Source organism: uncultured Campylobacter sp., assembly GCF_937981295.1.
Taxonomy (GTDB): Bacteria; Campylobacterota; Campylobacteria; order Campylobacterales; family Campylobacteraceae; genus Campylobacter_B.
Window position 1 is genome coordinate 1 of sequence record NZ_CALJPC010000059.1, and the last position, 114,217, is coordinate 114,217.

General features: G+C 46.4%; 93 protein-coding genes and 1 pseudogene. 65 read left to right on the forward strand and 29 right to left on the reverse strand.

The window, feature by feature from the left end; translation table 11 throughout:
- From Q0135_RS04405 to Q0135_RS04410, 3 genes and pseudogenes are all read right to left on the reverse strand, one after another.
- Window positions 1-661, reverse strand: a 661-nt coding sequence (locus Q0135_RS04405) for a hypothetical protein (RefSeq protein ID WP_297988586.1), incomplete at its 3' end; no start/stop codon positions are given.
- Between the two features lie 434 nt (window positions 662-1,095).
- Window positions 1,096-1,203, reverse strand: a pseudogene (locus Q0135_RS11405) (hypothetical protein); the annotation flags it as partial.
- Window positions 1,154-1,303, reverse strand: coding sequence for a hypothetical protein (locus Q0135_RS04410; protein WP_297988588.1), 150 nt, complete (start codon window positions 1,301-1,303; stop codon window positions 1,154-1,156). The gene Q0135_RS04410 and the pseudogene Q0135_RS11405, both read right to left, overlap by 50 nt.
- Window positions 1,304-1,460: 157 nt before the next feature.
- On the opposite strand from Q0135_RS04410, the gene hisD reads away from it, so the two are divergent.
- Both hisD and Q0135_RS04420 read left to right on the forward strand, forming a co-directional pair.
- The gene (gene hisD / locus Q0135_RS04415; protein WP_297988590.1) at window positions 1,461-2,750 is read left to right on the forward strand and encodes a histidinol dehydrogenase; all 1,290 of its coding nucleotides are present in this window, start codon (window positions 1,461-1,463) and stop codon (window positions 2,748-2,750) included.
- Between the two features lie 258 nt (window positions 2,751-3,008).
- Window positions 3,009-3,299, forward strand: coding sequence for a DUF5339 domain-containing protein (locus Q0135_RS04420; protein ID WP_291936556.1), 291 nt, complete (start codon window positions 3,009-3,011; stop codon window positions 3,297-3,299).
- Window positions 3,300-3,762: 463 nt separating this feature from the next.
- On the opposite strand, the gene Q0135_RS04425 is transcribed toward Q0135_RS04420, so the two are convergent.
- The 13 genes from Q0135_RS04425 to Q0135_RS04485 all read right to left on the reverse strand — a co-directional run bounded on the left by Q0135_RS04425 (window position 3,763) and on the right by Q0135_RS04485 (window position 16,792).
- The gene (locus Q0135_RS04425; protein ID WP_297988593.1) at window positions 3,763-4,380 is read right to left on the reverse strand and encodes a hypothetical protein; all 618 of its coding nucleotides are present in this window, start codon (window positions 4,378-4,380) and stop codon (window positions 3,763-3,765) included.
- A 201-nt stretch (window positions 4,381-4,581) separates the two neighbouring features.
- Window positions 4,582-5,283: a YbaK/EbsC family protein gene (locus Q0135_RS04430; RefSeq protein WP_297988594.1), complete on the reverse strand. Its 702-nt coding sequence runs from the start codon at window positions 5,281-5,283 to the stop codon at window positions 4,582-4,584.
- Between the two features lie 184 nt (window positions 5,284-5,467).
- Entirely contained in the window at window positions 5,468-5,893 is a 426-nt protein-coding gene (locus Q0135_RS04435; RefSeq protein WP_297988596.1) for an ecotin family protein, read from the reverse strand.
- Window positions 5,894-5,977: 84 nt separating this feature from the next.
- On the reverse strand, window positions 5,978-6,694 hold the full coding sequence (locus tag Q0135_RS04440; protein WP_297988598.1) for a hypothetical protein: 717 nt from the start codon (window positions 6,692-6,694) through the stop codon (window positions 5,978-5,980).
- Window positions 6,695-6,755: 61 nt separating this feature from the next.
- Complete coding sequence (locus tag Q0135_RS04445) at window positions 6,756-7,112, reverse strand: hypothetical protein (RefSeq protein ID WP_297988601.1); 357 nt, start codon at window positions 7,110-7,112, stop codon at window positions 6,756-6,758.
- Between the two features lie 370 nt (window positions 7,113-7,482).
- Window positions 7,483-7,830 (reverse strand): hypothetical protein, encoded by a 348-nt coding sequence (locus Q0135_RS04450; RefSeq protein WP_297988603.1) that lies wholly within the window; start codon window positions 7,828-7,830, stop codon window positions 7,483-7,485.
- 153 nt (window positions 7,831-7,983) lie between these two features.
- Window positions 7,984-8,541, reverse strand: a complete 558-nt coding sequence (locus tag Q0135_RS04455; protein ID WP_297988606.1) for a hypothetical protein — start codon at window positions 8,539-8,541, stop codon at window positions 7,984-7,986.
- A gap of 15 nt (window positions 8,542-8,556) precedes the next feature.
- A complete protein-coding gene (locus tag Q0135_RS04460; protein WP_297988608.1) occupies window positions 8,557-9,996 on the reverse strand; it encodes a hypothetical protein in 1,440 nt (479 codons plus the stop codon).
- Between the two features lie 181 nt (window positions 9,997-10,177).
- Entirely contained in the window at window positions 10,178-11,413 is a 1,236-nt protein-coding gene (locus Q0135_RS04465; RefSeq protein WP_297988611.1) for a hypothetical protein, read from the reverse strand.
- Between the two features lie 410 nt (window positions 11,414-11,823).
- Window positions 11,824-12,525 (reverse strand): cytochrome-c oxidase, encoded by a 702-nt coding sequence (locus Q0135_RS04470; protein ID WP_297988614.1) that lies wholly within the window; start codon window positions 12,523-12,525, stop codon window positions 11,824-11,826.
- 197 nt (window positions 12,526-12,722) lie between these two features.
- Window positions 12,723-13,673 (reverse strand): hypothetical protein, encoded by a 951-nt coding sequence (locus Q0135_RS04475; RefSeq protein ID WP_297988616.1) that lies wholly within the window; start codon window positions 13,671-13,673, stop codon window positions 12,723-12,725.
- Between the two features lie 9 nt (window positions 13,674-13,682).
- Entirely contained in the window at window positions 13,683-15,152 is a 1,470-nt protein-coding gene (pyk, locus tag Q0135_RS04480) for a pyruvate kinase (RefSeq protein WP_297988618.1), read from the reverse strand.
- A gap of 293 nt (window positions 15,153-15,445) precedes the next feature.
- A complete protein-coding gene (locus tag Q0135_RS04485; RefSeq protein ID WP_297988620.1) occupies window positions 15,446-16,792 on the reverse strand; it encodes an FAD-dependent oxidoreductase in 1,347 nt (448 codons plus the stop codon).
- A 121-nt stretch (window positions 16,793-16,913) separates the two neighbouring features.
- On the opposite strand from Q0135_RS04485, the gene Q0135_RS04490 reads away from it, so the two are divergent.
- Complete coding sequence (locus Q0135_RS04490) at window positions 16,914-18,098, forward strand: TRAP transporter substrate-binding protein (protein WP_297988622.1); 1,185 nt, start codon at window positions 16,914-16,916, stop codon at window positions 18,096-18,098.
- 1,059 nt (window positions 18,099-19,157) lie between these two features.
- Here the strand turns inward: Q0135_RS04490 and metK are convergent.
- On the reverse strand, window positions 19,158-20,357 hold the full coding sequence (metK, locus tag Q0135_RS04495) for a methionine adenosyltransferase (RefSeq protein ID WP_297988625.1): 1,200 nt from the start codon (window positions 20,355-20,357) through the stop codon (window positions 19,158-19,160).
- Between the two features lie 145 nt (window positions 20,358-20,502).
- On the opposite strand from metK, the gene sstT reads away from it, so the two are divergent.
- From sstT to Q0135_RS04570, 15 genes are all read left to right on the forward strand, one after another.
- Complete coding sequence (sstT, locus tag Q0135_RS04500) at window positions 20,503-21,762, forward strand: serine/threonine transporter SstT (RefSeq protein WP_297988628.1); 1,260 nt, start codon at window positions 20,503-20,505, stop codon at window positions 21,760-21,762.
- Window positions 21,763-21,873: 111 nt separating this feature from the next.
- Complete coding sequence (locus tag Q0135_RS04505; protein WP_297988631.1) at window positions 21,874-23,787, forward strand: M3 family oligoendopeptidase; 1,914 nt, start codon at window positions 21,874-21,876, stop codon at window positions 23,785-23,787.
- A 1-nt stretch (window position 23,788) separates the two neighbouring features.
- Entirely contained in the window at window positions 23,789-24,196 is a 408-nt protein-coding gene (locus tag Q0135_RS04510; protein ID WP_297988634.1) for a hypothetical protein, read from the forward strand.
- Entirely contained in the window at window positions 24,193-26,253 is a 2,061-nt protein-coding gene (locus tag Q0135_RS04515) for an ATP-dependent helicase (protein ID WP_297988636.1), read from the forward strand. The genes Q0135_RS04510 and Q0135_RS04515 overlap by 4 nt, the downstream gene beginning before the upstream one ends.
- Window positions 26,246-27,094 (forward strand): tRNA pseudouridine(55) synthase TruB, encoded by an 849-nt coding sequence (gene truB, locus Q0135_RS04520; protein WP_297988638.1) that lies wholly within the window; start codon window positions 26,246-26,248, stop codon window positions 27,092-27,094. Before Q0135_RS04515 ends, truB begins: the two co-directional genes overlap by 8 nt.
- Window positions 27,095-27,847: 753 nt before the next feature.
- Window positions 27,848-28,591 (forward strand): 4-(cytidine 5'-diphospho)-2-C-methyl-D-erythritol kinase, encoded by a 744-nt coding sequence (locus Q0135_RS04525; RefSeq protein WP_297988641.1) that lies wholly within the window; start codon window positions 27,848-27,850, stop codon window positions 28,589-28,591.
- Between the two features lie 125 nt (window positions 28,592-28,716).
- Window positions 28,717-29,181: an SsrA-binding protein SmpB gene (gene smpB / locus Q0135_RS04530; protein ID WP_177386608.1), complete on the forward strand. Its 465-nt coding sequence runs from the start codon at window positions 28,717-28,719 to the stop codon at window positions 29,179-29,181.
- Between the two features lie 55 nt (window positions 29,182-29,236).
- The gene (locus Q0135_RS04535) at window positions 29,237-29,935 is read left to right on the forward strand and encodes a TlpA family protein disulfide reductase (RefSeq protein ID WP_297988644.1); all 699 of its coding nucleotides are present in this window, start codon (window positions 29,237-29,239) and stop codon (window positions 29,933-29,935) included.
- Entirely contained in the window at window positions 29,925-30,230 is a 306-nt protein-coding gene (locus Q0135_RS04540) for an ATP-dependent Clp protease adaptor ClpS (RefSeq protein ID WP_297988645.1), read from the forward strand. Before Q0135_RS04535 ends, Q0135_RS04540 begins: the two co-directional genes overlap by 11 nt.
- Window positions 30,231-30,245: 15 nt before the next feature.
- A complete protein-coding gene (locus Q0135_RS04545) occupies window positions 30,246-32,627 on the forward strand; it encodes an AAA family ATPase (protein WP_297988647.1) in 2,382 nt (793 codons plus the stop codon).
- Window positions 32,627-33,310 carry a leucyl/phenylalanyl-tRNA--protein transferase gene (gene aat / locus Q0135_RS04550; RefSeq protein ID WP_297988648.1) on the forward strand — a complete coding sequence of 228 codons (684 nt, stop codon included), beginning with the start codon at window positions 32,627-32,629 and terminating at the stop codon, window positions 33,308-33,310. The genes Q0135_RS04545 and aat overlap by 1 nt, the downstream gene beginning before the upstream one ends.
- A 62-nt stretch (window positions 33,311-33,372) precedes the next feature.
- Window positions 33,373-35,193, forward strand: a complete 1,821-nt coding sequence (locus Q0135_RS04555; protein WP_297988650.1) for a penicillin-binding protein 2 — start codon at window positions 33,373-33,375, stop codon at window positions 35,191-35,193.
- A 408-nt stretch (window positions 35,194-35,601) separates the two neighbouring features.
- Complete coding sequence (locus tag Q0135_RS04560; protein ID WP_297988651.1) at window positions 35,602-36,837, forward strand: nucleotide sugar dehydrogenase; 1,236 nt, start codon at window positions 35,602-35,604, stop codon at window positions 36,835-36,837.
- Window positions 36,838-37,078: 241 nt separating this feature from the next.
- Window positions 37,079-38,485, forward strand: a complete 1,407-nt coding sequence (locus tag Q0135_RS04565) for an ankyrin repeat domain-containing protein (RefSeq protein ID WP_297988739.1) — start codon at window positions 37,079-37,081, stop codon at window positions 38,483-38,485.
- Between the two features lie 247 nt (window positions 38,486-38,732).
- A complete protein-coding gene (locus Q0135_RS04570; protein WP_297988652.1) occupies window positions 38,733-40,055 on the forward strand; it encodes an ankyrin repeat domain-containing protein in 1,323 nt (440 codons plus the stop codon).
- A 46-nt stretch (window positions 40,056-40,101) separates the two neighbouring features.
- On the opposite strand, the gene hemH is transcribed toward Q0135_RS04570, so the two are convergent.
- Complete coding sequence (gene hemH, locus Q0135_RS04575) at window positions 40,102-41,199, reverse strand: ferrochelatase (RefSeq protein WP_297988654.1); 1,098 nt, start codon at window positions 41,197-41,199, stop codon at window positions 40,102-40,104.
- Window positions 41,196-42,068, reverse strand: a complete 873-nt coding sequence (locus tag Q0135_RS04580) for a Gfo/Idh/MocA family oxidoreductase (protein WP_291936661.1) — start codon at window positions 42,066-42,068, stop codon at window positions 41,196-41,198. The genes hemH and Q0135_RS04580 overlap by 4 nt, the downstream gene beginning before the upstream one ends.
- Before the next feature lie 122 nt (window positions 42,069-42,190).
- Between Q0135_RS04580 and alaS the strand changes: the two genes are divergently transcribed.
- The 9 genes from alaS to Q0135_RS04625 all read left to right on the forward strand — a co-directional run bounded on the left by alaS (window position 42,191) and on the right by Q0135_RS04625 (window position 53,704).
- On the forward strand, window positions 42,191-44,734 hold the full coding sequence (gene alaS / locus Q0135_RS04585; protein ID WP_297988656.1) for an alanine--tRNA ligase: 2,544 nt from the start codon (window positions 42,191-42,193) through the stop codon (window positions 44,732-44,734).
- Window positions 44,731-45,240, forward strand: a complete 510-nt coding sequence (locus Q0135_RS04590; RefSeq protein WP_177386618.1) for a hypothetical protein — start codon at window positions 44,731-44,733, stop codon at window positions 45,238-45,240. The genes alaS and Q0135_RS04590 overlap by 4 nt, the downstream gene beginning before the upstream one ends.
- A complete protein-coding gene (gene maf, locus Q0135_RS04595; protein ID WP_297988658.1) occupies window positions 45,240-45,785 on the forward strand; it encodes a septum formation inhibitor Maf in 546 nt (181 codons plus the stop codon). The genes Q0135_RS04590 and maf overlap by 1 nt, the downstream gene beginning before the upstream one ends.
- Window positions 45,779-47,689: a transglycosylase domain-containing protein gene (locus tag Q0135_RS04600; RefSeq protein WP_297988659.1), complete on the forward strand. Its 1,911-nt coding sequence runs from the start codon at window positions 45,779-45,781 to the stop codon at window positions 47,687-47,689. The genes maf and Q0135_RS04600 overlap by 7 nt, the downstream gene beginning before the upstream one ends.
- Before the next feature lie 839 nt (window positions 47,690-48,528).
- Window positions 48,529-49,179: a hypothetical protein gene (locus Q0135_RS04605; protein WP_297988660.1), complete on the forward strand. Its 651-nt coding sequence runs from the start codon at window positions 48,529-48,531 to the stop codon at window positions 49,177-49,179.
- Window positions 49,180-49,323: 144 nt separating this feature from the next.
- Window positions 49,324-51,561, forward strand: a complete 2,238-nt coding sequence (locus Q0135_RS04610) for a nitric-oxide reductase large subunit (RefSeq protein WP_297988661.1) — start codon at window positions 49,324-49,326, stop codon at window positions 51,559-51,561.
- 259 nt (window positions 51,562-51,820) lie between these two features.
- Window positions 51,821-52,264, forward strand: a complete 444-nt coding sequence (locus tag Q0135_RS04615; RefSeq protein ID WP_297962632.1) for a GatB/YqeY domain-containing protein — start codon at window positions 51,821-51,823, stop codon at window positions 52,262-52,264.
- Between the two features lie 134 nt (window positions 52,265-52,398).
- Window positions 52,399-53,016, forward strand: a complete 618-nt coding sequence (locus Q0135_RS04620) for a hypothetical protein (protein WP_297988662.1) — start codon at window positions 52,399-52,401, stop codon at window positions 53,014-53,016.
- A 52-nt stretch (window positions 53,017-53,068) separates the two neighbouring features.
- Window positions 53,069-53,704, forward strand: a complete 636-nt coding sequence (locus Q0135_RS04625; RefSeq protein ID WP_297988663.1) for a hypothetical protein — start codon at window positions 53,069-53,071, stop codon at window positions 53,702-53,704.
- A gap of 384 nt (window positions 53,705-54,088) precedes the next feature.
- On the opposite strand, the gene Q0135_RS04630 is transcribed toward Q0135_RS04625, so the two are convergent.
- Window positions 54,089-56,335 (reverse strand): hypothetical protein, encoded by a 2,247-nt coding sequence (locus Q0135_RS04630; protein WP_297988664.1) that lies wholly within the window; start codon window positions 56,333-56,335, stop codon window positions 54,089-54,091.
- Between the two features lie 205 nt (window positions 56,336-56,540).
- On the opposite strand from Q0135_RS04630, the gene groES reads away from it, so the two are divergent.
- The 11 genes from groES (at window position 56,541) to Q0135_RS04685 (ending at window position 74,899) form a co-directional block, all read left to right on the forward strand.
- On the forward strand, window positions 56,541-56,804 hold the full coding sequence (gene groES / locus Q0135_RS04635; protein ID WP_005871710.1) for a co-chaperone GroES: 264 nt from the start codon (window positions 56,541-56,543) through the stop codon (window positions 56,802-56,804).
- A 12-nt stretch (window positions 56,805-56,816) separates the two neighbouring features.
- Window positions 56,817-58,454 carry a chaperonin GroEL gene (gene groL / locus Q0135_RS04640; protein WP_297988666.1) on the forward strand — a complete coding sequence of 546 codons (1,638 nt, stop codon included), beginning with the start codon at window positions 56,817-56,819 and terminating at the stop codon, window positions 58,452-58,454.
- A 583-nt stretch (window positions 58,455-59,037) separates the two neighbouring features.
- Entirely contained in the window at window positions 59,038-60,102 is a 1,065-nt protein-coding gene (locus tag Q0135_RS04645) for a hypothetical protein (RefSeq protein ID WP_297988667.1), read from the forward strand.
- 618 nt (window positions 60,103-60,720) lie between these two features.
- On the forward strand, window positions 60,721-61,788 hold the full coding sequence (ispG, locus tag Q0135_RS04650; RefSeq protein WP_297988668.1) for a flavodoxin-dependent (E)-4-hydroxy-3-methylbut-2-enyl-diphosphate synthase: 1,068 nt from the start codon (window positions 60,721-60,723) through the stop codon (window positions 61,786-61,788).
- 985 nt (window positions 61,789-62,773) lie between these two features.
- Window positions 62,774-64,867 carry a replicative DNA helicase gene (locus Q0135_RS04655; RefSeq protein WP_297988669.1) on the forward strand — a complete coding sequence of 698 codons (2,094 nt, stop codon included), beginning with the start codon at window positions 62,774-62,776 and terminating at the stop codon, window positions 64,865-64,867.
- Entirely contained in the window at window positions 64,821-66,956 is a 2,136-nt protein-coding gene (locus tag Q0135_RS04660) for a hypothetical protein (protein WP_297988671.1), read from the forward strand. Before Q0135_RS04655 ends, Q0135_RS04660 begins: the two co-directional genes overlap by 47 nt.
- A gap of 219 nt (window positions 66,957-67,175) precedes the next feature.
- On the forward strand, window positions 67,176-67,715 hold the full coding sequence (locus Q0135_RS04665) for a hypothetical protein (protein WP_297988674.1): 540 nt from the start codon (window positions 67,176-67,178) through the stop codon (window positions 67,713-67,715).
- Entirely contained in the window at window positions 67,712-68,248 is a 537-nt protein-coding gene (locus tag Q0135_RS04670; protein ID WP_297988677.1) for a hypothetical protein, read from the forward strand. The genes Q0135_RS04665 and Q0135_RS04670 overlap by 4 nt, the downstream gene beginning before the upstream one ends.
- 180 nt (window positions 68,249-68,428) lie before the next feature.
- The gene (locus Q0135_RS04675; protein WP_297988679.1) at window positions 68,429-69,214 is read left to right on the forward strand and encodes a tetratricopeptide repeat protein; all 786 of its coding nucleotides are present in this window, start codon (window positions 68,429-68,431) and stop codon (window positions 69,212-69,214) included.
- Window positions 69,215-69,327: 113 nt separating this feature from the next.
- Window positions 69,328-71,409: an RNA degradosome polyphosphate kinase gene (locus tag Q0135_RS04680; protein WP_297988682.1), complete on the forward strand. Its 2,082-nt coding sequence runs from the start codon at window positions 69,328-69,330 to the stop codon at window positions 71,407-71,409.
- Window positions 71,410-71,908: 499 nt separating this feature from the next.
- Window positions 71,909-74,899 carry a TonB-dependent hemoglobin/transferrin/lactoferrin family receptor gene (locus Q0135_RS04685; RefSeq protein ID WP_297988685.1) on the forward strand — a complete coding sequence of 997 codons (2,991 nt, stop codon included), beginning with the start codon at window positions 71,909-71,911 and terminating at the stop codon, window positions 74,897-74,899.
- A 567-nt stretch (window positions 74,900-75,466) separates the two neighbouring features.
- Here the strand turns inward: Q0135_RS04685 and ppa are convergent.
- The 4 genes from ppa to aspS all read right to left on the reverse strand — a co-directional run bounded on the left by ppa (window position 75,467) and on the right by aspS (window position 78,952).
- Window positions 75,467-75,985, reverse strand: coding sequence for an inorganic diphosphatase (ppa, locus tag Q0135_RS04690; RefSeq protein ID WP_297896257.1), 519 nt, complete (start codon window positions 75,983-75,985; stop codon window positions 75,467-75,469).
- A gap of 10 nt (window positions 75,986-75,995) precedes the next feature.
- Window positions 75,996-76,352, reverse strand: a complete 357-nt coding sequence (locus tag Q0135_RS04695) for a YgiW/YdeI family stress tolerance OB fold protein (protein WP_297988687.1) — start codon at window positions 76,350-76,352, stop codon at window positions 75,996-75,998.
- 267 nt (window positions 76,353-76,619) lie between these two features.
- Window positions 76,620-77,201 (reverse strand): adenylate kinase, encoded by a 582-nt coding sequence (locus tag Q0135_RS04700; RefSeq protein ID WP_297944626.1) that lies wholly within the window; start codon window positions 77,199-77,201, stop codon window positions 76,620-76,622.
- Window positions 77,198-78,952, reverse strand: a complete 1,755-nt coding sequence (gene aspS / locus Q0135_RS04705) for an aspartate--tRNA ligase (RefSeq protein ID WP_297988689.1) — start codon at window positions 78,950-78,952, stop codon at window positions 77,198-77,200. Before aspS ends, Q0135_RS04700 begins: the two co-directional genes overlap by 4 nt.
- An 83-nt stretch (window positions 78,953-79,035) precedes the next feature.
- Between aspS and Q0135_RS04710 the strand changes: the two genes are divergently transcribed.
- The 6 genes from Q0135_RS04710 (at window position 79,036) to Q0135_RS04735 (ending at window position 84,587) form a co-directional block, all read left to right on the forward strand.
- The gene (locus tag Q0135_RS04710; protein WP_297988691.1) at window positions 79,036-79,911 is read left to right on the forward strand and encodes an NAD(+) kinase; all 876 of its coding nucleotides are present in this window, start codon (window positions 79,036-79,038) and stop codon (window positions 79,909-79,911) included.
- A complete protein-coding gene (locus Q0135_RS04715; protein ID WP_297988694.1) occupies window positions 79,905-81,428 on the forward strand; it encodes an AAA family ATPase in 1,524 nt (507 codons plus the stop codon). Before Q0135_RS04710 ends, Q0135_RS04715 begins: the two co-directional genes overlap by 7 nt.
- Before the next feature lie 125 nt (window positions 81,429-81,553).
- Entirely contained in the window at window positions 81,554-82,351 is a 798-nt protein-coding gene (locus Q0135_RS04720) for a TatD family hydrolase (RefSeq protein WP_297988696.1), read from the forward strand.
- The gene (locus tag Q0135_RS04725) at window positions 82,348-83,346 is read left to right on the forward strand and encodes a lytic transglycosylase domain-containing protein (protein ID WP_297988698.1); all 999 of its coding nucleotides are present in this window, start codon (window positions 82,348-82,350) and stop codon (window positions 83,344-83,346) included. The genes Q0135_RS04720 and Q0135_RS04725 overlap by 4 nt, the downstream gene beginning before the upstream one ends.
- A gap of 13 nt (window positions 83,347-83,359) precedes the next feature.
- Complete coding sequence (locus tag Q0135_RS04730) at window positions 83,360-84,115, forward strand: septal ring lytic transglycosylase RlpA family protein (RefSeq protein ID WP_297988699.1); 756 nt, start codon at window positions 83,360-83,362, stop codon at window positions 84,113-84,115.
- 235 nt (window positions 84,116-84,350) lie between these two features.
- Window positions 84,351-84,587, forward strand: a complete 237-nt coding sequence (locus Q0135_RS04735) for a hypothetical protein (RefSeq protein WP_297988700.1) — start codon at window positions 84,351-84,353, stop codon at window positions 84,585-84,587.
- A 74-nt stretch (window positions 84,588-84,661) separates the two neighbouring features.
- On the opposite strand, the gene Q0135_RS04740 is transcribed toward Q0135_RS04735, so the two are convergent.
- From Q0135_RS04740 to Q0135_RS04750, 3 genes are all read right to left on the reverse strand, one after another.
- The gene (locus Q0135_RS04740) at window positions 84,662-85,147 is read right to left on the reverse strand and encodes a hypothetical protein (protein WP_297962402.1); all 486 of its coding nucleotides are present in this window, start codon (window positions 85,145-85,147) and stop codon (window positions 84,662-84,664) included.
- Between the two features lie 33 nt (window positions 85,148-85,180).
- Window positions 85,181-85,807, reverse strand: a complete 627-nt coding sequence (locus Q0135_RS04745; protein WP_297988702.1) for a hypothetical protein — start codon at window positions 85,805-85,807, stop codon at window positions 85,181-85,183.
- Between the two features lie 247 nt (window positions 85,808-86,054).
- Complete coding sequence (locus Q0135_RS04750) at window positions 86,055-86,888, reverse strand: YihY family inner membrane protein (RefSeq protein WP_297988705.1); 834 nt, start codon at window positions 86,886-86,888, stop codon at window positions 86,055-86,057.
- A 226-nt stretch (window positions 86,889-87,114) separates the two neighbouring features.
- On the opposite strand from Q0135_RS04750, the gene Q0135_RS04755 reads away from it, so the two are divergent.
- From Q0135_RS04755 to tgt, 15 genes are all read left to right on the forward strand, one after another.
- Window positions 87,115-89,367 carry a TonB-dependent siderophore receptor gene (locus tag Q0135_RS04755; protein WP_297988741.1) on the forward strand — a complete coding sequence of 751 codons (2,253 nt, stop codon included), beginning with the start codon at window positions 87,115-87,117 and terminating at the stop codon, window positions 89,365-89,367.
- A 291-nt stretch (window positions 89,368-89,658) separates the two neighbouring features.
- A complete protein-coding gene (locus tag Q0135_RS04760) occupies window positions 89,659-91,077 on the forward strand; it encodes a TrkA C-terminal domain-containing protein (protein ID WP_297988708.1) in 1,419 nt (472 codons plus the stop codon).
- 43 nt (window positions 91,078-91,120) lie between these two features.
- Window positions 91,121-92,152, forward strand: coding sequence for a 3-dehydroquinate synthase (gene aroB / locus Q0135_RS04765; RefSeq protein ID WP_297988710.1), 1,032 nt, complete (start codon window positions 91,121-91,123; stop codon window positions 92,150-92,152).
- Window positions 92,149-93,858, forward strand: a complete 1,710-nt coding sequence (locus Q0135_RS04770) for a mechanosensitive ion channel family protein (protein WP_297988711.1) — start codon at window positions 92,149-92,151, stop codon at window positions 93,856-93,858. Before aroB ends, Q0135_RS04770 begins: the two co-directional genes overlap by 4 nt.
- Window positions 93,855-95,087 (forward strand): tRNA (N(6)-L-threonylcarbamoyladenosine(37)-C(2))-methylthiotransferase MtaB, encoded by a 1,233-nt coding sequence (gene mtaB / locus Q0135_RS04775; protein ID WP_297988712.1) that lies wholly within the window; start codon window positions 93,855-93,857, stop codon window positions 95,085-95,087. Before Q0135_RS04770 ends, mtaB begins: the two co-directional genes overlap by 4 nt.
- Window positions 95,056-96,840, forward strand: coding sequence for an AAA family ATPase (locus Q0135_RS04780; protein ID WP_297988713.1), 1,785 nt, complete (start codon window positions 95,056-95,058; stop codon window positions 96,838-96,840). The genes mtaB and Q0135_RS04780 overlap by 32 nt, the downstream gene beginning before the upstream one ends.
- A 29-nt stretch (window positions 96,841-96,869) precedes the next feature.
- Window positions 96,870-97,397: a molybdopterin adenylyltransferase gene (gene mog, locus Q0135_RS04785; RefSeq protein ID WP_297988714.1), complete on the forward strand. Its 528-nt coding sequence runs from the start codon at window positions 96,870-96,872 to the stop codon at window positions 97,395-97,397.
- A 65-nt stretch (window positions 97,398-97,462) separates the two neighbouring features.
- Window positions 97,463-97,780, forward strand: a complete 318-nt coding sequence (locus Q0135_RS04790) for an HMA2 domain-containing protein (protein WP_291936786.1) — start codon at window positions 97,463-97,465, stop codon at window positions 97,778-97,780.
- Window positions 97,777-98,388, forward strand: coding sequence for a hypothetical protein (locus Q0135_RS04795; protein ID WP_297988716.1), 612 nt, complete (start codon window positions 97,777-97,779; stop codon window positions 98,386-98,388). The genes Q0135_RS04790 and Q0135_RS04795 overlap by 4 nt, the downstream gene beginning before the upstream one ends.
- Before the next feature lie 95 nt (window positions 98,389-98,483).
- Complete coding sequence (locus tag Q0135_RS04800; RefSeq protein WP_297988718.1) at window positions 98,484-98,975, forward strand: hypothetical protein; 492 nt, start codon at window positions 98,484-98,486, stop codon at window positions 98,973-98,975.
- 8 nt (window positions 98,976-98,983) lie between these two features.
- On the forward strand, window positions 98,984-99,286 hold the full coding sequence (locus tag Q0135_RS04805) for a Cys/Met metabolism pyridoxal-phosphate-dependent enzyme (protein ID WP_177386687.1): 303 nt from the start codon (window positions 98,984-98,986) through the stop codon (window positions 99,284-99,286).
- Window positions 99,279-99,764 (forward strand): hypothetical protein, encoded by a 486-nt coding sequence (locus tag Q0135_RS04810; protein WP_297988720.1) that lies wholly within the window; start codon window positions 99,279-99,281, stop codon window positions 99,762-99,764. The genes Q0135_RS04805 and Q0135_RS04810 overlap by 8 nt, the downstream gene beginning before the upstream one ends.
- 3 nt (window positions 99,765-99,767) lie before the next feature.
- Window positions 99,768-101,849, forward strand: a complete 2,082-nt coding sequence (locus tag Q0135_RS04815) for a heavy metal translocating P-type ATPase (RefSeq protein ID WP_297988721.1) — start codon at window positions 99,768-99,770, stop codon at window positions 101,847-101,849.
- The gene (locus Q0135_RS04820; protein WP_297988723.1) at window positions 101,839-102,183 is read left to right on the forward strand and encodes a hypothetical protein; all 345 of its coding nucleotides are present in this window, start codon (window positions 101,839-101,841) and stop codon (window positions 102,181-102,183) included. The genes Q0135_RS04815 and Q0135_RS04820 overlap by 11 nt, the downstream gene beginning before the upstream one ends.
- Window positions 102,184-102,571: 388 nt before the next feature.
- Window positions 102,572-103,738: a tRNA guanosine(34) transglycosylase Tgt gene (tgt, locus tag Q0135_RS04825; RefSeq protein WP_297988725.1), complete on the forward strand. Its 1,167-nt coding sequence runs from the start codon at window positions 102,572-102,574 to the stop codon at window positions 103,736-103,738.
- 671 nt (window positions 103,739-104,409) lie between these two features.
- On the opposite strand, the gene Q0135_RS04830 is transcribed toward tgt, so the two are convergent.
- Together Q0135_RS04830 and glmS are read right to left on the reverse strand one after the other, a co-directional pair.
- On the reverse strand, window positions 104,410-105,546 hold the full coding sequence (locus Q0135_RS04830) for a hypothetical protein (RefSeq protein ID WP_297988727.1): 1,137 nt from the start codon (window positions 105,544-105,546) through the stop codon (window positions 104,410-104,412).
- Window positions 105,547-105,606: 60 nt separating this feature from the next.
- Window positions 105,607-107,424, reverse strand: coding sequence for a glutamine--fructose-6-phosphate transaminase (isomerizing) (gene glmS, locus Q0135_RS04835; RefSeq protein ID WP_297988729.1), 1,818 nt, complete (start codon window positions 107,422-107,424; stop codon window positions 105,607-105,609).
- 141 nt (window positions 107,425-107,565) lie between these two features.
- Between glmS and mqnE the strand changes: the two genes are divergently transcribed.
- From mqnE to metG, 6 genes are all read left to right on the forward strand, one after another.
- Window positions 107,566-108,648: an aminofutalosine synthase MqnE gene (gene mqnE, locus Q0135_RS04840; protein ID WP_297988731.1), complete on the forward strand. Its 1,083-nt coding sequence runs from the start codon at window positions 107,566-107,568 to the stop codon at window positions 108,646-108,648.
- Window positions 108,649-108,666: 18 nt separating this feature from the next.
- Window positions 108,667-109,962, forward strand: coding sequence for an NCS2 family permease (locus Q0135_RS04845; protein ID WP_297903595.1), 1,296 nt, complete (start codon window positions 108,667-108,669; stop codon window positions 109,960-109,962).
- A 15-nt stretch (window positions 109,963-109,977) separates the two neighbouring features.
- On the forward strand, window positions 109,978-110,427 hold the full coding sequence (locus Q0135_RS04850; RefSeq protein WP_005871628.1) for a phosphoribosyltransferase: 450 nt from the start codon (window positions 109,978-109,980) through the stop codon (window positions 110,425-110,427).
- Window positions 110,428-110,538: 111 nt separating this feature from the next.
- Entirely contained in the window at window positions 110,539-111,765 is a 1,227-nt protein-coding gene (locus Q0135_RS04855; RefSeq protein WP_297988733.1) for a hypothetical protein, read from the forward strand.
- A gap of 27 nt (window positions 111,766-111,792) precedes the next feature.
- Complete coding sequence (locus tag Q0135_RS04860) at window positions 111,793-112,476, forward strand: type II secretion system protein (RefSeq protein WP_297988735.1); 684 nt, start codon at window positions 111,793-111,795, stop codon at window positions 112,474-112,476.
- Window positions 112,477-112,522: 46 nt separating this feature from the next.
- A partial coding sequence (gene metG, locus Q0135_RS04865; protein ID WP_297988737.1) for a methionine--tRNA ligase occupies window positions 112,523-114,217 on the forward strand: 1,695 nt, incomplete at its 3' end.

A 114,217-nucleotide genomic window follows, 5' to 3' on the forward strand; every position in this document is an offset into this window, starting at 1 on the left:
AAGTATAATCATTAAGAATAGTTTTTATTTGTTCTTTATGATTGAAGTAACTTTTTATAAAAGGTAGTATTTCCTCCACTGGAGAAAGATTAAATCTTTCTTGATAAGCACTAAACTTTAATCCATAATGCAAAAGTCCATCAAGTCTATATAATAAATGATATTGTAGTTCTTTTGTACTACCTATATTGAACGTCCAATCATCATTCTTAGGATCTGTTGCACCAGCAAAAAGAGCTGTTTTTGAAGCTACTCTACTATTTCCATTAAGATCTATTCTTGTCTTCTGAAACTTTTCAATAAAGTTATTTTTCTTTAATTCTTCATGAATATGATCTATTAATTCCTGTAGATTTTCAAAATAGACATCATCTCTATATTCTAAAAACTTTCTATAATGAGTGTTGATAATAGCTCTTGGTACTCCGCTTAATTTACTCATAGAATATTCTTGGAAAGTACTATTTTCAGGTTCTTTATCCAACTCATCTAACGATACATTATCCTCAAAAGGATTAAACCCATAACTCATTTGGTACTTTTGGATAAGCTCATTTATATTCTTATCAAAATTTTCTTCATTTAACCATTTTTTATATGAAGAAGTATTAGGTAATACTACTTTCAGATAAAACTCTTTAAAATTAGATAATCTATTCATAATATTAATTCTTTAAAGCAACAAAGGTAACAATTTATTTTTTATTAAACAAGAAAAAGATGCTTACCTCTCGTTTATTATTCATCACATACTCGGCTGCGCCAGCTCGCCGACTTTCTTTCGGTCATCCTTCGCTTATCCTTCGCTTATCCTTCGCTTATCTTTCGCTTATCCTTCGCTCTTCCTGTATCCATTCTATATCCATCTTATATCGAATGTAAAGGGTAAATAAGAAGAAAAAAATGTTTGTAACAAAAAAACACTTTGCCAAAAGTCATAAATTACAACCTCTGGCAAAGTATTTAAATATGATTCAAAAAAACTTACAATTCACGGAAAGCTTTGTGTAGCAAGCGGCGTTTGTCGTTGATGGCCTCTTCCATAGAAATCATTGTTTCTGAACGGGCTACGCCTTGTATATCATCAATCATATAAATTACCTCTTTGGCGTGTTTGGTATCTTTTGCTCTAATCTTGCAGAAAATATTGTACTTACCCGAAGTAATATGCGCTACCGAGATTTGCACATGCCGATGCATCATTATTGTCGCATTTACTTTGCAGTTCGCTTTCATTAAAATCACTCTGTTTTGCCACTACTAAAGCCGCCGTAGCGATCAGCGCTAAAAATATCTTTTTCATACATCGCTCCATTTAAAATTTCGGCTATTTTATTTCATTTTCGCTTAATCTTTTGAAAATCGGCGGGCCCAAAGGGTCTTTAAATTTATACAGCCGCGAGCTTAAAGGCGAAATTTAGCAAAAAGCGTTAAAATTCCAAGCATTACAAGGAGCAAAAATGAAAATTTTAAAAAGTACGAAGGCAAATTTCAAAGAGGAGTTTGCAAGGCTGGTGCGCCGCGGCGAGATGGATATGAGATCGGTAATGCCCGTCGTAAGCGGTATCATCGAAGATATCAGAGAGCGCGGCGATGAGGCGCTAGCTGAACAGATTGAGAAATTTGACAGATGGCGCGTGCAGGGCGATCTGGCTATCACGCAAGAGCAGATGAGTCTCGCGTATGAAGGCTTAACCGCAGAGCTTAAGAATGCGCTTCGGGTCGCATACGAGCGCATCTACGCTTATCATGAAAAACAGCTTGAGAGGAGCTGGTTTAGCTTCGATCCAAGCGGCGCGATGCTCGGGCAAAAGATCACGCCCGTGGATCGCGCGGGGCTGTATATCCCGGGTGGCAAGGCGGCGTATCCGAGCTCGCTTCTAATGAACGCGATCCCCGCAATCGTCGCGGGCGTGGAGGATATCAGCGTCTGCACTCCCGCCGTGGGCGGCGTCGTAAATGAGTTACTGCTCGCGGCGATGCATGTGCTGGGGATCAAAAAGGCCTACAAGGTGGGCGGCGCAAGCGCGATTGCGGCGATGGCATACGGCACGCGCACGATCGGCAAGGTCGACGTCATAACGGGTCCCGGGAACATCTTCGTAGCGACTGCTAAAAAGCTCGTGTTCGGCGATGTAAATATCGATATGATCGCGGGCCCTAGCGAAGTGGGCGTCATCGCAAACGCCGCGGCAAATCCGCGCAACATCGCCGTGGATCTACTCAGCCAAGCCGAGCACGACGAGATCGCGAGTAGCTTTTTGATAAGCGACGATGAAAAATTCGCTCTTTGCGTCGCAGAGCATATCGAGCGCGAGCTTCCTACGCTCGCGCGTGAACCGATCGCTCGCGCCAGCATCCAAAACAAGGGCGCAATCATCATCGCTCGCGATATGAACGAGTGCGTGGAGCTGATGAACGAGCTTGCGGTCGAGCACCTCGAGATCGCGACCGAGAACGCCTACGAGCTGCTTCCGCGCATACGCCACGCAGGCGCGATATTTTTGGGCCACTACACGCCAGAGGCGATGGGCGATTACCTCGCAGGCCCCAACCACACGCTGCCGACCGGCGGAAGCGCGCGATTTTTCTCGCCTCTAGGGGTTTATAACTTCATCAAACGAAGCTCGATCATAGCGCTAAATAAGCGCGCCATAGATGAGCTCGGAGGCGCATGCATGGCGCTAGCGGATGCCGAGGGGCTCGGCGCGCACAAAAAATCTGTGCAGATCAGATTTGATGAGAAGTGATTTTGCGGCGGTAGCCCCAAGAGGCGTCGTGGGCGGAATTTTAAAAAGCACCGGCGGTAGTTGCGAAACCAAGAGCTGAAATTTTAAAATTTAAAGATGAGTTAAATTTTAAAAAATGTAAGCGTCGCGGCGAGAGTGAAATTTTAAAATTTCAAAAGCGCTATAAATTTAAAAAAACAGCCGTATTTGATTAAAATTTAAGGCAAATTTACTAAGCGAAATGATATACTTTCGCTGATTTTTTACAAGGAGAGAAAAATGAAAAAATCACTTTTAGTTTTGGCTAGTTTTGGCTTTGCGCTAAGTCTTAGCGCCGCAGATCTTTCAGATAGCTGCAAAGAATATTTCGCAGATCTTGATAAGATGGTTGACACCTACAAACAAGCTGGTCAAGAGCAGCAGGTCAAGATGTATGAGGATCAAAAAAAGCAGTCTATGGATCAGATCAGCGCACTTCCTAAGGAGCAGCAAGAGGCCACTTGCAAACAAGCTAAAGAGATATTTAAGCAGATGATGGATCAGATGAAACAACAAGGCGCTATGAAATAAATACCTTCGCGGGCATGATGATGCCTTCTTCAGTCGCGGCGATGCGATATCGTCGCGATTAATTCTTTTTAAACTCACACTTTTATTTTAAAAATTTTTAAATTTTAAAATTTGGATGTTTTATCCTCGCTGCTTTCGGGGCGCACCAAGAATTTCAGATTTGATATTTAGCTTGTTGCAGGAAGTCAAAACCAATAAAGCGCTCGTCGTCGTTAAAATGCTCCGCAAGGCGACGCATCTTAGTGGGACGCTGCGGTGCACCAAAGATTTACGAGCCGTTTTGGCGCGGCTCGAAACAGCGCCTCATCAATATGATGAATTCGAGGCTCGGTTTGAGCGTTATTTTATCGCGATTTGAAATAGCTGGGCTCATAGATAGAGCAAATTCGCGTCTCAGTTTGCGGCTCTGCTTATGAATTTACGGCTTTACGACCAAAAACATCTCGCAAGATCGCCTTGGATTTTAATCCTTAGTAACGATCGTGCCGTTTTGTATTTCGTGCACGCAGACATTTCTGTGCAGCTCTTTATCGCTATCTAAAGTATAGTAGTGCGTTGTTACTGTGCAGCGTAAATCGGCGTCGATGACGAACTCCTGCTTGGCGCGCATCGGCGGCTTGCTTTTACCGCAGTGCACGTAATCGGCGTAAATTTCGCGACAATCGCTTATACGAAATGCGTCGTTTAAAAGGCACATAAAAACATATTCGTGCCCGTGCTTGCTATCTTGGAAATCCCCCAGATAAAGCCTTAGCAGAATTGTTTTGGCGCTCTTTTTTGGCAAACGACAAGCCCTTATGTCTTTGATCCTCTCCCAATACGCGCTTAGATTGTCGATTAAAAAGTTCTCCTTTGCGAACGAAAACAGCTCATTTTTATCAAGTAAATTTTTATCGATAGCCGCTAAGGGCGAAATTTCTCCCGGATAGCGTATCGGCAGTTGCGCGATCGGCAGATCGTCGTAAATATCTTTCATACTCTGATAAATCTCCGGTCGCGGCGCATCGTCTCCCTTAACCGCAGCATTTTCCATGCCGCATAGCGCAAGTAGACACAGCAAAAATATCCACACCTTTTTCATAGCATTCCCCATCCCCTGTTTCGGTCGCAATCTCTTTGCTCCTGATCATACTGCAAATTTTAAAGCCTTAATATGAAGAAAAAAGATCAAAAATCAAAGCGCCGCTTTACAGCCATCCTTAGCCATCTTTTTCTATTCTACCCTTGCTTTTGGGCTAATTTAATCCGAGTCCTCTTCTTGTGTGAAACGGACGATGCGCTGCTATTCGCCTTCCGTAGCCTCTTCGGTGAAGCTAACGATGCGCGGAGCTGCGATGCGCGCGTAATCCTGTGCGTTTAGGATGATCGAGTGATCGAGCAAGCCCGCGTTGAAAGCGATCTCTTCGAAGCGTCCAAATAGCGACGGATCAGCGATTAGCAGCAGTTTGTCGTGGAAGCTAAACGGTGGCACCGAGCCGATGACGCAGTCCGTGAGATCGCCCACTTCATCGGGGCTTACGAGCGATGCTTTCGTGCCGCCAAGCCCCTCTGCCAAGCGCTTTAGATCGGTTTTATGATCGGCTGCGAAGACCGCTAGGACGTAGATTCTGCCGTTTCTGCCCGCGGGTTTGTCGCTAGGAAGCTTCAGCTGCTGTGGCACGTTTGCGCAAATTTGATCGGCGGTTAAAGCTAAATTTCCCGCGCAGGCGCCGTTTTCGCAGCCTTGAGCGGTTGCAACGCAAGAAGCGTTGGAGCTTTGTGCGTCATCGGCGCTTGCTAAATTTAAATTTTGCGAAAAAGAAATTTGCCCATCCTTAAAACCCTTGATCGTGCAAACCAGCGCCTTTGCGCCCTGTCCTAGCTGCGTGCCGCGGATTTTGGCGACTTCGGCGGAGGTGCCCGCGCTTTCGTGAGCTACGACGCGGAAGCGCGCCCCCTGCTGCGTCAAAAGCTCTTTTAGGCTTTCAAAAATTCTCTCTGACATGCTCTCTCCTTGTTTTTGCGAAATTATACTGAAATTTTAACCAAACGACCCATCGATGCCGAAATTCCATTCTTCGCCGTAAAATTTATCTCGCCTGCGCGCAAAACCATTGCGCGATGAAAGATTTATTGCATGGCGGAAATTCCGCCATGCATAAGTTCGGTCCGCCCTGCTCCTTGCGGAACTATTTCATCTTGCGGATTTTCGGCTCTTTGCTCTCTACGAGTTCGTAAATTCTAAGCTCGACTTTAACGTCTTTGGGCGCTAAAATTCTAATTTCGCCGCCGTCGTAGGCGAATGGATGCGTAAGCTCGTAATAGATCCGCTTCTTTTGCTTCTTGCCGTCGCAGAGCATCAGCGTCTGAGCAAGCTCATCGCCGCCGCTAAACTCGTAATAAAGCCCGTCCGAGCTCTCTTTTTGCTCTATTTTGCCACCGATCAGATACGCGTCGTTGCAGTCGGCTTTGATCTCTTTGGAAAAGATCGCTTCGACCTTAAACTGCTGCGGCGGCATCTTTGACGGCGTTAGCTCAAAGACGTTTAGCTGCTTCTGCGCCTCGCCGCCGAACAAAAACAGCGGCAATAGAAAAAATAAAACGTTTTTTCTCATTTATTACTCCTTAAAAAGATATTTTTATTTAAAATTTTAGCAAAATTTTTACTCATTAAACTGAAATTTCAATCAACTTCGTTTTTATCTGTAGCAGATAATATTTTTTAGCGCCTCCGTCTCCGGTTTTAACGCCTCGCTATCGGTTTTTTGTGCAGCGCTCTTTTTGTTTGCTAAATTTTTACTAGAGCCTTGCGGCGAGGGTTTTTTCCGCGAGTTTAAAGCCTTGACGGCGTCGCGCGATATTTCGCCCTGCGTCTGCGCGGTGGAAATTTCGCCGCTAGCCTCGCCAGCCTTGCTCGTGCGGCGGCTTAGCACGCTTTTGACGCTTATCTTTTCGCCTGCGTAAAACGCCTCGCAAAGCCCTCTTTGCGCCTCATAGTCCGTCACTTTGACGCTGCCTTCTTGAAATTTATAAAATTTCGCTCGTTTTGCACTGCGCAGCTCCTCCGCTCCGCCCCATACGTCGCTCTGCGCGTCAAGATCCGCGAGCGCGAATGCGCCGTCTGCCGCCTTATACATATTGCCGAGCCTTATCGGTATGCGTTCGCCGCTCTTTTTGGTAAGCACGAAGCCGATCTTTTCGCCATCTTTTGGGTGCGGGCGGAACTGCCCCGAGAAAAACGCCGTGAAAAATGCGACCTCCTTGATCTCGCCGTCGGTGCCTAGGTATCTCGTCCAGCCATCTTCGGGCACGTCGATCTCGGCGACGTCTCGCCCGTCCTTTGCGCCGCATTTTAAGCCCGCGCAGCCGCTAAGCGCTAATGCCGCAAGCGCGGCTAGAAAAAATAGGTTTTTCATATTTTCCCTTCAAATAAATTTGTCTCAAAGCAGGGCGCTCAGGCACGTAATCCGTAGGGCATTATTTCAGGCTCGCGGGATAGTCGCTAAATTTTTCGATCCAGCCGTCCTCGCCGTAGAGCTCGCCGCAAAGCCCGTCCGAGAGCTCGGCTAGATTTTCGCCCGCCTCGTCCGCAAGCCGCCAGCGCTCGCTCTGCTCGAAAAAGCTTAGCATCTCATGCAGGACGTGATCGGTAAGATGCGCGCAAAGCGTCCTTAGCGCCTCCCTTTGCTGCGGCGAAAACTCCGCTATCAATGCATACAGCCGCTCGCACCGCGCGCCTTTCATCCGACCGCTTACGACCCCGTCCAACCACGCCAGCGACCCGTCTCTAACCTGCCGCACATACTCTCGCTCGAAACTCTGTAAAACATCCATTTTTCACTCCTTGCGTTTAAATTTTAAAATTTTTGGCGTCTCGCCTAAATTTAGATCGAAATTTACTTCCTAAGCCCGTTTAAGCTTTTTGCGTCCTAAATACGGCGCGCCGCATTTCACCTTTTATAAAATTCTACTTAGCGAGCGCCGTTTTTTATCGTTTGCGCTGCTATTTTATCGCGCCGCAAAATTCGCGCTGCACCTCAAAGCCCAGCGCTGTTTAAATTTTAAAATCCGAAAGTTTGCGACCAAAATTTTAAAATTTAAGGCTCGATGAAATACGTTTCGGCGCGATGGTATGCGCCGCTTGAAACTTTAAATTTTAAAAACTCGCACTTCGCCTCAAAGCCCGCTAGCGGGGCTAAATTTATCAAGCCGACGTCGCCCAGATGCGTAAAAATCGCTGTCCGCTCGCCTCAAACGAGCACTCCTGCCAGTCCCAGTCGTTCTCGCCGCCCATTGCGAAATTACGAGGCTCGCCTGATAGGCCGGCCGCGCTCAAAGCAGCCGCTATACGCTCTTTCATAAAATCATCGGGCTCGCAGGGCGTAAATTTTTCAAATTTTATCTCGTAAAGGGAGGCGAGCCCAAAGTCTGCGCGCACGAGCTTGCCGCACTGCTGCGCGAACTCCGCCGTGCTACATTCGTGCTTTGGGGCGTAGTACCAAACCTCCAGCTCCTCGATGCTTTCGCCCCTAAATTTTATGGATTTTATCATTCTGACCCCATTTCGCTCATCGCGGCGGTTTAAATTTTATCGCTTAAATTTTGTTTGCACTCATGCGGCGCAGGTTTTGCACGCAAGATCAAACTCTCGCTATTCGGCGCGAGCGCGCTACGCGGGCAAATTTTAAATTTAATCCGCCGCGCTTTAAATTTGCACGCCGAAGTCCGCCCGCATCCCTTCTTTGCCTTTCGGCGTAAAATAGCAAACGACGTAGCAGAGCATTCGGTTCTTGCAGTCGTATTTGGCTTCGAGGCCACGGGTAATGCGCGCAAACTCCTGCGGCGGCTTGTCCTCAAAGGCGCCTCGCAGCTCTTCTGCGGCGATATGTCTCGGGCTAAGAAGCAGATACGCCGCGCCGCCGTCCTCATCCTCGCTGATGGCGCGTAAAATTTCACCGCTCGCGCGAACCCGCCAGTGTTCCTTGCCGTCCCATTCGCGCAGGCTCAAAAACGTCGTGCCGCCGTCAGCGTCCAAGGCCTTTTTGTTTGGAATTTGAGCGCGTAAAGCACCTTCATTTAAGCTCTCCTCGCTCGCGACCTCGATAAAAACGTCCGTGCCGAGCAGATAGCTAGTCCGATCAAACTCGCTTTCGTACTCCCGGCCGTCAAATTTAGCGGCAAATTCGCGCACCCGCTCGTCCGCTTCGCAGCCGAACATCATCGCGTCGCTATCTGAAATTTTAACGATATAAGGCTCGTTCATGAGGCTTTCCGAATTTTATTGCGGCTCGCATTTGCCGTAAACCCACTCGCGAGTTTCGTTTAGCTTAAACTCGCCGTCCTTTAGAAAATACTGCTTGCTGCTTTTGATCGCGTTTTCGCCCGTGGCTATGTAGTCGCCGATGAAGCCGCGATCTAGGACGTCATGCGCTAAAATGCTCCGCTCAAAGACGTTTTGCGTCTTTTGCGTTTCGTGCCATTTGCCGCTCTCATCAGGCTCGCGCAGGATGATGGAGATGTTGTTGCCAGCTTCGTCGTAGTCGTAGATATACTCGTACTGCTTGCCATCGGAGGCCGTGCGATTTTTTATCACGTTGCCACGCGCGTCGTAGCTAAACTCGTTTTCAAACACGACCTCCCAGCGTTGCAGCTCCTCGCGCCAAAGCGCGGTTTGCTCGCGTAGCGGCCTGCTTTCCTCGGTCTCCTCGTGCAAGTTTTTGTAGTACTCCCTCCACTCGTTTTTTGCGGCGTCCCAGCGCGATCTTAGCTCGTTAAAGCGCCTATACTTAGGCTCGATCTTGTATAAGGCCTTTTCGTCGCGCTGCCAGGCGCCGTCGCGCCACACAAAATTTATCTCGCTGCGCGTCCCGTCCGCCGCCGTAAAGACGGTATGTTTTGTAAGCGGTACCCATTTGCCGCGCCACGCGTAGCCTTCGGAGCCCGCGTAAGCGTCGCCGTTGTAGTGATATATCGATTTTTCGTACGGCATCCATTTTTTCGCTTTAGCGCTCCATTCATAGGTCGCTACGAAATTGTTTCTGTCGTTTTCGTCGACAATCCTTTTTGTAAGGTATGTCGGCGTCCATTTGCCCTTTTTTAGTGTGAAATTTTGCAAAATTTCCGTTTTGCCCTCGCGCTTTTCGACGGCTTTTTCACCCTCGTATGGCTTGCCGTCCTTTTGCAGACTGAAATAAATTTTTGAGCCGTCCTTTGCGATCTCCTGCTTGCTTATCGCCGTTTCGCGAAATTTGTTTGTATTCGCGTCCCAGTCGTATTCGACATTTTCGATCTCGCGCTCGCCGCTTTCGTCAAATTTGCTAAAGCTTTTCGATACGGACACTCCCTCTTCGCTGCTTTTTCTGTAAATTTTTTCTAAGCGGCGGGTTTTGGCGTCGTAGTTTTGGCTCACTTCATATTCGTAGCGCGGCGCGGCGCCGCCCTCTGTTTTGTAACTCGTCTTTTGCAGACAAATTTTATCCGTTCGCGCTTTGAAATTTGATGCCGTTTCGTGCGTCTCGCCCGTCTCGGTCGCGCCCGCAGGTATCGCAAGCGTTAATGTCGCCGCCAAAATAGAGTCTGCTAAAACTGCCGTCCGCGCCCTCGAATTTACCGCCGCCCGCACCTTAAAAGCGCCCGCCGAAACAATCGCTCGCGCCTTTAAATTTGCAGCCGCAAAATCTGCCGCACCCTCGGGCAAAATTTTAAAAATACCTCTCATGACCGCTCCTTTTATTGTCTAAATTTTAATCCATGCTACGTCCGCTAAATTTAAACGCAAAGCTCGCACAACGCCGCGTCCGCATAAATAACGCCGCGTCTGCTAAATTTAACCGCGACGTTCGTGCAAGGCCGCGCAGGTAAAATTTAGCCGCGAAATTTTACCGGCGCATCTTTAAACGCTACTTTATCTTTTTATATTTCCACGTCTGCTCCGTTATGAGCTCGGGCTTGCCGTCTTTAAGCTTAAATTCCTTAAAGCTCGTTATCGCGTAGATGCTAGGCATCTCAAACATCATCAGCGCGGCGCCGTATCCCACGCTATCGGCTGAGATTGCGGTATCGTAAGTAGCCTCTGAGCGTCCCGTTTGCACCCATTTGCCGCTCGCGTCAAGCTTGTAGATATCCATCGCCGTATTGCTGCCGCGCTCGTCGTAGCTATAGACGTATTTGCCGCTGCTGGAATTTGATTCAAAGCTTTGTACGAGCGGGTGCTCGCCCGATTTGTCGTAAATTTCGCCGTTTGAGTAGCTTTTGACCCAATCTTTAAGCTGCTCATCCCACAGATACGAGGTCATATTAAGATCCGCGCCATTCTTGATAGCGGTCTGTTTGCTCATATTATCCCACGCGCCCTTCTCGTCGTTCCAGATGAAGCTCGTAACGACCTCCTCGCCCTTTGCGGCGTCAAGCTCGTGCTTACTCATCGTCGCGTTTTGCCACGCGCCGTTTTGGAAAGTGCTGCGGATCTGCTCGTAGCTGCCGTTTCGATCGCCGTTAAGCATCTCTCGCTCGCTGTTTTGCCACGCGCCGTTTACAAACTCGTAGGTTACGTATCCATTCATCTCTCCTAGGCCGTCGTAGAAAATTTCTGTCTTATATTTGGGCTGCCAGCTCTTGCCGTCCCATTTGAAGCTTATCGTAAGCCCCTCCTTATCCCACGCGTTTCTTACGGATCTGTCCATGCTCTCTTTTTGCCATTTGCCCTTTGCGAGCTTATATCGCACATCTTCGGTCGCGTTGCCGTCGTAGCTGGAGACGGTTTTGCTCGCATTGCGCGTGCCGTCATCCACTATCGAATTGCTCTCTCGCGTCGTGACGTTACCCTTTACGCTTACCGTGTAGTCTTCTATTTTTTTCCACTTGCCGCTTTTAAGATCAAGGTTAAATACTTCAAATTTAAACGTTCCCCCCTTTTCGTCAAAGTAGCTGATCTCTTTGTAGCTAGAGCTTAGGCCGTCCGAGGAGTTCGTATCTCTTATCTGCTCCAGCTTGTGCGTCGCCGCGTCGTAGCTTAGATGCGTGCTTTCCTTGCGCTCTCCGAGTGAGCTGTAGCTCATCTCTTCTACCATGAACTCATACTCCTTGGCAAACGCCGCCGCACAGAGCAGCGCAAGTATCGTAGCGAGCTTTTTCATCCTCTCTCCTTGGAAAAAATTTTAATAATTATATAATGTTCGTATATAAAAACGGATAAAATTCCGCCGTGCGGCTAAATTTAAAAAACTTCGATTTTTAGGCGGTAGCGGTGGAATTTTACGTCGCCAAACGGCTCGAATTTTAGCAATATTTGATCTGATTTTGTGTTAGTTGTCGATAGAATTTATGCGAAATAGAATTACGTGCGAGCTTCTGCTAAATTTTAAACAGATCTAGGCTGTTTATATCAAAGCTTCACTGCGTGCCGTTAGCGATAAAATTCTACGTAATAAAATTTTAAATTCACGCGCAGATCCGTTTGAGGAGATAAAAATGCAATACTAAATTTTTGGCAGCTCAAAATTTCAAATAATGCCGGTTTTTAAAGAGTGCCGCTGATTAGGCGATACTAATCGCAGAAGCGCTTATCCGCGTTATTTGCTTTGCGCTTGGCTAGGAAGTCCGCCTTTTTAGCGGGGTCTGCGAAAAACTCGTCCTGCCTAAGTAGCGCGGCGTCCATTTTGTCCTCGGCTGCCTTGAGCGCGGCGGCGCGATCTGCGAAGCGAGACGGAAATTTCTCATCAAATATCGCTTTATACGGGTGCGCCTTGACCCAGTCCCTAGCGCGTGCCGCCGCATCGCGCTGTTTAGCGAGATCGCAGAATGCGTATGGATTTACCACGTTGCCGACGAGCTGTAAAAACGCCGCATTCGCGGACTCGGTCTCACGAAACATCTCGTCCTTGATGTCGATGACGCGAGCGAAGGTTAAGAAGCGATTTTTACCCGCGTAGAACCAAAACACCGCGTCGTCCTTAAGCCCCAGATCATAAGCGCGCGCTGCGACGGTCATCAGCGTAGTCGGAGCGACCATCTCCGGGGCGTCCTCGATGATTTTGATCGCTTTTTTCAGGCTCGGCACGTCGTTTTTCATCAACAGATCGTCGATCGGCTCGTAAACATGCACGTATTCGGGCTTACCATCCTTAGCCGAATAAAACGGCGAAACATAGATGTCGATCGAAGTGATTTTTTCCACCTTGCTCTCGCCCTGGGCGTTCAAAGTCGCAGCCGCCACCGCACACAGCAGCAGCGAACGAAATTTTTTCATGGTCTCTCCTTCGGTTAAATTTTATAAATTCTCTTCGTAATTATACCTTGAAATTTTAAGAGCGCGAGTTTGATTTTTAACGAATATATTTTTGCGGAATTTTAATTTTTGCAGTGGCTCTATTTTCTTTTGATTTGGCTTTAGCCCGACGCTTTACGCTGCTAAATTTAAGCGCCGTTAGCTGCTAAATTTACATTTCAATTTAGCTCGCTCACGCAAATTTTATAAATTTTGGCGCCTTTTAAAAGAGCTAAATATTCGCCGTTTCCGTACGAGCCGTAGCCCTCATTTTTGTTATTTTTCGAGCCGTCTGCGCCGAGAAAATTTAGGCTGATTTTTCTGTCGAATTCTAGTGTTTCGCCTTTAAATTTAAACAAAAACAGCTCTTCTTTGTCGTTATCAGCCGGGCAAAACAGCACGCTTCGCTCATCCAGCGCGAAGTCGCGGCTCGCAAAAATATAGTCGCTTTTTGAAAATTCTAGCTCGCACGTTTCGATAGCCGCGGAGCCCGGTTTATAAGAACTGATTTTCGGAGTATACGCCGTGGCTTGCCCGTCCTTGATACGCACGAAATCAAAGCTACTGCAATAGTGCGCGTAGCACGCGCCGCCAAATAGATTTATCGCGTAGCAGTCGTGAATCCGGCTGAGGTCAAATCCATAGAGCTTTTCGCCCGCCTCGTTCCAAACGGCGAGTTCGCACTCGTCTCCGCCGAAGTTGCCGAAGAGCCCGTCGCCAAAATATGAAACGTAGAGCCGCCCGCCCTGCGCTATGATCTTTGCTATGCCGTCGCCCACGCAAATTTTGCCCGTCTGGACGCCCAGCTCATCGATAAATTTTAAATTTTCCTCGCCGCGTTTTAGCTTCTCATCGTAGCGCGAGCGAGCGTTTAGCAGCGCCCAACGGTTTGGAAAATCCACGGACACGGCGAAGTGGTAGCCGTTTTCGTCCGCACCGGTTTTTATCTCGCGCAGCCGCCCGTCTTGCATAAATTTAATGACGTATTCGCCCGCATCCTCGCATAGAAAATATATCTCGCCGTGTCCGGTGATACCGATGCTAACGAGCTCTCGCGCCTCTTTTGGCGTTAGTTCGTAGCAAGGGGTTAAATTTAACCGCGATTCTTTGATTTTAATGGACTTTGACATTTTGATTTTTCAAATTTTATCCTTGAGGCCCGTTTCTGCCGCGTCGCGGTAGAAATCGATCTGATCTTTTTTGATGATGCGGATGTAGTCGGTGCTGCCGGGATGTCCGCTTTGAAAGCCCGCCGTCATCACGTAGGTGCCGCCTTCTTCGATGAGCCCGCGCTGCAGAGCCTCGCTTATGATACGTGCGAGCAGCGAGTTGATGCTCGTTTTTTCCCTGACCATCGCGGGATTTACGCCCCACACGAGACTTAGCGCATGCGCGGTCTGCTCGTCGTGTGCGATTGCGATGATGTCGATTTTGGCGCGGTTGCGTGCGAGTTTGATCGCCGAGCGCCCCGAGCCCGTGATCGAAAGTATCGCGCCCGCGCCCAGCCTTGCGGCAAGCGCTGCGGTGCTCGAAGTGATCATATCGGTCTCGTCGTAGAAATCGTAATCGTTAAATTTATCGTAAGGATAGATCTTTTCGGTCTCGCGGATCGTCTCGCTCATCGCGGCGACTACGGCTGCGGGATTTTTGCCGATGGCGCTTTCCTCGCTTAGCATCACGGCGTCGGTACCGTCGAGTACGGCGTTTGCGACGTCGCTGATCTCGGCTCTGGTGGCGCGCTCGTGCTCGGTCATGCTAAGCATCATCTGCGTGGCGGTGATGACGGGCTTTGAGCGGGCGTTGGCAAGAGCTATGATGCGCTTTTGGATGCGCGGGATCTCATAAAACGGCATCTCGATGCCCAGATCTCCGCGCGCGACCATTATGCCGTCGCTTGCTTCGATGATCTTTTCAATATTTTCGACCGCGTCGAATTTTTCGATCTTGGCGTAAATTTTAGCTTTTGAGCCCAGCGAGTTTAAAATTTCGCGCACGCGCAGGATGTCGTTTTGCGACTGCACGAAGGAGATGCCTACGAAATTTACGCCGTGCGCCGCGCCCCAGCGCAGATCTGCGAGGTCTTTTTGAGTGATAACGTCGATATTTAGGCGGGTGTTTGGGAAGTTCACTCCCTTATTTGAGCTTAAAAAGCCGTCGTTTTCGAGCACTGCTCGCACGCCTTGCTCGCTTACCGCGATTACTTTGGCGCGGATCGAGCCGTCGTAGAGGTAGATAAACTCGCCTACCTTCATTAACGGCAAAATTTCTGGGTGGTTGATACACAGCTCGTATTCGCCCGGGGCGGTCTTTTTGCCGATGATTTCGCGAGGAAGGAAGGTGATCTTATCGCCCGTTTTGAGTTTAAAATTTTCCTCGAGCTTGCCGACGCGGATCTTTGGGCCGCTGATGTCCTGAAATACGCCTACGCGCATGCCCAGGCTCTTTTCTACGGTGCGGATTTTGTTTAAATTTGCCTCGTGATACTCGTGCGTGCCGTGGCTGAAGTTCATCCTAAAGGCGTTGCAGCCCGCCTTTACCATCGCGCTCATCATCTCTTCGCTGTCGCTTGCAGGCCCGATGGTCGCTAAAATTTTGGTTTTTTTAAGCATCTTTTCTCCTTTAAATTTAAAATTTATCGCCGCATTAGGCGAAATTTTGCGCAAAATTTTGAAATTTGCTAGACGAAGAAATTTTAAAATTTTATAGCGCGAGAAAATTTTAGAATTCTAAGGCACGGCGAAATTTTAAAATTTCATAGCTTGCGGTGCAGGTTAAATTCTAAAAATTCGCGTTTGAATGAAATTTTAAAACTCTCTATATGTGAAGCGCGAGCAAAATTTTAAAGTCCTCGCCGAAGTAAAATTTTAAAATTCTTGCCCGAGCGAAATTTAAAAATTCCTCTTTATCGCATCATTTCCGCGTCAAATTTTGCATCATCAAAGCTCACTCCCAAATATTCGCAGGCACTTTTTGCGTCGCGAAGTGCGTTGCCTAGGCAGCTCGTAGCACCTGGGCTTGGGGTCATATTAAAGATAATCCCTGGATTTTCGCCTATTCTAGCTTCGCCTAAAAGCAGCTTTTTTTGCGAGTGTGAGATTACTTGCGGGCGCACGCCGCCAAAGCCCTTGGCATAGTAAATATCCTCCTCGCGGATGCTAGGTATGATCTTGCGCGCATTTTTGACGAAAAGCTTTTTACCTAAAATCGGTATCTCAAAGCCTATATTGCGGATTAAGAAGTCCCTTACCTCGCTATCGCCAAAATTTTGCCAAATGACCTTGGCTACGTCCATGTCAAAATTTAATGATTGAAAAAATTCCGGCACCGAACGACAGCCCTTGTAGCGCTCGAGCTTCGGCATCGTAAGCGCGGTAGGACCAAATCTCGTGCAGCCGCCTGCGAGCAAATCCGGGTCGCCGTGAAGCGCGGCAAATGGAAGCTTTGGGTTTTGCATCATGTAAACCTTGCCATTTAGAAGCTTTTGCTTGGTTAGATAGAAGCTGCCCGCGATGCAAATCGTGCTAAGATCCTGCCCAAGCCCCATTTTGTGCGCGAGCCACAGCGAATGTGCGCCCGCATCTACGACTACGAAATCAGCACTTAGCGAGAGTCTATTTGCGGTGCGGATATAGAACTTATCGCCTACTTTAGTGATGTTTTGCACTTCGGTGTTTAGGTACAGATCGCAGGTTTTACCCTCCACGTTTTTAGCGTTTTGCACGAAGGAATTCGCCATCGCGCCATAATCGATCGTCGTGTAAACTCCCGATTGCACGCCCATTGCTACGATATCCTCCGCTCGCTCCTCGCCGCGCCCGTCAAAAACTAGCTTGGGCTCGATTTTTTTGAGCTCTTCCTTGTCGAAAAGCTGCAGATACGGATAAAGCTCTTTAAATTTCTCAAAGCGCTCTTTAATTAGCTCTACCTCACTTTCGCCCACGCCAAGAGCCATTTTCTGCCCTTGAAATAAAAATTTATTCTCATATCCGTGCTTTTGGCAATACTTCACGATCATATCCGCCTTGCGCTTGACTTCGGTCGCTTTTTGCAGATCGTAGTTGGTCTCGATGTCGCCGCAATGAATCGTCTGAGAGTTTGCGCTGGCTTTAGAATTTAGCGTCGCAAGCCCTTCGTATTTTTCAAGTAGAGCGATATTTTTGATCCCGCTAAATTCTGCCAGCACGTATGCTAGTGCGCTGCCCGTGATACCGCCGCCTATGATGATTACTTCGTAATGTTTTTCTTGCATGCCCTTTCCTTATCGAATTTGGCTACAATTGTGCGAAAATTTCGCTTAAAAGCTAGTTATAAAAGCGTGAATTTAGATGATTTTATATAAAATTCGCACCATTTCATTTTGGGAGTAGTATATGAAAAAATCGATTCTTGTCGGATTAAGTTTGATTATAGCCACGTCGCTGTGGGGCGCGGATAAGAAAGTTTATCACCTTAAGCTAGCTCAGACTTACGAGCTTAGTATGCCTATCGTAGGCGATGTCGCCAAGCGTATGGCAGATCTTGCAGATAGTATGTCTGATGGCAGGCTGAAAATCAGCATCGACGCGCCTAGCAAGCATAAAGCGCCTTTTGCGATCTATGATATGGTCAAAAACGGACAATACGATTTAGGCTATACTGCGAGCTACTATTATAAAGGTAAAAATAGCGCAAATATGCTGTTTACGACGGTGCCTTTTGGTATGACGAAAGACGAACAGCACGCTTGGTATTACTTCGGCGGAGGCAAGGAGCTAGCGGATAAATTCTATGCTAAAAGCAATCTAAAGATCTTTAATATTCTAAATAGCGGTATGCAGATGGGCGGTTGGTTTAAAAAAGAGATTAATACGCTAGACGATTTAAAAGGGCTTAAATTTAGAATTCCAAGCTTTGGCGGGGAGGTCATGAGCCGCCTTGGCGTCGCAGTCGCTACGATACCGGTAGGTGAGCTATATATGGCACTAGAGATGGGCACCATCGATGCGGTCGAGTGGGCAAGTCCTAGCTTTGATATACCTCTAGGCTTTCACAAGGTCGCAAATTACTATTATACGGGATGGCAAGAACCCGCTAGCGAGCAGCAGATAGTGATAAATCTACAAACTTGGCAGAAGCTTCCTAAGGATTTGCAAAATATCCTGGAAGCCTCTATCGCAAAGGCGCGCGAATACGCAGAAAACGAGACGTTTTATAAAAACGTAATAATTTGGGACGAGATCAAAAAGAAATATCCAAACGTTCAGATTCGCTCGTTTTCGCCTGAAATTATGCGTGCGCTTCGCAAGGCGACGGATGAAATTTTAGCCGAAGAAAGCGAGAAAAATCCCGATTTCAAAGAGATTTGGGAGAGCCAAAAGGCGTTTTTAGCTAAAGCTAGAACGTGGACGAAGATGGGCGATTTTACATATATCGAAAAAACAGGCGATGTTGAAGCCGAGCAGAATTTTACCGCTTCGGTGAAAAAAATCTCTGTTCCTGAGCCCGTAAATAGCGCAGCCAGCGAGATAAATGCAAGCACTGCTGCGCCAAAAAACGAGGATAATCAGACGAAATAGTGCTTCATTTTTTAGCTGCGTTTTTATGCCGCGCGGCTAAACTAAGCGCCAGATAAAGGTGTATGCGGCTTAAATTTGATCGGCAATTTAGACGAGGCGTGGGTGATTAAAATGCAGGCGATTTACTTATTTGCAGCTGTGTAGTTCGGCAATATCGTTAAAATTTTAATTTACGAAAGCAGCGATAAAATTTTATCGCTGCTTTAGCATTTAAGTTAAGGCGTGCAATTTGCATCATTGCTTTTAAAGTCCAATTTAAAAGCCGCTCGGTCGCCGCCGCACAAGGCTAGAATTTTATCAAGCTCCAAGCCTCCTATCTTTTTGCTTTATTCCTTATACCTTTTGCGTTATTTAAGCTTGATATTCCGCCGTGCTTGCTTGCGGGTGACATTGAGCGAGAGAGAATTTAATCTTGCTTTTTCATTTCGCGTAGTTAGCGGAGGAGCTTTGGCGAAGCGTGCCAATCTGAGATTTTAAATTAGTAGCGTTCATAAATTCCATATTTTAAAATTTTAGCGCTTTTATCTTGCAAATGCCGCTTTTAAATGAAATTTGCTTCGGGTTTTCTTTCTATATAAAAGCGGCAAACTTCAAATAAAATGCAAAATTTTAAAATTTACACGCTTAAATATCACAAGTAAGGAGAATTTAAAATTTTTTCCTTCGGAGATTAAGTACAAAGCACGTTAGAAAAAATTTTATAGGTTAAATTTCATTTTAAGCGATTGCAGATTTAAAGCTTGTGTGCAAATTTTAAAAGCCCACCTCGGCTGGAATTTATCACTAAACTAGACGGGCTCAGCCTTGGAATTTCACCGCGTCAATTTTAAAAATTTTGCGCGAGTTGCGCTTAAAATTTTAAAATTCAATTCTACCTGCGAAAACTCTTAAATTCCGCGGCTTAGAATTTTGATACAGAATTTTGCCGCAACGCTATTTTTTGGGATGCGATAAAACTACGCGGCATGCAAAAGCCGCGTAGAATATTGAGCTAGGCTCGCTGCTGCAAGCCTAGCGAATGTCGTAAGCTAAAAAGGCGCTACTGCAAAGCGTAAAATTTTATTTCAAAGCCTTAAAAAGCTCGACGCTATTGAGCTGCTCCCACGGGTACTCGTCGTTTCCGACTTGTCCGCGTGCGGCGACGTCGGCGTAGAGAAAGCTTCCTTTGCCGGGGCGATCAAGACCGAATTTATCGATGATCCAGCGCGGAGTGAGCGGGAATTTTTCAAGCACGAAAGCAGATAGCTCATCGTCGCTTGCCGCGCCTAAATTCGTCCCCATGCAATCGACGCTGACGCTGACGGGCTTTGCGACGCCGATTGCGTAGCTGAGCTGGACGATGCATTTTTTCGCAAGCCCCGCTGCAACGATGTTTTTAGCGATATAGCGCGCCGCATAAAGCCCACTACGATCGACCTTAGTGTAGTCCTTGCTGCTTTGAGCGCCGCCGCCGATCGGGCTGTAGCCGCCGAAGCTATCGACGATCAGTTTGCGCCCCGTTAGGCCGCTGTCGTGAAGCGAGCTGTGATTTACGTAGCGACCGGTCGGGTTGATGTAGATGATCGTTTTGCTTTTGTCATAAAGCCCCTTCGGAAGCCCCGCCGAATCGATCAAATTTCCGATCAGATCTCGGACGCGCTCAATACTCATGCTCTCCACGCAGGGCGCTGAAACCACGATCGTATGGATGCTTTGCGGCTTGCACTCCTCAAAATTTGCCTTCGTGCCGTAATCGACCGTAACCTGCGTCTTAATATCTACGCCAAGCTCGTCGGGATGGGATTTTGCGTAGGCATAAACGTGATCGCAAAGAAGCCTCGCGTAGGTGATCGCCGCCGGCATAAAATTTTTCGTTTCGCAGCTTGCGAAGCCGAACATTATGCCCTGATCTCCCGCTCCGATCTCGCCGCCCTCTTGATCGACGCCTTGGTTGATGTCGGGGCTTTGCTGGTTTAAAAATACGTCCACTTGCAGATCCTGTGGGTGCAAGCACTGCGCGCGCGTAAAGTAGGGGTTGTCGTTGTAGCCGATCTCGCTAAGCGCGCCCTTTACGATGTGGCGGTAATCGTCGTGGGTGAAATCGACCTTGGCGTTTACTTCGCCGCCGATTACTACGTGCTTACCTGCGATGAAAACCTCCGCCGCGACGCGCCCGTTGGGATCTTGCTTTAAAATTTCATCCACGATGCTATCTGCGATGATATCGGCGCATTTATCGGGATGGCCGGGACTTACTACTTCGCTTGTGAATAGATACATATCTGCTCCTAATTAGAATTTCGCGCCATTTTATCGAACGAGGTTTTAAGATTAACTAAAAATTGCGAAATTTCGCCCAAATTTAAATACGCTTAAATAAAATTTCGATATATTTCAAACGATGTTTTGATTGAAAGGTAAAAAAATGAGTTCGATTCAAAAATTAGTAGCTAGCTACAAAGATAAAAATCTAGTTCTGCGCATAGTTACCGGTTTGATAATAGGCGCCATTTTGGGCTTTGCCGCACGTTCAGCGGCGGGCGATATTGCGGCAGAGCACACTTCGTTTTTAATAAACGTAGTAGCTTTTGCGGAAATTTTAGGAAATTTATTCGTAGGCGCCCTTAAAGCGGTAGCTCCGATTTTAGTTTTTATCTTGATCTTAAGCTCGATCGTAAATAAACAATACGGCAGCGCAAGCGGCTTAAAACGCGTGGTCGTCCTATATATCGTAGGCACCTTTTTAGCCTCGTGCGTGGGGGTAGCAGCCAGCTTTTTATTTCCGACGCAGCTTGCTCTAAGCAATGTCGGTGCGGCGGAAAATGCGGTCCCTGCAAGCGTTTGGATCGTGCTAAAAGAACTGCTTTTTAAGGTCGTAGATAATCCGCTAAACGCTATTGCGCACGGAAACTACGTAGGAATTTTAACCTGGGCGATAGGTCTTGGCGTCGCGCTTAAATTTTGCACTAATGAAACAAAGAAAATTTTTACCGATCTGAGCGAAGCGGTAACCAAAATCGTGCAGTTCGTAATCCAGCTCGCGCCGTTTGGAATTTTCGGCTTAGTAGCTTCTACCGTGTATCAAACCGGCGTCGATGCGCTGCTTGGATACGTGCGAATAGTAGTCGTGCTAGTAGGTGCGATGGCGTTCGTAGCCCTCGTGGTAAATCCGCTCATCGTCTTTGCGGTGATTAAGAAAAATCCATATCCGCTCGTATTTACCTGCCTGCGCGAAAGTGGCCTCACGGCGTTTTTCACCCGCAGCTCGGCGGCGAATATCCCGGTAAATTTAAATTTATGTAAAAAGCTAGGCATCAGTGACGAGCTAAGCTCGATCTCGATCCCTTTGGGAGCTACGATAAATATGGCGGGCGCTGCGGTGGTAATCGCGATCTTGGCGCTTGCTGCGGCTCATACGCTTGGCGTGCGCCCCGATTTTTGGACGGCGCTACTGCTTTGCGTGGTCTCGGCAGTCGGTGCGTGCGGCGCTAGCGGCGTGCCAGGCGGTTCGTTGATGCTGATACCGCTTGCGTGCTCGCTCTTTAATATCTCAAATGACATCGCAATGCAGGTCGTCGCGATTGGCTTCATCATCGGCGTGATTCAAGACTCAGTAGAAACCGCGATCAATAGCTCCACGGACGTGATTTTTACGGCGATCGCGTCGCAAAGTATGCAAAAATAACTCACCTTAAAATTTTACCGCGAATTCCGCTGAGGCGGCGGATCTCGCGGTTTTTAAAATTTTACTTATTCTTTTTTGATAAAATTATCCAAAAATTTTAAAAGGAAATCGATGAATTGGAATTTAAGCGAGCTGTTTGCAAACGAAGCGGAATTTAGCGGCGCGATAGATAGCGCGGCCGCGCAGGCTAGGGATTTTGAGCTTAAATTTAAAGATAAGTTGCGCGCTCTTAGCGCGGAGGAATTTTTAGGCGCGCTTGAGCTTTATGAGAGCATTAGCGAGCAGATCGGCAAAATAATGAGCTTTGCGCATCTAAGATTCGCACGAGATACAAGTCTCGGGGCGCAGCAGGCTAAGACGGAGCAGGTTTGCAACGATATTTCGCAGAGCCTACTTTTTTTCGAGCTCGAGTTTAACGAGCTTGACGCCGCAAAACAGGACGAGTTTATCGCGGGAAGCGGTAGGTTCGGATATTATTTGAGCCTACTTAAGCAGCGCAAGTCCCATCAGCTAAGCCTGCCGCAAGAAAGCGTGCTTTTAAAAACTTCACCCGTAAGCGGCGAGGCGTTTTCGCGACTTTTTGACGAGAGCATGGCGCGGATGAGCTTTGATTTTCGCGGGCGCAAGCTTGGCGAGGAGGAAATTTTAAGCCTGCTTCATAGCTCCGATCGCGAGGTGCGAAAGGACGCCGCAGCCTCGCTAAGTGCGGTGCTAGAGCAAAATTCCCACCTGCTTAGCTACATCTACAATATGATCAAAACCGATCTTAAAATTCGCTGCGAGCTGCGCGGTTACGATAAGGCCGAGGCGGTGATGCACGAGGAAAACCAGATAAACATCGCAAGCGTCGATGCGCTGATCGCAGAAACGGAGAAAAGTTTTAATCTAGTCGGCAAATTTTACGCTAAAAAGCGCGAAATTTTAGGCTACGACGCGCTGTATGACTACGATAGATACGCGCCGCTCGGCGGCGATGAGAGCGAGTTTAGCTTCGAGCAGGCTAAGCAGATCGTGCTAGCGGCGTTTGAAAAATTTAGCCAGAAATTTAAGCAGATTGCGCTGATCGCGTTTGAGCAAAACTGGATCGACGCGATGCCCGCGCAAAATAAGCAAAGCGGCGCGTTTTCGCATTCCGGCTCTCGCGATACGCACCCTTTCGTACTTTTAAATTTCACGCGCAAGCGCCGCGACGTATTTACTCTCGCGCACGAGCTGGGGCACGCGATACATCAGTATCTAAGCTACGGCGTAGGCTATTTTAACTCCTTCACGCCGCTAACGACGGCGGAGACTGCGTCGGTTTTCTGCGAGATGCTGGTGTTTGATTATATGCGCGAAAATTTTTCAAATTTAAACGGCTCGTCAAATTTAAAAAGCGACGCTGCCTTGGACGGCTCGCAAAATTTAAAGCGCAGCGCTTCGCAAGAAGCTCAGAGCGGTGAAATTCCAAACGAGCACGCCGTAAAACGCGCCGCCTCTCAAGACTCTGCGGGTTCGTGCGAATACGCAGCGCTCGATACTGATACGTCCTCGCAGACTGCAAGCGATAAGACCGCGCTAAGAGCGATGCTTGCGGCAAAGATCGAGGATATCTTCGCGACGCTTTACCGCCAGATCGGATTTACGACCTTTGAGCGGCGCGTGCATGCAAACGCGGATGAGCTAAGCGTCGAGCAAATAGATGAGCTTTGGATGGAGGAGTCACGCAAGATGTTTGCGGGCGAGCTAATCTTGCAGGATCATTACAAAAGTTGGTGGAGCTACATCCCGCACTTCGTTCACACGCCGTTTTACTGCTACTCTTACGCCTATGCGCAGCTTTTGGTGCTCGCGCTTTACGGGCTGTATAAGAGCGGCAGGCTCGAAAATTTCGTTCAAATTTACACCGAGTTTTTAAGCTCGGGCGGCAGCGACGAGCCGCAAAAGCTAGTGGCGAAATTCGGCTTTGATATCAATAAAAGCGAGTTTTGGCGCATCGGCATAGAGCAGGTCGCGGCGCTTGTAGATGAGTTTGTGAGGGGTTAGGATGATAGATAAAATTTTAAAAGACGATAAATTTATCGCTGCGAGCAGCGCACATATAGGCGCGGTTTTGGACTACGTTTTGGCTCTTGGATATGGATTTGGCATCGTTGCGAGGACGGATCAGATAAAATTTGACCCGCCGCTGCCGGAGGAAATTTTAAAAAGCTTCAAAATGCCCGCGATCTTTTTGCAGCTGGAGGAATACACGCTCTCTAGCGCGCATCTTAGCAAGGATGAGCTGGTTTTCGAGGCGGGCTTTGGGCCGCAGGATTTTGCAAGCACGCTTAGCGTGCCGTTTTACGCGGTCTTGCAGATCGTCGTGGACGGCAAGCCCATCGCGGTAAATTTCTCCCAGCCCGAGTCCGAGTGGCTTAAGCGCGAAAAATCGCGTAAAATTTTTTCAAAATGAGCGATATTTTAGAAGGTCTTAATCCTACTCAGCGCGAGGCTGCAAGCCACGTGGACGGAGCGATGTTAATCTTAGCGGGTGCGGGCAGCGGCAAAACCAAAACGATCACCGCGCGCCTTGCCTATCTGCTATCAAACGGCGTGCCTGCGGAGAATACTCTCACGCTTACGTTTACGAACAAAGCCGCCGCCGAGATGCGCTCGCGAGCGCTTAATCTGATAAGCGGGTTAAATTTAAGCGGCGTGCCGCTTCTGTGCACCTTTCATAAATTCGGACTTCTGTTTTTAAAATTTCATATTAGCGAGCTTGGGCGCAGCGCAAACTTCCAAGTAATCGATACCGACGATAAGAAAAAGATCATCAAGGGCTTTGAGATAAATTTGCCCACATCGCTATTAGCGGCTAAAATTTCAACCTACAAAAATTCTCTGATCGGCCCCAAAGATATCGACGAGCTTCTAAAGGGCGAAGAGGACGAGCTAAGTAGGATGTATAGCGGATTTTACGCGCATTGCGCTGATGCATACAAGCGCTACGAGGCGTATTTAGCGGCGAATAATCTTGTAGATTTCGATGATCTACTGATCTTGCCGTATAAAATTTTAAGCGCGAATGAGCGGCTATGCGATGAAATTTCGCGCCGTTACGCCTACATCACGGTCGATGAGTATCAGGACACCAACGACATTCAATTCAAATTGCTGCAAAAGCTCTGCACTGCGCACGAAAACCTCGTGGTGGTGGGTGATGACGATCAGAGTATCTACGGCTGGCGCGGCGCACGGATAGAAAATATTCTAAATTTTAAAGATCAGTTCTCAAACGTAAAATTTATCAAACTCGAGCAAAATTACCGCTCTACGGATGAAATTTTAAATGCCGCCAACGAGCTCATCTCGCATAACAAAAACCGCCTCGGCAAGAGCCTTACTAGCATGAACGGCGGCGGCGAAAAGATCGAAATTTTGCGCTCGGACGAAGAGAGTATCGAGGCGGCAAAGATCGCAGAAGCTATCAAAAAGCTGCTTTCAAGCGGCGTAGCGCCCTCTCAAATCGCCGTGCTTTACCGAGTAAACGCTCTTTCGCGCGCGCTGGAAGAGGGGCTGAATCGAGCCAAAATCCCGTACAAAATGGTAGGCGGCGTGAAATTTTACGAGCGCGCCGAGATCAAGGATACGATCGCCTATCTGCGCTTAGTAAACGACGAGCACGACGACTTTTCGATGAGGCGGATCATAAACGTGCCCAAGCGCGGCATCGGCAAGGTCTCGCTGGCAAAGCTCGAGGAGCTTTCGCGCCTGAGGCTTATCAGTCTATTTGACGCCTTTAGCGAGCCGGACGCGGGGCTTAGCGCCAAGGCGGTGCAGGCTCTAGTGGAGCTTAAAAGCGGCATCGCTTCTATCTCCGCGCTAGCGGATACGATCAAAAAAATAGATGCGCTGGAGCCCGCTTTCGGGCTAAAGGCTTACTATGCCTCGCTTCCAGACGGCGCCGATCGCGTAGCGAACATCGACGAGTTTTTGGCGATGCTGAAGGACGAGGCGAGCAATAAGCCCGATTTTGATCTGGCGGAATTTTTAAACGAGCTGAGTCTTCTTAGTGATCAAGACGCTATTATGGGCGATGCGATAAACATAATGAGCGTGCACGCGAGCAAAGGGCTTGAGTTTTCGCACCTTTTCGTAATCGGACTGGAGGAGGGCTTTTTCCCGCTTTTGGGCGACAGCAATGACATCGAGGAGGAGCGCAGGCTTGCATACGTAGCGATTACGCGCGCCAAACGCACTCTCACGCTTAGCTTTGCCGCTAGCCGCTTTTATCGCGGCAAACGCGAGAGGCTAGATGCGAGCAGGTTTATAGCCGAGGCAGGTTTGGTAGCTAAAGAGCCGCCGCGCGAGCAAAGCAGCGGCTTTAGCAAGGGCGAGCTGATCAAACACAAACTCTTCGGTATCGGACAGATCACGGCGGTAAACGGCGACCGACTCACTATAAATTTTGGTGGAATTTCGCGCGTGATAATATCGAATTTCGTAGAAAAGATCGGCTCTTATGAATAGATTGTTTTTGGCGGACAAGCCCGCGGGCATCGGCAGCAATAAATTTTTAAGCGCTCTTAAGCGCAAATACGGCGTGAAGAAGGCGGGCTTTAGCGGTACGCTCGATCCCTTCGCAAGCGGCGCGCTGATCGTGGCATTCGGGCAATACGCGCGCTTTTTTAGGTTTTTAAAAAAGGAACCTAAAATCTACACCGCGACGCTGTGGCTAGGCGCGCAAAGCCCAAGCGGCGATAACGAAAACATAGGGCGCGTGGAGCAAATTCCGCCGCTTTCGCGCGAGGTTTTAGACGCCGCGATGGCGCAAATGCGCGGCGAGATAAAATTTATCCCGCCCGCTTTCAGCGCCAAGAAAATTGACGGCGTGCGCGCATACAAGCTTGCTCGCGCGGGCGAAGAGGTGAGCTTGAAAGAGAGCTCAATGCGGGTTTTTGATGCTGAAATTTTAAGCTACGCTCACCCATTCGTGAACTTTCGCGTTGCGCTTAGCGAGGGCGGCTACGTGCGCTCTTTCGCGCAAATTTTAGCAGGAAAGCTAGGCGTTTGCGGTACGCTAAGCGCGCTTAGACGAGAAAGCGAGGGGGCTTTTGATTTGAAAGATCCGCGCTTTGCGGACGAGGCGGCGCTAAATCCGCTCGAGTTTTTGGATCTTAAGCCTAACTTTTACGACGGCGACGCGCGCGACGTGATCTTGGGCAAGAAGCTCGCCGCAAAAGATCTAGCGAGCCGCGCGGACGGCCGCTATCTGCTTATCTGCGGCGATTTTTACTCGATCATCGAAATTAGCGCGGGCGAGGTGAGGTATCTTTGGAATGACGTCCCGATCGCAGGCGGCGTGTTTTAATCAGCAGCTCCAGCCTGCGACGGAATTTTGATCGGGCGGTTCAAGTTTGAAATTTGAGCGGTTATAAATACGGCGCGTTTTAAATTTGCTCGCATAGCGCGCCGCCCGCGCGGCTAAATTCTATCGTGCGGAGCAGCGAGCGAGAGATCACGCTTTTTTGTTGCGCACAGATCGCAAAATCGGCATCGGGCGGAGTAAATTTAAAATTTGAACGCGCGGCTCTGCAGGCGGTGCTCGCTCGTGAGAGGCATAAATCCGCGGGGGTTAAATTTAAACGCGGCGGATCCAGCGAAGCGACGTTTAAATTTGCTTTTGCCGCGCGATGGCGACGCGCCGCGATATTAAAATTTCACGATTTAAAAAAGCGCGCAGGTCGGAGCTTAGTGCCGCGGCAAGCGGTCTTTGCCGAATAAAATTCCTGCTCGCGGTAATGCGTAGTCTGCGCCGATGAGTTTGATTTTGCGGCGCACCGCTAAGCTAAATTTATGACTTAGCGCGGCGCGGCTAGAATTTTGCTGGCTCGGAATTTTAATCGCTAAGATAGATTTGCGCCGCGGATTGAAATTTAACTCGCGTGCGTTGCGGATTAAAATTTTATGTCGCGTTAAATTTACGCATCAGACGGATAATCGTGGGTTAAATTCCGCGGTGCGCGCTTCACGATGCGCGGATTGAAATTTTTAATCGCGCTAGATGGACTTGTCGCGGGCTAAATTTAACGCAAGCGCGCCAAAGCGCAGAAGGAGTAAAATTTTGAAAGCTTATGCAAAGATTAACGTTTTTTTAAAAGTCGTCGGCACGCGCGGCGGCTACCACGAGATCGCCTCACGCTTCGTGCTGCGCAGAGAGCTGTTTGATGAGATAAGCTTCGAGCGCGCGAGCGGCTTTGCGCTTGAATGCGACGCCGCGCAGATCGCGGATAACATAATTTTAAAGGCCAAAGCGGCGCTTGAGCAGGCGGGCTTTGCGCGCGAGCTTGCGGAGTTTTTCGGCTCGCACAAGATCGTGCTTAAAAAGCATATTCCGATCGGCGCGGGTCTTGGTGGCGGCAGTAGCGATGCGGCGGCGTTTTTGCGGCTTGCGAACGAGGAATTAGGCTTAAAAATTTCGCGCGAGCGGCTTACCAAAATCGCGCAAAATATCGGCGCGGACGTCGCGTTTTTTGTTAGTGGGCTTGAGGCTGCAAACGTGCGCGGTATCGGCGAGATCATCGAGCCTTTCGAGGACCAGCTACCCGCGATCGAAATTTTAACGCCCGCGATCTTTTGCTCCACCGGCGCGGTTTATAACGAGTTTCGCGCAAGCTTCATGCAAAATATAAACGCCGCGCAGGCGCAAGAGATGTTGCGTTTAGGCAGCGAGCAGCTGCTGTCGCAATATGGCGGCTTTCAGCTAAACGATCTTTTCGCGCCGTGCATAAAGCTATATCCGCAGATGAGCAAGTATCGCGATATGTTTCTAAGCGGCAGCGGTAGCAGCGTGTTTTTCTTAAAATAGGAATTCCAAGGCGCGCGGTTAAAATTTAAAAGCTAAATTTAAAGATAAAATTTAAAATTCGCTCACCCGCTTTTAAATTTAAGCAAAAACGGGCTAAGCTTAGGACTAAATTTAGAAGGAAAAAGATGAAAGAACTGAGTAAAAATCGCAAGGCATTTCACGATTTTACGATACTTGAAAGCTTTGAAGCGGGCATCGTGCTAAAGGGTAGCGAGGTCAAAGCTCTGCGCGCGGGCAGGGGCAATCTCAAAGATAGCTTTTGTCGCGTGATCCGCGGCGAGCTGTTTTTGCTAAACGCGCATATCAGCTATCTTGAGAGCACAAACGCCCACTTTCGTCCAGACGAAGGGGCAGCGCGAAAGCTTTTGATGCACCGAAAGCAGATCGATAAGCTTCTGGGCGCGGTTAGCAAAGAGGGCCTTACCATCGTGGTTTTGTCGCTGTATCTCAATGATAAAAACCGCGTAAAGGCGCGTATCGCTTTGGCTAGTGGCAAAAATCTGCACGACAAGCGCGAATCGCTAAAGCGCAAGGAAGCCGACCGCGAAGCGCAAAGCGCGATGAAGCGATACGACAAGCATTCATTTTAAATTCACAAAACTTTGGTTAAAATGCGGGCTTAAATTTAAACCCGAAGGAAATGCAATGAAGAAATTTTTACTATTATGTTTGGCGATTTTTGTCTTAAGTGGCTGCGGAGATGATTCGCAGAAAAAGACGGGCTCTGCTGGCGAGAATCCTGCCACGAGCGAGAATCAGATGGCAAAAAATTCCGCTCAAGATAAAAATGGCGAGCGTATTGGCGGCGAGAGCGGCGAGGAGGTAGCTTTTACGCCGTTTAAAACGGGAGAGCGCCTTACGCTTAAAAGCGTCGTAGGCGGCGAGGTAACGATCGAGCGGACAGAAAAGGGCTTTAAGCTCGCGGACAGCGATAAAATTTTAATGTTTGATATTTTCGGTACGTACTGTCAGCCATGCCGCATCGAAGCGCCGCATCTGATGGACTTTCAGTTAAAAAATTCCGCAGATTTTCTAATGGTCGGCTTGATTTATTTTGAGGACATTACGGATGCGCAAGTGATCGAAAATTTTACGAAAAAGTTTAATGCGTATTATTTCATCTCCAATTCAAAACAAAACGAGCGCATAGTGGGTCAAATTTTAAGCGACATCGGTTATCGCCACGCGCTTTCGATCCCTTTTAAGGTAGTACTTAAAGATGGAAAATATCAAAGGCTTACCGACATTAACGAGGGCGATGAGCGGGGCAAGCCGTATTACTTAGGCATGGTCGATACTGATGTGATAAAAAGCGATATCGCCAGGATAAAAAATGGCAACTAAAACCGGCGTGCAGATTCGCACTCGCGCCAAAACAAAATCTTTCGTGCCTCGCCCGTATAAGGTGATTTTACTAAACGACGACGTGACGACGATGGATTTCGTGGTTTATATTTTGATGGATATTTTTGCAAAGAGCTTTCAAGATGCGGTAGATTTGATGATGAAGGTTCATAAGCAGGGTCGCGCGGTTTGCGGTGCGTATCCTAAAGAGATAGCCGAGTGCAAGCAACAAGCGGTTTTACAAGCAGCAAAGACCGCAGGATTCCCTCTTAGATGTGAGATCGAAGAGGATTAAATTTAAAGGAAAGCAATGATAGGATTTTTTTTAAACAAACATTTTGAACAAGCAATCAGCGTCGCAAACGACGGCGAGGACGAATACGTTACCACTTCGCACGTAGTTTATGCGATTTTTAAATACAATAAGCCCTTTCACGGGCTCATCGCCAAAGAAATTCCGGATATTAACTACCTAAATATCTTGGATAATCTGGGCGGGCTTTTGGATATGATGCCTAAATCAAGCGGTAAGGATCCGGTGCAGACGATAGAATTTAAGCAGTTCTATACTGAATTAAATAATGCTAAAGAGCCTAAAAACGAGCTTGATTTTATGCTTAAAATTCTAAATGATAAGGAAAACGACTGCACTAAAATTTTAAATCACTACGGTATCAATGCCGCGATTTTTGAGCTCATCGTGCGAAAGTACAAATCAGCTTTCGATCACCGTGATGAGGTCGTTTCTCGCGACGAAGCCGCAGCGATTAAGCTAAACTCATACGATATCGACGATATCACGCATGCGATGAATTACGACGAAAGCCGCAGGCAGTGGCAGAATACGGAATTTGAGCCTGCGTTTGAGGGCGAAAAGGACGCCATAAACGAGCGCGATATTAAAAAGGACTCGCCTAGCTCACTTTATACAGCAAACCTCAATAAAATCGCGCTTGAGGGCAAGATCGATCCACTCATCGGACGCGAAAAAGAGATCGAAAAGACGCTGCAAACCCTCTGTCGCCGCAAGAAAAACAATCCGATCCTAGTGGGTGAAGCAGGAGTTGGTAAAACCGCGATCATAGAAGGTATCGCGCTAAAAATCGTCCGCGGCGAAGTGCCAGAAAAGCTAAAAAATAAGGTAATTTACGCCCTTGATGCTGGCGCGCTGATCGCAGGCACTACGCTGCGCGGGGAGTTTGAAGAGAGGCTAAAGGATCTCATAGACGAGTTTAGCGCCAATCAAAATGCGATTTTATTTATCGATGAAATTCATACGATCGTTGGCGCAGGCACGGGCAATCGCAACGAACTTGATATGTCAAACATCCTAAAACCTTCGCTTGCAAGCGGCGAGCTATCGGTCATCGGCGCTACTACATACGGCGAATACCGCTCGTTTTCGCAGGATAAAGCGCTTAGCCGCAGGTTTTGTAAAATCGACGTGAGCGAGCCTAGCATTGACGATAGCGTCGAAATTTTAAAAGGCGTAGCCAAAAAATATGAGGAATTTCACGGCGTGAAATTTAGCGACGAAATTTTGCGTGATAGCGTAACGCTTGCTAAAAAATATCAAAACGATAAATTCCTTCCCGACAGCGCCATTGATCTCATCGACGAGGTGGGCGCTAGCTTTGCGTTTAAACCACACGAAGCTCCGCTTGAAATCAGTAAGGACGATTTAGTAAATACGCTTTCGATTAGCGCGAATATCGCAAATTTAAGCAGTAGCGTCGATAATAAACAGGTACTAAAAAATCTGGAAGCCAATATCAAGCGTGAAATTTTCGGTCAAGACGAAGCGGTTAGCGGTCTTTGTAAGGCGCTTTTGCGCTCTTATGCCGGGCTTGGAGGTGCAAGCTCTCCGATCGGGGTATTTTTGTTCGCAGGTAGCAGCGGCGTGGGCAAAAGTGAGCTAGCTAAGGTCTTAGCCGCGCAGCTTGGAGTGCATTTTGAGCGCTATGATATGAGCGAATATATGGAAGCTCACAGCGTCTCTAGGCTCATCGGCGCACCTCCCGGATACGTGGGCTTTGAAAATGGCGGAATTTTAACGAATAACATCAAAAAGCACCCTTACAGCGTCATTTTATTTGATGAGGTAGAAAAAGCTCATCCTAGCATGACGAATATTTTTTTAGGAATTTTCGATAACGCAAGTCTTACCGATAACAACGGCGTTACGACCGATTTTAAAAATACGATCATAATAATGACGTCGAATTTAGGCACGAAAGAAGCGCCGCAAGTTGGATTTACAAAAGATGAGAGCTATAAAGTAGATAGTGCCATAAAAAGCTTTTTTGCGCCAGAATTTCGCAACCGTATCGATAAGATCATAAATTTTAACCGCTTAAGCGGCGAAATTTTAGAAAAGATCGTGGATAAAACTATCGGCGAGCTAGAGTCGCAGCTAAAAAACGTAAAAATTATCCTAAACAAGGAAGCAAAAGATTTGATTATCTCGCGCGGCTATTCGGACGAGTTTGGAGCGCGAAATTTAAAGCGCGAGATCAGCTCTCAGATCAGCGATCATATAAGCGGCGAGCTGCTTTTTGGTGCGCTACAAGAGGGTGGCTTAGTTAGCGTGAGCGTAAAAGATGGCGAGCTAAGCTTTAGCTTTGCTTCTACGCCTTTGCCGCAGATAGAAAAAAAGCAACCTGCACTAGCTCAAAGCAGTGTCGTTAAATAATGGCTCGGTTTTACGATTTTCCAGATCCTATGGATGCGCCCGATTTTGCACCGCTTGCAAGTGGCGGCGATCTGAGCGAGGATTGCTTGCTTAGCGCTTATAGCGCAGGGATATTTCCGTGGTTTAACGAGGATGAGCCGATTTTATGGTGGTCGCCCGATCCGCGCGCAGTGCTTGATCCACGCGAAGTGCGTGTGCAAAAGTCCATCAAGCCCTATCTTAAGCGATATGAAGTGAAATTTGACGCAAATTTTAAGGGCTTCATTGAGCGCTGCAAAGACGTACGAAAAAAAGAGAGCGACGGCACGTGGATCAGCGAGCAGATCGTGCAGGCTTACTCGCGTTTGGCAGCAGACGGCTACGCTCACAGCGTCGAGACATACGAAAATGGCGAGCTTGTGGGTGGGCTATACGGGCTAATTTTTGGGCGTGTGTTTTGCGGCGAGAGTATGCTGAGCCTAAAGAGCAACGCTTCGAAAGTCGCGCTGATTAGGCTTTGTGAGGTGCTTGCAAATTTCGGCTTTCTAATTGATTGTCAGATTATGAACGAGCATCTGAAATTTATGGGTGCTAAAGAGATGCCGCGAGCGGAATTCCTTGCTCTATTTGCTGAGCTTAGTGTGCAAGATAGCGGCTTTGAGCGCTTTGCGGATCTTAAAGTTCCGCACGGAGCGCAGCATTGAGCCAAAGCTTGAAATGCGGCAGCACGAAAAACGCGCAGAATTTAGAATTTTAAAGAAATAAGATGTGGCAAAGAGATAAAAGCTCCTCGGTCGGTATGATTATTGTGATGTTTATATTCGTGCCGGCGGCGCTTTTTGTATTTTTGGCGATTTTATATTTTTGGGGCAGCACTGAGCGCAAGCTACCGCGCCTGGATGTCAATGAAACCAACAGCGCGATCCGCGGCGCGATAATCGCAAAAGATAACTACGTCGCGGCAAATTCCGTCAAACTCTACAAAGTTAGCGTCGATGCGCGCAGCATCGATAAAAACAAGCTTGATCTTTTCGTGCGGCTATACTGCATCTACACGGGCGATAGTGAAAAGCGCGTCAAAAGCGCGATCGAGGGCTCTGGCGGCACGACCGTGCTGTCGTATAAGATCGACGCCAAGACCGCAGTACATCTAAAAGAGCTTGCGTATAAGCTAAATTTAAAAAAGGTCTTCGTCAGCTTCATAGGCGCAAACGGCAGGCTAAATCCGCCTATCCGCATGAGCGTAACCGAAAGCGGCGAGAAGCGCAGCTACAACGTCGGCGATTCGCTCACCCCGCTGATCGGATATATCAATAAAAAAGAGGTTGATGGCATTACAAAGGTTAGTGGTATCAAAGGGATCGAGAAGTACTATGAGTATTATCTAGCGCCGGTTAGAGATGAGTTTATCGTGGGCCCGCGCGATATCGGCGGCAACATCATCCTAGAGCGTAGCAGCAAAAAAACGGGCAGGATCGACGGCTACAACGTCCGTCTAAGCGTTCCACTAACGCTGCAAAGAAAGATAGAGCGCCTAAGCGATGAGGGCGCTGATAATTACGATGCGCGAGAAATCGTGGTGGGCATTATGAACTCCAAAACAGGCAAAATTTTATCTCTTGCGACCAATGCTCGCTATGACCCCTCAAACATCACGAAAAACGATCTTAAGAATTTAAATTTTACCGCGAGCGAATACGCCTACGAAGTGGGCTCGATTATGAAGCCGATAATTTTCGCAATCGCCTATGATGCCAAAGCCGTCAAACCGGGCGAGATCATTAATACCTATAACGGCAGCTATAAGCTTGGTACTCGCACGATCCGCGACACGCACCCGGCTAAGCAGATGAGCGGCGAGGAGATCATCATCCACAGCTCAAATATTGGAATGATTAAAATTTCAGAGCGGTTGGAGGGGCAGGCTATTTATGATGGGCTTATGAACTTCGGTATGTCGCAAAAAACGGGTATCGATCTGCCGTATGAGCAAAGCGGAAATATACCTAGCATCAAAAGCCTGAATAATAAAATTTACAAAGCCACGATCAGCTACGGCTACGGCGCGCAGATGACCTTCCTTCAGATGCTCAATGCCTATACCGTCTTTAACAACGGTGGCGTCATGATTAGCCCGCGCCTAGTGGAAAATTTAGAAAATAACGGTAAAACTTACACCGTTAACGAAAGCGAAACTCGCCAGGTAATCTCTAAACCTACCGCCGACGTGATTAAAGGAATTTTAATTAAAACGGTTGAGAGCGGCACGGGGCGCAAAGGGCGGGTAGCGGGGCTGCAAATCGGCGGCAAGACGGGCACTGCGCGCATCGCCAAGGGAGGCGGCTATTCGAGCGCCTATAACAGCTCGTTTTTTGGCTTTGCCAACGACGCGGACACCAGCTACACGATCGGCGTTTTGGTGCGCGAGCCTAAAAGGGGCAGCTACTACGCCGCTCAAAACGCACTGCCGATATTTAAGCGGGCGGTGGGAATTTTGATAGAGGAGGGCTATCTAAAGCCCGCAGCTGACGCAAACGCTACGCAAAAGGTCGAGATCAAGGATGAGGCAGTTGAAATTAAAGATTAAATTTGCTAAATTTCACGAGGTTTTTTGAAATTTTGCGGCGTTTAAATTTCGCGGAATTTGGCGCGGCTTTTTTAAATTTTACGGCGTTTAAATTTTATGGCGCAGAATTTTGGCGGGATAGAATTTCGTGGCGTAAATTTTAACGGCACGAAGATGGAATTTTATCGCGATGCGGAATTTTACGTGGCGTAAAATTCCGCGTCAAGGCAAAATTTTAAATTTGCCGTCGCGCAAGTAACGCAAGCAAAACAGCGAGCGAGCTTAGCTGCTTAAATTTAAAGACGCAGCGCTATTAAATTCGCGTCGTATGCCCGTGCAGCTGCGAAATTTAACGAGTTTAACGGCAAGGTTTAACGATGAAATTTAACGCAAAGAAAAGAGGAAAACATGAAAGCAAATGAGGGAAAAATGAAAATAGCGATAATTGGGCTTGGCTACGTGGGGCTTCCTTTGGCTGCGGCGTTTGCCGCGAAACACGAGGTCGTGGGCTTTGACGTCTCGCAAGAGCGCATAGACGAGCTGCGCGGCGGGCACGATCGCACGCTGGAGCTTAGCGACGAGGAGCTTGCTGCGGCGATTCAAAACGGGCTTAAATTTAGCGCAAAGTTAGATGATATGAGGCAGAGCAATTTTTATATCGTATGCGTGCCGACGCCCGTAGATAGGCTAAATCGTCCCGATCTCACGCCGCTAATCAAGGCCAGCGAAAGCGTCGGAGCCGTGCTTAAAAAGGGCGACATCGTCGTGTATGAAAGCACCGTCTATCCGGGCGCTACGGAGGAGGACTGCGTGCCGGTTTTAGAGCGCGTAAGCGGGCTAAAATTTAACCGCGATTTTTTCTGCGGATATTCGCCCGAGCGGATCAATCCGGGCGATAAAATTCACACCGTCACTAAGATTAAAAAGATCGTCTCGGCAAGCACCCTGGAGGCTTTAGACGTCGTAGATAGCGTCTATCTTAGCATCCTGCAAAACGGCACCTTTCGCGCTAGCAGCATAAAGGTCGCCGAGGCCGCGAAGGTGATCGAAAACACCCAGCGCGACATCAATATCGGCTTTATCAACGAGCTTGCGATCCTGTTTGGTAAACTCGGTATCAACACCAACGACGTTATCGACGCGGCGGCTACGAAGTGGAATTTCTTAAGCTTCCGTCCAGGGCTTGTCGGCGGACACTGTATCGGCATCGATCCGTACTATCTGGCGCAGAAGGCGACCGAGGTGGGTTATCACCCAGAAATCATCCTCTCAAGCCGCCGTATTAACGATAATATGGGAAGCTACGTCGCTACGGAGGTCGTTAAGATGATGATAAAATACGACGAAAAGGTAAAGGGCGCAAAGGTCTTGATCTTGGGGCTGACGTTTAAAGAAAACTGCCCCGACACCCGCAATACGCGCGTCGTGGATATGATAAACGAGCTTAAAAATTTCGGCTGCGAAGTAAGCGTCTATGATCCTTGGGCGAGCGCCGCCGACGCTAAGAGGTACTACGACATCGATCTGCTGCAAAAGCCCGACTTGCGCAAATTTGACTGTGTCGTAATCGCCGTAGCACATAAGCAGTTTTTCGAGCTTGATTACACGGGCTCGCTGGTTTACGATGTGAAAAACGTCTACAAAGACGCGCAAGGAAAGCTTTGAAATTTAGCTTGGGGTTTAAATTTAGACTTTATCAGTGCGGTTTACTTTATATGTTTTAAAGCTTAAACACGATGCTAAGCCGCAAAAATAGATAAAATTTTGTATAAGTGAAAGTTAACCCTTATAGTTATATAATCGCGGCACTTTCGGGGAAATAAAACGAGTTGTCGCTTTAGGTTTTGCTTAAAAGCTAAAGCTCTTTACAGGCTAGTGTTTTAAGGCTGAAGGATCAAATTTGAAAATGAAAAAATTCTTTGCGCTCCTACTTAGCGTCCTTTTAGCTTCCTTTATTAATTTTTACTACGATAGATCATCTAAACCAAGTCATTTCGTCGTCAATCCCGATACCAAAATAGATCCCAACTCCGAGCTTGCCAAATATGTAACGCAAGAGGAAATAGACGATTTTGCTTTCCGCTATTGGGATATAGACGAATACGATGAGGCGAACGCTACTTTAAACGACTTGAGAAATCTTTTGCGTCTTAAGAATACCGATAAAATTTTAGATTATATGAAACAAAATAATCTTAGCGCTAATCTTAGGATGAAGGCTAATACAACGCCTCTGATGTATGCATGCTTTTACAATGATGTAAATACCGCAAAAGAGCTCGTAAAAGAAGGAGCGGATATTAATGCTACAGATAAATTTAAGCTTACCCCGATAGCTTATGCTATTGAAAATAACTCTACTAAAGCAGTAAAATTTCTGTTGAGTAAGAAAGTAAAATTTGATAGTAAAGCACTAATACAAAGATATTTACAATCGCCTCAGCATGATATGATAAAACATATAACAATAAACGGAGATAATATATTTGTAGAATATGAATCAAAGTATGGAGCAAGAGAGAAAGGGTCAAAAGATGGCGTACATCCTTTTATATATGTTACTTTTTATGGTCTTACGGAAATTTTACAAATGCTTCTTGATGAAGGATACAGAGACTACGATTATGAATTTTCTCATGGTCTAACATATATGCCCGATTATAAACCCACATTGGAAATTCTTTTAAAATACAATGCCCCGAAGCAGCCCTCTAATGAGGAGCTTAAAGAAGCATATAATAAGTGCTATCAGGCACATAAAGAGGTAATAGAAGATAAATTTAAATATATTGATGCGATGAATGAGGGTATAGATAGGGTTAAAGAAGAGAAAATTATAGATAAATATATAAAAGACTTCCGCGATAGCCGAGCCGCTATGAAACAAAAACTGATTCAAGAAGGTATCATCTTAAGAAAACCGATTCCGCTTGATCCTGATGAGATGAAAGAATATGATACGCAGCTTGCGATATATGAAAAATATTGCCCTATTAAGAATTTTAAATTTGAAGAGCTTAAGAGCTATGATGATCTTTGGGCATTTGAAAAAAGAGAACCGGATGAAAATGAAACGTTTATGGATTTTAAGAGCTATATAGAATGGTCAAACAAGATAACGATAAATAAAGAGATACGAGATTTTAAATTTCGTCATCTCGACAGCGTATTTCTGGTCGATAAAAATATGACCCAAAAAGAATACCTTCTTTTTAAATTGAAAAACGTACCGACGGAAACGCAGGCCGAAGATATAAAATATATATTAAAAAGATATGAACCGGCGAGCAAGAATAGTGGCTTGGTAAGATAAAGTTTATAAACCAAAGGCAGGGGGGTTAAATTTAGACCTTATCAGTGCGGTTTACTTTTTATGTTTTGAAGCTCAAACACGATGCTAAACTACAAAAATAGATAAAATTTTTTGGTATAAGTGAAAGTTAATCCTCATCGTTATATAATCGCGGCACTTTCGGGGGAATAAACGAGTTGTCGCTTTAGGTTTTGCTTAAAAGCTAAAGCTCTTTACAGGCTAGTGTTTTAAGGCTAAAGGATCAAATTTGAAGACCTTTTTGAAGACCTTGCTTAAAATCATAAAAAACATCTTTAAAGGTATATTTTATATAGTTGTTTTTATAGGTCTTTTTGCCTTGGCGCTCAAAGTTCAGACCGGCAGATTTAAATCAACCTCCCATCACTATACCGTCACTGCAAATACCAAAGTAGATCCTAACTCCGAGCTAGCTAAATACGTAACACAAAAGGAGATAAACGCAGTTGGCTATAGATATTGGGATATAGACGAAGAGGAGGTTAGAGATAACCCCACGATGGAACTTTTACGCAGGAGTTTAAAATCAAAAGATACGGATAAAATTTTAAAATTTATGCAGGATAATAATATAAGCGTAGATACCCCTCTTCATTTCGGCGTTACCCCTTTGATGTACGCTAGCTTTTACGATGACGAAAAGACAGCAAAAAAGCTGATAGAGATGGGTGCCGATCCTCATAAGAAAGATAATTACGAGCTATCTCCTATGGCATACGCTATGGAAAATAACGCCACTAAGTCGGTTAGGCTTTTACTAGATAGCGGAGTTAAGTTTGACGAAGTAGAGATAGTGCAAGAAACCTACGGCATTAGAGATGTCGAAAATTGGATAGATTCTGTAAGCTTTGACGAAAACGCTACTCCGATCATACATTACCGCACGAAAGAGGTTCTTTTTAGCGGTGGAGGCGAGCCATATTATTTTATCAGCCACCTAGTTAGAAACAATATGTACGATATAATGAAAATGGTGCTAGAGAGTGGTTATAGACCGTATACCTACTCCACTTTCAATATGGGAGAGGTCTCCGTTTCAAATAAACTAGAGGAGATACCGAGCTATAGAAACATAAAGAATACCCATAAAAGATATGGAGTAGAGGAGTTTAGGCTTTATAAATCGGTATATGGCGATCTGTTAGACGTGCCCGAGCCCGGAGCTATGATAGATCTACTTTTGCAATATGATATAGGCGGAATCCCAAACGATGAATTTTTAAAAAGAATGTATGATGATAAATGCTATAAAGAATATAGGTATGATATAGAAAGCGAATATTATAAGAAAGCAACTAAAGCTAGGTTCGAACTTGCTTTTTTACAAAAACATTGTTCCGACAAGAACGCTACCTTTAAAAATATCAAAGAGTATATACTATTTGCGGTAGAGCGGAAAAAAGTTCGCGTGATAGAATTTACGGCAGATGAAAGAAATATAAAAAATCCCAACTTCCATATATCTAAAGAGGAAGTCGAGAGGCTAACTAACGACTATAAAGAATATAAAAGAAACTTATTTAGTAAGGAAGCGGAAAATCAAAAGCAGTAATCGGCTAGGCAACTCGCTGCGAAATAATTAAATTTAATCTCTAAATTTACAGCGCTTGTGCGAGTATAAATTTTGCAAAATCCTCGCGGGAGTTTGGGCATTTGCACACTTCGTAGTATTCATAACCCAGCTCGCGCGCTCGAGCTCGATAAAAAATATCCAGCTCAAAATCGGTCTCGGAATTATCTACGCAAAACGCGATCGGAAATATGAGCGCTTTTTTGCTCTGCAGATCCCGTAAAACGTCCGCGATATTGGGCTCTAGCCACTTCACGGGGCCAAGGCGCGATTGATACGCCAAAATGATCTCTTTAAATTTAATCCCGCGCGCAGCCAGCAGATCTTTTAAAATCTCCACGTGCGCCTCTACCTGCGCCTCGTAAGGATCGCCCGCGGTGATCATTTTTACCGGCAGCGAATGCGCGGAAAATATGAGCGAAATTTGCGAAATTTCATCCGCGCTAAATTTTGCGATGCAGCTCGCGATTAAATTTAGTAAAATTTCGTTGTAAGCGGCGCTGTCGTAGAAAATGTCGATGATTCTATAATTTTTTATACCGAGCCGTTTAAGTGCCGTCTCGGCAGAGCACAGGCTCGATTGCACCGTAGTTTTTGAGAAGTGCGGATACAAAGGCATCAAAATTATCTCGTCAAAATCCGCATATTTTTTAAACACATCCTCCGCAAAAGGCGGCGTGTAATTCATCGCATAATCGCAAATTAGCTCGTCTATCGGTTTTTCATCCTGCGGCACCTCGTTTTGTGGCAACTCGCCATGCGTCGGGACGTCTTGCGACGGTTTGCTCTGCAATGAAATCTCTTGCGGCGGCTCATTTGCAGCGCTTGCATCCGCCGTGCCTTCAAATTTTAACCCCGCGCCTAATTCGGCTCGCGCTAGTTCATTTACTCGCTCGCAAAGTGCCTCGGTGATGGAGCATATAGGCGAGCGTCCGCCCAGTTTTTCGTAGTTGCTACGCGCCGATGCGGTTCTGCTTTTTACGATGAGCGCGGCTAAAACGCTTCGCCAAAAATCACTTTTAATGCCTAAAATAAAGGGGTCGTTAAACATATTTTTTAAAAAAACTTCAACCTCACTCAGATTGTTCGGACCGCCCATGTTGAGTAAAATTAGGGCTTTTTTCATGAGATGATTTCTCTGATTTTTATCGCATCCTCTACGCTTGCAAGACCTGCGTTAGTACTGCTGTCGCACATCGCGCAAAACGCTTCGTGTTCGCGGCGTAGCGAAAAATCGTCGCGATCGACGCGCAGATTTACGCGCCCGTCAGGCGTAATTTTAAAAAGAGTTATTGAGATTAGATCGCCGAAATACACGCCGCTGTCGGTGCAAATCTCGATACCGTGGCGTCTGATCGGATAGAGATTGGACTGCATTAGCGTGCAATAGCAGCCGCTTTTTGTGTGAAGCGTCGCGCATGCGGCTAGAGTGCGCTCTTTAGAGATATTTTTGCTAAGTTCTATGCAAGCTATCTCGCTGTGAGAAAGCAGCCGCACAAGATCAATATCTCTAAAAAGGGCATTGGCTACGATATCTGCTCTATCATCGTTTGCAAAACCGCTTACGAAGCTCATCGAAAAAATTTTATCCCCCTTGGCAAGCTCGCGTAGCAAGGATACGATGACAGGATTGTAGCGGTCGGAGTAGCCTACGGCTAGGCGCGTGCCGTTAGTAGTGACTGCGTAGTTTATCTCTCTGGCTTCGGCTAGGCTTTGTGCGAGCGGAGATTCTACAAAGATATTTTTGGTAAACGGCAGGCATTTTAAAATCAGCTCTTTATGCGATGGCGGGGGAGCCGTGATGACTACGGCATCGGGCTTGGCGACGTTAAAAAGATCGGTTAGATTATCAAAGATCGGATAGCGCGGGCCGAAATTTTCACTGCTACCCTTATGATAAAGCGCTACAAGCTCGAAATAATCGCTCCTTCTTAGCTCGCTGAAGTGCTTTTGACCAAGCTCGTCCATGCCTATGATCGCTATCTTTTTTTTCATCGTTATGCCCTAAATTTAATCTTTCGCGCCATTATAACTAAGAATGGTTAAAATTTTATAGTTTTTAAAATCTAATTTGGCTAAAATGCGCCTTTAAAATTTAACTTGAAATAGGACAAATCATGGATATTAGAAGCGAATATTTAAATTTCTTTGCAAGTAAGGGGCATCAGATCGTTCCTAGCGCGCCGCTAGTGCCCGATGACGACAGCTTGCTTTTTACCAACGCGGGCATGGTGCCGTTTAAAAGCATATTCACCGGAGCCGTTCCGCGCCCGATCCCACCTATCCGCACGAGCTGTCAGACCTGCATCCGCGCCGGCGGCAAGCATAACGACCTAGACAACGTCGGCTATACCGCGCGCCACCATACGTTTTTTGAGATGCTTGGAAATTTCAGCTTCGGCGAGTATTTCAAAGAGCAGGCGATCGCCTATGCGTGGGAGTTTATCACTGAAATTTTAAAGCTTCCCAAAGACAAACTCTACGTTACCGTGCACGAAAAGGACGACGAAGCTTACGAGTTCTGGGCGCGCCACATAGCACAGGAGCGCATATATCGCTTCGGCGATCACGATAATTTTTGGGCGATGGGCGATACCGGACCGTGCGGGCCGTGCAGCGAAATTTTTTACGATCAGGGCGAGGAGCATTTTCACGGAAGCGAGGATTATATGGGCGGCGACGGCGACCGCTTTTTAGAGATTTGGAATTTAGTTTTCATGCAGTACGAGCGCAGCAAAGACGGCAAGCTTAGCCCGCTTCCAAAGCCTAGCATCGACACGGGCATGGGGCTTGAGCGCGTCACGGCGATCAAAGAGGGCAAATTTAGCAACTACGATAGCTCGCTTTTTATGCCGCTAATTGACGAGGTTGCAAAGCTTTGCGGCAAACCTTACATTTATGAAGGCGGCGCGAGCTACCGCGTCATCGCCGATCATATCCGCTCGGTTACGTTTTTGCTAGCGCAGGGAACAAATTTTAATCGCGAAGGCAGGGGATATGTTTTGCGTAGAATTCTGCGCCGTGCCGTTCGCCACGGCTATTTGCTCGGTATAAAAGAGCCCTTTATGTATCGCCTCGTGGATAAAGTATGCGAGCTGATGGGCGGGCACTATGCCTATCTGAACGAGAAAAAGCAAGCCGTAAAGGAGCAGATCAAGCTCGAAGAGGAGCGATTTTTCGCCACTCTTGCAAACGGTATCGAGCTTTTTAACGAGGAGCTTAAGCACACTAAAGAAATTTTTAGCGGCGAGGTCGCGTTTAAGCTATACGATACCTACGGCTTTCCGCTCGATCTAACCGCCGATATGCTGCGCGAGAAAAATTTGCGTGTGGATGAAGCTAAATTTGATGCGCTTATGAGCGAGCAAAGGCAGATAGCTAAAGCCGCATGGAAGGGCAGTGGCGATAAAAACGTCCGTGGCGATTTCAAGGCGCTGCTAGAGAAATTTGGTGAGAATAAATTTAGCGGTTATGAAGAGCTTAGCCGCACGAGCAAGGTTTTAGCGCTACTTAACGAGGATTTTGCGGAAGTGGATGAGCTCAAAGCCGGCGATATCGGCTGGGCGATGTTTGATATCACTCCGTTTTATGCACAAAGCGGCGGTCAAACGGGCGATAGCGGCGAAGTGGAGTCCATAGCCGATGTGTTTGATACGCAGAAATTTTATGGGCTAAATTTATCCCACTTGCGCCTTAATCGTAACCTGAAAATTGGCGATATCGTCGGGCTTAAGGTTTCTGAGGAGCGTGAGCAGATTGCACGCCATCACAGCGCGACACATCTTTTACACGCGGCGCTTCGTGCGGTGTTAGGGGCTCATATCGCTCAAGCAGGAAGCTTAGTCGAAGCAGACCGCTTAAGATTTGACTTCTCGCATCCTAAGGCACTTAGCGACGAGGAGCTAGCTAAAATCGAGGAATTTGTAAATAATGCCGTTTGCAAGGGCTGTGCGGCAAAAACTGAGATTATGGATATAGATGACTCTAAAAACAGCGGTGCAATCGCGCTTTTTGGCGAAAAATACGGCTCAAAAGTGCGCGTCGTGAGCTTCGGAGAGATTAGTAAGGAGCTTTGCGGCGGAATTCACGTGCATAATTTAAGCGAGATAGGACCGTTTTTTATAGTTAAAGAAAGCGGCGTAAGTGCGGGTGTTAGGCGTATCGAGGCAGTTTGTTCGCGCGCCGCTTTAAATTTGGCGCTTCAAAATCGCGCTAAGCTTGCTGAAATTTCTGCGGAGCTAAAAGGGATTGAGCCTCTCCGCGCGATTGAGAAATTAAAAGATGAGATCAGATCGCTAAAAGATCAGATCAAGCATGCAAGCAGTTCTCATGCACTGGCTTTTCTAAATGTCGGTGATACCAAACTTTGCGTAGCCTCGGTCGAAAGCGGTGATATAAAAACTATGATAGATGAGTTTAAAAATAGCCACGAAAAGGCGGCGATAATGCTGATGCAAGTAGGCACCGACGGCAAAATTTCAATCGCGGCGGGCGTTAAAAACGCGCCGATCAAAGCTGGCGAATGGGTTAAGCTCGCGGCGCAAATTTTAGGCGGCGGCGGCGGCGGACGCGACGATTTTGCGACCGCAGGCGGTAGGGACGTGCTAAAAATCGAAGAAGCGATCAAAGAGGCGATCTCTTACGCAAAAGGTAAAATTTGAACGAAATCGATACCGGCTTCATCAAAGCCTCGCAAATTTTGCCGCTGATTCACATTTTAAGCGTGATTTTTTTGGTCTGCGCGCAGATCTGCGTATTTTTGATCGCGCGGATTTTTATGAATTTAAGCAGTAAAAGTCAAGCGGATGCGAAGGATGTAAAATTTGCAGAAATTTTACGATATATGAAACGCTATGAGCAGTTCTTTGCACTATTTTTGGTGATCGTTTGCGTAAGTGGATTTTTTCTTGCGGACGGCGGAAGTTTTAAATTTTCAGATCCTATGGTAAAAGGCGCGATTGCGACGCTATGGGCTGGCGCCGGCTTTATACTACTAAATTTTATCTACATGCATTATAAAATTTCATCTTTGAAGCGAGCTTTGGATGCGGGAGATGAGCTTGAGGCGAATGAGCATTTAATCATCGTCGTTAAATATTTCATCCCGTTAAATATCGTAGTTACGCTGATTTGCGTTTATTTGGGCGTAACGGTGGGCGAGTTTTGATGATCTATTTAGCTTCCAGCTCGCCTGCTAGGGCACAAATTCTAAAGGATAGCGGCATAGAATTTACGCAAATTCCTTTTAATTTCGATGAAAGCGGCATTAGCAAGGATGATGCACGCACCTATGCTTATCGCGTTGCCGTAGCTAAGAAAGTGCAGTTTTTTAAAATTTATAAAAATTATGATAGAGTGCTGTTTGCCGATAGCTCTGTGCTTGCCGGCGGCGAAATTTTAGGCAAGGCGCGGGATGAAGCGGACGCGTTAAGGATGCTGCGGGCTCAAAGCGGTGCTAGCTGCGCCGTTTATACTGCGATGATTTTTTGCAGTAAGGCGCTAGAGCTTTCGGCACTTAGCGTCGCAAGCTTTGAATTTGCGGAATTTAATGAAGCGGATTTAAAAAGCTATATCGCTAGCGGTGATTGGCGCGGCAAGGCGGGTGCGATGAGTATCGAAGGCTTTAACGAAAAATATATCAAAAACTCGCGTGGGTCAAAATTCACGGCGATGGGGCTTGATCTGGAAATTTTAAAGAGGTTTGTATGGTAAGAGTTTTATTTAGTTTTATTACGGTTTGTGCGTTTGCCGCAGGCGGGATTTTTTTGTATTTTTACTCGCAAATCCGCTTGGAATCGGACTCGATCATAGATTATCATCCCGAGCTTACGACTAAAATTTATGACCGCAACGGCAATTTGATAGCCAACGTTTTCAATGAACAAAATAGAATTTACGTAAAATTCGACGAGATTCCAGGCCGCGTGATCGAGGCGCTCGTAGCTATCGAGGATACGGCGTTTTTCGAACACGGCGGCGTGAATGTCGAGGCGATTTTTAGGGCGATTATTAAAGACGTCAAAGCGATGAAATTCGTCGAAGGGGCTTCTACGATTACGCAGCAGATCACACGAAATTTAGTTCTTTCGAGCGAAAAGAAGCTTGATCGCAAGATCAAAGAAGCGATCCTATCGCTTAAGATAGAAAATGCCCTAAGCAAGGAACAAATTCTAGAGCGTTACTTCAACGAAGTGTATTTCGGGCACGGATATTACGGCATCCGCACGGCGGCTTTGGGATATTTCAAAAAGGATTTGCAAGATTTAAGCCTTAAAGAGATTGCGATTTTAGTGGGCTTGCCGAAAGCTCCTAGCAGCTTTGATCCTACTAAGCACCTGGATTTGTCGCTTTCGCGCGCCAATAACGTGATTTATAGGATGCATGAGCTCGGCTGGATAAATAAGACCGAATATGAGCTCGCGATGAACGAGCAGCCTACGATCTACAACGAAACGCTCACGCAAAACGCAGCGCCGTATGCCGTAGATGAGATCATAAAAGAAGCGGAAAAAATTCTACCGGATGTCCGCACAGGTGGATACCGCATAGATACGAGCCTTGATCTAAAGGCGCAGGCGATGGCGCAAGAGGCATTAGTTTTCGGCTACAATGAAATTTTAAAGCGCAACAAAGACGCCAATGCAAGCAACGTAAACGGCGCTATGGTCGTCACGCATCCGCAAAACGGCGAAATTTTAGCCTTAGTAGGCGGCGTGGATTACGCGAAATCAAATTTCAATCGCGCCAGCCAATCCCAGCGCCAAACTGGCTCCAGCTTTAAGCCTTTTGTCTATCAAATCGCCCTTGATATGGGCTACTCGACGATGACCGAAGTTCCCGATATAGCTAGAGAATTCGACGATGGCAGCGATAAAACGTGGAAGCCGAAAAATTACGACAAGACTTACAGCGGCTACATCACGATCAAAGAAGCTTTAACTCGCTCGCGCAACCTTGCCTCGATCAATTTGATGCAATCTATCGGCGTTGATCGCGCGGTAAAAAAGCTGGGCGAGTTCGGCTTTAAAAATGTCCCGCCTGCCCTGTCGGTGGCTATCGGCAGCTACGGAATTTCGCCGCTTGAATACTCCACGATGTATTCGATGTTCCCGGGGCTTGGGATTACTGCAAAATCAAAATTTATCGTTTCGATTACCGATAAGGACGGCAAAACTCGCTTTATAGAGCCTGAGCGCCGTCGCGTGCTGCGCCCTGAACAGGCGTATCTGATGACTACGCTGCTAAAAAATATCGTGCAGCGCGGCACCGGTACTCGCGCGCGCGTGCAAGGCATCGACATAGCGGGCAAAACAGGCACTTCAAACGATAGCATAGATGCATGGTTTTGCGGCTTTACGCCGGATTTGCAGATCATAATCTGGTATGGCAACGACGATTATAAACCTATGCGAAAGGTCGAGGGCGGCGGTCGTACCGCTGCGCCCGTTTTTGCGAAATTTTTAGATGCCTATTTAAAAGAATATCCGCAAACCAAGCGCAACTTCACCGTCCCGGACGGTGTATTTAGTCGCCCATACAACGGCAAGGAGGAGTATTACACTAAAATTTCGCCGCTTCCTAAACCCCGAGAAAGTAGCAGCGACGGATCGCTTTAAATTTGGATGCAAATCTAAATTTTAATCCGTTTTCGGAAGCCTTGCATGAATTGCGTTTATTACACAAACATAAATATGCTAATTTTTATAGTTTGTTTAAGGTTGTAGGCGCTAAAATGCGTAATCATTTTATTTAGGGGTTAAGATTGCAGAATTTAGATTTTGAAAGCAAAAAGATAAGAATAAAAAATACTCGTGTAAAATTCGGCAAATTTTTTACGAAATTATGTTTTATATATTTTTTATATTCTCTTAGCGCCTTTATAATTCCTAAAAATATTTTAGATATTTCTCCTGCGTGCTTGAATTTCGTAAATTTTATGAAAAGTTATTTTCCAAATATCGAAATTATCGGTAGTATTAGCCCATACACCCAACTTTCGGAATTTTACGTTAGTATTATGTTGGATATACGGGATTATTATTTTTGCGGTTTCTAGCTTATATTCATTGGTTTATTATATTTACTTTTGCAGATATGATGATGATTTTATATTGCTTTCAAAAAAGAAGTGTGAAAACGATTTTCCGTTTTTGTTGCTTCCGTTTATGTTCGGTCTCGGTATTTTTATGTTTGAGGTTTATTATACCGGATATTTTGCAAGCAGCGATATAAGCATAAGAACAAGCCATTTTATGCCGGAATTTCAAAGTAGATTTTCAATTTTTGGATATATTTTTTTCTTTCAATCCGGTTTTTCTCTTTCGAGTTCCGCAATATTAATGTCTGCATTTGAATTTATTTACAAAATATATTTCTATTTAAAAGGAGTGAAAGATGCAGAGCAGAGTCAATGAAAAGAGCGGCGTATTGAATTAAAAATTTGGAGTATTATCGTATGGAATTTCAAAGTTATAAATCGGAAATGCCGCTTTTTATGATCAAAGATTATTGGACTAAAATCAGCACAGAATGTTATTTAATATTAGCTGTATTTTTAGTTATATTTCTATTTTTCTGCAGAGGAAGTGCTTGGGCATATCAATTTTTAGGAGCTGTTACTTTTTTAGTGGGAATTTTATTTATTAATAAACATAAATTTTTAAATTTCTATTCCGATAGAATAGAATATAATTCTTTATGCAAAAATTATAACGATGTATATTCGGTACATAAAAGTGTAAAGACTTCTAATTTCGATAAAATCGCTATTTATAAATTTTCTGGACTCGTGATTGAAGACGCTTGCAAATACAATGCCAATATAACTAGGTTTAAAAAATTTCTCTTGCTAATTTTATCGTACGCTCTGCATCCGATAAATCTTCTTTGCTTCGGTGTACTTAAAATTTTAAGAAGAATAGATAGCATAAATTTAAATGTTCTAATTTTATTAGATAGTACTCATAGTAATTATTTTGCCATTCCGCTAACTATGTTAAGTGAGTATGAACGAGTAAATTTGAAAAAGTATTTAAAAGACAAACTAAATCTAAATCTTGATAACATTGAGATTAGGAATAGATTTATAGATATAAATTTTATATAAAATTTTCTAAAATACCTTATTCCAGTATACTTTAATAAATTTCAGCTTAAGCAGATAAATTTTATCTTTTTATTGACGAGCCTCAATGCTTATCGAAATTTAAATAGGTAAAATTCTCTCCTAATTTCAGTTAAAGGAGTGAAAATGGCAGAATTTAAAAAGCTCTGGATGGCGCTTGTAGCGGTGCTCATCGTGGGCTTTAGTTTCTTGGGTTTTTACGGCGGCGAGGTGTATAGGCAGTCTCCGCCAGTGGTAAAATTTACCGATGCTAGCGGAGCTGAGCTAATCAGTACCGAGCGCATTTACCGCGGGCAGGAGGCCTGGCAGAGCATCGGCGGTATGCAGGTGGGCTCTATCTGGGGTCACGGAGCGTATCAGGCGCCTGATTGGAGCGCAGATTGGCTGCATAAGGAGCTGGTCGCGTTTATGGATATCAAGGCGCAGGAGCATTTCGGTGTGAAATTTGACGCCTTAAATGACGAGCAAAAGGCGCAGATCAAGGCGCTTACCAAGGCCGAGTACCGCACCAACACCGTAAAAGACGGCACCGTCAAGCTAAGCGATGATCGCTTGAAAGCCATGGCGGTCGTAAAAGACGAGTACATGGGCGTTTTCGGAAACGATCCGCGCTTTAAAAAGCTTCGCGAGGATTACGCGATGAAGGAAAACACGCTCGCAAACGAGCAACATCGTGCCGAGCTTATGGATTTCATATTTTGGACCGCTTGGGCTGTTTCTACGGATCGTCCGAGCGGAGAGGCGACCTATACCAATAACTGGCCGCACGAGCCGCTGATAGATAATGTCCCTACCACGGAAAACGTCATTTGGACTATCGCGAGCCTCGTTGTTTTGCTTACCGGCATCGGTTTGCTGGTTTGGTTTGGAAATTTCTACGGCAAAAAGGACGAGGATTTCGAGACTCCTGCGAAGCTTAACGCCGATCCGATCGCCGCTTTAGCGCTTACGCCGTCGCAAAAGGCGCTTGGCAAATATCTTTTCGTAGCGATTGCGTTGTTTGCATTTCAAGCCTTCATCGGCGGCTTTGTTGCGCACTATACGATCGAGGGTCAGTCCTTTTTCGGGCTTGATATTTCGCAATATATCCCTTACTCGCTAGCTCGTACCTGGCACGTGCAGGCGTCCATTTTCTGGATCGCTACGGGCTTTTTGGCGGCGGGATTGTTTCTAGCTCCGATCATCAACGGCGGCAAGGATCCGAAATTTCAAAAGCTCGGCGTGGACGTGCTTTTCTACGCGCTTCTTTTCTTGGTCGTCGGCAGCTTCGCGGGCGAATACATGGCGATTGCGGGCAAGATGGATCCAAGCAGCAGCTTCTGGATCGGACATCAAGGATATGAGTATTTAGACCTCGGTAGAATTTGGCAGCTGATACTGTTCGTAGGCCTTGTGATCTGGATGGTACTCGTGCTTCGCGGCTTTATCGCAGGCTTTAGAGCCGATGGCGATAAGAATTTATTAGCGATCTTTACCGCTTCGGTTATCGCCGTGGGGCTTTTTTACGGCGCAGGGCTATTCTACGGACAGCGCTCGCCGATCCCTGTGATGGAGTATTGGCGCTGGTGGGTCGTGCACCTTTGGGTAGAGGGATTTTTCGAGGTTTTCGCGACGGCGTCTTTGGCGTTCGTATTCGCGTCCTTGGGCTTAGTAAGCAAGAAATTTGCCACCTACACCTCGATTGCTAGCGCATCGATTTTCCTAATCGGCGGAATTCCTGGCACCTTCCATCACCTCTATTTTGCGGGCACCACTACGCCGATAATGGCTGTGGGTGCGAGCTTTTCGGCGCTTGAAGTCGTGCCTTTGGTGCTTTTGGGTTCGGAAGCGTTTCATTACTACAAGCTTCAATTCGCGCAGGATTGGGCTAAGCGTTTAAAATGGCCGCTTTACTGCTTCATCGCCGTGGCGTTTTGGAATATGCTGGGCGCGGGCGTTTTCGGCTTTTTGATCAACCCGCCGCTTGCGCTATTTTACATCCAGGGCTTAAACACCACCGCGGTGCACGCTCATACGGCGCTATTTGGCGTATACGGCTTTTTGGCGCTCGGCTTCGTGTGGCTCGTGGCGCTGTATATTTACAAAGACAAAAACTTTGACGATACACTGATGAAGATCGGCTTTTGGGCGCTTAACGCGGGTCTGCTTCTAATGGTGCTGATTTCGCTATTGCCTGTCGGAATTTTGCAGGCATTCGCGGCGATCGACGTGGGTATGTGGTACGCAAGAAGCGCGGAATTTTTGCAAAAAGACAGCCTCTACGGGCTTCGCTGGGCGCGCATCATCGGCGATACGATCTTTTTGGTAGGAAGCGTGTGCTTCTTGCTTCAAATCGTGCGAATGATATTCTCACGCGCTAAATAGAGCTTTCGCGAGCTTTTATCGCCTGCTTTGCCTCGCGGGAATTTTATTTCTCGCGGGGCCTTTTAAATTTTACTAGGCTTTGCAAGAGCCTTTTATGCGTGAGCTTTTTGCCGCAAAGGGTAGCCGCGCGAGCTTTAAGCTTAGCCGCAAATCGCGATCAATCTTTAAAATTTTAAAATTTCATCCCCTTAAATTTACCCAAGCCAAATTTTAAATTTGCTAAAATTACCGCCGAAATTTTAATCTCAAGGAGTAGAAAATGGGTGTGCGAGAGCAAATTTTAGAAGACATTAAAACGGCGATGAAGAGCGGCGATCACTTCCGCAGAGACAGCCTGCGGATGCTTAACGCCGCGCTTAAGCAGGTCGAGGTGGACGAGCGCATCAGCCTTAGCGACGAGCGCGTCTTTAGCATACTTCAAAGCGAGATCAAGCGCCGAAACGACTCCGTACAGCAGTATCGCGCGGGCGGTCGCGAAGATCTGGTGCAAAAAGAACAGGGTGAGATCGAGATCATCGCGTCCTATCTGCCAGCGCAGCTAAGCGATGCCGAGCTTGCCGCAGAGGTTGGCTCGCTAATCGCGCAGCTCGGTGCGAGCGGCGCAAAGGACATGGGGCGCGTGATGAAAGCCGCCAAGGAAGCGCTCGGCTCAAGCGTGGACGGCAAGCGCCTAAGCGAGGCGGTCAAAGCGGCACTGAAGTAGCCTGCGTTTGAGGCTGAATTTAAGTCCGGCTACAGCTAAATCGTATCGGCGCAAAATTTTGCGGCCGAAATTCTTTCGGGATAGAATTTTGGTTACGGAGTTTATACGCTAATTTAAAATTTTAAAGGATTATCATGAAAAAATTTATCGCAGTTTTACTAGCTGTCCTGCTTGTGGGGTGCCAGTGCAAACAAAACGTAGTGCCTGGGGCGAACGAAACGCCCGAAAAGATCACGGCATTTTTCATAAACGACGGTAAAGAATACATCGTAGGCGAGAAACTCAGCTATGTGCTGACGGATGGCTCGTCGCTTAAGAAAATCTCGGAATTTTACGACGGCGGATACGCCAAAGGGCTTAAGCGCGAGTTTGTAAAGATCGAAGTAACCGATGCTAAAAACGGCGAGGCGCGCGGTAGCTTCAGTGCTTTTTTAAACTCTGCCACAGGAGCAGACGTCGCCAAAATCAAGGCTCTAGCAAACCGCATCGAAATCGATGAGAAAAAAGGCGAGATAGAAGCGATTTTCTACTTCGATGCGCGCGTCGTGCAGATCAAAAATCTTAGCGAAATAATGAAGCCAAGCGATAGGCTGCGCTCTCCGATTCCGGCAAACATCGAGGTTAAGCCCGAACGCTGCGAGGGCAACGCCCTATTGTATACGATAAGCACCATCGTAGCTGTGCCGATAATAATCGTGGGAACGGTACTGTTTCTGCCCGTGGTGATGATGCAGGAATATAGCCCGCGATAATAAAAGCCGTGAAATTGCGTATCTTGCAGCGAAACTTATAATGTAATGATCGATGAAGCTCGGCGAAATTTGGTATAACTTAGATCGCAAGTTCGATCTATTTATGATCGCATTTTATTTGGCGGCGATGTGGTACGGATTTCTTTTTAGCTTGAATCCGAAAAGCTTAGATGATCTGAAAATCGCAAATGGAATAATCATGGATGTCAGAAGCGATGATGGGCGCGAATATATGCAGATTTTTACGGATGAGCGCAAATTTATCAAAGTCTTTTTAAATGGCGATACGGATAACTTAACCTCTTTTTATAAAAATAAAATTTTGCTCAATGCGGCAATTGTTGAAGCTAATTTTAAGCGGTCAGGAGCGGACGAGTGGCAAGGCGTAAATATCAAGCCTTCTATCTCGCTAATCGCATACGAATGGCTGGAAGGCAAGCGAGTTAAAGCTTGGTATCAAAGCCGTCCGTTTCCGTTTCAGGGTCGCGGCACGGCATATCAGGTCTTATTTTTGGATTACAATGCAAGCATCGATCCGCAGCAGCGCGAGTATCTGATGAAATTCAGATATGACAAATACGCTACGACGGATGATAAATTTACAGCTACGATATTTGGAGCTTTGACGCTCATTTTTCTTGCGATTATGGCGGGTAAATTTTATCAAGCATGGCGCCAACTGCAATAAACATTGCGCCGCGAAATTTTAAGTAGCATCGGATAGGCTGAAAACACGGCGCTCAGTATTGATACGAAGCATTTTAAAAGGCGCTAGGCTTGCGGCGTGCATTTCATTGCGGATAGCGGCGCGAGCAGGATAAGCCTGCGGCGATAAATTTGAGGCGTCATTAAAATACAGATCGAAACGAGATTTAAAATTTTGATAAGCAGTGCGCGTCCTGCTTTAAAATTTTTAGGCTTCGGCTACGCCGGCAAGTGCAAAATTCTAAATTTTAAACTGCATAAAATTTTAAAATTTAAACTGCGCGAGATTTCAAAATTTCAAAATTTTAAATCTCGCGCTCGTTTAGCAGTATCCATAAATTTTAAGCGCCAAATGGGAGCGAATGGGCTAAAATAGCCCATTTATCAGCCCCTTAACCACGTCTGATTTCTCCTTTTTCGCGTCGTTTTTGCTGCTATTATCGTCCTTTTTCACGCCGAAAAGCTTGTCGATACCCTTGCCGATCTGCTTGTCGAGCTTGCCCTTTAGATAGTCCGATTGGATATTGTATTTCGGCTCTTTGATCGTGCCGGTGATGTTTATTTCAAGATCGGTTTTTTCGATGTTTGCCTTAACCGGCACCGAAATCGCGCCAGTTTTGCTATCCAGCGTGCCGCCGGTGACGTTTAGCTTGCTTTTTTGCGCGCTCATATCGGCGTTGAAATTGATTAAATTTTGCTTGATCGTGCCGTTTACTTTGGCGTCGTTATAGACCTCACCGCCTAGATCACGACCTAAAATTTTTCCGATTTTATCGATCAATCCGCCGCTAGGAAGGCGGCCGTTGTTGATGATCGCGTCGAATTTGCCGCTGTGCGAGCTCGTATTATACGTAAGATTCGCATTGCCCGTGCCGTCGTAGACGTGATCGATATTTAGAAGCGTCGTAAGCTCTTTTACGATGAAATTTTGGATTTTAAAATTTGCCTCATCGCCCGCGATCTGTCCGTTCAGCTCACCGCCCGCAACCTTGGAATTTATGGTCGCAAACAGGCTCTTGCCGTCGTGCGAAAGCTCGCCGGTCGCGGCAATCTTGCCGTTTAGTCTGCGATTTAAGAAAAACTCGAATCGTTGCAGGCTTGGGATCAGCAGCGCGTAGTTTGCCTTAAGCGCTTTGTTTTTGAGCTCGTAGGTGCCGTTTAAGCTCTGAAGCTGCGCTAGATCGGAGTTCGCGCTAGCGCTAAAGGTCGCGACGGAGTTTTTGATATTTGTCTGCGCCTGCGCGTCCGCTTTTAGATCGCTCGGGAAGTTCTTGTCCGTCACGCCGTCTAAAAATTTCTTAAAAATCACGCCGTTAGCAAGCGAAATTTGCGCCGTGCCGTTAATGCCGTCTTTTAAGCTTAACTTCGCATCGCCGTTTATCGTGCCGTTTCCGATCGCGTTGCCGTAAAACAGAGCCGAAAGCACGGCCAGATTTAGATTGCTCGCCTTAAGCTTTAGATCGCTCAAATTTCCGTTCGCGTTCAGGTTGCCGCCCATCGCGTTTAGATTTAAGTTTAGATTTTTAAGCTCATTTTGCGCTAGAGCCGCGCTAAGCTCGCCGTTTGCCTTGCCTTGCAGCTTCACTCCCAGGACGTTTTGCAGCGCGGCCAGATCGTTTGCGTTTAGCTTCGCGGACAGCTCGCCGTTTTTGTTTTTCAGATCGTATTTAGCCTCCGCATCCGCTTTAAGCGCGTCTTTAAACGCTGAAATTTGCGAGTTTGAAAGCTCAAGCGTAGAAAAATCGGTCTTTAAATTTCCGTTTGCTTTAACGTCGCCAGAAATTTTGCGCCCGATAAGGCTTTCGAGCTTCGCTAAATCGGGTAAGTTCAGATTAAAATCGGAATTTAAAGTTTTGCTTTTCAGATCAAATTCCGATTTTTCGGCGCTGATATTACCTAGCGTCGAATCGATCTTGCTTGCTGCTCGCAGGACGTTATTTTGCGCCGTGATGTCCGAGTTTAACGTGATCTGCACGCCCTTTGGGATGGAGATATTCATATCTTTAAACGCAGATTCGTTTAGGATCAAATTTGAGCTTTTGATGCTTGCGTTGCCCTCTGCGCCGCTACCACCGGCTTTGATATCCGAGAGCACGTCGATATTTCCTTTGGCGTATATCGGTAGCGAAGCCACGGCAAGGGCTTTTTCGACGTTTAGAGCTTTAGCGTCGATTTGTAGATCAAGCGGACTAAGGTCTTTTAAATTTGCTAAAAATTTTACGTTGCTATCAAAAATCCGCCCGCTGCCGTTGATGCCGAATTTGCTAAGATCGCCTAAAATTTGCCCTTTAAGGCTTAGCTCTTCGTCCATTTTTATGCCGAGCTTGGCTAGATCGTGCGCGTTTGCGTCGTAGCTAAGATCGAAGGAGCGCGCAAAAAGCGAGTATTTGCCCTTTACGTTTACGCTCGCAGCATCATTTACGTTGGCGCTAATATCCAAATCGCCGAAATTTAGATCGAATTTATCGAGCTTCACGTCAAGGCCGCTTTTTTCTTTGATCAAATTTTCTACGTAAGGCTTGGTGAGATTGTTGCCAAAATCGCTGAAAAATAGGCAGCCCGCGCCTACGATAAGCAGGATTAAAATTCCTGCGATTATGCCGAAAATTTTCATTTCGTCCCCTTAAAATTTAAAATTTGAGGGTATTATAGCCCTTAAAATTTAACGTTTGAAATCTCAATACTTGAGTTTAAATCACTAAAGTTTTATAAAAATTTTTCATAAACTATTGACAAGATTTTAAATTTTGCATATAATCTTAGCACTCAAACACATTGAGTGCTAATTTTAGAAATCACAAATCAAAGAAAGGACTGAAATGAAATTTCAACCACTTGGCAAGCGCGTTCTAATCGAGCGCGAGGAGGAAACCAAAAAGACCGCTTCGGGCATCATCATCCCCGACAATGCTTCAAAAGAGAAGCCTTCGACCGGCAAAATCGTAGCCGTCGGCAGCGAATGTGAAGGCGTCAAAAATGGCGATACCGTAGCGTTTGCAAAATACGCAGGCAGCGAGATCAGCTTAGACGATAAGAAATACCTTATCTTAAATTTAGAAGATGTTTTAGGCATAATTAAATAAAAAGGATTGAAAATGGCAAAAGAGATTATTTTTTCAGACGACGCAAGAAACAAGCTTTACGCGGGCGTTAGGAAGCTAAACGACGCTGTAAAAGTTACGATGGGACCTCGCGGTCGCAATGTCTTAATCCAAAAGAGCTTCGGCGCTCCTGCGATCACAAAAGACGGCGTGAGCGTGGCTAAAGAGATTGAGCTAAAAGATACGCTAGAGAATATGGGTGCTTCTTTGGTGCGCGAAGTAGCGAGTAAAACCAACGATCAAGCAGGAGATGGCACTACGACTGCGACCGTGCTAGCTCACGCGATCTTTAAAGAGGGCCTACGCAACGTAACTGCGGGCGCAAATCCGATCGAAGTTAAGCGCGGTATGGATAAATTTAGCGCTGCGATCATCGAGGAACTAAAAAAATCCTCTAAAAAAGTAAGCGGCAAAAAAGAGATCGCTCAGGTCGCTACGATCTCTGCGAACAACGATAGCTCCGTTGGCGATCTGATCGCGGATGCGATGGAGAAGGTCGGCAAGGACGGCGTCATCACCGTTGAAGAGGCAAAATCGATCAACGATGAGCTAACCGTTGTCGAGGGAATGCAGTTTGACCGCGGCTATCTAAGCCCGTATTTCATCACAAATGCAGAGAAAATGCTAGTTGAGCTTAGCTCGCCGCTGGTTTTACTATTCGATAAGAAAATTACGAATTTAAAAGATCTGCTACCGGTTTTGGAGCAGGTTCAAAAAAGCGGCAAACCGCTTCTAATCATCGCCGAGGATATCGAGGGCGAGGCGCTTGCGACTTTGGTCGTAAATAAACTTCGCGGTGTGCTAAACATCTCTGCGGTCAAAGCTCCGGGATTTGGCGATCGCAGAAAGGCGATGCTTGAAGATATCGCGATTTTAACAGGCGGCACCGTCATCAGCGAGGAGCTTGGCAGAACGCTAGAAAGCGCTTCTATGGCTGATCTCGGACAAGCCGAGCGCATCGTGATCGACAAAGACAACACCACCATCGTAGGCGGTGCGGGAAAGAAAAAAGATATCGACGCGCGCGTTTCGCAGATCAAAGCTCAGATCGCCGAGACTACGAGCGATTACGACAAAGAGAAGCTTCAAGAGCGTATGGCTAAGCTTAGTGGCGGCGTTGCGGTCATCAAGGTGGGCGCTGCGACCGAAACCGAGATGAAAGAGAAAAAAGACCGCGTGGACGATGCTCTAAACGCAACCAAAGCAGCCGTAGACGAGGGTATCGTAATCGGCGGCGGCGCTGCGCTAATCAGAGCGGGACTTAGCGTAAAACTAGCTCTAAGCGGCGACGAGCTTATCGGTGCGGACATCGTTAAGCGCGCGCTTTTCGCTCCACTTCGCCAGATCGCAGAGAATGCGGGATTTGACGCGGGTGTCGTAGCAAATAAGGTCGAGCAGGGCTCAGACAAAAAATTTGGCTTCAACGCCGCAAACGGCGAGTACGTCAATATGTTTGAGGCAGGTATCATCGATCCAGTCAAGGTTGAGCGTATCGCGCTTCAAAACGCGGTCTCCGTCGCAAGCCTGCTTCTAACGACCGAAGCGACCGTCAGCGAGATTAAAGAGGAGAAACCTGCAATGCCTCCAATGCCTGATATGGGCGGAATGGGTGGCATGGGCGGAATGATGTAGTCCCGCGGGGGCGTCATTCGGCGCTCCTATGCCATTGAAACGGCGCTGCGAGATTTTTACAGCGCCGCGAAATGCTTTATGCGCGGCGATATTTTTGCTATGCGCAGTAAAATGAGATGTGCCGCGTTTTGGATATGTCTAAGGCGCGGCGATTTATTATGAATTAGCGATTAAGCGGTGTAATTTTTAGTCACTGCATGATCTTATAAATTTCGTATCTCACCGCAAATTTACGGTTTTGCCGCATTATCCTTTAAATTTAAAAACTTTATCTGAGTTTGCTTTTTACCTTAAATTCTGACTTGTCACTCAAAATTTAAGCGCAGAATTCTAAAACTTTAAAATTTTCAGCTATCCCACCTAAACGCTTACAAGATAAAATTTTTTCGTGGCGTCATATTTTTAGTGTGATAAAATTCTATTACCAAACAGAATCCTAGCTGCGGAATTTTTAAAGCTTAGCCTTTTGTTTGGCGATACGGCTTGGAATTAGAGCTGAAATTTCATAGCCTCACTCATTAAATTTAACGCGGCTTAATCTAAGCTTTGCTAAATTTCGCCTAAAATCATAGAAAGGAAAACGATGAAAAATTTAGCTCGTATCTTTTTAATTGCGTTCATTTTGACGAGCTTCTCTAGCGTTTTTGCTGCGCAGCAAAACCATAAATCTACCGCCGCGCAGCAGAACCATAAATATAAAATTTCATCTCAAAATCTGCGAGCCAAAGATCATTCGAGTAAAAATATAGCGGCAAGATCCTCTGCCGAGCCACATGCTAAAAAACCTACAAATGCTAAAAGTCTTTCAAATTCCAAGCTCACAAAAAATACACGTGCATTTGGGAATCCTGCTAAAAATTCCACGCAAAAAAGTGCGAAAAATTTTACTAAAAATTCTGGACAAAATTCCGCATCGCATTCTGCGAGAAATAAAGCATCTAGGCTCCCAGCCAATCAATCAAGTAGTCAGAATGAAGCTAGCAAGAGTCTAGTTGCGACGCTGATGCGTTTGCCAAAGACCCGTATCTATGAGGACGAGGCGCCAAGCGCTCGCGATACCGCGCAAACTTACAGAGGCGCAGATGTGCGGAGAAATGCAAGCGCGCAAACTCACGGAGGCGCAGATGAGCAGACTGGCAAAATCGTAGACGCACAAGCTCGCAAATTAACGACGGCTCGAATTGCACAGCCGCAAGCTCGCCACGGCTATAGTGCAACTCGTTCTGGCGCTATGGAGCATACAGCTGCATCTCATTCGAGCGCCACGAAGTATACGGCTCGTCAAAATGCCCGCGCGCCCTATCTTCCCACATCTGCTCGCTCTAGCCGTGCGATAGGGCGCTCTGGCGGTAGCGCGCTTGGTAAAATACCGTCGCCGGAGCGGAGTAATGCGCTAGGGCAAGGTGCTGCGATGCGTTATGATGAGCGTTGGGCGAAGCCCGCTCCACAGCCGTACGAGCCTGCGCCTGAGACCGAGAAAAAGCGAGGGCTGATATTTTCGTCGCAGTGGGGCCCCGCCGCGCCGAAAAGTAAGTGGCAGCAGCACGAAGCCCCGACGGATGACGCTTCGTCGCGCAATGAGTCGGTGATGGATATGCTGCAGGACAAGATGAGCAGGGTCAAGGTGAATATGGAGCTAGTGCGCTAGCCTAGGCGGCACGCCGGCGCAATTTATATGCGTAGGCGGTTTAAATTTTGCTGCCTCTATAAGATCGCGATACTGGCGCGGTGTGCAAAACACGAACGGCTGACGTTTTTTTCGGCTTTGCCGCCGTGCGAAACAATGCCCTAATGCTGCAATTAAAGATAGAATGTTCATATTTCATCTACTTGCTTTGAATTTCACGGCTGCATGCCGCGCTGCTAGGATAAACCATACTGCACTCGTTTTGCGCGAGTGAGCGCTGCGACGATACTGTGGGTAAAATTTCGCGGAAATTTCAAAAGCTTAATTTTGTAATTTTATGTCGCAGGACTTCGCTTGCCTGCTAAGTTTGCGGAATTTTGCTTGGCTACGTGGTTTATTAAATTTCGCTTGCCATAAAATTTTGTATAGTTTTATTTGCTACCGGAATTTTTAGAATTTTATTAGATGGCGGAATTTTATAGAGCTCTATTCGCTAAAATTTCGCGGCAAAATGAAATTTTTCGTAGGCGCGAAAGCAAAATTCAGCGGGTTAAATTATACGGCGGGTGGCGAGCGCGAATTATTAAATTTTAACCCCGTTTTGAATAAAATAGCGCAAAAAATTCTAAAGGCTTAAATTTGAAAAATCGCTATCCGACCCGTCAAATCTCCGTCGGCTCCGTCAAAATCGGCGGCGGCGCGCCCATCTCCGTGCAGTCGATGAGCTTTTCTAAAACGAAGGACGTGGAGGGCACGCTAGAGCAGATTAACCGCCTGTATTTCGCTGGCTGCGACATCGTGCGCTGCGCTGTGCTCGATAAAGCGGATGCGGACGCGCTCGCACGCATCAAAAAAAGCTCGCCGCTTCCCATCGTAGCGGACATCCATTTTAATTTTCGCTTGGCGCTGCAGGTTGCGGAGTTTGTCGATGCTATCCGCATCAATCCCGGCAATATCGGCGGCAGGGACCGTATCAAAGAGGTCGTGCGCGCGTGCAAAGCTCGCAGCCTGCCTATCCGCATCGGCGTAAATTTGGGCTCACTCGAGGAGCAGTTTGAGCAAAAATACGGCCGCAGCGTGGAGGCGATGGTGCAAAGCGCGCTGTATAACGCCGCGCTGCTTGAAGATGAGGGCTTTAGCGACATTGCGATCTCGCTTAAGACTTCGGACGCGCCGAGCACGGTGGCTGCATATCGCGCGTTGCGCCCGCTATGCGAGTATCCTTTTCATCTGGGCGTGACCGAGGCGGGGACGAAATTTCACGCGAGCATCAAGAGCGCAATCGCGCTGGGAGCACTTCTGATGGAGGGGATCGGCGATACGATGCGCGTGAGCATGACGGGCGAGCTTGAGGAGGAGATCCGCGTCGCGCGCGCGATCCTGCAGGATGCGGGCGTGCAAAAAAGCGGCGTCAATATCATCTCGTGCCCTACCTGCGGGCGTTTGCAAAGTGATCTGCTAAGCGCGATCAAAATCGTCGAAGAAAAAACCGCGCATATCAAAACGCCGCTAAACATCAGCGTCATGGGCTGCGTCGTAAATGCGATCGGCGAGGCGAAGGGCGCAGACGTGGCGATCGCGTTCGGCAACGGGCGCGGCATCGTGATGCGTCACGGCGAAGTGGTCGCCAAACTCGATGAGAGCAAGCTCGTGGAGCGGTTTTTGCAAGAGGTCGAGGACGAGGTGCGGGCTCGCGAAGGAGCGTGAGAGCTGCGGAGCGTCTAGCCGGTTAAAGCGGTTAAAAGCCGCTACGGCGCGCGGCTCAGTTTCGCAGTTTGGTATTTCGGCGCGCTGGGCTCACCGCGGTTCGTCTAGGTTTATCGGTGCAGCGCGTCTGAGGCGTGAAATTTTAAAATTTCATCTTTAGGGCAACGTTTTTAAATTTGAGCTTTTGGGAATGCGGCTTGGAATTTTGGATTTAAATTTTAGCTCTGGAATTTCATTTTGAAATTTTTAACTTTGCAATTCGCCGTGAAATTTTATTTTAAAATTTGAGCCTCGCGATTCGGTGCTAAATTTGCGGCGTGAAATTTCAAGGCACGGCGCAGGAGTCGAGCCGCGTTAAATTTAGCGCGATTTATCGCGATAGACGCACTGTTTTGCGAAACAGCGGGCGAGCGTTAAATTTAAATGCCACGGCATTCGGCTCATTATTTAAGGCGTTTGAAAAATTTCAAATCGCGACGCTTCGGTTTAAATTTAGAAAGGTTCGCTCGCCGCAGCTTGGGCGCAAAATTTAATGCCCAAGCTTGTAGCGCTAAATTTTAATAGGCGGGCTTAAAATTTTAAAGAATTCTGAGCCCTAGCGAAATTTCAAGCTCTATGAAATTTCAAAATTTTAAATCCGTCGCGGCAGCCTTTGGGCGCAGCCTCAAATCGCCGCGGTGTGTGCGGCATAAGAGCGCAGCGGCTTAAAATCGTGTGACTTTTGGAAGCGTTAAGTTTCAAAATCGCGCGAGCTTTCAAGATCGCAAGCTGTTTGATCTAGAGAGGTTTTGGGTTGCTAGGCTCCGAGCCTTGCGGGCTTTTGGAAGCGTGAAATTTTCAAAGCTGCGATAGTTCCAAGACTGCGGCGGGCGTTCAAAGCCGCATCGGTTTTCAAAAGCGCCGAACCGGGGCTGCGGATTAAAATTTACGATTTTATAGAGCTTAAAATTTAGACGCGCAAAAGCGCGCGAAACGAGGGGAAGCGATGGCAACGAAGCAGAATGTGCCTGCAAATTTATACGATCTGGATATGGAGCGCGCTATTTTAAGCTCGCTTTTGCAAAACGAGGACGCATACGGCGAGCTGAGCGAGATAATCTCGGTCGGCGATTTTTTCTACAAGCCGCACGCCGACATCTACGAGGCGATCGTCAAGTGCTCCTCGCACAACGAGCCGATCGCGCCGAGCTTCGTTAAAAAATGGCTAGCCGAGCGCTACGACGATGGCGCATTTACCGAGGTCGTAGCCACCAGCGGCGTAGTCGATGCCCCAAAATACGCGCTTGAGCTGCGCGAAAAATCGATCAAGCGCTCGCTAATCAAGGTCGCGCACGAGATCCCTTCGATGGTAAACGAAGCCGTGCGCAGCAAGGACACCGCCGATAAAATCAGCTCCAAAATTTACGAGCTCATTGACGAGGAGCGTCACGGTGGCATCAAAAAATCGCACGAGATCATCGCTGACGTGGTAGAGGAGCTCAAGCGCCAAAAGGCGCTCGCAGGCTCGGAGCTCGTGGGGCTTGATACGGGCTTTCGTTTCCTAAACGACTGCACGAAGGGGCTAAAGCCCGGCGAGCTCATCATAATCGCCGCTCGCCCCGGCATGGGAAAGACCGCCTTTGCGCTAAATTTGATGATGAAAACGCTGCAAAGCGGCAAAGGCGTCGTATTTTTCTCGCTCGAGATGCCCTCTGTGCAGCTGATGTATCGCATACTAAGCGCGCTTAGCTCGATCCCGCTAAGCGACATAATGAGCGCCAAGCTCAGCGACGACGATTGGACGCGCTTCAACGACGCCTGCGACGCGGTGCTGAATATGCCGCTTTTCGTCTATGACAGCGGCTATGTAAACATCCACCAAGTCCGCACCCAGCTGCGCAAACTCAAAGCCGCGGACGCCAATATCGAGCTTTGCGTGATCGATTACATCGGACTTATGACGAGCACGAGCAACTACTCCGAGCGCCACCTGCAAATCGCCGAAATTTCACGCGGACTCAAGCTCTTGGCGCGCGAACTAAACATCCCGATCATCGCGCTGTCGCAGCTAAACCGCTCGCTTGAAGCGCGCTCGAACAAACGCCCGATGCTAAGCGATCTGCGCGAAAGCGGCGCGATCGAGCAGGACGCCGACATCATACTTTTCGTCTATCGCGACGAGGTTTATAAAGAACAGATGGAGCGCGAGCGCATTTCGCGGCTGGAGGCCGAGGGCAAGGACGCGGGCGAGCCCGTGTTTAGGCGCAACGACTATCAGGAAAAAGCCGAAATCATCGTCGGCAAAAACCGCTCGGGCGAGGCGGGCAGGACGATCGAGGTGGGCTTTCAGGGCAGATTTACCCGCTTCGTCGATACGAGCTTCGGCGGTGAACCCAGCGAGAGCGCGATCTTTAACGAAAATGACAATCTCGACTACGTCTCGCAGCTGCAAGATCAAGGCTTTGAGGAGCCTACTGCGCCGCGCCTCGATACGGCGCAGAATTTGCAGCAGAATTTTAATGAAGCTCAAAATTTTAACGAAGCGCAAAATAGCGGCGTAAGTTTAAATGAAAGCTCTGCCAGCACCCGAATTTCCGGAGTAAATATCGATTTTGATGAGATGCCTAGCTTCGGTCAAAGCGGTGCGCAGGACGGCGAGGAGATAGACGGCGAGTCTAAGCTTAGCGCAGAGCAGGGCTTGGCAGAGGCGCGGCACGCGGCACAGAACGCACCGCGAAAGCAAGAATTTGAGGAACAAAATTTAGATGATACGAGAGCGGGCGGCGTCGCGCCTCAAACAGAGGGCGCGCATAAAAATTTAGCGAGCACTCCGCGAGGCGCAAAAGACACATCTCCAGGCGCAACAGGCGCGCGGCAAGGTGCAGATGGCGTATCGCAAGGCGCAAAGAACACGCAGCAAGAGGATGCTACGTATTTTGAAAGAGGCGATAGCGATGAGCCGCCTTTTGAGACGCAGGAGCGGCAAGAGGACGAGGCGAAATTTAAACCCGCACCGCCTCTAAATATCGAAGAGATGGGCATTCCAAAGATCAATGAGGCAAACAGGCTCGATGACGACGACGCGCCGCTGGATCTGTGAAATAGCGCTTAGGCTCGCGCTGATCGTTAGCGTTTTTTGCTTCGCGCTTTACGCGCAGGATTTCAGTGACGCGGGCTTTTGCGCGCTGGCGGCGTTTTGGGCTTACGCACTATTTCGGGTGCTATTTAGCTTTTTTTATGAGGCGAAGCAGCGCGCCAATGCGGCGCTATTTCGCAGCGGCGGGACTTTGATTAAAATTTTTAGAGGTAGGCTGATAAGCGGGGTTTTTGCCTGCGCGGGCGCGATCCTCCTAAGCGTCACTTTGGCGCTAGGCCTAGCCGATCTGCGCGGCGCGGAGCTATTCGTGATGCTCGCGGCACTACCTGCAGCTCTTGCTCTGATGCGCCTAGCGGTGCTTAAGCTCAGCCTAAAAGAGATTAAAAATCCTAGAATTTTATCGCTCAAACTTAGCATTTTGCTGCTCGCCGCGCTTGCCGTAGAGGTAAATTTCGCCATAAATTTAGCCTATTTGCGGCTTGCGGACGGCGCAGATACTGCCGCACACTCTCAAAATTCCGCGATAAATTTTACTTCACTTGCCCGCAACGCCGCATCCGCCGAAGACTCCGCAAGGAATGACGCTTTCGCGCCGGCCGGAAATTTAGCTACGGATAATTCCGCTAAATCCGCTACGAATTCCGCGACGAATAACGTTGCCATAGTTGTCGGAAATTCCAAGGTTGATAATGCCGTCAAGTCCGCACTGGACGCTGCTAAAAATTTCACTGCTTCGCCCGCAAATTTTAAAGCGGGCTCCGTCAGAGCGCCGCAGACCTTCGCTAAAAATTCTACGACTAGCTCCGCTGCAGCGCAAAATTTAACTCAAAATTCCGCCGCACCGAGTATGGCTACCGACAATTCCGCCAAAAATTCCGCGGCAAGCTCTGCATCAATCCCTGAAATTTTTGAAATTTTAAAATCTACCGCGCCGCAAGTACACTTCAAATCCGCTCTGCTAAATGAAATTTACGCTTTGAAATTTTACAAAAACGCGCTGTTTGAGCTGGCGCTGTCGCAGAGCCCTAGCGCGCTAAAAATCGCTCTTTTGTTTCTGATCTGCGCGGGCGATTTCCTCTTTTACTGCGCGATCTTGCATCTTTGCGCCTTCGTGCTTTTTATGCCGCGAGCCACGTCCGCGCCCAAAATAGGGCGCTTTAGCGGTACGATCTTTGCGCTTGCCTACGTCACGTTGTGTTTGATCTGCGCCGCGCAGACGCGCACGGCAAGGGGTGAGGCGGAGCGCCCCAAAAGCGCGGTCGAGACGAGCGTGCAGATCGTGCTGCAAAGCGGCGAGCGGCTGATCTTAAGCGCGCGCGAGGCGGACGTTCTAAGAGGCGAGCTAAACGCTACGCGCTTCGCCGCGGAGGCAAACGCCGCATCTGCGCTGAATAGCTACATCGACGCCGTTTACGACGAGGGCGCGAGGCTCAGCGCGCAGAAAATGGCGGATTTTAATTACTCGTTTCTGAGCGATTATCTGGTGCTGTGGCACGGCGTGTGGGACGATGACGCGGGGGCGTATCTGAATGAGAAATTTGCGCTCTTCGTAAGCGAAAGCTTCCCGAAAGATTTTGGCGAAAATATCGCTAAAATCGCTGCGGCGAACGTCAAAAATTATGAGAGCTCGCTAAATTTTACGCTCAAAAAATACGGCGCGAAAATCGATCTCAACGTCACGCAGAGCTTCAGCCTAAAAAGCAAGGCGTATCGCGCGAGCGGGACGGGGCTGGGGGCGCTGGGCGGCGTGCTGGGCGCAAAGCTGATAAGCAAGAGCCTCGCTAAAACTGCGGCCAAGACGGGCGCGAAGACTATTACCAAGGCGGGCGCCAGTGCGACAAGCGGTAGTGCGGGGCTCGTGTGCGGTCCGGGCGCGGTGGTGTGCGTGCCTGCGTTTGCCGTGGCTACGTGGTTCGGGCTGGATTTTGCGTTTGCCAAGGGCGACGAGGCGCTCAATCGAGAGGAGTTTGAAGCTGCGATCGTGCGCGATATGATGGCGGCGAAAGAGGAGCTAAAGCGCGCGCTGGCGGAGGATTTCAACGCGACGATAGATGAAATTTCGAGCGAAATTTTAAATTTAGACGGGAAGTAGGGCGGCGGATTATGCCTGCGCAACTTAGACCTGTTGCGAGCGAAATTTAGCGGTGGATTATGGAGTTTTCGTGCGTGGCAGGCGGCGAAATTTTAAAATTTAATCTAAGTGTGGGCGGGCGGGATTACGGCGCACTTATTGCGCTACCGCGCCTCTTAAATTTTTAAGAAACAGCTAAAAATTTTTATATATAATCGCCGCTTAAAACAAGGAGTACTAATGAAAAAATTCTATCTTAAAATTTCGTTATTTACGTTTATAACGGCATTTGTAGTGATTCCTGCTGCGGCAAAATCGCATTTGACAAGCTTGATAAAGTTAGAGGATTTTAATAACGAAGAGCAAAGGATGCTTTTTAAATCCTGCGATTACGGTGACGGAAAATATGGATCGTGCAATAAACTCGTTGAAATTTTATCTAAAGAGTGCGAGGATGGTAATATGCGCTCATGTACTATACAGAGTGATTTTTTACAATCTTTGTTTAGAGAAGAGGAAGCTATGAAATATCTGATTAAGCTGTGCGATGCTAACCTTATCGAATATTGCATGGGGCTAGGTTGGGAAGATATAGAATTTAACGGCAATATACAAAGGGCAATTAGTAGTTTTGAAAAAGTATGCGATAGCAAGCTGAAGAATAGTGAGCTTTTTTGTAGAATGAATGAGGAATTAAAGAGCTGTTTAAAAGATAAAGAATGCAATCCGATAATAAAGGGCAAGGCTCTTTTAAAAAGAACTGTAGAGGAGCTAAAATGAGAAGTATTAGCGTTTTATTCTTATTGATTATGATATTGTCGTGTCCATTATCTGCCAAATCTACGGCAGAGGAACAAAATCTTTATAACGAATGCAATAAAGGAAACGGCAAATATAGCTCATGCACTAAACTAATAGAAATTTTATCTAAAAAATGCGATAGCGGTAATATGGAAAAATGTGATGATTTGGGCTATGTTATGGGTTTAGAGCTCGGTATGCGTGAAGCGGCTTTTGTGCCCTTAGAAAAATCTTGCAAGGCAGGTATTGCAGCCTCTTGTTTTAACCTCGGAATTCATGATATTGCGATAAGAGGCAATGTCAAAAGAGCGGCACATAATTACAGCATAGCTTGCGAAAAATATTCAGAGCATCTAGAAAAAGAAAGAATATTTAAACTAAAATCTTGCGCGCTAAAGACGGCTTTAGAAAACTGCTTACGAGATCAGGAGGAACACGATCCCGTAAAGTGTGCGAAAAGAGCCTTTTGGGAAATAAGCGATAAATACGACTCAAATTCAACCAAGGAGTAAAAGATGGCAAATCCAAAAAGGGGCAAAGAGCGATAATGAAAGAATTTTATCCCGCAATTTTGGCGCTTTTGATCTTAATGATGCCGGTCACGGCAGAGCGCAATCAAAGTGTAGCCGCTAGCAAAAGATAAAATTTACGTCGCTTTCTGATTTAAATTTATATCGTATGTAGGAGCTAACATGAAAGCGCTATTTTTTATACTCGTATCGGCTCTGTTTTTGAAAGCCGCGAGCGTAAGCGAAATTTATTCTCTAGGGGCGCCTGCGTGCGATACTTACGATTTAAATTTTAAGAAATGCAGTAGCGGCGACGGCAAAGCATGCTATTTGGCGGCTTTAATTCTAAATAATAAATCTTGCGCACAAAAAAACGACGATTTGGCATTAGAATTTTTTGAAAAATCATGTAGTTTGGGATATGCCAAGGGTTGCATTTTTATGGGGCGAGCGTATTCGCTTACGTCTTTGGATAAAAAACACGCGAAAATCAAGACATATTACGAAAGAGCTTGCGAGCTAGACGCGAAATTTTGTGATGACTACGGGCTTTTATATTTTTATGGTGAAGGCGTAAAAAAAGACGAGCTTGCGGCAAAAGAGTATTTTAAAAAATCCTGCGATGCGGAAAATCCTGCAGGATGCGGGCACTTTGCCACATCTTTAAACAGAGAGAATGAGAATATAAATGAGGTTATGAAATTTTATGAAATCGGCTGCAACGGAGAGCATTACCCTTCGTGCTACGCTTACGGACTGCTGTTGTGGGCTAAAGTAGATAAAAATAAAGGCAAAAATTTTTGCAAGAAGGCTTGCGACAGGGGTAATGTAAAGGAGGCGTGCAAATGGGTGCTTGATATGAGCGAGGAGGAGGAAGAGCAAATTTTATATTTAAGGCAGTATTTGGAACTGGGCTGCAAAGGCGGCGACACGCAAATGTGCAAGGATTTAGGAAAAATAGGGAATTAGGGCAGAATTTTAAATACTAAATTGCCCCACTTGCAAGCTCATGAAATTCGGACTTTAAAATTTAATCTTAATTGGGCTATAATCTTAGAATTAATATTCAAAAAGGAGTTTTTATGCAAACACAGAGTAATTTTATAAACCGCGAGCTAAGCTGGCTACGCTTCAATACTCGCGTGCTGGAACAATGCAAAAAGGATATCCCGCTAATTGAAAAATTAAAATTCCTAGCGATTTACAGCACGAATTTAGACGAATTTTATATGATCCGCGTGGCGGGCTTGAAGCAGCTTTTTACCGCCGGCGTTATAACCAGCGGAGATGACGAGATGACGCCTCTTGAGCAGCTGCGCGCGATCCGCTCCTATCTAAGAAACGAACAAACCGAGCTTGAGCAGCAGTATTTCGGCATCCAAAAGGAGCTTTGCAAAAACGGGCTTTTTATCAAAAGCTACGACGAGTTGCAGCCCGAGCTAAAGCCGGTGGCGGACGAGTTTTTCTTCTCGCAGATAATGCCAGTAATCGTCCCGATCGCAGTGGATGCGACCCATCCTTTCCCGCATCTAAACAATCTCAGCTTCTCCCTTGCGGTCAAGCTCTGCGATGAGGGCGCGCCCGAGTCGGTACATTTTGGAATGATTAGAATTCCGCGCGTGATCCCGCGCTTCGTGCAGGTGGCGCAAAACACCTACGTGCCGATCGGCACTATCGTAAAGCGCCACGCGGAGGAGATTTTCCCGGGCTACAAGCTTCTTAGCTCCGCAGCTTTCCGCGTCACGCGAAACGCGGATATCGTGATCGAAGAGGAGGAAGCGGACGATTTTATGATGATCCTAGAAGCGGGGCTTAAATTGCGCCGCAAAGGGGCTTTCGTACGGCTTCAGATCGAAAAAGATGCCGATGCCGAGCTTTTAGAATTTCTAAATTCTCATCTTAAAATTTTTTACAAAGATATATATGAATGCGCCGTGCCGCTTACGCTGGACGGGCTTTGGGAGATCGCTTCTAATAAGGATTTTTCCTTTCTAGCCCATCCTCAATACTTGCCAAAGACGCTGCCCCCCTTTAACGAAAACACCTCCGTTATGAGCGCGATGGAGAAGGAGGATATCCTGCTGATCCATCCTTACGAGAGCTTTGATCCCGTCCAAAAGCTCATCAAAGAGGCCGCCAAAGATCCAAAGGTCATCTCGATCCGCATGACGCTGTATCGCGTGGAGAAAAACTCCCCGATCGTCCAGAGCCTGATCGAGGCCGCAAGCGACGGCAAGCAGGTAACGGTGATGGTTGAGCTTAAGGCGAGGTTTGATGAGGAAAATAACCTGCACTGGGCGAAGGCGCTTGAAGACGCGGGCGCGCACGTGATCTACGGCATCACGGGCTTTAAAGTCCACGCCAAGGTAACTCAGATCATCAAAAAAGAGGACGGCAAGCTAAAATTTTATATCCACCTAGGCACGGGCAACTACAACGGCTCAAGCGCTAAAATTTACACCGACGTGAGCTTTTTTACCTGCGGCGACCGCTTCGATAAGGACACGACGAATTTCTTCCACATCCTCTCGGGCTACAACAAAAACCGCAAGCTTGACAACCTCGCTATGTCGCCGATGCAGATCAAAGAGCGACTCTTAGCGATGATAAAAAACGAGGAGAAGAAAGGCTCTGCCGGCAGGATCATCGCTAAGATGAACGCTCTTGTCGACGGCGATATGATCAAGGCGCTGTATAAAGCAAGCGCCGCGGGCGTAAAGATCGATCTCATCGTGCGCGGCATCTGCTGCTTGCGCCCGGCGCTTAAGGGCGTTAGCGAAAATATCCGCGTGATCTCGATCGTCGGCAAATACCTGGAGCACGCTAGAATTTTTTATTTCGCGCACGCGCAGCCCAGCCTATATATCGCGAGCGCGGATTGGATGCCGCGAAATTTAGAGCGTAGGCTGGAGCTGATGAGCCCGATTTACAACGAAAATCTGCAAAACAAGCTAAAAGAAATTTTAAAGCTTCAGCTAAGTGACAACGAGCTTGCATTCGAGCTGCAAAGCAGCGGCGAGTACCGAAAGATCGCACCGAAAAAGGGCGAAGATAAGATCAATGATCAGGAATTTTTAGAAGCTTATTTTAGTAAAATTTATAAAAATATCCGCAAACACGACGAAAGCGGCACGGTGCTAACCAAGCTTTTGAAGGAGAGCTAGGCGCGGCCTCGGTGTTCTGCTAGGGCTAGCCTCGCACTAAGCCCTCGCGCAAACCGAGCTTGTAAATGCTAAATGAGGAATTTTGCGCCGCAAACGCGCAATAAATTTACGGAAATTCGAAATTTTATAAATTTTGCAGGACGTAGCTTCGTAAAAATGCCGGTCCGCATGATGCCCAAAGTACTACGTGCGTAGATAAAATTCCGCTTGCTTATGATAAAATTTTGAAATTTCTCAAGTTAAAATTTCAAAATTTATTTACCCCGTCATCGTTTAGTATTTCATGAAAAACTTTAAAATTTAAAGTAAAAATTTCTGTTTTTAAAAAACGCAAATTTAGGAGATAAAGGCGTAAGGCTGGGATTTCTTTAAATTAAATTAAGCGCTATAATTACAAATGATAAATAAATTCTTTTTAATTTAAATTTAAAGAATTTTTCACTAATATACTGCTATTTTTAATAACGCCTATGAGAAATAGTATTATAAAAGGATTAAAATGAGCTTATTTAGGTTTTCTATTGCAGCGGCGGGAGCGCTTTGTTTATGCGCGGCCACTTTAGCTGCACAGGATGATAGCGAAGGTGGCTCCCAAAATTTAGGGCAGATCAATGTTACGGGAAACGTAGAAAGCGACCCGCTTACCAAAAAAGTCGGCGAAACTAAAAAGAGCGCCAAGCAACTCGCCAAAGAGCAAGTTAGCGATAGTAGAGATATGGTTCGTCACGAAACCGGCGTTTCAGTTGTCGAAAGCGGAAGATTCGGTGCTAGTGGCTACTCGATCCGTGGAGTAGATGAAAATCGTGTAGATATAAGTATTGATGGGCTTCGTCAGGCAGAGACGTTAAGCTCGCAAGGTTTTAAAGATCTCTTTGAAGGATATGGAAACTTTAATAACACTAGAAACGGCGTTGAGGTTGAAAACGTAAGACAGGTAGATATCACTAAAGGTGCAGATTCGGTAAAAAGAGGCTCGGGCGCGCTAGGTGGCTCAGTAGCGTTTGAGACAAAGGATGCGAGAGATTATCTAACGGAGAAGGATTGGTATTACGGATTTAAGCGCGGGTATCAAAGCGCCGATAGACAAAACTGGCAAAGCCACGCAGCTGCAGTTCGGTTTAAATGGTTTGATCTCTTGGCTATTCACACCGATAGAGAAGGACATGAACTAAAAAACTGGGGTTATAAAGACTATGACCCAACCGTCATCAGAAAAGTTAGAGAAAAGCCTGATCCTTATAGAATTTACAAAAAAAGCACATTGGTAAAATTTGGCTTTCAGCCTACCGATACCGATAGATTTAGCTTAGGATACGATAAGTCTAATATAAAATCAGAGGGAACAGACTGGTCGAATCAATTTGCTCTTTACAATACGCAAACCCCTTGGGGAGCATTGACTAATGATATACGACACACTAACGATAGAAGCGAAAGAAAGAATTACTCGTTTTCTTACGAAAATTTCGATGAAACGCCTTTATGGGATAGCTTAAAATTTAGCTATAACAAGCAACATATTAAGTTAAAAGCGAGAACGGATGAGTATTGCGAAGGCGATAACTGCGCAGGTATTTCAAATCCGTCCGGTCTACATATAAACGAAAACGGAAAAATGGTAGATAAATACGGAGGAGAAGTAAAGACATGGCTAAAGTGGGGATTTATGCCTACATTAGTAGACAGTCAATTTGATTTTTCAGATCCGGATAATCCAAAAAATGAACCTCATATATTAAATACGGACGCATATAGTAGTTATAAACCCAATGATGATGCCTATATCAATTGTGATGAATATGATTGTTCTAAAGGTATGACTCTTTTTGATACAAATAGCGGCACATATAAAACATATTCCATAAACAAAATAACTACACCTTATAGTAAAGGCAATTACGGCAAATTATCACCAGTTGGTTCGGATGAGGTACTTTTACCTAACCAAAACGGATACGTAGAAAATAACTGGAAGGATAGAGATTTAAATACCGATACTAAGCAGTTTAATCTCGATCTTACAAAAGATTTTCAGATAAAAAGCACAGAACACTCTCTAAGCTATGGCGGACTCTATAGCAAAAGCGATAAAAGTATGATAAATAAAGCGGGTTATTCTCCTCAAAATAAGCAATGGTGGGCTAAATATTTTGCCGGAGTTAGAAATACGAATCATGATTTTCCGATCTTAGGCACTTGGTATCCAGAAAAATGCCAATCATACACCAACGCTTCTTCTTATAATAATTCTTGCGGTCACGAAGATGATCCTTTTAGCTTCCTTATTCCGGTTGAGACCAAAACCGGGGCGCTTTATGTGGGAGATGACTTTCGTATAAACGATGTTTTAGCCTTTGATCTTAATTATAGGTATGATAAGGTTAAACACAATCCATCATATACCCCAGGCGTTACGCCAAAAATTCCAACTGATCTATTTATCGGAATGTTTGTTCCTTATACTCCACTTCCCGGTACGCCGTCTAGTGATGAGATAAAGGCGCATAAGGATGCAAATGCAGAAGCCAACGCCGTATATTTAGCTTCTCAGAAGAGAAAATATTCGGCAAATTCATATTCTTTATCTACAAGCATCGATCCACTTGATTTTTTCAGGCTTCAGCTTAAATATGCAAACGGATTTAGGGCGCCTACTTCGGATGAAATTTACTTCACTTTCCAGCATCCGGATTTTTCGATATATCCGAATTTGGATTTGAAAAAAGAAACGGCAAAGACTAAAGAGATTGCCTTTACGTTTCATAATTCGCCAAGCTTCGTTACATTGAATTTATTCCAAACGGATTATAGGAATTTTATAGATTTACAATATAAGGGGGAATTCCAGCTTCCTTACGGAAACGGCGGAAGTACAATGCCTACCTCTGTGTATCAAAACGTAAATCGTCCAAAAGCAAGAGTAAGAGGAATAGAGATAGATTCGAGACTGGCTTTGGATCAAATTTGGCAGCCATTGCAGGGTTTTAGCATTGGATACAAGCTAAGTATCCAAAAGGGTAGAATGGACATAGGTAATGGCAAAATAGATACTCCGATGAATGCGATCCAGCCTAGAACGGCGGTTTATAGTGTAAGCTACCAAAGCCCAGGCGATAAATTCGGCGCAGATCTATTTGTAACTGCGGTAGCTGCAAAAAAAGGAGACGACACCTATAATATGTATTGGTATGAGCAAGCGCGAAGCGGCAAAATCGTAAATGGCAAACCTGTAAGCAATAGCGAAGTGGAATGGAGAAGCGGTGGATATACGACGATAGACTTCGTAACATATGTAAAGCCGATAAAATATCTGACGCTTCGTGCAGGCGTATATAATATAACCGATCGTAAATATATCACTTGGGAAAGCGCCAGGTCAATAAGGCCTTTTGGAACTAGCAATCTGATAGATCAAGAAACAGGGCTTGGCATCAATCGCTTTTACTCGCCGGGTAGGAACTATAAACTCACGTGGGAGATGCAGTTTTAAATTTAATCAAGTGTTTGACGTCTTATTAAAACAAAAGCCTTTGGAATCAAAATTTATAGATTTATTACTAAATTTAAAAAGATGGCGATAGTAAATCATTTGGCATCATTTAGATTTCCGAATTTTATGTAGCGTGTAAATTTCAAATTTTATGTGACGCGGCAGACCAAAGGCTCCTGTCTGTGATGACATCAGCTTTGTAATTTTGCAATGACGCCCACGGTCTCTTTCAAAATAAAGATAGAGAATTTTGAAATTTTAACTGCGGTCTCTATGAAGCATTTTAGTTCGCAGAATTTCTCCACCGTTAGCGCGTAAATCTTCGATCCTCGTCATGCTATTTTGCGCAATGTAGTTTTAAAATCTTTATTTAATAACCCAAGACTGCTTAGCTCAACTGCCGAAAAACAAGCGAAAAAACCAAGCACAGGCTTCAGGTAAAATTTGCGCGGAATTAAAGATATTTTAAAATTTGAAAATTTATAGAATTAAAATTTAAAGATAAATTTGACCGAGCGGATCGGTCAAATTTTGATTAAATTTTAGCGCCGAATGCGCAAAAAAGGATTATTTATAAGCCTTGATCGCTTTGTCTAGAATTTTCTCCGCTTCCGCGGCGCTTGCGAAATCCTTCACTTTGACCCATTTATTCGGCTCTAAAAGCTTGTAGGTTTCGAAGAAATTTTTGATCTTATCCAGCGTCGCTTTAGGCAGATCGGAGATAGATTTAATGCCCTCATATCGCGGATCGATCTTGCTAACCGGCACGGCAAGCAGCTTCTCGTCCATGCCGCTTTCGTCCTCCATCATCAAAACGCCGATTAAGCGGCACGGGATCACGCTGCCTGCGGCAAGCGGGTATTCGTTTAGCACCAAAACATCCGCGGGATCGCCGTCGTCCGCTAGGGTGTTCGGCACGAAGCCGTAGTTTGCGGGATAAAACATCGCGCCGTATAGTACGCGATCTACGCAGAGCGCGCCGCTTGCTTTGTCGATCTCGTATTTGATATTCGAGCCGTAAGGGATCTCGATCACTGCGTTGATTTTATCGGGGTTTGAGCCCACTTTTATCTTTGAAAGATCCATAGTTTTTCCTTTATTTAGAATTTAAAATTTTGATATTTTTCACGTCTATCGTCGTTTTTGTAAAATCTTTGTCGATCTCGCCGCTAATTCGCACGAGCGTATTTTCATCCACGCTCACGCCGCGCCAAACGTCATCATCGATCTCAACCTCGATGCTATCGCCGTTTTGATCTACAAATCTATAATGTTCGCGTCTGAGTTGAGATTTTATCCTGCCGTCGATTACAACAAAAGAATCATCTCTTAATTTAAGCGCTTCTTTGACGCTTGACGGTTGAGTTTGCGCCGCGGAGCCGCTTGGGACAAACCCGCCAGCGCCGAATGCAGCCGCACATAAAGCCATACTAATTAAAAATTTTCTAACCATATCTATCCTTAAATTTTAATCTCTGCGTCCGCAAGCAGATCTGAAATTTCATCAATTTAAGAGCTGCTTGCATTTGACGATCGCATTTAAATTTACACAGCGAGCCGCTTAAATTTACGCTTAAAATTTGACTATAGCGCGACAGCGGGCTATAAATTTAAAAATGCGCTCGCACAGAGGCGCGTTAAATTTAAGCGCGATCTGTACCGCTTGCGGTATGAAAAAGAAGCCAAAGGCACTTAAAATTCAAGCCGCCATCCAAGCGCGCTAGCCTAATTTTTCGATCTGCGCGGCGATTATAGCGTTTATGTCCGCTACGATCTCCTCGACCGTGCGCTCGCCGTTTACGCTGTAAAATACGCCCGCGTCGCCGTAAAATTTACGGATATCCTCGATCGGCTCTGAAAATACCGCCATGCGGTTTTTAAAGACTTCCTTGTTATCGTCCGCCCCGCGAGCGCGCCCCAAAACGCGCTGCTCGGCGACCTCCTCGCTAACGCATACCTCGATTACCGCGCTAAGATTTACATCATCGTCTCCTCGCAGCACCTCGTCTAGCTTATTCATCTGTTCTACGCTTCTTGGATAGCCGTCGATGATGATGAAGTCTTTAGGTGAGCTTTTAATCGCGCTAACGATAGCATTTACGACGATATCAAGCGGCACGAGATTGCCTTTAGAAATGAAGCCATCTATCTGCCTGCCCAGAGCGCTGCCGCTTGCTACCTCGGCGCGTAGCAGATCGCCCGTGGAATAGTGCTCGATGCTTTGATTCATCTGAGCGATCATGCTCGCATCGGTCGTTTTGCCGCTGCCCGGAGCGCCGATGATTAGAAAAAGGCTTTTCATTTTTGCTCCTTCTTGTGAAGCCTAAGACCTAGCTCGCGAAGCTGCTCGTCTGTAACGACGCTAGGGGCTTTGGTAAGCGGGCACTGCGCGCGCTGCGTTTTAGGAAACGCGATAACCTCGCGAATACTGCTTGAGCCGGTAACCAGCATCATCAGCCTATCAAAGCCGATCGCGATACCTCCGTGCGGAGGCGCGCCGAAGCTTAGCGCATCGAGCAGGAAGCCAAATTTCTCTCTCTGCTCTGCAGGCTCGATCTTAAGTAGCCTAAAGACCTTTTCTTGAATGTCCGCCTTGTGGATCCTGATGCTGCCGCCGCCAAGTTCGATGCCGTTTAGCACGACGTCGTAGGCAATCGAGGTAATATCCTCTAAATCTGGCTCGTCGGGATTGTTCGGCATCGTAAAAGGATGGTGCATCGCGGAGTAGCTGCCGTCGTCGTTTTGCTCAAACATAGGGAAATTTACGACCCACAAAAACTCAAGCCTGTTCGGATCTATGAGACCAAGCTCGTTTGCGAGGAAAATTCTAAATCTGCCCATATAATCAAGCACGATTTTCTTTTTGCCCGCGCCGAAAAACACGACGTCGCCGACTTTAAGCTCGCAGCGCTTAATGAGTTCGTCCAGCTCGCTTTTTTCAAAGAATTTTATCAGCGGCCCCTTTAGACCGTCTTCTTTTACTTGAATAAACGCAAGGCCTTGCGCGCCGAATTTTTTCACGTATTCCTCAAAGCCTTGCATCTGGCGCTTACTAAATTTCAGATCGCCGCCCTCGACTTTGAGCGCTTTAACGCGGTTAGCCTTGCGGTCTTTGGCTAAATTTGAAAAAATTTCGTTGCTCGATTTTTCAAAAATATCGGCTACGTCGATGAAAGGCATATCGTAGCGCAGATCGGGTTTGTCGCTGCCGTAAAGCTCCATCGCGTCTTTATACTCCATATGTCTAAAAGGGGTGACGATCTCGCGACCGCAGGATTTGAAAATATCCTTTAAAACCTCCTCGGCTACGCGCATTACGTCGTATTGGGTATTGAAGCTCATCTCAATATCGATCTGCGTAAATTCCGGCTGGCGGTCGGCGCGCAGGTCCTCATCGCGGAAGCAACGCGCGATCTGGAAGTATTTATCAAAGCCCGAGCACATCAAAAGCTGCTTGAAAAGTTGCGGACTTTGCGGAAGCGCGTAGAAGCTGCCCGGATAGACGCGGCTAGGCACCAGATAGTCCCTAGCGCCCTCAGGCGTCGCGCGCGTTAAGATCGGCGTTTCGACCTCTACAAAGCCGAGCCTATCGAGCGCATTTCGCGCGGCGATCGCGGCCTTGGAGCGCATCTTAAATTTATCGAAGCTTCCGTCGGCGCGCAGATCCAAAAAGCGGTATTTCAGCTTCGTTTCTTCGTTGACGCTTTTATCGCCGATTACGAAAGGAAGCGGCTTGCTTGGATTTTCGATCTGCAGATCCTCTACTACGACTTCGATGTCGCCCGTTTTTAAATTTGGATTTTCCAGCCCTTCGCCGCGAGCTCGGATCTTGCCGACGGCTTTTAGGACGAATTCGTTTCGTACTTCGTTTGCAATTTCATACGCTTTTTTGCTATCTTTGGGATCGCACACGAGCTGAAGCAGACCGCTTCGGTCACGCAAATCTATAAAAATAACGCCGCCGTGGTCGCGGTAAGAATTTACCCAGCCGCACACGGTTACACTTTTGCCGATATCGTTTTTACTCAAATCGGCGCAATAATGACTTCGCAAATTTACTCCTTTAAAATTATTTGTAAAACGCAAGTATAGTTAAATTTTGCTTTTACAAAGCTAATTTTTTATAAAATAAAACTATGGAAAACAAAATTCATAAAAACCTTAAATTCGCGGGGCTAATAGTCAAAAAATCAGAAGAGATTCGCCCCGTCGTGGAGCAAATTTGCGAAATTTTAAAAGCGCAAGGTATTGAGCTTTTGCTTGAAGAGGACGGAGCAGAATTTTTCGGCCTTAAGCCGCATACGCTTGCAGAAATTTTAAAAAAGACCAATTTTTTAATCAGTCTCGGCGGAGACGGCACGCTTATCGGACTTGCGAGGCTGCTAAGCGACAAAAACGCCTTTATTTTGGGTATCAACGCGGGCACTCTCGGGTTTTTAACGGACGTACAGCCGAGCGAATTCGCAAAATTTTTAAAGGAATTTTTGCGTGGCGAATACGAGATCGAGCGCCCGTTTTTACTCGAAGTGATACTGGAAAACGGCGGCGGCAAGATCGTCCGCAAGACCGCATTTAACGACGTCGTAATCACCCGCAGCCGCATCTCTTCAATGGCGAAGATTGACGCATTTTTAAATAGAAAATATTTCAACACCTACTACGGCGACGGCGTGATCGTAAGCTCCGCCGTGGGCTCAACCGCGTATAATATGAGCGCGAACGGATCTATCGTCTATCCGCTGTGCGACGTGTTTTGCGTCACGCCGATCTGCTCGCATAGCCTGACGCAGCGGCCTTTGATCCTGCCAAAAGAATATCTCGCGAGCTTCAAAAACGCCGGAAGCTCCGAAGTTAGCGTCGTCATCGACGGACAAGACGTTTTTGATATGGCGGAATTTCACAGCGTAAGCGTTAAAATTTCACACGCCAAGGTAAATTTAATAAAACGCAGAAGCTACGATTATTTCGACGTTTTAAAAGCCAAACTCAGATGGGGGCACGGCGGATGCTAGAAAGAATTTATATTAAAAATAATCTAGGTTTTTGCGAGAGCGAGCTTAGTTTTGGCCCGGGACTTAGCGTATTTACAGGTATCAGCGGCGCGGGTAAATCGGTATTAATAGGCGCGATTTTAGCGGTGTTTGGGCTTAAAGAATGCGAGGCAGAGCTCATAGAAGCGGACGTAGAGCATCAATTTGATATGGAAAATTTCGGCTTGATAAACGATACACCAAATACCTTTCGCGTTCTAAAAGAGCGTAGCTTGCGATACTTTATAAATTCTCAATCGGTCTCGAAAAAAAATCTAAGCACGATCGCCGGCGAATACGTGAAATTTTTAGGCGCGAAAAACGCCGGCGAAATGAGTAGCGGCAGCTTGCTAAAATTACTTGATTTTATCGCCGCGAAAAAAGATGCGGCGCACGCTCAAAGCCTATCGGAGCTTCAAAGCGCTTTTGTGGAATTTAGCCGCACAAAAAAGCAGCTGGATGAAATTTTGGATCAAGAGCGCAAGATCGAGGAGTTAAAGGAATTCGCTCGCTTCGAGATTGAAAAAATCGAGCGTGTATCGCCTAAGATCGGTGAATATGAGGAGCTTTTGCAGATCAAAAAAAAGCTTAGTAAAAAAGATAAGATCGAGGAACTTTGGGCTAAGGCGCAGGGTGTTTTTGAGCTAGAACGCAGCGTCATCGAAGCGCTAAGTCTTAGCGGGCTGGATAGCGCATTTTTTGAGGATGCAATGAACGAGCTGCGGCTAAAGCAAGAAAGCTTGAATTTAGACGAGCTCGAAAATATCGACATAGAGAAAATTTTAGATCGCATCGAAGCTCTTAGCGCGCTAAATAGGCGCTACGGAAGCGTAGAGGAGGCGCTAGCTACGCTTGAAGCGCGCAAGAAGGAGCTTGAGCATTACGAGCAGTTAAGCTTTGAAAAAACCAAGTTGCAAGCGGAATTTAAACGCCTTAGTGAAAGCACCGCTACCCTTGCCGAAAAAATCAGCGAGGCTCGCAAGGGCACTAAAAAACGGCTCGAGGATCTGATAAATTCCTATCTAAAGCAGCTTTATATGGACGGAGTGGAGCTTAGTTTTAAGCCTACGGCGCTTAGTGAGTGCGGCACAGACGAAATTTGCGTCAGCTTGTGCAAGACGGAATTTAAAAATTTAAGCTCGGGCGAAACGAACCGCCTACGCCTTGCTTTCATCGCGGCAAGCTTGGAGCTTACAAATAACGGCGAGGGAATTTTAATCTTAGACGAGATTGATTCAAATTTAAGCGGAAAAGAGGCGATGAGTATCGCAAACGTGCTGGTAAAAATTTCAAAATTTTATCAAATTTTTGCGATCTCGCACCAGCCGCAGCTTAGCTCAAAGGCTGCGTCACACTTTTTAGTAAGTAAAACGAACGGCAAATCTAGCGTGAGGTTATTAAGCGAAAATGAGAAAATAACAGAGCTAGCTCGTATGATAAGCGGCGAGACTATTACTGCAGAAGCCCTGGAATTCGCTAAAAAACTAAGGCAAAGCTGAAGGAATTTTAAGCTTAAGTTTAAATCTGAAATTTTTTGCTACAATACCGCGTTTAATTTAAATTTAAGTGTGATTTTGCAAAACGACGTAAAATCCGCTTCGAAAAATTTTATCAAGTGAGTTTTATGATTATAGATACACATTGCCATTTAGACGATGCTAGTTTCGATGCTGATTTGGACGCGGTGATTGAGCGCGCCACGATTGCAGGCGTGCGCAGCATCATCATTCCCGGTGCCGATGTAGCAGACCTAGATAAGGCATGTAAAATTTCGCACGCGCGGAATAATGTGTATTTTGCCGTAGGGGTGCATCCATACGAGATAGATTCTTTCAATATGGAGGTGCTGAAGCGGTATGCTGACGATCCCAAATGCGTGGGCGTCGGCGAATGCGGTCTTGATTACTTCAGACTTAAGCAGCAAGAGAGCAAGGAAACCAAAGCCTTAGAAATCTCCCGCCAAAAAGACGCCTTCATCTCACAAATCGATCTAGCAGCACAACTTCAAAAACCACTTATAGTCCATATCCGAGAAGCAAACGAAGATAGCTTTGGAATTCTAAAAGATCGCGCCGGCGATTTATGCGGCGGTGTTTTACACTGCTTCAATGCCAGCAAGCTTTTGCTAGGTCTTAGCGAATACGGATTTTACTTCGGTATCGGCGGAGTTTTGACATTCAAAAATGCAAAAAACTTAGCTGAGATCTTACCGCAAATTCCGCAAGAGCGCCTTTTAATAGAGACGGATGCACCATATCTAACCCCGCATCCGCATCGCGGCGAGCGCAACGAGCCTGCATTTACGAGACTCGTGGTAGAAAAAGTCGCGGAAATTTTAAGCCTAAGCGTAGAAGAGGTTGAAGCAATAACGACTCAAAACGCCTGTAGGCTTTTTGGCGATAAAATCAAAGGAGAGATATGAAAGCCATAAAATTTATACTGCTAGCCCTACTTTTAGTGGGCGAAGCGTTTGCGAGCCAGCCCGGTCTGATGCGCGCAAATCACGACTATATTTTAAATCAATTCGGCATCGAAAATAACGAATCGAGCAAAAACGTAGTTGCGGGCATATTCCGTGCGATCAATGCAAGCGATCGCAAGCAGTTTAAGCATATCGTGACTTCACAGTCGCACAATGCCTACTTAGTCAAATCCGAGGTCGATAACATTGAAGCTCCGGAGTTCTTATTGTATTTGGCAATGGTAGAATCTCATCTTAAAAATACGGTCACATCAGGCGCTAGCGCAGGTGGTATGTGGCAGCTGATGCCGGCGACTGCGAAAAATTTCGGTCTTAGAGTAGATAACGCCGTGGATGAGCGTCGCGATCCCGCAGCCTCTACGGATGCTGCGTTTTCGTATATTTTGCATCTGAAGCAAAATTTTGGCAAGTGGTATTTAGCGCTAATGGCGTATAATTGTGGCGATCAAAAGCTTAAAAATGCGATTGCAGCTACTGGCAGCGATGATCTGGATCGCTTGCTAAAAAGTCCCGCACTTCCTAATGAGACTAAGAATTTTATCAAACGCATTATTAAGTACGCTTACATTGCTCAAAATGAAAATATGCGTAAAATTCTGCTTTTTGAAAGCGAGCCGTGGGGGCTAAAGCGTATCGCAGTAGCTCCAGGCACAAAGCTAAGCGCGGTTGCAAAACAGATCGGAATTTCGCCATCGCAGATGCAGGATTACAACGCGCATATTAAAAACGGAATTTCGCCGCTTAACGGCAAGTACTTCTTTTATATCCCACAAAGCAAATATGCAGAATTTGTCGTAAATCAAGGTGCGTTTCAAGCGTATGAACCACGTCTGAAACAGCGCAAGCCAGGACGCGTGTTAGCAGGTTTGGCGAACGAGCTTAGCCTCAAAGACAAAAACGAAATAGCGCTAAATAATATAAAATTCAACAAATAAGATCGGATCGTAGGTGTCGTACCAGAAAATCGCTCTTTTTAGTGCGCTTTTTGCGCTGATTCTTGCCGGTTGCTCGTTTCGCACCGCACCGTCGTCTAGATCGTCTGCGGGCGGTGCGGGCAAGATCGGCAAAAACTCTCCCGCCACCATGCGCCCTTATAAAATCAACGGCAAAACTTACTATCCAGAGCAAGTAAGCGTCGGTGACACTCAAATCGGTATCGCCAGCTGGTACGGGCCGAATTTCCACGGCAAATACACCTCAAACGGCGAAATTTACGATATGAACGGCATGACTGCCGCGCACAAAACCTATCCAATGAATACTATGGTAAAGGTCGTTAATCGCGACACCGGCGCTACCGCAACCGTACGCATCAACGATCGCGGTCCATTCGTGGATGGTCGCATCATCGATCTTAGCAAAACAGCTGCTAATTTAGTAGGCGTATTTGCCAAAGGTACGGCGCCGGTAAAACTCGAAGTAGTGGGCTTTTATGGACATACTATCGCCAAAGGCTCGCCGAAAGCGACCATTGTCGGCGGAAATTTTATGGTGCAAATCGGTGCGTTTAGAAACAGAAGCGGCGCACAAATTTATCAGCGCGATTACCACGGCACGGCGGGATATCCTGCGATCATCAAAGAATTTAGCATAGATGGCGCGCCGATTTATCGCGTCTTTTTAAGTGGATTTAAAAGCGAGGATGAGGCGAGAGATTTCGCGCATAATGGCAAGTTTACTGGAGCTTTCATCGTAAGAGAGTAGCAGTTTTCTTTGACGGCTTTTCCTTCGTTTTTTGCTTGATAAGGGCTTTGTTAAATTTATTTGTGAGCTACTTGCAGTAAAATTTCTCGTCATCTAATAGTTATCTGCTTTAGCTGCGGCGAAGTGCGAACTACTTGCAAGCTATTTGTAGCAAAAAGTGCGCCTGCCCGCTTGAGTTTTGCTTTTTAATAGGACGCCGCAGCTGATAAAATTTTATATTGCTAGGGGATAAAGCATGCAAAAATATCCGGAAGTTTATAGTTTAGAAAAGAGTTTGGCTATACTTGAAAAATATAAAGACGAGCTGAGCGCAGAACAATACGAGCAAAATAGATCTATCATCTGTAAACACGCGATAGAGGGTATGTTTGCAAATGAGCAAGATATAATCGATCTTATCAAGGTCGATAAGGGAGAAAAAACGCCCGATGAGATAATAAACGAATATCAAAAAGAGTGGGGCGTTTTATAGCGTAGTAGAAAATATTAAATTTAGATGGTGAAATATCAGAGGTATTTTGGTGCAGCTCATAGGTTCTTTAAATTTTAATCGTGCAGAAAAGTTACAACTTCATGCTCTTTTGGTAAATTCTCTCTACCTCTAATACCGCGATTACCATATTCCGTTAGAGCTTCTTTTAAAATTTTATAAAGCTCATCTAACGAAATTCCATCAAGACTAGAATTGATGCCTTCCAGCTTATATTTTATAAAAAAGGGGTTATCGACTAGCATTTTACTTGTGGTTTCGTCATAAATTCGCCTTATATCAAGCTCGATATTTTTATCTTTATAATGAAGCAACCAAATATCTTCACCCGTGTAGCCATCTCGCGGATCCGGCATAGATGCCAAACATACATGAATAAGCCAAGCATCTCTTTGCCTATCGATAACCCAATTCATCCAATCGGTATCATTATCCTGGATTGGGTATGTGTAATTGTGTTTCATCAGTAGCTCGTTCATATTGCTTAAAATATCATATTGCTTCAAGTCCTCTTTTGAAATATATTCTGCTACAAACGCCATCTAGCCCTCCTTGAGAAATTCTATAATTTAAATTTAATCACTCGTATACAGACCGAACAAAGACGAGAGCTCAAATTTAACGTCTTTGTCGCTCAACAATTTATTATTCGGCACTGCAATAATGCCCGATTTAAACCTATACAATATATACTTTTTAAATTTAAATCCATTGAGCGCCAAGAAAATGAAATGGCGCAACATGGTGATTAAAAAGTATAATGGGCTTGTCAAATACGCTATTATTTTGTCACTTTTATTTTTGATATCTTTCATCCATAAGCCAGCCCCTTCTTCATTGTATGGTATCAACGCCCAAGTTACCGATACGAGATCGTCTTTTTGTAAAATTTCGGTTTTAAATTTCATATGTTCGTCTATATGGTCGAATGAAATTTTATCATCATAAAATTTTGTAAAAAACTTATTGTAAAATTCTTGATAGGCTATTTTTATCTCCCAAAAAATACTAAATAAAATTCCGAAAATCCCTAGCGTTAATGACGCCCTTCTCATCATCTCTTTATGCGGATCCAGTTCCGGCGTCAAATTTAGCAAGACAAAAAACAAGAATATAAGCACGCCCGTTATTTTATTTGATATAGTAAGCCTAAAAAAGTAGTCGTTTTCTATGATTATCGGCTCTTTGTCGCGGTCTTTCATAATATTTTCCTTCTTTAAAATCGCGCATGATTTTACCTTAACAGCGCTTTGCGAGGGATTAAAATTTTAGCCTTGCCGTACCTCATAAATTTTTAAAATTATATTTCTATGCATATGCCGATTATTCAAAGACAAACTTCCCGCTCGTTTTCGATAGAATTTTAAAATTTCGATTTAAATTTCTAGCCCATGCAGAAAACGCGCTTTAATCCAAAAAGCATAGAAAAACGCAGCCTTACACAGAAATTCAAGCGCTTTGTCGCTCGCCATCTCTTTTAAATTTAGCGTCCAAAAATACGCAGAATTTCACGCCGTATAGGTAGAAAATCCAGCTTATGTAGATCCACAGAAAGAAAAATAGCGCGACCGAAAACGAGCCGTAGATGCTAAGATAGGTTTTGTTATAAAAGACGTATTGCGCAAAAACCAGTCTTGAAAGCCACCATAAAATCGATGCTACGAGCGATGAGGCAAGCACCGCTTTTGCGCGGATCTCGCGGTTGATCGCCGTAGCATAAGTAATCGCAAAGATCCCCCAAACGATTAAGTAGGGTAGAATTTTAAGCAAATTTATCCAGCTTGTAAGCTCGGTTTTATTTAGTAGCTCCTGAAGCTCGCCGCTGATATAAAACGATGCTCCAAGCCCCACGGGAGCGAGCGTCATCAGCGTCCAGTAGGTGCTTAGGCTCTTAAAAAAGCTTCGCTCGGGTGAATGCGAAATGCGCGCAATTATCGCTTCAAAATCTCCGAAAAACAGCACCGACGTAACTAACACTGCGCAAAAGCCCGTTACGCCAAGGCTTAGTCCGTTAGCCATAAATTCTTCGATATAGTGTGCCATGCTCGCTTGATTTGCGGGCAGGAAGTTTGAAAAGATAAAGCCCATAATCTTGTCGTAGTAGCCTTTAAAGCTTGGCAGCTGCATAAAAACGCTAAGCGAAACCATCAGCACCGGCAGTAGCGCCAAAATCGTGTGAAAGCTAAGGCTTGATGCATGGTGCATGAGCTCGGTATCGTAGAGGCGGAAGAAATTTTTGAGTCGGTTTTGCGCTTGCTTAAGCGCCGGTATTAGTTTTTTCATACGGGCGATTTTACATTAAAAATTTAGAATTTCATATAAATTTGCGCAATTTTTCTTTTGTATCGCGGTATATCGTCTATGAAATTTAAAGCTAAAAAATACGACTGAAAATATATAAATTTATATCTCGAATTTAGTCTAAATTTAGGAAAATTTTTCTAATATGCCGAAAAATAATATTAAATACATCCATAACGAAAGGAAAATAATGGAACGAAGGAAAACGATGAAATTTAAAATTTCATTAGCGGCATGTATGTGCCTACTATGCAGCAGTTTGGCTGCAGCGCAAAGTGGCGGTAATTCTGCGCCTGAAAAGTCGCAGAATATGGGCGTAATCGAGGTAAATTCCGTCGGCGATAATATCAGCGAGAGCGGTATCGACGAGGGCTTTTTGAGCAAAAATGTGCAACAAGGCCTGCTTGCGGGCAAGCGCGCACTTGATCTTCCCTATCAGATCAACACGATCAGTAAGGAGATCATAAATCACCAAGGCGTCACCGGCTACGAGGAGGCGGTCAAATACTTCCCCTCCGCGCAGATTCAGATGCGCGGCGGCGCTACGGTCGGACGCCCGCAGACACGCGGCTTTGAGGGTAGCGTCGTAGGCAACAGCTTCTGGGACGGCTTTTATACGATTTCGACGACGGCGATTCCGATGGCGATGTTTGAGAGCTTTCAGGTGCAAAACGGCGTCGCAGGCTCGCTCTACGGCGCACAAAACCCGGTTGGCATTTTCAGCTACACGCGCAAGCGCCCGGTAAAAGATCAATACATAATTTGGAGCGATTATATGTCGCGAAGCAACCTAGGTCTTGGTCTTGATCTATCCGATAAATTTGAAAAATTCGGCTACCGCGCGGTATTTTACGGATCAAACGGCGACAGACAGCCAAAGGGTTCAAATTTACAGCGCCGCTTAGCCAGCGTCACGATGGAATTTTATCCGACGGGCGATCTAACGTTTGAAACCGCAGCGAGCTATTACGAGCACAATACTAAGGGCTTTGCAGGGCAGTTTGCTCTGGGCGTGCGAGACGGCAAGATCGTAGACGGCATGGAGCTTCCAAAGGCGGTGGATTCCTCAAAACGCGGTCTTGGGCAGAGCTTTGGAGGAATGCATCTAAAAACCACTACCGCAAGCGCGAAATTTAAATACTCACCGACGGATAGGCTATATTTCGAGGGCGGCTTTCAGTTTCAGCGTGCCGATCGTGATACTCACGGCGTCGTAAACTACATCTTGCCTAGCACGCATCCGCAATATACGAAGCCGGGTGATTATTATACTCAACACAGTGGCGGTGCTACGGCAGCATATAGATATGACCTGCCAAGCGGCTATCTCAAGGCCAATACGCAGTTTAACACGGGCGATATCGAGCATGATTTCAGCGTGCAGACCAATGGCTATCACTGGACGCAGGATAGATATAAGATCGCAAGCACCAACTACACCTCGCCTACCATCGGCAATATCTACGATCCTAAAATTCTAAATTACACCGGCGCTAGGCGCGGAAGCGGGTTATATCATTTCGCAGTCATAGATATGTATAACGTCTCGGTGCTAGACGATATTACGATAAACGATAAATTTGACGTGATGTTAAGCGCATCTAAGGCGTGGATGAGGCAGGAATCCTACAATAAAAACGAGCAAAGACTTGTCAAAGCCTATAGCGATTTGGGCTATAGCTGGGCGGGCAGCTTGATCTTTCATCCGATAGAGGACGCTAGCATCTACTACACTTACGCAGATAGCTTACAGCAGGGCTCTACCTATGTTTATCCGGCGAGCAGCCCATATGTGGGCGAGGTCGCCTCTACGTCGCCGTATCGCTCCAAGCAGCACGAGATCGGCGCTAAGATCCGCGTAGCCGATATGATCGATTTTAGCGTGGCGTATTTTGATATCCGCAGACCTATCGCGTATCTAAACAGCTCTACCGGAATCTACGGCATAAACGGAGAGCAGCGCAACCGCGGATTTGAGTTTATGAGCGGCGGACGAATTACGCAAAATTTAAGCGTGCTGGGCGGCTTTACCTACATCGATCCTAAGATGCATAACGTAAGCATCGCGGGCGCTAACCGCAAGGTCGCAAACGGCATCCCTAAACTAAATGCAAATTTAATGCTTGATTACGTGATCCCAGGCACCGATAAGCTTGCGATCAGCACAAATTTTCACTACACCGGCAAGATGTATCTGGACGATCTAAACACTCAGCACACGCCTAGCTTTTTCGTTACCGATCTTGGTATCAGATATACGAGCGAGCATCTTTTGGGCGATAAGACCACTCTGCGCTTCAATGTAAATAACGTATTTAACAAAAAATACTGGGCGGGAATGTATCCTGCGAGTGCCGACGGTGCGGGCGGACTTAACGTAACTAGCGTGCTAGGCTCGGCAAACGGCGTAACGCTAGGCGAGAGCAGAAGCTTTATGCTCTCTGCGGAGGTGAAATTTTAAAATCTAGCGGGTTTAAAATTTCTACTTCGGCGGCGCGAATGGTTATAGCGCCGCTTTAAAATTTATGAAATTTTATCGCTCTAATCGAGAGATCAAATTTAACGAGGCTTGGTTTTAATATATTTTAAAATTTAAGCCTCGCTTTTGGAATTTCAAACTTTGATTTTAAAATTTAGATCTTTAAATTTTTAAGTCGCCGCGCCCCGGCTTGACCGCAAAATTTATCCGCACGCGGTTTAAAATTTAGCCGTTTTTGGTTATAATCTTTACAAAACCACGAAACGGAGAGCAATGAAACAAGTTTTAATCATCGCAAGCGGAAAGTTTGCACGCCATTTTTTATCCAAAGTTTGTAAAATCAAAGATGTCATCAGATCATATCGCGTCATAGCTAAAAATACGGATGCCGTGCCCTCAGAGCTTGAAAACGAGTCAAATTTTTCGGTCGAGATTTTTGATCCTACTAGCATTGAGCGGCTGCGCGTGGTGCTAGCAGAAGAGGAATTTGACCGCTGCATAGTGATAATGGATGATGAATTTGATACTAAAGTAACGCTTGAAAATTTAAAGACGCTCGCTCCCGATTTAGAGCTTTACGTGGCTGATTTTTGGGGGCTTTTGCGCGAGAATAAAAACGAGGCTCATGTAAAAATCGTAAATACCCTTGCGCTAAATTCCTCGCGCTTCATCGGCTTTTTGCCTGATAGCCCCGTTTTTGCTGATAACATCGGGCTTGGACGCGGAGAGATAATGGAGGTAAAAGTGCCCGTAGGAAGCTCGTTTGCGTATAAAAAAATCAGTACGCTTTCTAATACCAAATATCAAATTCCGATGATCTATCGTCACAACAATTACATCGTAACGACACCCGGCTCGCGGATATATCCGAATGATACGATCTTGGTTGTGGGCGAGCCTAGTGCGCTGCGAGCGGTGTTTGCTGAAGTAAAAAAGCAAAGCGGGCAATTTCCATCGCCGTTTGGGCTAAATATTTTCGCACTAATCGATATGAAAAAAATGAGCGGCGACGAGATAGCTAGGACGGTTAGGGCGCTTGAGTTTTTGGATTTGCATATTAGAAATCATAAAATTTATCTGCGAATTTTAAATCCTCTGCTAAACGACGCTTTTAGCGAGCTTAAAGCGCTGTGTGAGCGGGATAAATTTGAAATTCTCATCGATTACTCGGGCGAATTAAATTTAAAGCGCGACGTGAGCGAAAATAAAGCAGGCTTGGTAGTTTGCTCAAGCGGAGTTTTTGAGGCGAAAAAAGCGGCGCTTAAAGCGCTTGAAATTCCGGTGCTAAGCCTTGGAGAGGGCGAGCTAAAAGATGTGCGTAAAAGTGTCGTACTAAGTGCCGGTGAGCGGCTGCGCGAGGAATCAAGCATCGTCTTTGACATTAGCTCGCAGCTAGGGCTAGACGTGTATTTGTATCTTTTCGGCGAGAGCGAAAGGGGCGAGTTTGCGCAAAGCTACGTGAGCTTATCGAAGCTTTTTAAGCAAAGTTTATTCGTGATTCCTTGCGAGCGGCAAAATCCGATTTTAGCGCTAGGTAGCGAGCGAGATCTGCTGCAGTTCGTGCCATTTAATGATAGAATTTTGGCGCGCAAGCTCACGTCGATTTTTAATCAGGATTTGGATCAGATGTATTTTAAACTCGGCAAAAATCATCAAATTTTCGTTCCGAGCGATTACGGGTATGAAAAGTAATCGAAATTTATGTTACAATTACCCAAAAATCAAAGGCTAGCGTATGAAAATCGATCTTAATTTAGACAAAAAATACAGCGTTTTTATCGACGAATTGCATAGTTTAAAACTTAGCGGTAAGGTCGCTATTGTGACAAATCCCAAAGTAGGGGGGCTGTGGCTTGATTTCTTACTGCAGCGGCTAGATTGCGAGCAAAAATTTATCATCACGATCCCAGACGGCGAGGAGTATAAAAATACCGCGAGCGTGGAGCAAATTTTAGAGCAGCTTTTTAGTTCCAAGCTTGATCGCAAAAGCACGCTCATCGCCCTTGGCGGTGGTGTCATTAGCGATATAACGGGCTTTTGCGCGAGCATTTATGAGCGTGGCATCGATTTTATCAATTTTCCGACGACCTTGCTAGCGCAAGTGGACGCAAGCGTCGGCGGTAAGACTGGCGTAAATAATCGTTTCGGTAAAAATTTAATCGGCTCCTTTTATCAACCGCGAGCGGTTTATTGCGAGAGCAAATTTTTATCGACGCTTCCTGCGCGAGAATTTGCGGCGGGTGTTGCGGAGGCTGTAAAGATGGCTGTATGCTTTGATGTCGAACTATTTAAATTTTTCGAGACGCACGATCTAAAAAGCGCCGATGAAATTTCACACGTAATCGCTCGTTGCGTGGAGATTAAAGCAAACGTTGTAGAGCGAGACGAGCGCGAAAGCGGCGTGCGTGCAGTGTTAAACTACGGACACACCTTTGCTCACGCTATCGAAAAAATTACTAATTATAAAAAATTTTTGCACGGCGAGGCTGTGGCGATCGGTATGGTGATGGCAAATGCGCTAGCGCGTCGCCTCGGTAAACTAAGCGGCGAACAGGAGGAGCAGATCCGTAAAGTGCTTCAAAAATTCGCGCTTCCGATAAAATTCCACGTAGAGGATGCAGCGGAATTTTACGAGCTGTTTTTTCTCGATAAAAAAAGCGAAAACGGCAAGATAAAATTTATCCTGCCCGAGGGCATCGGTAAATTCTACGCTTCCAAAGAGATCGCAAAAGATGAAGTAATCGCAGCGCTGAAAGAGTTTGAATGAGAGCGCTTGCGGCTATTTTTTTGATTTTTAATCTTGCATTTTGCGAGGTAAATTCTACGCTCTCCGCCGCGCATACGCGCTTAGAATCTAACGCTAGCTCCGCCGCTAGTGAGAAGAAAGATGAAAATTCCAAGCTATCCGCGTCGCTAAAAGATCAGATCCGTGTTATTGACGATGATATCAAAAATAATATCTGGATCTCGCGCTTTTCAAATTTCATCGGCTATCAAAATTTACAAAAGCAATCCAGCCAGCTCGAAGCGGAGCTAAAAAAGAGCGCCGGCACCGATAAGATCGCGGAGATTCAAAAAAGACTTCGCGCCGTAAAAGAGCAGCTCATACTGCTAAAAGAGTATGAAAAATCTCCGTTTTTAGATATCATCGCGATGCCTGAAACTCCCGAGCCCGCGCGCATTACAAATCCTTTTTCGATAATTTCCGGTTTTTCTACGATTAGAAATTTGCAAGCTCAAAAGATGGAGCGGAAAAACGCCATCGAAAATATTAAAGCTTTAATCGATAAACTTGAAGCAAAAAGGGCGCTATATGAGCGTTTGATGCAGATCGATACGGACGCAAGCGCCGCGGCGGAGCTTAAAAGCTTAGATTACGAGCTTAGCGAGTTTAGCTCCGCGTACGAGATCGCGCAGACCACGTACGACGTTTACGAAAAAAAGATCAACTCCCAAATCGCCGTGCAGACCGCCGATATAAAAGCTCAAATCAAGCGCGCGGGAAACATCGCTGTGTGGATTTTAATCGTCATCGCGCTGTCCTTTTTCTGCAAAGTGGTGGCGAAAAAATATATCAAAAACGACGAGAATTTCTACATCGTAAATAAAGCTATCAATGTTTTAAATTTCACGCTGATTGCGCTGATACTGCTCTTTTCTTACATCGAGAATATGACGCATTTCGTGACGGTTCTGGGCTTTGCCTCGGCAGGTCTTGCGATTGCAATGAAAGATATGTTTATGAGCTCCTTAGGCTGGCTTACGATCGTGCTTGGCGGCAGCTTTCGCGTGGGCGATCGCATCAGAGTACATAAAAACGGCGAGACCTACGTAGGCGATATCATCGATATTTCGGTGCTTAGGATGACGATTTTCGAGGACGTTACTATGACTACGTGGAGAGAAAATAAACGCGCAGGCAGGGTAATTTTCATACCGAATAATTATATTTTTACCGATCTTATCTCAAACTACACCCACAGCGGACTTAAGACCGTCTGGGACGGCATTAGCATACTTTTAACATTTGATAGCAACCATAAAAAGGCGATGTATCTCATAAAAAACATCGTGCGGAAGTATTCTAAGGGCTATACCGACATCGCCAAAAAGCAGATGGGCAAGCTTCGTTCGCAATACAGTATCAAAAATCCAAACGTCGAGCCTAGAATTTTCAGCTTTTTTGAGCCATACGGCATTGAAATTTCGGTTTGGTATATGACGAACTCTTACGCGACGCTCGGGCTTCGCAGCAACATCTCGGCTGAAATTTTAGACGCCCTAAGAAGTGAGCCCGATATCAAGATCGCCTATCCTGCCTACACGCTTTTTAACGGCAAAAATTATGCGGCTGCGGCCGGAAATTTTGCGGCGCAAGATCTCGGCTCCGAGCAACAAGGCTCACAAAATTTAAACGCAGCGGCGCAGGGCGCGGGCTTTTCCACAGGAAGCGGATCTGGGAGCGAAATTTGAAAATTTATTTTAAAACGTTTGGATGCCGCACAAATATCTACGACACGCAGCTTATCAAAAGCAATCTAAAATCGGGCGAGATCACGCACGACGAGCAGAGCGCGGACGTCGTCGTGATAAACTCCTGCACCGTTACGAACGGCGCTGACGCAGACGTACGAAACTACGTAAATAAGATGAGCCGCCTCGGCAAAAAGATATTGCTAACCGGCTGCGGTGCGGTCTCGCGCGGCGAAGAGCTGTATAAAAACGGCGCGGTCTTTGGTGTATTCGGGATGTCGCAAAAGGAAAAGATCGACGAGTTTTTGGGCTCGGAATCGAAATTTTACGATATCGGCGATCTAAGTAGTGTCGAAAAAAACCTGGTAAGCGACTACGAGGATCACACCAAGGCCTTTATTAAAATTCAGGAGGGGTGCGATTTTAACTGCAGCTACTGCATAATCCCCTCGGTGCGCGGCCGCTCGCGCAGCAGCTCTGAAGACGCGATCTTAAAAGAGGCGGCGAGCCTTGCCGCAAACGGCTTTAGCGAGATCGTGCTAACCGGCACCAATATCGGCAGCTACGGCAAAGTTGCGGGCACGAGCCTGGGCGCGCTGCTTCAAAAGCTGGGCTCGATCCGCGGAATTCGCCGTATCCGCCTAGGCAGTATCGAGCCCTCGCAGATCGATGAGAGCTTTCGCGAAATTTTATCCGAGCCCTGGCTGGAGCGGCATCTGCACATCGCGCTTCAGCACACTTCGCAAAAGATGCTTAGCATAATGCGCCGCCGAAATTCCGCGCTAAGGGATTTGGAGCTTTTTTGCGAGCTTGCGGAGCGCGGATTTGCGCTGGGGACGGACTTTATCGTCGCGCACCCGGGCGAGAGCGAAGAGATTTGGCTCGAAGCGGTAGAAAATTTCAAAAAATTTCCGCTCACGCATCTGCACGCCTTTATCTTTTCGCCGCGGCAAGGCACCGCTTCGGCATCGCTAAAAGGTCGCATAGACGGCAAAACGGCGAAGGCGCGGCTGAAGATGCTGCAGAACATAACGGCGCTGAATAATTATAAATTTCGTCTTTCGCACAAGGTGCCGCTAAATGTGCTGATCGAGCGGAAAAATGGAGAGTTTTATGAAGGATATGATCAATTTTATGATAAAATTTGGATCAAAAGCGATGAGGATTTGTCGAAAAAATGGATGGAGATAAGAGATTATGAGGTTAAATTTGATGGAAATTTTGCATAAAATCAAAAAAAGCAAGCTAAATATAATTCTGATTTTTTTAGTGCTGCTTATCGTTTTGCTCTCGATCGTTTATTTTAAAGACGATTCGCGATACATCACCGAGCGCGAATTTAGCGAGCTGGTGCGAAAAGATCAGATCAAACGCGCGCATATCGAGGACGGCAATTTAAATTTTACCTACGACGGCAAACGCTATAAAATTTTAACCGATATCGTTAATTTAAAAGAGCTCTCCAACCACGCTTTGATTACGAAGGAAGAGGATAACGAAAGCGGCGGTATCAGCGCGATCTTGGTAATTTTTACGTTCGCATTTTTTCTATTCGTGTATTATTTTGAAACCGTTTTGGCGCGGCGCCGTAGGCTGGACGGCGTAGGCGCTGCGCGTCAAGGCGGCGCAAACGCAGAGCTCGGCGATCTTTCGCCGAGCGTTAGCGACGTGAGATTTAGCGATGTCGCGGGCATCAGCGAGGTCAAGGACGAACTCATAGAGATCGTGGATTTTTTAAAAAATCCCGCAAAATATCGAAATTTCGGCATCAAATTGCCAAAAGGAATTTTAATGATCGGCGAGCCCGGCGTCGGCAAGACCCTTATCGCAAAAGCGGTAGCCGGTGAGGCGGACGTGCCGTTTTTTTACCAAAGCGGCGCAAGCTTCGCCGAGGTCTTTGTGGGCGTCGGCGCTAGGCGGGTTCGCGAGCTGTTTGCGAAAGCCAAATCCTGCGCACCCGCGATTATTTTTATCGACGAGATCGACGCGGTCGGCGGAAAGCGCGGTATAGGGCGCAACGACGAGCGGGAAGCGACGCTAAATCAGCTGCTGACCGAGATGGATGGATTTGAGGAAAATAGCGGCGTGATGGTAATCGGCGCGACCAATAAAATAAATTTGATCGACGATGCGCTGCTGCGCTCGGGGCGCTTTGATAGGCGCGTTTTTATCGGGCTTCCGAACTACAAAGACCGCATCGAAATTTTAAAAATTTACCTCGAGGGCAAAAGATGCAGCGCGAATATCAACAAAGTAAGTCGCCTCTGTGTGGGCTTTAGCGGCGCGGGAGTAGCGACGCTGGTAAATGAAGCCGCGATCAACGCTCTTAAGCGCGGCAGCGATACGATCGAGCTTAGCGATTTTGAAAACGTGCGGATGAGGGTCTTTTACGGCGTGCAAAAAAGTAGAATTCTAACCGAATACGAAAAGGAGATCCAGGCGTTCTATCAGGGCGCAAAGGCGCTTAGCGCGTATTGGTATTCGTTTGATTTCGAAAAGATCGAGCTTTTAAACGATAAATTTTTAAACGAGGATTTCGAGATCGAATCCAAAACGCAAATTTTAAATCAAATCAAAGTGCTTTTAAGCGGTATGGCGGCGCTACAGATTCATAAAAACGACGCTTTTTCAAATTCCGCTAGCGACGTAAAGCAGGCTATCGCGCTGGCGCAAAAGATGGTTTTTGAGCTCGCGATGGGCGATAGTTTTACCCCTAGCGCGCAGAGCGTGAATAAAATTTTGCAAGATTGCTACGACGAGGTAAGCGAGATAATCCGCACGATGCAGGATAAGCTAAATCAAATTTCAAAGCAAATTTTCGTCTATGAGTTCATAACTTTCGAGGATGTTCAAAAGATTTGCGAATCCGATGGTGTGGAGCAAGAAGGCGTCTCTACGCAAGAGCAAGATTTACAAAAGCCGGAAAAAGATAGTGAAAGCTCTGAAGAAAAGCCGCAAGACGGCACGCTAAATTTCGATTAAATTTTAAAATTCCAATAAAGGAGAGGAAAATGGTAAAAATAGGTGTTTTAACAATAAGTGATCGCGCTAGCGGTGGCGTTTACGAGGATTTAGGAGGCAAAGAAATAATTGCCGTGATGGATGATTGGCTAACTTGCGAGAAAGAGTATTTTTATGAAATAGTTCCAGATGAGCTGGAGCTGATCAAAGATAAGCTGATTTATCTTTGCGACGAAGCAGATTGTGATTTGGTGCTAACTACGGGCGGTACGGGTCCTGCTCCACGCGATGTAACGCCTGAAGCGACCGAGGCGGTAAGTGAGAAATTAATGCCAGGCTTTGGCGAACTAATGCGCGCAGAGAGCCAAAAGATCGTGCCTACGGCAATTTTATCTCGCCAGATAGCAGCGATCCGCAAAAAATCTCTGATTATAAATTTGCCGGGCAATCCAAAAGCGATTAAAGAGTGCCTTCTGCCGGTATTTCCTGCCGTGCCGTATTGTATTGATCTAATGGGAGGGAATTACATAACAGCGGATGAAAATAAGATAAAAATATTTCGCCCTAAACGCAAATAATTCGCAAAATTTAGCAGGAATTAAATGATTTATGATATTATTTGGGCGCAAATTTAAGGAAAAATATGAAAATAAATCACAACGATATTTTGGAATTTCATAAGTATTTTAGCAAAATCAGCCACAGCAAAGGTCGTATCCGTATCCGCGTAAGTCCCAAAATTAGGGAGTTGCGAGATAGCGTGAGCGAGGAGAGCCTGAAGGCTAAAATAGCTGCAATTCGCGGGATAAAAGAGTATAAATTTAACTCTCTAATCGGCTCGCTGACGATTCATTATGATGAAAGCGTTTTTCCGATGCACCTTTGGGAGCAGTTTTTAAGCGGCATCAGTTCGCCGGAGCTAGTAGCGCTTGTAAATTCCAATATAGAGGCGATTTCTTGAACGAAGAAGTATTGCGTAGTACTAAAAAATCGCGCAAATTTTCTAATAAATCTCGGAATTTAAATGAGGCGAAAATTGTAGATATCGCTCTTTTGCTCGAAAAAGAGGCACAAATTTTGCAGTTTTATTCGCTGGGCGCAGTTAAATTTCAAGATAAAAAGCTAGGAGAAATTCTATCTTTACGAGCTGGATTACTTGAGCGGGTGTTAGATTTTGCAAATTCTTGCGGGCTTGGCGCCACGCCTCCTGAAAATAGCAGTGAGGCACTGGCTGCAAAAGGTATGAATGAGTTTTTGGCTTCCGCGCTTTTGATAGAAAAAAGCTCTATGATGTTTTATGACGATCTAATTAATTCGTGCAAGAACGCGCAATTTAAAGAGCTGCTGTATAAGGCGCAGGCGGTTTCGTATAATGAAATTTTGCCGATTCTAAAGGAATTAAATTCTAAATACGAGGCTGATTTAAATTCTTTGAATTTCACTGATTTATTAAATGAAATTTTAAAAAATCCGCAGGGATTAGAGCGGATATTTCAAAAATACGATTTGCAAAATATTTTAAATAGCGCATTTTCTAATTTAATTAAAGGAATTTTGCAGAAAAATTAAATTAGGATTGCAAAAATCTAAAAAAGTCGCTATAATATCAAAATCTATGTAAAGTTGATAAAATGACTTTATAATCTTAACACAAGGAGAATGAAATGCCGATCCCATTTCTAGCAGGTTTTGCGCTTGGTTGCGCGGCGGTTTACGCTTATAACAATCGAGATAAAATCAAAGAAGGTGCGAATAAAATCGTTAGCAGTAAAAGCGTCGAGGAGCTAAAAAATAGCGTCAAAGGCGGAGCAGAAAAATTAAGCAAAAAATCAAAAGAAATTTTTGCGGAAGCCAAAGAGGGCTTAGACGATGTCGCCGAGGCGGTAAAAAATAAAAGAAAGTCTGGTAGCAAAAAAGCTGCGACAAGTAGTACTAGCACTGAAACTAGCACTGCAAAAAAAACCAGAAAAAAGCCGGGACCAAAACCTGGATTTAAAAGAACTAAAAAATCCACCGCGAGCGCTAAGACTGGCGCAACTCCGGTAGGTGAGACATCCGCAGCATCTACTACTCCGCTTAATATCCCGCAGATCGTAAAAATGGACGATAATCCTTCGGCTAAATTTACGTCCGCAGACGATAAATCAGAAAAATAGAGGCCTAAATGAATAGATCACTTACGACACAGCGTTCGCCGCTGGATCACGTTTTAAGCGGCGCTATAGCAGGGGCGATCGGCGGTTGCGCCGTAGAGCTCGTTAAAGCCAAAGAAGGCAAGAGCAAATCTAAAGCGATTCGCGATGCGCTGGATATTGCGCTAAGCGGCGGTATCATCGGCGGCGGCGCGATTTACAGCGCAAATAAGCTCGTACAAGGCGAGTATCTACGCGCAGCGGCAGGCGTCGCAGTATGCGTAGGCGCGCTCATTGCGGGTAGAAATTTTATTCTTAAGGTAGGTAATGAGTAATCCGTATATCACAAAAAAAGATTTGAAAGAAATTCTAGACGATTACGATTTTGGTGACAACAAATATGCTAGCGGCTCTGCGGGTAGCTTTGCCGGTGACGAAAAGCTCGGCGGTTGGGCTAAATGGATAAACGAGCGGGTAAATTCTACGCCTTTTAATAGCTCTGCTTCCAGCAATAACTCGGATAATAAAGATTCCGCCGCTCAAAGCTCAAGCGATGTAAATTCTACTCAGGGCTCCGCTTTCGGTGGAATTTTTAATTCCTTGGGTGGCAGGCAAAACGCGAACGGCTTATTTGGTAGCAACTCATTTATCACAGGCATCGTTCTAGGGGCTGCGGCGACCTATTTTCTCACTGACGAAAACGCGCAAAAAAAGCTTTTTAAGCTCATTGCAAAGGGTACCGAGATGTTTCAGATGGGCGTTGAAGAGATGAAGGAGCGATTCGAAGACGCCAAGGCAGAGATGCAAGAGTAGTCGATGCAAAATTTTAAAATTTTACATGAAACTAAATCCAGACTGCGGCTAAAAATCGTCGGTTTTAGAGAGATTGATGCGAGCGCTTTTACTAGAAGCGTGGCGAAATTTCAGGGCGTGCAGGACGCGAGATTTAACGCTAAAATCGGCTCTTTGATCCTTAAGTTTGACGCGGGTGTAGATAAGGCAGGAATTCTAAAGCAACTTGAAGCTTTAAATTTAAGCGAGCTAAAATCAATTATCCCCGCTAACCATAAAAATTTGCCAAGCAAAAACGAATTTATTTTAGCGCTTCTTGCGTTGGGGGGAAATTTAATCTTTCGCACTTCGCCTTTAGTGCGCGCATTTAGCATCGTAGCGTGCATGCCTATCTTAAAAGAGGGCATTAAAGAAAGCTTTCGCCACGGGCTTACTTCAAAGGGCTTGGAGGCTGCTGCTGTGGGGATTTCGCTCGCTCGCGGCGACGTATTTGCCGCAAACAGCACCAACGCGATGCTCGCTCTTGGCGAATACATGGAGGAAAGCACCGTTTATAAAAGCGACGATCTGATCCGCGAGCTCGCCCGTCCTGACATCGCCGAGGCGTGGGTCGAGATAGATCAAGACGGCAAAAAGACCGAAGTCAAAATCGCAACTTCCAAGCTAAAGGTGGGCGACATCGTGGTCGTGGGCGCAGGCGACGTCATAGCCGTGGACGGGCACGTCGTAAGCGGCGAAGCGATGATAAATCAAGCCAATATGACGGGCGAATCGGTTGCGGTGAAAAAATCTCGCGGCGATAGCGTGCTGAGCGGCACGATCGTGGAGGAGGGTAGGATCCGTATCTGGGCGGAAAATGTCGGAGAAAACACGTCCACGCAGCGCATAAAGCACTACATCACGGCATCTCTTAACGAGCGCTCCAGCATCGGCATGCATACGACTCACTTAGCCGACAAGCTCGTGCCGGTAACCTTCGGGCTTGCGGGCGTGTCCTATCTGATAAATCGAAATTTTATGAGCGTAGCTTCGGTGCTGCAGGCGGACTACTCGTGCGCGCTTAAGCTGCCTACGCCGGTTGCTTTTAAGTCGAGCATTTCAAAAGCGGGCAAGAACGGGATTTTGATCAAAGGCGCCAAGGCTCTTGAGTCGCTTGCGAGTGCCGACACCTTCGTATTTGATAAGACGGGCACGCTTACGTACGGCAACCTGGAGGTCGCCGAGATCATATCGTTTGACGAGCGCTTCAGCAAAAACGATATTTTAAATTTAACCGCGAGCGCCGAGGAGCATTACTTTCACCCCGTAGCCGAGGCGATCGTGGATGCTGCCAAAAAGCATGGCTTTATCCATAAACACCACGACGAGGTGGAATTCGTCGTCGCTCACGGCGTAAAGACCAGCATCGAGGGCAAAAAGCTCATCATCGGCTCGCGCCACTTTCTGGAGGACGACGAGATGATCTCGTTTGCGGCGCATGAGCAGACCATCGATCTTGCGATGCAAAAGGGGCTCGCGTTGCTTTACATCGCATTTGACGGCAGACTTTTGGGCGTCATCGGGCTTAGAGATGAGGTACGCGCAAACGCCCGCACCGTCATCGCTAGGCTCCGCGAGTTGGGCGTTAAACAGATCGTCATGCTAAGCGGCGACGTGAAATCAAAAGCTCGCGCCGTAGCCAAAAAGCTCGGTGTAGATCGCTATTATGGCGAATTGCTGCCTACGCAAAAGACCGAAATTTTAGAGCAGTTAAAAGCTGAGGGACGGAAGGTGGTCTTCGTGGGCGACGGTATAAACGATGCGCCGAGCCTGATGAAAGCGGACATCGGCATCAGCATGCTAAACGGCGCCGAGATCGCCAAGGCTTCCGCTCAGATCGGGCTTTTGAAAAACGACATCGAGGGCGTCGCGCAGGTAAAGGCGCTGGCCAACGACACGCTGCGGCTCGTAAATCGAAATTTCAACGCCACCGTGGGGATAAATTCGATCATTTTATTTTTGGCGACCTTCGGCGCGCTAAGTCCCGTAGCTACGGCGCTGCTGCATAACGGCACGACGATCGGGCTATTACTAAATTCCATTAGAGGGGTAAAATTTGAGCATTGAAGATAAAATTTTGGATCTAAATTTTCAGCGCAAAGTGGCTAAAACGGCGCTTGGAGTGAGTATGGGCATCACGGCTCTAACCGCGCTAAATATGGACTCGCGCACGTCGCGGCTGCATAAAATTTCGGGACTAGTGATGCTTGCTAGCGCGATCTGGCACGCTAGCCTTTACGGCTCGCCATACAGCGAGTTTTTGCAAAATAGAAAAGCAAAGAGCAGGGGCAGAAAGAGATCCGTAGCAAATTTAGCTTTGGAAAATCTGCCGGACGGCAAAAGCTCGCCTGCAAAAAGTGCTCCCGCGAAAAGAAAGCCTCGCGTGCGCAAAAGCGCCTAGCGGCATAGCGCGTCGCGGCTTTTAGGCGCAAAGATAAACTCTAAAGCCGCTAAATTTCTTTGAGACGCAGCCGCAGAATAAGACGCTGCAAGCGATGAAATTTGCACCGTTTGCGGCTAAATTTGCTATCAATAATCTCACTTGTAAATTTAATCGAATTTGTATTTTTAAATTTTGCAGTCATAGCTCCGCTTGTAAATTCTACGTTTCGCAGTTGCGGTGGCTCCGCTACTTAAATTTTAATCCGCAAACGCTTCATAATATCCTCAAATTTGCCCGCCTTTACCTGCCGCAAATTTAAATTTCGCTACAATCGCTTTTTAAAATTTTGCGCCGAATGTGCGTAAAGAGGCTAAAAAGCCAAAAAAGCTAAATTTAAAGGATCAAGATGGATTTTCAAATAGACGCCGCAGACGGCGCGGCGCGCGCCTGCACGATCCGCACTGCGCACAGCACGATTCGCACCCCCGTTTTTATGCCGGTCGGCACCGTGGGCGCGGTAAAGGCGCTCGATGCTACGGACGTAGCCGAAATTTTAGACGCGCAGATCATCCTTGCTAACACCTATCATATGTATCTGCGTCCGGGCTCGCGGGTAGTGGCGGGCTTCGGCGGGCTGCACGGATTTACGAAATTTCCCCGCAGCTTTCTGACTGACAGCGGCGGCTTTCAGGCTTTTAGCTTGCGTGCAAACACCAAAAACGACGAGGGCGGCATAAAATTTAAAAGCCACATTGACGGCAGCATGCATTATTTCACGCCGCGCTCGGTGCTAGATACGCAGTATGAGCTAAACTCCGATATTATGATGATTTTAGACGATTTGGTGGAGCTGCCGCGCGAGCCTGGCGCATTGAGCTGCGATGAGAGATCGCGGCTTAAAAAGCGGATCGATCTAAGCGTCGCGCGCACGATAAAATGGGCTCGCGAGGCGATAGATTATCACGAGACCATGAAATCTCGCGGCCTGCACGCTCATCAAAACATCTTCGGTATCATACAAGGCGGCACCGATGCGCAGGCGCGCAAATTTTGCGCCGAAGCGCTGTGCAAGATGAGCTTCGACGGGCTTGCGATCGGAGGGCTTAGCGTAGGCGAGAAAAACGAGCTGATGTACGACACGGTAGAAGCCATGATGCCATACGTCGATGCGGCGCGCCCGCGATATTTGATGGGGGTCGGCACGCCCGAGGATCTCGTCGAAAACGTCGCTCGCGGCGTAGATATGTTCGACTGCGTGATGCCTACGCGCAATGCCCGCAACGGCACGCTATTTACGAGCTTCGGCAAGATCAGCATCAAAAACGCGGGCTTTATCAGCGATCACGATCCGATCGATCCGCACTGCGACTGCTACACGTGCAAGCGCTTCAGTCGCGGCTATCTAAATCATCTATTTCGCGCGCGCGAGCTTAGTTTTTACCGCCTCGCGAGCATTCACAATCTGCACTACTACCTGCGCCTTGCCGCGGATATGAGAGAGGCGATCATGCACGGGCGGTTTGCCGAGTTTAGGCGGGAATTCTACGCCGCACGAAACGGGGCGCGAGATTAAATTTCAGCAGGCGAGGGCGTGGAATTTAGCGCGATAGTTAAATTTAGCCGCGGCAGCGGGCGGAATTTTAATACGGCGCGCGGCTAAATTTAAACGCGACAAAATTCGGGCAGTGAAATTTTAAGAGCTGCGTAGCGTGGAGCTTGTAGCTTTAAATTTGATTTAAATTCTGAGCTTAGGCTTTCGTATCGATTAGAATTTTATTTCGGCAAAATTTTATTATGATAGAGTTATGTCTTGGAATTTTGCCGTAGAATGCGATGTGAAATTTAGCTTTGAATTTCGCGCCGAATTGCGTGGATAAAATTCTGCGTCGATATGTGCTGAGCGCGTGAGATTTAAAGATGGATTTTAGCGGTAGGATTTTACAGACGCGATGTCAATTGCCGCGGCTTTTATCAAATAAAAGGGGAGACATTGCATCGAAATTTCTCAGGCATTGGTGTATTTTTGTAAGCGCGCGTTAACGCGTATAAAAGACATATATTGCTTTAGGGCGTGCGATCTGCGCCTACAATTGCGGAATTTTATTGCGATAAAATTTTACTTTGATAAAGTTCAAATCCCCGCTAAATTCTGTCTTCGTGCTAAATTTTGTGATGAAATTTTGAGTGGAATTCTATCGTAGTAAAATTTCATCATAGCGAGATTTGCAGCAAAATTTTGTAAAATTATTTTTTAATTCGTCTTAGCATACAAAATCCAAGGAAATAAAGCGGCGACATAACGATAAAAATTATGATGTATCTCCACACCGTGCTCGCAAAAAATAGCCCTGTAAGCTCCATAAATTTCATCGACGCGCCAGTATAGCGGTCGCCGATGCCGATGAAAATAATAGCCGCGAGCTCCACAAGCAGCGCAGGAGCAAATAGGATTGAGCCTGCAGTTTTGAAAAACATAAACGCAAACGCCTTGAACTTATAATAAAACGAAATGAGCCCAAGTCCGATCACGCCGCAGATGAAAAACTGCTCGAACTCATCTAGCCCCAGGCTCTTATCCTGCAGGATCGTAGAGATGACGCACAGGATGATAAAGACGTTGTAGTTCGCCATTTGACGCATCGGGTATTGATCGTGCGTCGCTATGGAGAGTAGGTTTATCGCGCGGTTAAGCGGCAACAGATAAAATAGCGCAAAACTAAGAAAAATCAGCAGGTCCATTACCATATAAACCGTGTCTTGATTAACGTAAGCTTCGATCTGTGAAAAAGATAGAAATATGCTTGCGATTTGCGAGCGGAATATCAAAATAATGACTATCGGCGCTATGGGCAGGATTATGGATTTAAGCCCTTCCTTACGGATGGATGAAGTATAAATTTTACTCTCGACGCTTTGCATAGTGCGTAGGTCGTCTGTTTGGACGAACTCAAATCCAAAGAATTTCGGTTTTTTTGCACTCGTAGGCTTGGCTTTGCGGTTAAATTTAAATTTATTAAATTTTTTTGCGATTTTTGTTACTTTTGTGGTGGATCTATCCTCTGCGATATTTTCGGCGGAATTTTGAGGAGACGACTGCTCTGCTGCGTCTATCTCTATGAAATTTTTAGGATCAGAAATCCAGTCGTTATTTTGCTTTGTGGCTTCTTTTGCCTGTGAAGCCGCTTTTTGCGCCGCACGATCCTTGGATTTGGACGTGTCCACGCGCTCGATATTTATCGCGCTGGATGCTAGCGTGTCGAAGCTTACCTCATCGCCGTCGGTTAGGCTAGGATCGCGCTCGCCTAGCATTTCGTAGCTATACTCGACCCCGCCCGTGGCGACTATGACATTTTCACCTCTGATAAATCCGATAAGTCTCATATACTAACATTCCCCGATTTTTTAATGAGAAATATTAGTCAAAATGAACTTAAAAAACGATTATTCTACGGTGACACTTTTGGCTAAATTTCGCGGCATATCCACATCATTGCCAAGTCTGACGGAGATTTCAAGAGCTAGAATTTGTAAAATTATCATCATCTCAAAAAACTCGCTCATCGCGTGGCTCTGCTCGCTCGTTTTGATAAAATCATCCGCGATTTCCGGCTCTTCCGGGCTGATAGCTAAAATATACGCATCGCGCGCGGCAAGCTCTTCGACATTGCTTTTCGTTTTTTCGTAGAGCAAATGCTTTGGCATCAGCGCAACCGTAAAGAGATTAGAATCCGCAAGCGCGATCGGACCGTGTTTCATCTCGCCGCTCGGATAGCCCTCCGCGTGCAGATAGGAGATCTCTTTGAGCTTGAGCGCGCCCTCAAGAGCGAGCGGATAGAAAATATCGCGCCCGATAAAGAAAAAGCCGTGTCCGTGCAGATAGTGCTTACTCATGCGGTAAATTTTATCCTGCAAGCCGTCCTTAATCTTTAAAATTTGCGGGATATGAAGCATCGCTGAAATTTCAGCGGAATTCATGCGCGCTGAGATGACCTCGCGCAGATTTGCAAGATACACCACAAACATCCATAGCACCATAACTTGCGTCGCAAAAGCCTTCGTAGATGCTACGCCCTTTTCGATGCCTGCGCGGGTGAGGATCACGCTGCCTGCCATGCGCACGATCGAGCTGTTATCGACGTTGCAGATCGCAAGCGTCCTAAGACCGGCCTTTTTAGCGATATGCAGCGCCTCTAGGGTATCGGCGGTCTCGCCACTTTGCGAGATCACGATAAATAAGGAATTCTTGTTTAAAAAGGGTTCTTTATAGCGGAATTCGCTAGCAACTTCCACTTTCGTACGGATTTTAGCGATGCGCTCGAAAAGATACGAACTTACGAGCGCGGCGTGATAGCTCGTACCGCAAGCGCATAGTACAACCTCGTCGATGCCCTCAAACATCGCCGCATCAAGTTCGTCAAATTTTATCTTGCCGCCCTTTATTACGCGCCCCATCATTGCTTCAGTTACTACTTGCGCTTGCTCGTAAATTTCTTTTTCCATAAAAAATCTAAAGCCCTCTTTTTGCGCATAGCCTTTATCTTTCGGAAGCTCACTAAAGGCGCAATTATGCGGTTTAGAGTTTTTAAAAATGTCGATTTGCCCAAGCTTTGCAACGCCGTAAATTTGATCGTCCAGATATGCAGCCGTATTCGCAAGCCCGATGAGCGGAGCATCCGAGGAGCTAAAGAAAATTTCGTTTTTATCGTTTTTTGCGACGATCAGCGGAGCTGCGTTTTTGGCAAAGAAAATTTCTCCGGGTGCTGCTTTCGTGATCAAAAGCGTTGCATATGCGCCTTTTAGTCGTTTAATTGTAGCTTCGTACGCTTTAAATGCGTCGTTACTAGCCTTGAAATTTTTCTCAAAAAGATGCACGATCACTTCAGTATCGGTCTGGCTTAAAAATTTCACGCCATCCGCTTCGAGCTCGTCCTTTAGCTCGATGTAGTTTTCGATGATGCCGTTATGTACGACGAAGCTAAAATCTCCAAAATGCGGATGCGCGTTAAGCTCGGTGGGCTTTCCGTGCGTCGCCCAGCGAGTATGCCCGATCGCAACGCCAAAGCCTTGCGAAGTGAAATCTTTCATCTTTTCTTCGAGATTATTTAGCTTGCCGACCGCTTTGAAGTACTTTATATTCGCACTCTCATCCATCACGGCAAGCCCAGCGCTGTCGTATCCGCGATACTCGAGTTCCTTCAGTCCGTTTATTATGATTTTTTTCTTTTCGGCATTTCCTATGTAGCCTACGATTCCACACATTTTGCTTTCCTTATTTAAAATTTGGCGCCCATTTTACTACGCTATTTTAAATTAACGAAATTCGGCTCTAAATTTAGTCCGCTTATCCGTTTTGTAAGCAAAAAATTATATAATTAGCACAAAATTTGGCTTGGGAAATCGATGGAAATTTTAGAAAAACTACAAAGCGGCGAGAGATTAAATTACGAAGACGGCGTGAAATTATGGGATTTAGATCTTTTCGATCTGGGCAAATTCGCCTTTGCTATTCGCAAAGAAAAAAACGGCAAAAACGTCTATTTTAACGCAAATCGTCATATCAATCCTTCGAATTTATGCGCAGATACCTGTAAATTTTGCGCATTTTCGGCGCACCGCAAGAACGAAAACGCCTATACGATGAGCGATGATGAGATCATGCGTATCGTGGATGAGACGGTAGCGCGCGGCACGAAGGAGATTCATATCGTAAGCTCGCACAACCCATTCGTTACGCCGCAGCAATATTTGGGAATTTTCAAAGCGATAAAGCAAAAATATCCGCTTTTGCACATCAAGGCGATGACCGCGGCGGAGATCGATTACTGGCGGCGAAAGTGGAATATGAGCTACGAAGAGACGATAGAACTGATGATGCAAAGCGGCGTGGATTCGATGCCGGGCGGCGGCGCCGAAATTTTTGACGAGGACGTGCGCGATAAAATTTGCAAAGGCAAGGTCTCAAGCGAGCAGTGGCTGCAAATCCACTCGCTGTGGCATGCGCGCGGGCGTCAGAGCAACGCCACGATGCTCTTTGGACATATCGAAAGCCGCGCTCACCGCATCGATCACATCTTGCGCATCCGTGCGCTGCAAGATGAGAGCCTAGCTCGCGCTAACGGCGGCGGTTTCAACGCCTTCATTCCGCTCGTGTATCAGCGCGAGAATAACTACTTGGATGTGAAGGGCTTTTTGGGCTCGGTCGAAATTTTAAAAACGATCGCGATTAGTAGAATTTTGCTCGACAACGTCGCGCACATCAAGGCGTATTGGGCGACCTCGACGCTAAGCTTAGCTCTCGTAGCGCAGGATTTCGGCGCGGACGATCTTGACGGCACGATCGAGAACGAAAGCATTCAAAGCAGCGCCGGCGCCGGCAGCAAAAAAGGGCAGAGCAAGCGCGATTTTATCGATATGATCGGCACCGCGGGCTTTGTGCCCGTAGAGCGCGACAGCTTATATAATCAGATCGAAATTTACGAATAAATTCTAAAGGAGGAGCAAGTGGAGAAATTCTTTCATCTCGCCGCGGCAAAAACGTCGGTAAGGCAGGAGCTTATCGCAGGGCTTACTACGTTTTTGGCGATGATTTACATCGTGCCGGTAAACGCTAACATTATGAGCATTGCAGGCATGCCGTTTGATGCGCTGGTTACGGCAACCGCGCTTATTACGATAATCGCGACGTTATTTAACGGGCTTTTTGCAAATACCCCCGTAGCGCTTAGCGTCGGCATGGGGCTAAATGCGTATTTTACCTTTGCGTTGTGCGTGGATGCGAAGATGCCGTGGCAGAGTGCACTTGGCATCGTAGCGATAAGCGGAGCGCTTTTTACCGTGCTTTCGTTTACCAATTTTCGCGTTTGGGTTATCAAATCTATCCCACTTGATCTGCGTCGCGCAATAAGTGCGGGTATCGGGGCTTTCATCTGCTTCATCGGACTTAAGCAGATGGGCGTCATCGCGCCTAGTCAGGCGACGCTAGTAACTTTAGGAAATTTAAAAGATCTAAACGTTTTGCTTGGAATTTTAGGCTTAGCGGTCGTGCTGGTGCTCTTCGTGCTTAGAATCAAGGCGGCGTTTATCTTAAGCATTTTGATTACTTCGTGCGTTGCGTGGGTGGCTGGAATTTCGCCCGCACCGCATGGCATAGTAAGCGCGCCAAGCGGCATAACGCCGATATTTGCTAAGCTAGATATCCCCGGAGCGCTAAAGCTCGCGTTCGTACCTTTTATAATCACATTTTTCGTTACGCATCTATTCGATAGCATCGGTACTCTAACCGGCGTGGGAAACCGCGCGGGGCTTTTTGGAGAGAATAGCAAAGACGGCATGAAAAAACTATCTAGAAATTTAACCTCCGATGCGATAGGCAGCGTTGCGGGCGCCGTTATAGGAACGAGTACGGTTACTGCATTTGCTGAGAGCGCCAGCGGAGTAGAAGCGGGCGGCCGCACGGGGCTAACGGCGGTATTTTGCGCTATATTTTTCGTGCTGACGCTGTTTATGCTACCGCTATTTAAGGCGATCCCCGCAAATGCGATCTATCCGATCCTCGTAATGGTCGGGGTTTTAATGTTTAGCGAGCTTGGCAAGATCGATTATAGCGACGCGGGAATTCTAATCCCTGCGTTTTTTATAGTATTTTTGATGCCCTTTACCTACTCGATCACCAACGGCTTAAGCTTCGGCTTCATCGCATATATCGTAGTTAGACTCGCTCAGCGCAGGATAAAAGATTTAAATTTCGGCGTTTTGACGCTTGGATTTATCAGCGTTTTAGTATTTTTAATGCATTAAATTTTAAGGAAAGATATGAGATTTTATAGTTTTGACGAGATGGACCGCGACGCAAGAGTTATAGCAAAGCAGGTTAGGGACGAATTTATGCCCGATGCAATCGTGGCGATCGCTAGAGGCGGGCTCACATTCGGTCATGCACTAGCCAACGCGCTTGATATGCGGACGATATTTTCGATAAATTCCATCCACTACGCAGACACCAAAAAGCTCGACACCATCGACGTTTTCAACGTGCCCGATCTGGAGCTTTACAAGCGCGTGCTGCTGGTGGACGATATCATCGACAGCGGCGACAGCATGGTCGAGATCAAGCGCGTGCTGCTGGAGAAATTTCCGCAAATAGAGCTTAAAACCGCGGTGATTTTTTACAAACCCAAGGCGCTTATCCAGCCCGATTTTAAAATTTCAAAGACGGATGAGTGGATAAATTTCTTTTGGGAAAATTATACGATAGAGGAATGAAGCGGCACGCGGTTAAATTTAGCGGCTAAATTTTAAAAGATTCGACGGCTTAAATTTTATAAATTTCGGCCGTAAAATTTAGGCTGTAAATTTAAAGTGCCCGTAGCAAGGATGAGAGTGAAGAAGCTTTATCAAAACGAAATTTTCGTAATCTCCATAATGTACCTGTTTCAGGGCATATTTCTGCTTTATGCGATCTCAAATTTAAGCATCAGCTACTACGAAGCCGAAATTTTTTACGATAAAAAATCCCTCGTTTCGCTAATCGCAAATTTAAGCTGCGAAATTTTCGGGCGCAACGACTACGCCTTGCGCATACCGTTTATTTTGATCCACTTCGCAAACGCCGCGATGATCTATAAAATTTCAAAATTTATTCTAAAGCGTCGCTTCGATAGAGTGGTCGCTACGGCGCTATTTATGGCGCTTCCTGCGTCTATGAGTAGCGCGATTTTGCTAAATCCCGCGGGCATCATCGTTTTTTTCACACTGCTGGCGATCTATTTTGCAAAGAGCGAATACAATATCGCGCTTTTCGTGCTTCTATCCGTTTGCGCCCTGATCGACCGCGCGTTTTTTATGCTATACGTCGGCTTTGGAATTTGGGCGCTTTATACGCGCAAAAAGGAGCTTTTGCTACTTTGCATAGCGCTATTTAGCTTCAGCGTGATTTTTTACGACGTGAGCTCTGAGGGCAAGCCGAAGGGGTATTTTTTAGACACCGTGGGCGTTTTTGCGGGCGCGTTTTCGCCTTTAGTGTTTTTATTTTTCATCTACACTATCTATAGAATTTGGATCAAAGAGGAAAAGAGCCTGCTATGGTTCATCGCTACAAGTGCGCTTTGTCTAACGATGCTTTTTTCTCTAAGACAGCGCGTGCCGCTTGAGATGATGCTGCCGTATTGCGTCATCGCTACGCCTTTGATTATTCGGGTTTTATTTAATTCATACCGCGTTAGATTGCCTAAATTTCGTACTTTTCATAAGATTGCCGTAGGTGTGACGCTGGTAAGCTTAGCGGTAAGTTATTTTGCAGTGATTTTTAGCGATGTGATGTATGGGGCGATGTTCGCAAACAAACCGCAGCGGCATTTTATCTATAAATTTGACGTAGCTAGGCAGCTGGCAAGTGAGTTAAAAAATCGCGGAGTAAAAAGCGTAAGCTGCGAGGACGAGAGGCTCTGCCTGCGCCTAAAATTTTACGGACTGCCTAGCGGGGACAGCGCTTTTATCTATGCGGATGAGTCGGAATATGTCTCGGATCATAAAAATTCGATACAAAATATAGATATTTACAAGCGAGGCGTGCGAATTGCGAAATTTTATGTTAAAATATAAACAAAATTTTTATGAAAGGTAAAAATTATGAAAAAAGCATTTACTATGATAGAGCTGATTTTCATCATCGTGGTGGTTGGAATTCTAGCGGCGGTGGCGGTGCCTCAAATCAATCGAAATAGCCTTGTGGAGGCGGCAGATCAAGTAGCTGCTCATATTCGCTATACTCAGCAGCTGGCTATGAATGATAACAAATTCGATCCTAATGACCCGGATTGGTTTAAGAGATTTTGGAGGATTCAATTTACTGATCAAGGAGCACCGGGCTCTGCAGCAGGATGGCGATATAATATATATTGGGATAACGGAGCTTTCCCGGGTTCAAACGGACAACCAAATAGCCTAAATTCTATGGCAGCTGATCCGCAAAATCCCAACAAACTGCTTACTTCGGGCTTTGCTAGGCAACCTGCCAATACTGATGGTGCAAGGATGAATCAAAAGCTAAATTTAGGAGCAACATATAATATAAGAAATATACAATTTACTAATTGCGGTAATGGAAACAATCACACCATCTCCTTTGATTCTTACGGTCGCCCAATGGGGCAGTTAGCGAACTCTAATGTGCCATATGATAGGCTTTTTGTGGGCCAGTGCGTTATTACACTTACTAATGATGCAAGAGAGACCGCTAGTATTACTATCGAGCCGGAGACCGGATACGTAAGATACACGCTAAATTCTAATACTGGCACAGCCGCACAATAGGACTAATAAAATTTTTAGTCAAATTTAAGTAAGCGCAAGGAAAATAATGAAAAAATACATAATGACGCCGATTTATTACGTAAACGACGTCCCGCACATCGGTCACGCATACACGACGATCATCGCCGATACGATGGCTAGATTTTACCGCCTGCAAGGACACGAGGTGTTTTTTAAAACGGGCACCGACGAGCACGGCCAAAAGATCGAGGAGGCCGCAGCTAAGCACGGTCAGAGCCCAAAGCAGTATGCAGACGGCGTGAGCGCTAAATTTAAAGACCTGTGGGACGAGTTTGACATCAGCTATGATATGTTTTCGCGCACTACCGATGCCGCGCACGAGGCGGCGGTGCAAAACGTATTTCGCAAGATGTATGAAAAGGGCGACATTTATAAGGGCGAATACGAGGGCAACTACTGCGTAAGCTGCGAGAGTTTTTTCCCTTCCGCTCAGCTAATCGACGGCGAGTATTGCCCCGACTGCGGCAAAAAGACTAAAATTTTAAAAGAGGAGAGCTATTTTTTCAGGCTTAGCGCCTACGCAGAGCGGCTTTTGAAATGGTACGAGGATGAAAAGTGCATCCTGCCGCTAGGCAAAAAAAACGAGGTGATAAGCTTCGTAAAAAGCGGACTAAAAGATCTTTCGATCACGAGAACGGGCTTTGATTGGGGCGTTAAAATTCCGCCCGAGCTGAACGATCCGAAGCACGTGATTTACGTCTGGCTGGACGCGCTGATGGATTATCTTAGCTCGCTCGGATTTTGCGCGGGCGGCGAACGAATGGAGTATTGGAGCGACGCGCTGCACATCGTGGGCAAGGACATTTTGCGCTTTCACGCCGTTTATTGGCCTGCGTTTTTGATGAGCCTGGGGCTAAATATGCCGCGCAGCGTCGCAGCTCACGGCTGGTGGACGCGCGACGGCAAAAAGATGAGCAAGAGCCTTGGCAACGTTGTGAATCCGCGCGAGGTCGCAAACGCCTACGGGCTGGAGCAGTTTAGGTATTTTTTGCTGCGCGAGGTACCGTTCGGTCAAGATGGCGATTTTTCGCAAAAAGCGATCATCAACCGCGTAAATTCCGAGCTTGCCAACGAGCTTGGAAATCTACTCAGCCGCATCGTCGGCATGAGCGCAAAATACTCGGATTACGTTATAAATTCTAAAGACGTGATGAAATTTTTCACCGCCGAGATCGAGGAAGCGAACTCCTATCTGAGCGCCGCACTTAACGCGCTTGAGGAAGTCGCTACCAATAGATATTTAGAGGAGCTTTGGAGAGCGCTTGCGCTCGCAAACGCTTCGATCGCGAAATACGAGCCGTGGAATTTGATGAAAAACGGCGAGCAGGCTAAGGCGCTGGCTCTCGTCGCATTGGTCGCAAATATTCTGGCTAAAGTCGCCGTGCTGCTAAGCCCTGCAATGCCGAAGACGGCGGCACGTATCGCGGGCACGCTCGGCTTTGAAATATCCACTCCGCTTTATGAAAAGCTCATACTTCGCGGCGAAATTTTAGATTTTAAGGCCAAGCCGTGCGAGCCGCTTTTTACCAAGATCGATCACGAGCTAATGCCGAAGGCGGACTACGATAGACTGGACGGCATTGCAAATTCTGCAAGCGGTTCCGGTACGGATGCCGCGGCAAAAGGCGCACCAAGCTTAAACGCAAACGCTTCAGGTTTGGGCACTACGGCGCAAGAAGCCCAAAGAACGGTATCTGAAGCTCAAATAAAAATCGACGAT

Excerpts from the sequence above, each read along its gene's own strand:
- Q0135_RS04805 (WP_177386687.1), top strand. The coding sequence starts at position 98,984 with ATGAATAGATCACTTACGACACAGCGTTCGCCGCTGGATCACGTTTTA.
- Q0135_RS04555 (WP_297988650.1), top strand. The coding sequence starts at position 33,373 with ATGTGGCAAAGAGATAAAAGCTCCTCGGTCGGTATGATTATTGTGATG.
- Q0135_RS04625 (WP_297988663.1), top strand. The coding sequence starts at position 53,069 with ATGAAGCTCGGCGAAATTTGGTATAACTTAGATCGCAAGTTCGATCTA.
- ppa (WP_297896257.1), bottom strand. The coding sequence starts at position 75,985 with ATGGATCTTTCAAAGATAAAAGTGGGCTCAAACCCCGATAAAATCAAC.
- sstT (WP_297988628.1), top strand. The coding sequence starts at position 20,503 with ATGAGTTCGATTCAAAAATTAGTAGCTAGCTACAAAGATAAAAATCTA.
- Q0135_RS04455 (WP_297988606.1), bottom strand. The coding sequence starts at position 8,541 with ATGAACGAGCCTTATATCGTTAAAATTTCAGATAGCGACGCGATGATG.
- Q0135_RS04680 (WP_297988682.1), top strand. The coding sequence starts at position 69,328 with ATGCAAACACAGAGTAATTTTATAAACCGCGAGCTAAGCTGGCTACGC.
- Q0135_RS04720 (WP_297988696.1), top strand. The coding sequence starts at position 81,554 with ATGATTATAGATACACATTGCCATTTAGACGATGCTAGTTTCGATGCT.
- Q0135_RS04685 (WP_297988685.1), top strand. The coding sequence starts at position 71,909 with ATGAGCTTATTTAGGTTTTCTATTGCAGCGGCGGGAGCGCTTTGTTTA.
- smpB (WP_177386608.1), top strand. The coding sequence starts at position 28,717 with ATGAAAGAACTGAGTAAAAATCGCAAGGCATTTCACGATTTTACGATA.
- Q0135_RS04745 (WP_297988702.1), bottom strand. The coding sequence starts at position 85,807 with ATGAAAGACCGCGACAAAGAGCCGATAATCATAGAAAACGACTACTTT.
- Q0135_RS04460 (WP_297988608.1), bottom strand. The coding sequence starts at position 9,996 with ATGAGAGGTATTTTTAAAATTTTGCCCGAGGGTGCGGCAGATTTTGCG.
- Q0135_RS04410 (WP_297988588.1), bottom strand. The coding sequence starts at position 1,303 with ATGAAAAAGATATTTTTAGCGCTGATCGCTACGGCGGCTTTAGTAGTG.
- Q0135_RS04610 (WP_297988661.1), top strand. The coding sequence starts at position 49,324 with ATGGCAGAATTTAAAAAGCTCTGGATGGCGCTTGTAGCGGTGCTCATC.
- glmS (WP_297988729.1), bottom strand. The coding sequence starts at position 107,424 with ATGTGTGGAATCGTAGGCTACATAGGAAATGCCGAAAAGAAAAAAATC.
- Q0135_RS04435 (WP_297988596.1), bottom strand. The coding sequence starts at position 5,893 with ATGAGAAAAAACGTTTTATTTTTTCTATTGCCGCTGTTTTTGTTCGGC.
- Q0135_RS04440 (WP_297988598.1), bottom strand. The coding sequence starts at position 6,694 with ATGAAAAACCTATTTTTTCTAGCCGCGCTTGCGGCATTAGCGCTTAGC.
- Q0135_RS04470 (WP_297988614.1), bottom strand. The coding sequence starts at position 12,525 with ATGAAAAAATTTCGTTCGCTGCTGCTGTGTGCGGTGGCGGCTGCGACT.
- Q0135_RS04755 (WP_297988741.1), top strand. The coding sequence starts at position 87,115 with ATGAAATTTAAAATTTCATTAGCGGCATGTATGTGCCTACTATGCAGC.
- Q0135_RS04790 (WP_291936786.1), top strand. The coding sequence starts at position 97,463 with ATGAAAATAAATCACAACGATATTTTGGAATTTCATAAGTATTTTAGC.
- Q0135_RS04615 (WP_297962632.1), top strand. The coding sequence starts at position 51,821 with ATGGGTGTGCGAGAGCAAATTTTAGAAGACATTAAAACGGCGATGAAG.
- Q0135_RS04630 (WP_297988664.1), bottom strand. The coding sequence starts at position 56,335 with ATGAAAATTTTCGGCATAATCGCAGGAATTTTAATCCTGCTTATCGTA.
- Q0135_RS04780 (WP_297988713.1), top strand. The coding sequence starts at position 95,056 with ATGAGGTTAAATTTGATGGAAATTTTGCATAAAATCAAAAAAAGCAAG.
- alaS (WP_297988656.1), top strand. The coding sequence starts at position 42,191 with ATGGATATTAGAAGCGAATATTTAAATTTCTTTGCAAGTAAGGGGCAT.
- Q0135_RS04545 (WP_297988647.1), top strand. The coding sequence starts at position 30,246 with ATGATAGGATTTTTTTTAAACAAACATTTTGAACAAGCAATCAGCGTC.
- Q0135_RS04510 (WP_297988634.1), top strand. The coding sequence starts at position 23,789 with ATGATAGATAAAATTTTAAAAGACGATAAATTTATCGCTGCGAGCAGC.
- hemH (WP_297988654.1), bottom strand. The coding sequence starts at position 41,199 with ATGAAAAAAGCCCTAATTTTACTCAACATGGGCGGTCCGAACAATCTG.
- Q0135_RS04535 (WP_297988644.1), top strand. The coding sequence starts at position 29,237 with ATGAAGAAATTTTTACTATTATGTTTGGCGATTTTTGTCTTAAGTGGC.
- Q0135_RS04695 (WP_297988687.1), bottom strand. The coding sequence starts at position 76,352 with ATGGTTAGAAAATTTTTAATTAGTATGGCTTTATGTGCGGCTGCATTC.
- Q0135_RS04810 (WP_297988720.1), top strand. The coding sequence starts at position 99,279 with ATGAGTAATCCGTATATCACAAAAAAAGATTTGAAAGAAATTCTAGAC.
- pyk (WP_297988618.1), bottom strand. The coding sequence starts at position 15,152 with ATGCTTAAAAAAACCAAAATTTTAGCGACCATCGGGCCTGCAAGCGAC.
- Q0135_RS04445 (WP_297988601.1), bottom strand. The coding sequence starts at position 7,112 with ATGGATGTTTTACAGAGTTTCGAGCGAGAGTATGTGCGGCAGGTTAGA.
- Q0135_RS04490 (WP_297988622.1), top strand. The coding sequence starts at position 16,914 with ATGAAAAAATCGATTCTTGTCGGATTAAGTTTGATTATAGCCACGTCG.
- Q0135_RS04670 (WP_297988677.1), top strand. The coding sequence starts at position 67,712 with ATGAGAAGTATTAGCGTTTTATTCTTATTGATTATGATATTGTCGTGT.
- Q0135_RS04770 (WP_297988711.1), top strand. The coding sequence starts at position 92,149 with ATGAGAGCGCTTGCGGCTATTTTTTTGATTTTTAATCTTGCATTTTGC.
- Q0135_RS04425 (WP_297988593.1), bottom strand. The coding sequence starts at position 4,380 with ATGAAAAAGGTGTGGATATTTTTGCTGTGTCTACTTGCGCTATGCGGC.
- Q0135_RS04855 (WP_297988733.1), top strand. The coding sequence starts at position 110,539 with ATGAGAGTGAAGAAGCTTTATCAAAACGAAATTTTCGTAATCTCCATA.
- mog (WP_297988714.1), top strand. The coding sequence starts at position 96,870 with ATGGTAAAAATAGGTGTTTTAACAATAAGTGATCGCGCTAGCGGTGGC.
- truB (WP_297988638.1), top strand. The coding sequence starts at position 26,246 with ATGAATAGATTGTTTTTGGCGGACAAGCCCGCGGGCATCGGCAGCAAT.
- Q0135_RS04485 (WP_297988620.1), bottom strand. The coding sequence starts at position 16,792 with ATGCAAGAAAAACATTACGAAGTAATCATCATAGGCGGCGGTATCACG.
- maf (WP_297988658.1), top strand. The coding sequence starts at position 45,240 with ATGATCTATTTAGCTTCCAGCTCGCCTGCTAGGGCACAAATTCTAAAG.
- metK (WP_297988625.1), bottom strand. The coding sequence starts at position 20,357 with ATGTATCTATTCACAAGCGAAGTAGTAAGTCCCGGCCATCCCGATAAA.
- Q0135_RS04860 (WP_297988735.1), top strand. The coding sequence starts at position 111,793 with ATGAAAAAAGCATTTACTATGATAGAGCTGATTTTCATCATCGTGGTG.
- Q0135_RS04605 (WP_297988660.1), top strand. The coding sequence starts at position 48,529 with ATGGAATTTCAAAGTTATAAATCGGAAATGCCGCTTTTTATGATCAAA.
- Q0135_RS04740 (WP_297962402.1), bottom strand. The coding sequence starts at position 85,147 with ATGGCGTTTGTAGCAGAATATATTTCAAAAGAGGACTTGAAGCAATAT.
- Q0135_RS04450 (WP_297988603.1), bottom strand. The coding sequence starts at position 7,830 with ATGATAAAATCCATAAAATTTAGGGGCGAAAGCATCGAGGAGCTGGAG.
- tgt (WP_297988725.1), top strand. The coding sequence starts at position 102,572 with ATGGATTTTCAAATAGACGCCGCAGACGGCGCGGCGCGCGCCTGCACG.
- Q0135_RS04700 (WP_297944626.1), bottom strand. The coding sequence starts at position 77,201 with ATGAAAAGCCTTTTTCTAATCATCGGCGCTCCGGGCAGCGGCAAAACG.
- Q0135_RS04655 (WP_297988669.1), top strand. The coding sequence starts at position 62,774 with ATGGCAACGAAGCAGAATGTGCCTGCAAATTTATACGATCTGGATATG.
- Q0135_RS04645 (WP_297988667.1), top strand. The coding sequence starts at position 59,038 with ATGAAAAATTTAGCTCGTATCTTTTTAATTGCGTTCATTTTGACGAGC.
- Q0135_RS04850 (WP_005871628.1), top strand. The coding sequence starts at position 109,978 with ATGAGATTTTATAGTTTTGACGAGATGGACCGCGACGCAAGAGTTATA.
- Q0135_RS04665 (WP_297988674.1), top strand. The coding sequence starts at position 67,176 with ATGAAAAAATTCTATCTTAAAATTTCGTTATTTACGTTTATAACGGCA.
- Q0135_RS04505 (WP_297988631.1), top strand. The coding sequence starts at position 21,874 with ATGAATTGGAATTTAAGCGAGCTGTTTGCAAACGAAGCGGAATTTAGC.
- aat (WP_297988648.1), top strand. The coding sequence starts at position 32,627 with ATGGCTCGGTTTTACGATTTTCCAGATCCTATGGATGCGCCCGATTTT.
- Q0135_RS04620 (WP_297988662.1), top strand. The coding sequence starts at position 52,399 with ATGAAAAAATTTATCGCAGTTTTACTAGCTGTCCTGCTTGTGGGGTGC.
- Q0135_RS04565 (WP_297988739.1), top strand. The coding sequence starts at position 37,079 with ATGAAAAAATTCTTTGCGCTCCTACTTAGCGTCCTTTTAGCTTCCTTT.
- Q0135_RS04515 (WP_297988636.1), top strand. The coding sequence starts at position 24,193 with ATGAGCGATATTTTAGAAGGTCTTAATCCTACTCAGCGCGAGGCTGCA.
- Q0135_RS04560 (WP_297988651.1), top strand. The coding sequence starts at position 35,602 with ATGAAAATAGCGATAATTGGGCTTGGCTACGTGGGGCTTCCTTTGGCT.
- Q0135_RS04430 (WP_297988594.1), bottom strand. The coding sequence starts at position 5,283 with ATGTCAGAGAGAATTTTTGAAAGCCTAAAAGAGCTTTTGACGCAGCAG.
- groL (WP_297988666.1), top strand. The coding sequence starts at position 56,817 with ATGGCAAAAGAGATTATTTTTTCAGACGACGCAAGAAACAAGCTTTAC.
- Q0135_RS04800 (WP_297988718.1), top strand. The coding sequence starts at position 98,484 with ATGCCGATCCCATTTCTAGCAGGTTTTGCGCTTGGTTGCGCGGCGGTT.
- Q0135_RS04830 (WP_297988727.1), bottom strand. The coding sequence starts at position 105,546 with ATGAGACTTATCGGATTTATCAGAGGTGAAAATGTCATAGTCGCCACG.
- Q0135_RS04675 (WP_297988679.1), top strand. The coding sequence starts at position 68,429 with ATGAAAGCGCTATTTTTTATACTCGTATCGGCTCTGTTTTTGAAAGCC.
- Q0135_RS04725 (WP_297988698.1), top strand. The coding sequence starts at position 82,348 with ATGAAAGCCATAAAATTTATACTGCTAGCCCTACTTTTAGTGGGCGAA.
- mqnE (WP_297988731.1), top strand. The coding sequence starts at position 107,566 with ATGGAAATTTTAGAAAAACTACAAAGCGGCGAGAGATTAAATTACGAA.
- Q0135_RS04710 (WP_297988691.1), top strand. The coding sequence starts at position 79,036 with ATGGAAAACAAAATTCATAAAAACCTTAAATTCGCGGGGCTAATAGTC.
- Q0135_RS04735 (WP_297988700.1), top strand. The coding sequence starts at position 84,351 with ATGCAAAAATATCCGGAAGTTTATAGTTTAGAAAAGAGTTTGGCTATA.
- groES (WP_005871710.1), top strand. The coding sequence starts at position 56,541 with ATGAAATTTCAACCACTTGGCAAGCGCGTTCTAATCGAGCGCGAGGAG.
- hisD (WP_297988590.1), top strand. The coding sequence starts at position 1,461 with ATGAAAATTTTAAAAAGTACGAAGGCAAATTTCAAAGAGGAGTTTGCA.
- Q0135_RS04660 (WP_297988671.1), top strand. The coding sequence starts at position 64,821 with ATGAGGCAAACAGGCTCGATGACGACGACGCGCCGCTGGATCTGTGAA.
- aroB (WP_297988710.1), top strand. The coding sequence starts at position 91,121 with ATGAAAATCGATCTTAATTTAGACAAAAAATACAGCGTTTTTATCGAC.
- Q0135_RS04420 (WP_291936556.1), top strand. The coding sequence starts at position 3,009 with ATGAAAAAATCACTTTTAGTTTTGGCTAGTTTTGGCTTTGCGCTAAGT.
- Q0135_RS04760 (WP_297988708.1), top strand. The coding sequence starts at position 89,659 with ATGAAACAAGTTTTAATCATCGCAAGCGGAAAGTTTGCACGCCATTTT.
- Q0135_RS04465 (WP_297988611.1), bottom strand. The coding sequence starts at position 11,413 with ATGAAAAAGCTCGCTACGATACTTGCGCTGCTCTGTGCGGCGGCGTTT.
- Q0135_RS04815 (WP_297988721.1), top strand. The coding sequence starts at position 99,768 with ATGCAAAATTTTAAAATTTTACATGAAACTAAATCCAGACTGCGGCTA.
- Q0135_RS04475 (WP_297988616.1), bottom strand. The coding sequence starts at position 13,673 with ATGTCAAAGTCCATTAAAATCAAAGAATCGCGGTTAAATTTAACCCCT.
- Q0135_RS04750 (WP_297988705.1), bottom strand. The coding sequence starts at position 86,888 with ATGAAAAAACTAATACCGGCGCTTAAGCAAGCGCAAAACCGACTCAAA.
- Q0135_RS04600 (WP_297988659.1), top strand. The coding sequence starts at position 45,779 with ATGGTAAGAGTTTTATTTAGTTTTATTACGGTTTGTGCGTTTGCCGCA.
- Q0135_RS04540 (WP_297988645.1), top strand. The coding sequence starts at position 29,925 with ATGGCAACTAAAACCGGCGTGCAGATTCGCACTCGCGCCAAAACAAAA.
- Q0135_RS04580 (WP_291936661.1), bottom strand. The coding sequence starts at position 42,068 with ATGAAAAAAAAGATAGCGATCATAGGCATGGACGAGCTTGGTCAAAAG.
- Q0135_RS04715 (WP_297988694.1), top strand. The coding sequence starts at position 79,905 with ATGCTAGAAAGAATTTATATTAAAAATAATCTAGGTTTTTGCGAGAGC.